The organism is Streptomyces asoensis (assembly GCF_013085465.1).
In the GTDB taxonomy this organism is placed as follows: domain Bacteria; phylum Actinomycetota; class Actinomycetes; order Streptomycetales; family Streptomycetaceae; genus Streptomyces; species Streptomyces cacaoi_A.
On the sequence record NZ_CP049838.1, the window covers coordinates 855,867 to 966,838 of the forward strand.

General features: G+C 72.5%; 108 protein-coding genes and 5 pseudogenes (2 of these 113 cut by a window edge). 55 read left to right on the forward strand and 58 right to left on the reverse strand.

Annotation, left to right across the window (positions count from 1 at the left end; translation table 11 throughout):
* The 4 genes in view from G9272_RS03895 to G9272_RS03910 are tightly spaced (at most 59 nt apart) and all read right to left on the reverse strand, a layout consistent with a single transcriptional unit that may run on beyond the window.
* Positions 1-532: the beginning of a sensor histidine kinase gene (locus G9272_RS03895; protein WP_171395214.1), read on the reverse strand. The gene continues 1,337 nt to the left of window position 1, outside the view; the window shows 532 of its 1,869 coding nt (coding positions 1-532); its start codon is at positions 530-532; the stop codon falls past the left edge of the window.
* On the reverse strand, positions 529-1,230 hold the full coding sequence (locus tag G9272_RS03900) for a response regulator transcription factor (protein ID WP_171395215.1): 702 nt from the start codon (positions 1,228-1,230) through the stop codon (positions 529-531). Before G9272_RS03900 ends, G9272_RS03895 begins: the two co-directional genes overlap by 4 nt.
* Before the next feature lie 17 nt (positions 1,231-1,247).
* A complete protein-coding gene (locus tag G9272_RS03905) occupies positions 1,248-2,000 on the reverse strand; it encodes a L,D-transpeptidase family protein (RefSeq protein ID WP_171395216.1) in 753 nt (250 codons plus the stop codon).
* A gap of 59 nt (positions 2,001-2,059) precedes the next feature.
* Entirely contained in the window at positions 2,060-3,478 is a 1,419-nt protein-coding gene (locus G9272_RS03910; RefSeq protein ID WP_171395217.1) for a M1 family metallopeptidase, read from the reverse strand.
* A 154-nt stretch (positions 3,479-3,632) separates the two neighbouring features.
* Between G9272_RS03910 and G9272_RS03915 the strand changes: the two genes are divergently transcribed.
* Positions 3,633-3,992 (forward strand): DUF488 domain-containing protein, encoded by a 360-nt coding sequence (locus G9272_RS03915; RefSeq protein WP_171395218.1) that lies wholly within the window; start codon positions 3,633-3,635, stop codon positions 3,990-3,992.
* A 4-nt stretch (positions 3,993-3,996) separates the two neighbouring features.
* Here the strand turns inward: G9272_RS03915 and G9272_RS03920 are convergent, their stop codons facing one another.
* Entirely contained in the window at positions 3,997-5,670 is a 1,674-nt protein-coding gene (locus tag G9272_RS03920) for an FAD-binding dehydrogenase (RefSeq protein ID WP_171395219.1), read from the reverse strand.
* Between the two features lie 28 nt (positions 5,671-5,698).
* Complete coding sequence (locus tag G9272_RS03925; protein WP_171395220.1) at positions 5,699-6,343, reverse strand: TetR/AcrR family transcriptional regulator; 645 nt, start codon at positions 6,341-6,343, stop codon at positions 5,699-5,701.
* A gap of 164 nt (positions 6,344-6,507) precedes the next feature.
* Here G9272_RS03925 and G9272_RS03930 point away from each other — a divergent pair, with 164 nt between their 5' ends.
* Genes G9272_RS03930 through G9272_RS03945 form a run of 4 tightly spaced genes read left to right on the forward strand, consistent with a single transcriptional unit; the run spans position 6,508 to position 10,443 of the window.
* The gene (locus G9272_RS03930) at positions 6,508-7,137 is read left to right on the forward strand and encodes an alpha-ketoglutarate-dependent dioxygenase AlkB (RefSeq protein ID WP_171395221.1); all 630 of its coding nucleotides are present in this window, start codon (positions 6,508-6,510) and stop codon (positions 7,135-7,137) included.
* A gap of 55 nt (positions 7,138-7,192) precedes the next feature.
* Positions 7,193-8,398 carry an acyltransferase family protein gene (locus G9272_RS03935; protein WP_171395222.1) on the forward strand — a complete coding sequence of 402 codons (1,206 nt, stop codon included), beginning with the start codon at positions 7,193-7,195 and terminating at the stop codon, positions 8,396-8,398.
* A gap of 50 nt (positions 8,399-8,448) precedes the next feature.
* A complete protein-coding gene (locus G9272_RS03940; RefSeq protein WP_171395223.1) occupies positions 8,449-9,198 on the forward strand; it encodes an MBL fold metallo-hydrolase in 750 nt (249 codons plus the stop codon).
* 9 nt (positions 9,199-9,207) lie between these two features.
* A complete protein-coding gene (locus G9272_RS03945; protein ID WP_171395224.1) occupies positions 9,208-10,443 on the forward strand; it encodes a DUF4032 domain-containing protein in 1,236 nt (411 codons plus the stop codon).
* A 1-nt stretch (position 10,444) separates the two neighbouring features.
* On the opposite strand, the gene G9272_RS03950 is transcribed toward G9272_RS03945, so the two are convergent.
* On the reverse strand, positions 10,445-11,317 hold the full coding sequence (locus tag G9272_RS03950) for a universal stress protein (protein WP_171395225.1): 873 nt from the start codon (positions 11,315-11,317) through the stop codon (positions 10,445-10,447).
* A 61-nt stretch (positions 11,318-11,378) separates the two neighbouring features.
* Between G9272_RS03950 and G9272_RS03955 the strand changes: the two genes are divergently transcribed.
* From G9272_RS03955 to G9272_RS04000, 10 genes and pseudogenes are all read left to right on the forward strand, one after another.
* A complete protein-coding gene (locus G9272_RS03955) occupies positions 11,379-11,735 on the forward strand; it encodes a VOC family protein (RefSeq protein ID WP_171395226.1) in 357 nt (118 codons plus the stop codon).
* A 144-nt stretch (positions 11,736-11,879) separates the two neighbouring features.
* The gene (locus G9272_RS03960) at positions 11,880-13,556 is read left to right on the forward strand and encodes an FAD-dependent oxidoreductase (protein ID WP_171395227.1); all 1,677 of its coding nucleotides are present in this window, start codon (positions 11,880-11,882) and stop codon (positions 13,554-13,556) included.
* On the forward strand, positions 13,553-15,028 hold the full coding sequence (locus tag G9272_RS03965) for an ATP-binding protein (RefSeq protein WP_171395228.1): 1,476 nt from the start codon (positions 13,553-13,555) through the stop codon (positions 15,026-15,028). Before G9272_RS03960 ends, G9272_RS03965 begins: the two co-directional genes overlap by 4 nt.
* Positions 15,025-15,378: a UBP-type zinc finger domain-containing protein gene (locus G9272_RS03970; protein ID WP_171395229.1), complete on the forward strand. Its 354-nt coding sequence runs from the start codon at positions 15,025-15,027 to the stop codon at positions 15,376-15,378. Before G9272_RS03965 ends, G9272_RS03970 begins: the two co-directional genes overlap by 4 nt.
* A gap of 83 nt (positions 15,379-15,461) precedes the next feature.
* Positions 15,462-18,449, forward strand: coding sequence for an ATP-binding protein (locus G9272_RS03975; protein WP_171395230.1), 2,988 nt, complete (start codon positions 15,462-15,464; stop codon positions 18,447-18,449).
* 121 nt (positions 18,450-18,570) lie between these two features.
* Positions 18,571-18,822 (forward strand): annotated as a pseudogene (locus G9272_RS46360) (zinc ribbon domain-containing protein); the annotation flags it as partial.
* 30 nt (positions 18,823-18,852) lie between these two features.
* A pseudogene (locus tag G9272_RS03985) lies at positions 18,853-19,107 on the forward strand (CAP domain-containing protein); the annotation flags it as partial.
* 148 nt (positions 19,108-19,255) lie between these two features.
* Positions 19,256-20,443: a tetratricopeptide repeat protein gene (locus G9272_RS03990; protein ID WP_171395231.1), complete on the forward strand. Its 1,188-nt coding sequence runs from the start codon at positions 19,256-19,258 to the stop codon at positions 20,441-20,443.
* Positions 20,440-21,495, forward strand: coding sequence for a polyprenyl synthetase family protein (locus G9272_RS03995; RefSeq protein ID WP_171395232.1), 1,056 nt, complete (start codon positions 20,440-20,442; stop codon positions 21,493-21,495). The genes G9272_RS03990 and G9272_RS03995 overlap by 4 nt, the downstream gene beginning before the upstream one ends.
* Before the next feature lie 363 nt (positions 21,496-21,858).
* A complete protein-coding gene (locus G9272_RS04000) occupies positions 21,859-23,496 on the forward strand; it encodes a serine/threonine protein kinase (RefSeq protein ID WP_171395233.1) in 1,638 nt (545 codons plus the stop codon).
* Here the strand turns inward: G9272_RS04000 and G9272_RS04005 are convergent.
* Complete coding sequence (locus G9272_RS04005; RefSeq protein ID WP_171395234.1) at positions 23,485-24,951, reverse strand: serine hydrolase domain-containing protein; 1,467 nt, start codon at positions 24,949-24,951, stop codon at positions 23,485-23,487. The two genes, G9272_RS04000 and G9272_RS04005, sit on opposite strands and share 12 nt — an antisense overlap.
* Positions 24,952-25,047: 96 nt before the next feature.
* On the opposite strand from G9272_RS04005, the gene G9272_RS04010 reads away from it, so the two are divergent.
* Positions 25,048-26,019 (forward strand): LLM class F420-dependent oxidoreductase, encoded by a 972-nt coding sequence (locus G9272_RS04010; RefSeq protein ID WP_171395235.1) that lies wholly within the window; start codon positions 25,048-25,050, stop codon positions 26,017-26,019.
* 119 nt (positions 26,020-26,138) lie between these two features.
* The gene (locus G9272_RS04015; RefSeq protein WP_171395236.1) at positions 26,139-27,209 is read left to right on the forward strand and encodes a hypothetical protein; all 1,071 of its coding nucleotides are present in this window, start codon (positions 26,139-26,141) and stop codon (positions 27,207-27,209) included.
* Here G9272_RS04015 and G9272_RS04020 read toward each other — a convergent pair.
* Positions 27,194-27,619, reverse strand: coding sequence for a DUF6328 family protein (locus G9272_RS04020; RefSeq protein WP_253268163.1), 426 nt, complete (start codon positions 27,617-27,619; stop codon positions 27,194-27,196). The two genes, G9272_RS04015 and G9272_RS04020, sit on opposite strands and share 16 nt — an antisense overlap.
* A gap of 165 nt (positions 27,620-27,784) precedes the next feature.
* A complete protein-coding gene (locus G9272_RS04025) occupies positions 27,785-28,768 on the reverse strand; it encodes an aldo/keto reductase (protein ID WP_171395238.1) in 984 nt (327 codons plus the stop codon).
* 136 nt (positions 28,769-28,904) lie between these two features.
* Between G9272_RS04025 and G9272_RS04030 the strand changes: the two genes are divergently transcribed.
* Positions 28,905-30,629 carry a cholesterol oxidase substrate-binding domain-containing protein gene (locus G9272_RS04030; protein ID WP_253267697.1) on the forward strand — a complete coding sequence of 575 codons (1,725 nt, stop codon included), beginning with the start codon at positions 28,905-28,907 and terminating at the stop codon, positions 30,627-30,629.
* Between the two features lie 26 nt (positions 30,630-30,655).
* On the opposite strand, the gene G9272_RS04035 is transcribed toward G9272_RS04030, so the two are convergent.
* The 3 genes from G9272_RS04035 to G9272_RS04045 form a co-directional block, all read right to left on the reverse strand.
* Positions 30,656-31,261 carry a TetR family transcriptional regulator gene (locus G9272_RS04035; protein ID WP_171395239.1) on the reverse strand — a complete coding sequence of 202 codons (606 nt, stop codon included), beginning with the start codon at positions 31,259-31,261 and terminating at the stop codon, positions 30,656-30,658.
* A complete protein-coding gene (locus tag G9272_RS04040) occupies positions 31,258-32,742 on the reverse strand; it encodes an MFS transporter (protein ID WP_171395240.1) in 1,485 nt (494 codons plus the stop codon). Before G9272_RS04040 ends, G9272_RS04035 begins: the two co-directional genes overlap by 4 nt.
* A gap of 110 nt (positions 32,743-32,852) precedes the next feature.
* Entirely contained in the window at positions 32,853-34,064 is a 1,212-nt protein-coding gene (locus G9272_RS04045; protein ID WP_253267698.1) for an FAD-dependent monooxygenase, read from the reverse strand.
* 356 nt (positions 34,065-34,420) lie between these two features.
* Here G9272_RS04045 and melC1 point away from each other — a divergent pair, with 356 nt between their 5' ends.
* The 3 genes from melC1 (at position 34,421) to G9272_RS04060 (ending at position 36,202) form a co-directional block, all read left to right on the forward strand.
* Positions 34,421-34,789 carry an apotyrosinase chaperone MelC1 gene (gene melC1 / locus G9272_RS04050; protein WP_171395242.1) on the forward strand — a complete coding sequence of 123 codons (369 nt, stop codon included), beginning with the start codon at positions 34,421-34,423 and terminating at the stop codon, positions 34,787-34,789.
* 43 nt (positions 34,790-34,832) lie between these two features.
* A complete protein-coding gene (gene melC2 / locus G9272_RS04055) occupies positions 34,833-35,657 on the forward strand; it encodes a tyrosinase MelC2 (RefSeq protein ID WP_171395243.1) in 825 nt (274 codons plus the stop codon).
* Positions 35,658-35,749: 92 nt separating this feature from the next.
* Positions 35,750-36,202 (forward strand): SRPBCC family protein, encoded by a 453-nt coding sequence (locus tag G9272_RS04060; protein ID WP_171395244.1) that lies wholly within the window; start codon positions 35,750-35,752, stop codon positions 36,200-36,202.
* Between the two features lie 12 nt (positions 36,203-36,214).
* On the opposite strand, the gene G9272_RS04065 is transcribed toward G9272_RS04060, so the two are convergent.
* A complete protein-coding gene (locus G9272_RS04065) occupies positions 36,215-36,931 on the reverse strand; it encodes a ribonuclease H family protein (protein WP_171395245.1) in 717 nt (238 codons plus the stop codon).
* 30 nt (positions 36,932-36,961) lie between these two features.
* Positions 36,962-37,762, reverse strand: a complete 801-nt coding sequence (locus G9272_RS04070; protein ID WP_171395246.1) for a VOC family protein — start codon at positions 37,760-37,762, stop codon at positions 36,962-36,964.
* 311 nt (positions 37,763-38,073) lie between these two features.
* Between G9272_RS04070 and G9272_RS04075 the strand changes: the two genes are divergently transcribed.
* The 4 genes from G9272_RS04075 to G9272_RS04090 are packed head-to-tail and all read left to right on the forward strand — an operon-like array spanning position 38,074 to position 42,490.
* The gene (locus G9272_RS04075) at positions 38,074-39,516 is read left to right on the forward strand and encodes a family 2B encapsulin nanocompartment shell protein (protein WP_171395247.1); all 1,443 of its coding nucleotides are present in this window, start codon (positions 38,074-38,076) and stop codon (positions 39,514-39,516) included.
* A 16-nt stretch (positions 39,517-39,532) separates the two neighbouring features.
* Positions 39,533-40,585, forward strand: a complete 1,053-nt coding sequence (locus tag G9272_RS04080) for a family 2 encapsulin nanocompartment cargo protein terpene cyclase (RefSeq protein ID WP_171395248.1) — start codon at positions 39,533-39,535, stop codon at positions 40,583-40,585.
* 50 nt (positions 40,586-40,635) lie between these two features.
* Complete coding sequence (locus G9272_RS04085) at positions 40,636-41,514, forward strand: geranyl diphosphate 2-C-methyltransferase (protein ID WP_171395249.1); 879 nt, start codon at positions 40,636-40,638, stop codon at positions 41,512-41,514.
* A 43-nt stretch (positions 41,515-41,557) separates the two neighbouring features.
* Positions 41,558-42,490, forward strand: coding sequence for an aminoglycoside phosphotransferase family protein (locus G9272_RS04090; RefSeq protein ID WP_171395250.1), 933 nt, complete (start codon positions 41,558-41,560; stop codon positions 42,488-42,490).
* Here G9272_RS04090 and G9272_RS04095 read toward each other — a convergent pair.
* On the reverse strand, positions 42,475-42,957 hold the full coding sequence (locus G9272_RS04095) for a VOC family protein (RefSeq protein WP_171395251.1): 483 nt from the start codon (positions 42,955-42,957) through the stop codon (positions 42,475-42,477). The genes G9272_RS04090 and G9272_RS04095 overlap by 16 nt on opposite strands.
* Before the next feature lie 122 nt (positions 42,958-43,079).
* Here G9272_RS04095 and G9272_RS04100 point away from each other — a divergent pair, with 122 nt between their 5' ends.
* The 3 genes from G9272_RS04100 (at position 43,080) to G9272_RS04110 (ending at position 45,647) form a co-directional block, all read left to right on the forward strand.
* Positions 43,080-44,282 (forward strand): epoxide hydrolase family protein, encoded by a 1,203-nt coding sequence (locus G9272_RS04100; RefSeq protein WP_171395252.1) that lies wholly within the window; start codon positions 43,080-43,082, stop codon positions 44,280-44,282.
* Between the two features lie 122 nt (positions 44,283-44,404).
* The gene (locus G9272_RS04105) at positions 44,405-45,043 is read left to right on the forward strand and encodes an ATP-dependent Clp protease proteolytic subunit (RefSeq protein ID WP_171395253.1); all 639 of its coding nucleotides are present in this window, start codon (positions 44,405-44,407) and stop codon (positions 45,041-45,043) included.
* A gap of 1 nt (position 45,044) precedes the next feature.
* Positions 45,045-45,647 carry a ClpP family protease gene (locus G9272_RS04110; RefSeq protein WP_171395254.1) on the forward strand — a complete coding sequence of 201 codons (603 nt, stop codon included), beginning with the start codon at positions 45,045-45,047 and terminating at the stop codon, positions 45,645-45,647.
* Between the two features lie 21 nt (positions 45,648-45,668).
* Here the strand turns inward: G9272_RS04110 and G9272_RS04115 are convergent, their stop codons facing one another.
* A complete protein-coding gene (locus G9272_RS04115) occupies positions 45,669-46,106 on the reverse strand; it encodes a helix-turn-helix domain-containing protein (RefSeq protein ID WP_171401830.1) in 438 nt (145 codons plus the stop codon).
* Positions 46,107-46,324: 218 nt separating this feature from the next.
* Between G9272_RS04115 and G9272_RS04120 the strand changes: the two genes are divergently transcribed.
* The gene (locus G9272_RS04120; RefSeq protein ID WP_171395255.1) at positions 46,325-47,215 is read left to right on the forward strand and encodes a SigB/SigF/SigG family RNA polymerase sigma factor; all 891 of its coding nucleotides are present in this window, start codon (positions 46,325-46,327) and stop codon (positions 47,213-47,215) included.
* A gap of 34 nt (positions 47,216-47,249) precedes the next feature.
* Here the strand turns inward: G9272_RS04120 and G9272_RS04125 are convergent, their stop codons facing one another.
* Positions 47,250-47,705, reverse strand: coding sequence for an ATP-binding protein (locus G9272_RS04125; RefSeq protein WP_171395256.1), 456 nt, complete (start codon positions 47,703-47,705; stop codon positions 47,250-47,252).
* A gap of 365 nt (positions 47,706-48,070) precedes the next feature.
* A pseudogene (locus G9272_RS04130) lies at positions 48,071-49,330 on the reverse strand (DUF6777 domain-containing protein); the annotation flags it as partial.
* 216 nt (positions 49,331-49,546) lie between these two features.
* Between G9272_RS04130 and G9272_RS04135 the strand changes: the two are divergent.
* Positions 49,547-50,815: a streptophobe family protein gene (locus G9272_RS04135; RefSeq protein WP_171395257.1), complete on the forward strand. Its 1,269-nt coding sequence runs from the start codon at positions 49,547-49,549 to the stop codon at positions 50,813-50,815.
* 40 nt (positions 50,816-50,855) lie between these two features.
* Here the strand turns inward: G9272_RS04135 and G9272_RS04140 are convergent, their stop codons facing one another.
* The 4 genes from G9272_RS04140 to G9272_RS04155 are packed head-to-tail and all read right to left on the reverse strand — an operon-like array spanning position 50,856 to position 55,218.
* Positions 50,856-51,839, reverse strand: coding sequence for a serine/threonine-protein kinase (locus tag G9272_RS04140; protein WP_171395258.1), 984 nt, complete (start codon positions 51,837-51,839; stop codon positions 50,856-50,858).
* Complete coding sequence (locus tag G9272_RS04145) at positions 51,839-52,408, reverse strand: hypothetical protein (RefSeq protein WP_253267699.1); 570 nt, start codon at positions 52,406-52,408, stop codon at positions 51,839-51,841. The genes G9272_RS04140 and G9272_RS04145 overlap by 1 nt, the downstream gene beginning before the upstream one ends.
* Positions 52,409-52,417: 9 nt before the next feature.
* Positions 52,418-54,757 carry an FHA domain-containing protein gene (locus G9272_RS04150; RefSeq protein ID WP_171395259.1) on the reverse strand — a complete coding sequence of 780 codons (2,340 nt, stop codon included), beginning with the start codon at positions 54,755-54,757 and terminating at the stop codon, positions 52,418-52,420.
* A gap of 50 nt (positions 54,758-54,807) precedes the next feature.
* A complete protein-coding gene (locus tag G9272_RS04155; protein WP_057605152.1) occupies positions 54,808-55,218 on the reverse strand; it encodes a hypothetical protein in 411 nt (136 codons plus the stop codon).
* 308 nt (positions 55,219-55,526) lie between these two features.
* Between G9272_RS04155 and G9272_RS04160 the strand changes: the two genes are divergently transcribed.
* Together G9272_RS04160 and G9272_RS04165 are read left to right on the forward strand one after the other, a co-directional pair.
* Entirely contained in the window at positions 55,527-55,910 is a 384-nt protein-coding gene (locus G9272_RS04160; RefSeq protein ID WP_171395260.1) for a nuclear transport factor 2 family protein, read from the forward strand.
* A 70-nt stretch (positions 55,911-55,980) separates the two neighbouring features.
* The gene (locus G9272_RS04165) at positions 55,981-56,268 is read left to right on the forward strand and encodes a DUF1905 domain-containing protein (protein WP_253267700.1); all 288 of its coding nucleotides are present in this window, start codon (positions 55,981-55,983) and stop codon (positions 56,266-56,268) included.
* On the opposite strand, the gene mgrA is transcribed toward G9272_RS04165, so the two are convergent.
* Positions 56,258-57,250, reverse strand: coding sequence for an L-glyceraldehyde 3-phosphate reductase (gene mgrA, locus G9272_RS04170; protein WP_171395261.1), 993 nt, complete (start codon positions 57,248-57,250; stop codon positions 56,258-56,260). The two genes, G9272_RS04165 and mgrA, sit on opposite strands and share 11 nt — an antisense overlap.
* Positions 57,251-57,364: 114 nt before the next feature.
* Here mgrA and G9272_RS04175 point away from each other — a divergent pair, with 114 nt between their 5' ends.
* The gene (locus G9272_RS04175; RefSeq protein ID WP_171395262.1) at positions 57,365-58,249 is read left to right on the forward strand and encodes a LysR family transcriptional regulator; all 885 of its coding nucleotides are present in this window, start codon (positions 57,365-57,367) and stop codon (positions 58,247-58,249) included.
* A gap of 25 nt (positions 58,250-58,274) precedes the next feature.
* Positions 58,275-58,790: a mycothiol transferase gene (locus G9272_RS04180; RefSeq protein ID WP_171395263.1), complete on the forward strand. Its 516-nt coding sequence runs from the start codon at positions 58,275-58,277 to the stop codon at positions 58,788-58,790.
* Here the strand turns inward: G9272_RS04180 and G9272_RS04185 are convergent.
* Together G9272_RS04185 and G9272_RS04190 are read right to left on the reverse strand one after the other, a co-directional pair.
* Positions 58,772-59,842: an adenosine deaminase gene (locus tag G9272_RS04185; protein ID WP_171395264.1), complete on the reverse strand. Its 1,071-nt coding sequence runs from the start codon at positions 59,840-59,842 to the stop codon at positions 58,772-58,774. The genes G9272_RS04180 and G9272_RS04185 overlap by 19 nt on opposite strands.
* Before the next feature lie 25 nt (positions 59,843-59,867).
* On the reverse strand, positions 59,868-60,263 hold the full coding sequence (locus G9272_RS04190; RefSeq protein ID WP_171395265.1) for a VOC family protein: 396 nt from the start codon (positions 60,261-60,263) through the stop codon (positions 59,868-59,870).
* Between the two features lie 314 nt (positions 60,264-60,577).
* Here G9272_RS04190 and G9272_RS04195 point away from each other — a divergent pair, with 314 nt between their 5' ends.
* Positions 60,578-61,036 (forward strand): pyridoxamine 5'-phosphate oxidase family protein, encoded by a 459-nt coding sequence (locus G9272_RS04195; RefSeq protein ID WP_171395266.1) that lies wholly within the window; start codon positions 60,578-60,580, stop codon positions 61,034-61,036.
* Positions 61,037-61,170: 134 nt separating this feature from the next.
* On the opposite strand, the gene G9272_RS04200 is transcribed toward G9272_RS04195, so the two are convergent.
* The 7 genes from G9272_RS04200 to G9272_RS04230 all read right to left on the reverse strand — a co-directional run bounded on the left by G9272_RS04200 (position 61,171) and on the right by G9272_RS04230 (position 67,023).
* Complete coding sequence (locus tag G9272_RS04200) at positions 61,171-62,091, reverse strand: aldo/keto reductase (RefSeq protein WP_171395267.1); 921 nt, start codon at positions 62,089-62,091, stop codon at positions 61,171-61,173.
* 54 nt (positions 62,092-62,145) lie between these two features.
* A complete protein-coding gene (locus G9272_RS04205) occupies positions 62,146-63,012 on the reverse strand; it encodes a hypothetical protein (protein WP_171395268.1) in 867 nt (288 codons plus the stop codon).
* Positions 63,009-63,575, reverse strand: coding sequence for an RNA polymerase sigma factor (locus tag G9272_RS04210; RefSeq protein WP_253267701.1), 567 nt, complete (start codon positions 63,573-63,575; stop codon positions 63,009-63,011). Before G9272_RS04210 ends, G9272_RS04205 begins: the two co-directional genes overlap by 4 nt.
* Positions 63,572-63,736: a hypothetical protein gene (locus G9272_RS04215; protein WP_171395269.1), complete on the reverse strand. Its 165-nt coding sequence runs from the start codon at positions 63,734-63,736 to the stop codon at positions 63,572-63,574. Before G9272_RS04215 ends, G9272_RS04210 begins: the two co-directional genes overlap by 4 nt.
* A 259-nt stretch (positions 63,737-63,995) precedes the next feature.
* On the reverse strand, positions 63,996-65,321 hold the full coding sequence (locus tag G9272_RS04220; protein ID WP_171395270.1) for an aldehyde dehydrogenase family protein: 1,326 nt from the start codon (positions 65,319-65,321) through the stop codon (positions 63,996-63,998).
* 152 nt (positions 65,322-65,473) lie between these two features.
* The gene (locus G9272_RS04225) at positions 65,474-66,673 is read right to left on the reverse strand and encodes an RNA polymerase sigma factor (protein WP_171395271.1); all 1,200 of its coding nucleotides are present in this window, start codon (positions 66,671-66,673) and stop codon (positions 65,474-65,476) included.
* Positions 66,673-67,023, reverse strand: coding sequence for a YciI family protein (locus G9272_RS04230; RefSeq protein WP_171395272.1), 351 nt, complete (start codon positions 67,021-67,023; stop codon positions 66,673-66,675). The genes G9272_RS04225 and G9272_RS04230 overlap by 1 nt, the downstream gene beginning before the upstream one ends.
* A 97-nt stretch (positions 67,024-67,120) precedes the next feature.
* Between G9272_RS04230 and G9272_RS04235 the strand changes: the two genes are divergently transcribed.
* Entirely contained in the window at positions 67,121-68,149 is a 1,029-nt protein-coding gene (locus tag G9272_RS04235) for an acyl-CoA dehydrogenase family protein (protein WP_171395273.1), read from the forward strand.
* 22 nt (positions 68,150-68,171) lie between these two features.
* Here G9272_RS04235 and G9272_RS04240 read toward each other — a convergent pair whose 3' ends face one another.
* The 7 genes from G9272_RS04240 to G9272_RS46115 all read right to left on the reverse strand — a co-directional run bounded on the left by G9272_RS04240 (position 68,172) and on the right by G9272_RS46115 (position 74,560).
* Positions 68,172-69,248 (reverse strand): hypothetical protein, encoded by a 1,077-nt coding sequence (locus tag G9272_RS04240; protein WP_253267702.1) that lies wholly within the window; start codon positions 69,246-69,248, stop codon positions 68,172-68,174.
* Positions 69,249-69,471: 223 nt separating this feature from the next.
* Positions 69,472-69,912: a peptidoglycan-binding protein gene (locus G9272_RS46110; RefSeq protein ID WP_367398542.1), complete on the reverse strand. Its 441-nt coding sequence runs from the start codon at positions 69,910-69,912 to the stop codon at positions 69,472-69,474.
* 150 nt (positions 69,913-70,062) lie between these two features.
* Positions 70,063-71,208: an LLM class flavin-dependent oxidoreductase gene (locus tag G9272_RS04250; protein WP_171395275.1), complete on the reverse strand. Its 1,146-nt coding sequence runs from the start codon at positions 71,206-71,208 to the stop codon at positions 70,063-70,065.
* 93 nt (positions 71,209-71,301) lie between these two features.
* On the reverse strand, positions 71,302-72,486 hold the full coding sequence (locus G9272_RS04255; RefSeq protein WP_171395276.1) for an SfnB family sulfur acquisition oxidoreductase: 1,185 nt from the start codon (positions 72,484-72,486) through the stop codon (positions 71,302-71,304).
* Positions 72,487-72,493: 7 nt separating this feature from the next.
* Positions 72,494-73,048, reverse strand: coding sequence for an NADPH-dependent FMN reductase (ssuE, locus tag G9272_RS04260; RefSeq protein ID WP_171395277.1), 555 nt, complete (start codon positions 73,046-73,048; stop codon positions 72,494-72,496).
* A 160-nt stretch (positions 73,049-73,208) separates the two neighbouring features.
* Positions 73,209-74,330, reverse strand: coding sequence for a dimethylsulfone monooxygenase SfnG (sfnG, locus tag G9272_RS04265; RefSeq protein ID WP_171395278.1), 1,122 nt, complete (start codon positions 74,328-74,330; stop codon positions 73,209-73,211).
* A gap of 146 nt (positions 74,331-74,476) precedes the next feature.
* A complete protein-coding gene (locus tag G9272_RS46115; RefSeq protein WP_350760414.1) occupies positions 74,477-74,560 on the reverse strand; it encodes a putative leader peptide in 84 nt (27 codons plus the stop codon).
* 137 nt (positions 74,561-74,697) lie between these two features.
* Here G9272_RS46115 and G9272_RS04270 point away from each other — a divergent pair, with 137 nt between their 5' ends.
* The gene (locus G9272_RS04270) at positions 74,698-75,615 is read left to right on the forward strand and encodes a LysR family transcriptional regulator (protein ID WP_171395279.1); all 918 of its coding nucleotides are present in this window, start codon (positions 74,698-74,700) and stop codon (positions 75,613-75,615) included.
* A 3-nt stretch (positions 75,616-75,618) separates the two neighbouring features.
* Here the strand turns inward: G9272_RS04270 and G9272_RS04275 are convergent, their stop codons facing one another.
* The 3 genes from G9272_RS04275 to G9272_RS04285 form a co-directional block, all read right to left on the reverse strand.
* A complete protein-coding gene (locus G9272_RS04275) occupies positions 75,619-75,786 on the reverse strand; it encodes a hypothetical protein (RefSeq protein WP_171395280.1) in 168 nt (55 codons plus the stop codon).
* Between the two features lie 68 nt (positions 75,787-75,854).
* Positions 75,855-77,963 carry an MMPL family transporter gene (locus G9272_RS04280; protein WP_171395281.1) on the reverse strand — a complete coding sequence of 703 codons (2,109 nt, stop codon included), beginning with the start codon at positions 77,961-77,963 and terminating at the stop codon, positions 75,855-75,857.
* Between the two features lie 174 nt (positions 77,964-78,137).
* Positions 78,138-78,644: a MarR family winged helix-turn-helix transcriptional regulator gene (locus G9272_RS04285; protein ID WP_171395282.1), complete on the reverse strand. Its 507-nt coding sequence runs from the start codon at positions 78,642-78,644 to the stop codon at positions 78,138-78,140.
* 124 nt (positions 78,645-78,768) lie between these two features.
* Here G9272_RS04285 and G9272_RS04290 point away from each other — a divergent pair, with 124 nt between their 5' ends.
* Positions 78,769-80,286, forward strand: coding sequence for an SDR family oxidoreductase (locus G9272_RS04290; RefSeq protein ID WP_171395283.1), 1,518 nt, complete (start codon positions 78,769-78,771; stop codon positions 80,284-80,286).
* 103 nt (positions 80,287-80,389) lie between these two features.
* Positions 80,390-81,763, forward strand: a complete 1,374-nt coding sequence (locus G9272_RS04295) for a cryptochrome/photolyase family protein (protein ID WP_171395284.1) — start codon at positions 80,390-80,392, stop codon at positions 81,761-81,763.
* Positions 81,764-81,780: 17 nt separating this feature from the next.
* On the opposite strand, the gene G9272_RS04300 is transcribed toward G9272_RS04295, so the two are convergent.
* Positions 81,781-82,728 (reverse strand): LysR family transcriptional regulator, encoded by a 948-nt coding sequence (locus tag G9272_RS04300; RefSeq protein ID WP_437184359.1) that lies wholly within the window; start codon positions 82,726-82,728, stop codon positions 81,781-81,783.
* Positions 82,729-82,862: 134 nt separating this feature from the next.
* Between G9272_RS04300 and G9272_RS04305 the strand changes: the two genes are divergently transcribed.
* A complete protein-coding gene (locus G9272_RS04305) occupies positions 82,863-83,558 on the forward strand; it encodes a type 1 glutamine amidotransferase domain-containing protein (RefSeq protein ID WP_171395286.1) in 696 nt (231 codons plus the stop codon).
* Positions 83,559-83,634: 76 nt separating this feature from the next.
* On the opposite strand, the gene G9272_RS04310 is transcribed toward G9272_RS04305, so the two are convergent.
* A complete protein-coding gene (locus tag G9272_RS04310; protein ID WP_171395287.1) occupies positions 83,635-84,600 on the reverse strand; it encodes a MerR family transcriptional regulator in 966 nt (321 codons plus the stop codon).
* A 139-nt stretch (positions 84,601-84,739) separates the two neighbouring features.
* Here G9272_RS04310 and G9272_RS04315 point away from each other — a divergent pair, with 139 nt between their 5' ends.
* The 3 genes from G9272_RS04315 (at position 84,740) to G9272_RS04325 (ending at position 86,823) form a co-directional block, all read left to right on the forward strand.
* The gene (locus G9272_RS04315) at positions 84,740-85,333 is read left to right on the forward strand and encodes a sigma-70 family RNA polymerase sigma factor (RefSeq protein WP_171395288.1); all 594 of its coding nucleotides are present in this window, start codon (positions 84,740-84,742) and stop codon (positions 85,331-85,333) included.
* A gap of 156 nt (positions 85,334-85,489) precedes the next feature.
* Positions 85,490-86,074, forward strand: coding sequence for a sigma-70 family RNA polymerase sigma factor (locus G9272_RS04320; protein ID WP_171395289.1), 585 nt, complete (start codon positions 85,490-85,492; stop codon positions 86,072-86,074).
* On the forward strand, positions 86,071-86,823 hold the full coding sequence (locus G9272_RS04325) for an anti-sigma factor (RefSeq protein WP_171395290.1): 753 nt from the start codon (positions 86,071-86,073) through the stop codon (positions 86,821-86,823). The genes G9272_RS04320 and G9272_RS04325 overlap by 4 nt, the downstream gene beginning before the upstream one ends.
* A gap of 18 nt (positions 86,824-86,841) precedes the next feature.
* Here the strand turns inward: G9272_RS04325 and G9272_RS04330 are convergent, their stop codons facing one another.
* Genes G9272_RS04330 through G9272_RS04350 form a run of 5 tightly spaced genes read right to left on the reverse strand, consistent with a single transcriptional unit; the run spans position 86,842 to position 92,321 of the window.
* Positions 86,842-87,642, reverse strand: coding sequence for a DUF1295 domain-containing protein (locus G9272_RS04330; protein WP_171395291.1), 801 nt, complete (start codon positions 87,640-87,642; stop codon positions 86,842-86,844).
* On the reverse strand, positions 87,639-88,958 hold the full coding sequence (locus tag G9272_RS04335; RefSeq protein WP_171395292.1) for an SAM-dependent methyltransferase: 1,320 nt from the start codon (positions 88,956-88,958) through the stop codon (positions 87,639-87,641). The genes G9272_RS04330 and G9272_RS04335 overlap by 4 nt, the downstream gene beginning before the upstream one ends.
* Complete coding sequence (locus G9272_RS04340; RefSeq protein WP_171395293.1) at positions 88,955-90,241, reverse strand: class I SAM-dependent methyltransferase; 1,287 nt, start codon at positions 90,239-90,241, stop codon at positions 88,955-88,957. The genes G9272_RS04335 and G9272_RS04340 overlap by 4 nt, the downstream gene beginning before the upstream one ends.
* Complete coding sequence (locus G9272_RS04345) at positions 90,238-90,999, reverse strand: DUF1365 domain-containing protein (RefSeq protein ID WP_437184250.1); 762 nt, start codon at positions 90,997-90,999, stop codon at positions 90,238-90,240. The genes G9272_RS04340 and G9272_RS04345 overlap by 4 nt, the downstream gene beginning before the upstream one ends.
* Positions 90,996-92,321, reverse strand: a complete 1,326-nt coding sequence (locus G9272_RS04350) for an NAD(P)/FAD-dependent oxidoreductase (protein ID WP_437184251.1) — start codon at positions 92,319-92,321, stop codon at positions 90,996-90,998. Before G9272_RS04350 ends, G9272_RS04345 begins: the two co-directional genes overlap by 4 nt.
* A 235-nt stretch (positions 92,322-92,556) precedes the next feature.
* Here G9272_RS04350 and G9272_RS04355 point away from each other — a divergent pair, with 235 nt between their 5' ends.
* The gene (locus tag G9272_RS04355) at positions 92,557-92,997 is read left to right on the forward strand and encodes an SPW repeat protein (RefSeq protein ID WP_171395295.1); all 441 of its coding nucleotides are present in this window, start codon (positions 92,557-92,559) and stop codon (positions 92,995-92,997) included.
* Positions 92,998-93,163: 166 nt separating this feature from the next.
* Here G9272_RS04355 and G9272_RS04360 read toward each other — a convergent pair.
* Positions 93,164-93,436 (reverse strand): annotated as a pseudogene (locus G9272_RS04360) (ArsR/SmtB family transcription factor); the annotation flags it as partial.
* Between the two features lie 100 nt (positions 93,437-93,536).
* Between G9272_RS04360 and G9272_RS04365 the strand changes: the two are divergent.
* Both G9272_RS04365 and G9272_RS04370 read left to right on the forward strand, forming a co-directional pair.
* Positions 93,537-94,109 (forward strand): GNAT family N-acetyltransferase, encoded by a 573-nt coding sequence (locus tag G9272_RS04365; protein WP_171395296.1) that lies wholly within the window; start codon positions 93,537-93,539, stop codon positions 94,107-94,109.
* The gene (locus tag G9272_RS04370) at positions 94,106-94,330 is read left to right on the forward strand and encodes a hypothetical protein (RefSeq protein ID WP_171394562.1); all 225 of its coding nucleotides are present in this window, start codon (positions 94,106-94,108) and stop codon (positions 94,328-94,330) included. Before G9272_RS04365 ends, G9272_RS04370 begins: the two co-directional genes overlap by 4 nt.
* Here the strand turns inward: G9272_RS04370 and G9272_RS04375 are convergent.
* Positions 94,323-95,765: a hydrolase gene (locus tag G9272_RS04375; protein WP_171395297.1), complete on the reverse strand. Its 1,443-nt coding sequence runs from the start codon at positions 95,763-95,765 to the stop codon at positions 94,323-94,325. The two genes, G9272_RS04370 and G9272_RS04375, sit on opposite strands and share 8 nt — an antisense overlap.
* Positions 95,766-96,040: 275 nt before the next feature.
* On the opposite strand from G9272_RS04375, the gene G9272_RS04380 reads away from it, so the two are divergent.
* The gene (locus G9272_RS04380) at positions 96,041-96,304 is read left to right on the forward strand and encodes a GlsB/YeaQ/YmgE family stress response membrane protein (protein WP_171395298.1); all 264 of its coding nucleotides are present in this window, start codon (positions 96,041-96,043) and stop codon (positions 96,302-96,304) included.
* Positions 96,305-96,413: 109 nt separating this feature from the next.
* On the opposite strand, the gene G9272_RS04385 is transcribed toward G9272_RS04380, so the two are convergent.
* Complete coding sequence (locus tag G9272_RS04385; protein WP_171395299.1) at positions 96,414-97,190, reverse strand: GNAT family N-acetyltransferase; 777 nt, start codon at positions 97,188-97,190, stop codon at positions 96,414-96,416.
* Positions 97,191-97,230: 40 nt separating this feature from the next.
* Complete coding sequence (locus tag G9272_RS04390; protein WP_171395300.1) at positions 97,231-97,629, reverse strand: MerR family transcriptional regulator; 399 nt, start codon at positions 97,627-97,629, stop codon at positions 97,231-97,233.
* Between the two features lie 109 nt (positions 97,630-97,738).
* Here G9272_RS04390 and G9272_RS04395 point away from each other — a divergent pair, with 109 nt between their 5' ends.
* Together G9272_RS04395 and G9272_RS46365 are read left to right on the forward strand one after the other, a co-directional pair.
* The gene (locus tag G9272_RS04395; protein WP_171395301.1) at positions 97,739-98,938 is read left to right on the forward strand and encodes an MFS transporter; all 1,200 of its coding nucleotides are present in this window, start codon (positions 97,739-97,741) and stop codon (positions 98,936-98,938) included.
* Between the two features lie 45 nt (positions 98,939-98,983).
* A pseudogene (locus G9272_RS46365) lies at positions 98,984-99,254 on the forward strand (nucleoside deaminase); the annotation flags it as partial.
* A gap of 127 nt (positions 99,255-99,381) precedes the next feature.
* Here the strand turns inward: G9272_RS46365 and G9272_RS04400 are convergent.
* On the reverse strand, positions 99,382-100,140 hold the full coding sequence (locus G9272_RS04400; RefSeq protein WP_171401835.1) for a chaplin: 759 nt from the start codon (positions 100,138-100,140) through the stop codon (positions 99,382-99,384).
* Between the two features lie 340 nt (positions 100,141-100,480).
* Here G9272_RS04400 and G9272_RS04405 point away from each other — a divergent pair, with 340 nt between their 5' ends.
* Both G9272_RS04405 and G9272_RS04410 read left to right on the forward strand, forming a co-directional pair.
* Positions 100,481-102,103 carry an alpha/beta hydrolase gene (locus tag G9272_RS04405; RefSeq protein ID WP_171401836.1) on the forward strand — a complete coding sequence of 541 codons (1,623 nt, stop codon included), beginning with the start codon at positions 100,481-100,483 and terminating at the stop codon, positions 102,101-102,103.
* The gene (locus G9272_RS04410; protein WP_171395302.1) at positions 102,104-103,591 is read left to right on the forward strand and encodes an FMN-binding glutamate synthase family protein; all 1,488 of its coding nucleotides are present in this window, start codon (positions 102,104-102,106) and stop codon (positions 103,589-103,591) included.
* A 57-nt stretch (positions 103,592-103,648) separates the two neighbouring features.
* Here G9272_RS04410 and G9272_RS04415 read toward each other — a convergent pair whose 3' ends face one another.
* Complete coding sequence (locus G9272_RS04415) at positions 103,649-104,431, reverse strand: alpha/beta fold hydrolase (protein ID WP_171395303.1); 783 nt, start codon at positions 104,429-104,431, stop codon at positions 103,649-103,651.
* A 211-nt stretch (positions 104,432-104,642) separates the two neighbouring features.
* On the opposite strand from G9272_RS04415, the gene G9272_RS04420 reads away from it, so the two are divergent.
* The gene (locus tag G9272_RS04420; RefSeq protein ID WP_171395304.1) at positions 104,643-105,737 is read left to right on the forward strand and encodes a baeRF3 domain-containing protein; all 1,095 of its coding nucleotides are present in this window, start codon (positions 104,643-104,645) and stop codon (positions 105,735-105,737) included.
* A 108-nt stretch (positions 105,738-105,845) separates the two neighbouring features.
* On the forward strand, positions 105,846-106,871 hold the full coding sequence (locus tag G9272_RS04425; protein ID WP_171395305.1) for a Gfo/Idh/MocA family protein: 1,026 nt from the start codon (positions 105,846-105,848) through the stop codon (positions 106,869-106,871).
* A gap of 13 nt (positions 106,872-106,884) precedes the next feature.
* Here G9272_RS04425 and G9272_RS04430 read toward each other — a convergent pair whose 3' ends face one another.
* Entirely contained in the window at positions 106,885-107,298 is a 414-nt protein-coding gene (locus G9272_RS04430; protein ID WP_171395306.1) for an SsgA family sporulation/cell division regulator, read from the reverse strand.
* 349 nt (positions 107,299-107,647) lie between these two features.
* Between G9272_RS04430 and G9272_RS04435 the strand changes: the two genes are divergently transcribed.
* Complete coding sequence (locus G9272_RS04435; RefSeq protein WP_171395307.1) at positions 107,648-109,045, forward strand: PP2C family protein-serine/threonine phosphatase; 1,398 nt, start codon at positions 107,648-107,650, stop codon at positions 109,043-109,045.
* A 24-nt stretch (positions 109,046-109,069) separates the two neighbouring features.
* On the opposite strand, the gene G9272_RS04440 is transcribed toward G9272_RS04435, so the two are convergent.
* The gene (locus G9272_RS04440; protein ID WP_171395308.1) at positions 109,070-110,581 is read right to left on the reverse strand and encodes a DNA-binding protein NsdB; all 1,512 of its coding nucleotides are present in this window, start codon (positions 110,579-110,581) and stop codon (positions 109,070-109,072) included.
* A 232-nt stretch (positions 110,582-110,813) separates the two neighbouring features.
* On the opposite strand from G9272_RS04440, the gene G9272_RS04445 reads away from it, so the two are divergent.
* Positions 110,814-110,972: the 5' portion of an aminoglycoside phosphotransferase family protein gene (locus tag G9272_RS04445; RefSeq protein ID WP_171395309.1), read on the forward strand. The gene runs 981 nt beyond the window's last position; only the first 159 of its 1,140 coding nucleotides appear in the window; its start codon is at positions 110,814-110,816; the stop codon falls past the right edge of the window.

Consider the following 110,972-nt stretch of genomic DNA (forward strand, 5'->3'; position numbering starts at 1 on the left):
TGACGGTCGTGTCGATGCCGTAGCGGGAGAGGCAGCGTTGCCGCGCGCGGGCCACGGCGTCGAGCTTCGTGCGTTCGAGCGGGGTGAGCCGGTAGGGGCCCACCACACGCGGGTCGGTACCGCTCAGCTGCGCGCCCGGCTCGCTCCAGGTGTCGGTGCGCAGCGGGTCGACGGTGGCGGCGGCACTCGGCGGCAGGGAGGTGCCGCGCGGCGCGGAGTCGGCCAGGGGCGTGCGGTCGGCGGTGGTCAGGGCGATGCGCCGGCCGGTGCGCGCGGACAGGTCACGGACCGTGGCCTCGACTCCCGTCCAGTCGGGGTGGGTGGCCGCGTAGCCGCTGAGCTGCGCGAGGATGTCCATGTCGTCGGCGAGGGCCTGGCCCTGTTCCTCCCGCAGCGCGCGGGTGGTGGTGGTGACGGCGAGCCAGGCGGTGGCGGCCACCGAGCACACGGCGATCAGGGCGGACGCGATCAGCAGACGGACCAGCAGGCGCTTGCGCAGCGGTATGCGGGTGCGGTTGCGGGCGCGGTTCACGCGTGGCCGCCGCTGAGCTTGTAGCCGACGCCGAACACCGTCAGCAGCCGCACGGGTCTGCGCGGGTCGACCTCGATCTTCCGGCGCAGGTTCATGATGTGCACGTCGATCGCCCGTTCGGTCGAGGCCCGGTCGAACCCGCGGGTGCACTGGAGCAACTGCCGCCGGGAGAAGACCCGTTCGGGTTCGGCGGCCATGGCCAGCAGGATCTGGAACTCGGCCGGTGTGCACTCCACCGGCTCTCCGGCGCAGCGCACCTCGTACCGCTCGGGATCGACGGCGAGCCCCGCGGCCCGGACGACGGGGTCGTCCCGCCGGTCGGCGCCGGCCCGCCCGCTGCGCCGCAGGACGGTACGGATGCGGGCCATCAGCTCACGCGGACTGTAGGGCTTGGTCATGTAGTCGTCGGCGCCCAGTTCCAGGCCGAGCAGCACGTCGTCCTCGCCGGCGCGTGCGGTCAGCATCAGTACCGGGATGTCGTCGTCGTCGCGGCGCAGCACCCGGCACACCCCGAGACCGTCGATGACCGGCAGCATGAGGTCGAGGACGACGAGATCGGGCCGGTTGCGCCGCACCGAGTCCAGCGCGGCCGCGCCGTCGTGCACGACCGTGGCGGTGTGCCCCTCGGCGAGCAGGGAGCGCCGGATGAGTTCGGCCTGCATCGCGTCGTCCTCGGCGACCAGTACGTGAGCGCACACGCGACAACTCCGTTTGTTCAGCGGGCCAGAGAGGCATGGTCGCCCATGACGACCACGGGGTGCAGGGCGGGGTCCAGGGCGAGGAGCAGTTCCTTCATGTGCTCCTCGGCGATGCTCACACATCCGTGGGTGGGGCCGCCGTGGTCGACGTGCAGCCAGATGCCGCCGCCGCGTTCCGCGCCGAGGGGGCGGGTCCAGTCGAGGGGCGAGGTGCCGGGCTCGCGGTTGTAGTCGATCGCGATCACGTAGTCGAAGGAGCCCTGGAGCGGTTCGCCCTCGAATCCGGTGCCGGGCGAGGTGAAGCCCACGCCGTGGTCGTAGGAGAGCCGGGTGCCGGGGTCGCGGAGCAGGCCGCCGGCGTCGGTGAGGCCGTAGACGCCGATGGGTGAGCGCAGGTCGCCGCCCATGTGGTGGTCGCTCCAGCCGCGCAGCGCGTTGTGCGCGGGCCAACTCTTCCCCGCCTGCCAGCCCGCCGCGGTCCGCCGGTACAGGACCACCGTGGAGAGCGGGGAGTCGCGGCCCCGGCCGGTCACCACGACCACCTGAGCCGCGTCGTCCGGCACGGCGGCCCGGGTCTTCGTCCCCAGACCGGGTATCCGCTGCGGTGCCGCCTCGACGGAGATCGCGGGCGCGGGTGTGCCGGGCGTCGCCGGTGTGCCGGCGGCGGTGGCGGCGGGCGGGTGCTCCGGCGTGGCGGCGGCACCGCCGCCACATCCGGTGAGCAGGAGGGATGCGGCGAGCAGCGCGGCCCGGCGGCGAAGGGTGATCATCGTTCGACCTTCGCCGACAGGTGTTTGGAACTCGTCAGGTTCCGGGGCCTGTTCGGGCGCTAGGGCCTGCCTGGTTTGCCCCGGCCGTACAGCCAGGTCCGGAACAGTACGCCGAGGTCCTGCCCGGACTCCCGTTCCGCGAGCCGTTCGAACTGGGCGGTGGTGCCGTGGCCGTAGCGGTGCGCGGCGGCCCAGGCCCGCAGGACGCGGAAGAAGGCGCGGTCTCCGACGGTGGTGCGCAGGGCGTGCAGGGTCATGGCGCCGCGGGCGTAGACGGGGGTGCCGAAGATGTTCGCGCCGCTGCCGGGGTCGCCGGGCGGGAACGCCCACAGTCCGTCGGTGGCGGGGCGGGCGTACAGCGCGTCGAAGGACTTCTGCGCGCTGTCGCCCCCGTGCTGCTCCTCGTAGAGCCACTCGGCGTAGGTGGCGAAGCCCTCGTTGAGCCAGATGTCCTTCCAGGAGGTGAGGGAGACGGAGTCGCCGAACCACTGGTGGGCGCTCTCGTGGACGAGGGTGCTCAGGTCGGGGGCGCGGTCGTACACGGGCCGCGACTGGGTCTCCAGGGCGTAGCCGACGTTCGGGGCGTGGTCGACGATGGAGCCGGCGGCGCGGAACGGGTAGGGCCCGAACAGCCTGCTCTCCCACTCCAGTACGGAGGGCAGCTGCTTGACGACGGGCGCGGCGGCCGCGGCCTCGCGTGGGTCGACGGCGTCGTAGACCTTGAGGCCGTCGCGGGTCGTGTACTGCTTGACCTGGAACTTTCCCACAGTGGCGGTGGCGAGGTAGGCGGCCATGGGTTCGGTCTGGCGCCAGCGGAAGGTGGTCCTGCCGTTCGTGGTGCGCCGGCCGAGGAGGACGCCGTTGGCGACGGCGGCGCGGTCCTCGGGGACGGTGATCGTGAAGTCGTAGGAGGACTTGTCGAGGGGATGGTTGTTGGCCGGGAACCAGGTCATGGCGCCCTGCGGTTCGCCGGCGACGAAGGCCCCGTCGTCGGTGGGGATCCAGCCGTCGAGGGAGCCGTCGGGGTCGGTGACCGGGCCGGGGGTGCCGCTGTAGGTGACGGTGACCTGGAACCGCTCGCCCTTGCGCAGGGCGCGCTGCGGGGTGACGACGAGTTCCTGGCCGTCGCGCCGGTGTGCGGCCTTGACGTGGTCGACGGTGAGGCCGGTGACCTTCAGCCCCTGGAAGTCGAGGTCGAAGCGGGTCAGCCGCTGGGTGGCGCGGGCGGTCAGCACCGCCTTGCCGTCGAGGTGCCGGCTGCCCGGGTCGTAGCGGAGGGTCAGGTCGTAGTGGGAGACGTGGTAGCCGCCGTTGCCGGCGAGCGGGAAGTAGGGGTCGCCGACGCCCGCGGTACCCGCCGGTCCGGCGGCGGTGGCGGGTCCGGCCGCCGTGAGCAGCGCCGCCAGGGCGACGGGGACGGTGACGGCGACGGTTTCGCGGCGCAGGAGGGTGGTGGTGCGTCTGCGAGGGTGTGTCACGTGCGCTCCTGGGGGGGTGGCGTGTGATCAAACGTCCTCAGACTAGGGACTGGGAGCCCCGGTCTTCCCCCTCATTCAGGTCAAGCCGAGCGGTGTCCGCGGGCGTCCCGGGTCTACGCTCGACAGGACCCGCCAACCCGAGGACGGCCCGCCCATGAGTGTCCGCGTGCGTCGCGTCTACGACCCGCCAGAGCCCGACGACGGGGTGCGGGTGCTGGTCGACCGGCTGTGGCCGCGCGGGGTGTCCAAGGACGCGGCCCGCGTGGACGAGTGGCCCAAGGGCCTCACCCCGTCCACCGAACTGCGCCGGTGGTACCACGCGGGCGAGGGGCCGTACGAGGAGTTCGCGCGCCGCTACGAGGCGGAGCTGACCGACCCCGAGGCGGCCGAACTCCTGGACCATGTCCGGGAGTTGGCCGCAAAGGGGCCGGTGACGCTGCTGACGTCCGCGAAGTCCCCGGAGCAGAGCCACACGGCGGTGCTGGTCCGCCTGCTGGAGGCGGACCAGCACTGACTGCTCAGCCGGTCTGCTTCGCCGCGGCCCGGCCGGCGGCCCGTCCGGAGAAGAGGCAGCCGCCGAGGAAGGTGCCTTCGAGGGCGTTGTAGCCGTGCACGCCGCCGCCGCCGAAGCCGGCCACCTCGCCCGCCGCGTACAGGCCCTCGACCGGCTGTCCGTCGGCGCCCAGGGCGCGCGAGTCGAGGTCGGTCTGGATGCCGCCGAGGGTCTTGCGGGTGAGGACGTGCAGCTTGACGGCGATGAGCGGGCCGGCCTCGGGGTCCAGGACGCGGTGCGGGGTGGCGACCCGGCCGAGCCGGTCGCCGATGTAGCGGCGGGCGTTGCGGATGCCCTGGACCTGGGAGTCCTTGGCGTACGGGTTGGCGATCTGGAGGTCGCGGGCCTCGATCTGACGGCGTAGCCCGTCCACGTCGAGCAGCGCCTTCTCCGTCAGCCCGTTCATCTTCTCGACGAGCTTGTCGAGGGTGTCGGCGATGACGAAGTCCGCGCCGCGGTCGAGGAACGCCTGCACCGGCGCCGGGGCGCCCTTGCCGAGCAGCCGGTCGCGCAGGACCGCCTTGCGGTCCTTGGCGGTGATGTCGGGGTTCTGCTCGGAGCCCGAGAGCGCGAACTCCTTCTCGACGATCTTGCGGGTGAGGATGAACCAGGAGTGGTCGTGCCCGGCGATGTCCTCGGTCGTCCGCAGGTGCTTGAGCGTGTTGAGGGTGTCGTAGCCCGGCAGGCACGGGTCGGGCAGGCGGCGGCCGAGGGCGTCGAACCACAGGGAGGACGGGCCGGGCAGGATGCGGATGCCGTGGCCGGGCCAGATCGGGTCCCAGTTCTGGATGCCCTCGGTGTAGTGCCACATACGGTCGCGGTTGACCAGCCGGACGCCGGCCTCGGCGCTGATGTCGAGCATGCGGCCGTCGACGTACGCGGGGACACCGGTGACCATCTCGGCGGGCGGCGTGCCCAGCCGCTCGGGCCAGTAGCGCCGCACGATCTCGTGGTTGGCGCCGATGCCGCCGCTGGTGACGACCACGGCCTGGGCGGTCAGCTCGAAGTCGCCGATGCGGTCACGGTTGGAGGCGACGCCGCGCGCGGAGTCGTCGGGGGCGAGGACCGTGCCGCGCACCCCGCGGGCGGCGCCGTCCTCGAGGACCAGCTCGTCCACCCGGTGCCGGTGGTAGAAGGTCAGCAGCCCGTCCTTCGCCGCCTGCTTGGCGTACCGCGCGAACGGCTCGACGACGCCCGTGCCGGTGCCCCAGGCGACGTGGAAGCGGGGCACGGAGTTGCCGTGTCCGTCGGCGCGCAGGTCGCCGCGCTCCGCCCAGCCGACGGTCGGCACGAAGGAGATCCCGTGCCCGGCGAGCCAGGTCCGCTTCTCCCCCGCCGCGAACTCGACGTAGGCGCGCGCCCAGCGCACCGCCCAGGAGTCCTCGTCGTCGGCGCGGTCGAACTGCGCGCTGCCCTGCCAGTCGTTCCAGGCGAGGTCGAAGGAGTCCTTGATGCCGAGGCGGCGCTGCTCCGGGGAGCCGACGAGGAAGAGCCCGCCGAAGGACCAGAACGCCTGGCCGCCGAGGTTGGCGGCGTTCTCCTGGTCGACCAGGGCGACCCGCCGGCCCCTGCTGGTGAGTTCGTGCGCCGCGACCAGGCCCGCGAGGCCCGCTCCGACGACGATGACGTCCGCGTCCATGGCGTCCGCTGCCTTTCTCCTGAGGATGTCATTCCGGGGTGCCGCTGCCGTCGGTCAGCAGCGCGGTGAGCAGTTGCTTCAGCCAGACACGAGCACCCTCGACGTCCTTGTCCAGCAGCAGTTGGGCGGTGACTCCGTCGTAGGCGGCGACCACGGCGTGCGCCGCGCTGTCGACGTCCCCGAGCACGGCCGGCGGTTCGGCGAGACCCCGGGCCCGGGCGAGCCGGTCGGCGATCGCCCGCCGCAGCCGCGCCCGGTGTTCCAGCAGGGTCTGCGCGACGTCCGGAGCCCGCGCCGCGTGCACCAGGAAGTCCGTCTTCACCAGGAGCCAGTCCAGGTCGAGGAGGAGCACCTCGGTGACCCGGTCGACGGCGGCGGGCACGTCGAGGTCGGGTCCGTCGAGGGCGAGGGCTCCGGACACCTGCTCGGCGATCAGGTCGGCCCGCTGCCGGTAGAGGGCGAAGAACAGCTCGTCCAGGCTGTCGAAGTTGGAGTAGAAGGCGCCCCTGCTGTAGCCGGCGGCCTCGCAGACCTCCTCGATGGAGACCCGCCCGAAGCCCTTGGCGGCGAACACCTCGAAGGCGGCGTCGAGCAGCTTGGCCCGTGTGCGGACCCGGCGCCTGGTGACGCGCCCGGGCGTCCGCTCGGTCTGCTCGGTCTGCTCCGCCGCCATCTCGGACCTCCGTTCGATACGGGAATGTATCCGATACATCGATGTATCGAAAGCCCTCTCGAAGCAAGCCGCACCCGCCCCACGCGCGGGGGCCGCCGTGCGACTCCGGGCCAGCCGGAACAACAGAAGGGAACATATTTTCGATTAAGGCGTACGCTGGAACCATGACCGCGCACCACCTCCAGGGCTCCCTCTTCGACCAGACCGACGAACTGCGCCTCGGCTCCCTCGACGGGATCCGCCGGACCACGCTCGGCGCGGGCGCCTGGATCGATGTGCTGCCGGGCTGGCTCACCGGCTCGGACGCCCTGTTCGAACAGCTGGCGAGCGAGGTTCCGTGGCGTGCCGAGCGCCGGAAGATGTACGACAACGTCATCGACGTACCGCGCCTGCTGGCGTTCTACGGAGCCGGCGAGGAGCTGCCCCACCCGGTGCTGACCCAGGCACGACGGGCACTGTCCGCGCACTACGCCGAGGAGCTGGGCGAGCCCTTCGTCACCGCCGGCCTGTGCCACTACCGCGACGGCCGGGACAGCGTCGCCTGGCACGGCGACCGGATCGGCCGCGGCGCCCGGGAGGACACCATGGTCGCGATCCTCTCCGTGGGCTCCCCGCGCGACCTGCTGCTGCGCCCGGCACGCGGGGGCGAGACGGTACGGCGCCCGCTGGGACACGGCGACCTGATCGTGATGGGCGGCTCCTGCCAGCGGACCTGGGAGCACTGCGTCCCCAAGTCCGCCCGCGCCGCCGGGCCGCGCATCAGCGTCCAGTTCCGCCCGTGCGGGGTGCGCTGAAACGGAGCCGACGGTACCTGTGTCCCCACCCCTCAGGGGTACGTAGTTTGACCGCATGACCGACCCACCGGAGCCCGCGTCCACCGCCGGGGCCAGGCCGAGCGCGCGGCCCCGGCGGACCGAACTGGACGTCCTGCGTGCCCTCGTGGTCGTGGGCCTGGTGTTCTTCCACGCCGCCCTGGTCTTCTCCCCGGACGACGACTTCTACGTCAAGAACCGCGACACGACCGATGTCGTCACCGTCGTCGCGGGGCTCGGGGTGGTGTGGGCGATGCCGATGCTCTTCCTCGTGGCCGGTCTCGGCGCCCGCTACTCGATCGGCCGGCGCGGCCCGGGCGGATTCGCCCGCGAACGCCTGATGCGCCTCGGCGTCCCCCTGGTCCTCGCGACGCCGACCATCGTCCCCGTCCCGCAGTGGCTGCGGCTGCGCGCCGCCGACCCCGGCTACGACGAGCCGTACGGGCGCTTCTGGCTGCACTTCTTCGACGTCCGCCCCGACCTCGGCGACTTCCCCTTCGTCCTGCGAGGGGAGCACTTCGAGACCGGCCACCTGTGGTTCGTGGTCCTCCTGCTCGCCTACTGCCTGCTCCTCGCCCCGGTCGCGGGCCCGCTGGCCTCCGGTGCGCCGCGGATCGGCGACGCGGTGGCGCGGCGGCCGGGCCTGCTGCTCCTGCCCGCCCTTCCGCTCGCCGCGATCGACTGTCTCCTGGGCATGGAGGAGAGCTACGCCGGCTGGAACCGCTGGGCGTACCTGGTGTTCTTCGTCCACGGTTACGCGTTGTCCGGCGACGACCGGATCCGGGCCGCGACGCGTCGCGTGGCCGTGCCGGTCGGCCTGCTCGGACTGGCGCTGTTCGCGGCGACCGCGCCCGGGTTCATGGGCGCGGACGACCCGTTCACCGACCGGACCCCGCTCGCGCTGCTCACCCGGGCGCTGTTCGGCGCGGCGGGCTGGGCCTGGGTGGTGGCGATCCTGGGGCTGCTGGACCGGCCCCGCCCGCACCGGCGGCCGCCCGGCCGGGTGCTGGGGTACCTCGCGGTCGCCGCGCTGCCGTTGTACGTGCTCCACCAGCCGGTGGTCGTCGCCTTCGCCTACGGCGTGGTCGGCTGGTCGGCGCCGATCATCGTCAAGTACGCGGTGATCGTGATCGCTTCGCTGACGGTGATCCTGCTGGTGTACGAGTACGGGGTGCGCCGGACGCGGGTGACGAGATTCCTGTTCGGCCTGCGTGGAACCCCACCGTCCACATCCGCCCGGTGATCTGCTTTGCTGTCCCCGTCGACGACAGATCTCCAGGACACGGGACGGCCATGCGGGCAGACGTACGGCAAGTGGCGGACGGCACCTACCTGGTGCACGGCAGCAACACCAACTGGGTGATCCTCGCCGAAGGGGACGCCGTCACCCTGATCGACACCGGCTACCCGGGAGACCGGCAGCTGGTCCTGGACTCCCTCGCCTCCGTGGGCAGTTCACCGGAGGCCGTCACGGCCGTGCTGATCACCCACGCCCACAACGACCACCTGGGCTCCGCCGAGCACCTGCGCTCCGCCTACGGCACCCCGGTGTATCTGCACGAGGCCGAAGTGCCGCACGCCCGCCGGGAGTTCCTCCAGCAGGTGAGCGTGGGCGAGGTGCTGAGGAACGCCTGGCGGCCCGGTGTGCTGCCCTGGATGGTGCACGCGCTGCGCTCCGGCGGCACCGAGCAGCACCCGGTCACCGCGCCCGAGGCGTTCCCCGGCGCCGGCGGCCCGCTCGACCTGCCCGGCCGGCCCGTCCCGGTGCACACCCCCGGCCACACCGGCGGCCACGCCGTCTTCCACCTCCCGGAGGCCGGCGTCGTCATCTCGGGCGACGCCCTGGTCAGCGGCCATCCGACCTCCCGGCTGGAGGGGCCGCAGCTGCTGCCGGACATGTTCCACCACGAGCGCGCCCGCGCGGTGGAGTCCCTGGACGTGATCGAAGGGCTCGCGGCCGATCTGCTGCTGCCCGGGCACGGCCCGCTGCACCAGGGGTCCGTGAAGGCGGCTGCCCAGCAGGCCCGCGAACGCGCCGTCTAAGGTCAGGCCATGGCTTTGCAGATCAGCGCCACCAACCCGGAGCATCCGGCACTCCTGCTGGAGCTGCCCTGGCACCTGCCCCTGGAGGAGTGGCCCGAGGAGGTCCTCGTCCCGCTGCCGCGCGGCATCTCCCGTCACGTGGTGCGCTACGCCCAGGCCGGCGACGAGGTGATCGCCGTCAAGGAGCTTGCCGAACGCCCCGCGCTGCGCGAGTACGAGCTGCTGCGCGACCTGGACCGGCTCGGCATCCCCGCCGTCGACCCGCTGGCCGTGGTCACCGGCCGCGCCGACAACGGCGGCGTCCCGCTGGAGTCGGTGCTGGTCACCCGGCATCTGGGCGGCTCGATGCCGTACCGCTCGATGTTCGAGACGACGATGCGCCCGGCGACCATGCACCGGCTCATGGACGCCCTCGCCGTGCTGCTGGTGCGGCTGCATCTGGCCGGGTTCGCGTGGGGCGACTGCTCGCTGTCCAACACGCTGTTCCGGCGGGACGCGGGCGCCTACGCCGCCTACCTCGTCGACGCCGAGACCGGCGACCTGCACCCCCAGCTGAGCCCCGGCCAGCGCGACTACGACCTCGACCTCGCCCGCGTCAACATCAGCGGCGAGCTGCTCGACCTGGAGGCGTCCGGGGCGCTGCACCCCTCGGTGGACCCGATCGAGTTCGGCACGGAGATCTGCGCCCGCTACGGGGCGCTGTGGCAGGAACTGACCCGCACCTCGGTCTACCCGGCGGGCAAGTACCACTACATCGAGCGCCGGATCCGCCGGCTCAACGAGCTCGGTTTCGACGTCGCCGAGATGCAGATCGAGCACTCCTCCAACGGCGACACGGTCACCTTCGTGCCGAAGGTCGTCGACGCGGGCCACCACCAGCGCCAGCTGCTGCGCCTCACCGGCCTGGACACCGAGGAGAACCAGGCCCGGCGGCTGCTGAACGACCTCGAGAGCTGGATGGCCACCCAGGACGACTACGCCCCGGGCGACCCCCTCGCCGCCCGCCCGGAGGTGCTGGCGCACCGCTGGGTGCGGGACGTCTTCCGGCCCACCGTTCGCGCGGTCCCCCTCGAGCTGCGCGGCTCCATGGACGCGGCGGAGATCTACCACGAGCTCCTCGAACACCGCTGGTACCTCTCGGAGCACGCGCAGCACGACATCGGGCTCGACACGGTGGTCGAGGACTACATCAACAAGATCCTGCCCAAGGCACGGGAGACCCTGGAGCCGACGATCCCGGAGTGAGTCAGTCGTGGGGCACGACGGCGACCGGGCAGTCCGCGTGGTGCAGGACGCCGTGTGCCACCGAGCCGATCCGGGCGCCCACGGCCGTGCGGTGGGCGCGGCGGCCGACCACCATGAGCTGTGCCCGCCCGGACACCGACAGCAGCACCTGCCCGGCGCTGCCCATCTCCACGTGCTCCACCACCGGCACATCGGGGAATCGCTCCCGCCACGGCTCCAGGGCATCGGCCAGCGCCTTCTTCTCGTACGGCTCCAGGCCGCCGGCGTCGTCGGCGAGCTTCAGCGAGCCGGGGCTGTAGGCGAACACCGGCGGGAGCGTCCAGGCCCGTACCGCACGGACGCCCGCGCCCCGGGCGGCCGCCGTCTCGAACGCGAAGCGCAGCGCGGGGGCACTGTCCTCGGGCTCGCCGTGCTGGCCGACGACGATCTCGTGGCCGGCCACCTCCGACGAGGGCTCGTCACCGGCGCGGACCAGCACGACCGGGCGCGCGGCCTCGGCGATCACCTGCTGGCCGACCGAGCCCAGCAGGAACCCGACCACCGCTCCGTGCCCGCGCGAGCCGAGCACCAGCAGTTCCGCGTCCGCCGCGGCGGCGACGAGCGTCTCGACCGGGCCGCCCTCCCGGACGTCGGTGGTGACGGCGAGCGCCGGGTGCCGCTCGGCGACCGTCGCGACGGCCTGCCGCACGGAGTCCCGCACCCACTGCTCCTGGGCGCCCCGGTCCGCCACGTCGGCCGCCGCGTTCGGCTGGAACCGCCAGGCGTGCACCACCCGCAGTCCCAGGTCGCGCCGGACGGCCTCGCGGGCCGCCCAGGCGAGCGCCGCGAGGCTCTCGTCCGTCCCGTCGACCCCTGCCGTGATCGGGACCGTCATCCCGCCGCCTCCTTCTGTCGTGATCACATCTGTCGGGCCCAGTCTTCACTACGCTTCAGCCATGGCTTTGGAGTGGGAGCAAGTGATCGTCGACTCGACCGACCCGGTGGCGCTCGGGCGCTGGTGGGCCGCGGCCCTCGGATGGGTCGTGGTCGACGAAGCGTCCGACGAGTACGAGATCCGACCGGAGCGGGACCGGCTGCCGGGCCTGCTCTTCGTCCGAGTGCCGGAGGGGAAGACGGTCAAGAACCGGCTCCACCTGGACTTCCGCCCCGACGACCAGCACGCCGAGGTGACCCGTCTGCTGTCGCTGGGCGCCCGCCACACGGACATCGGACAGGGCGAGCAGCCGTGGGTGACGCTGGTCGACCCCGAGGGCAACGAGTTCTGCGTGCTGGGGGCGCGGCGGCCGTCTTGACCGCGGGTGCCCTGCCCTGTGCTCAGAGCGCACGGTCCGCCGGTATCCCGAAGCGGACCGGGGCGATCGAACATACGATGGGCGGAGCCGGCGCGGGCTTCGCCGTGCCGCCGTGAGTGACGACCCTCTCGGGGTGGGAGACGTATGGCACAGGCCGCCGATTCGGCGCGGACCGTCATCCTGACCGTGGACGACGACCCGGGGGTCTCCCGGGCCGTCGCCCGTGACCTGCGGCGCCGCTACGGCGCGGCGTACCGGATCGTGCGCGCCGAGTCCGGGGAGTCCGCGCTGGAGGCGCTGCGCGAGCTGAAGCTCCGGGGCGACCTGGTGGCCGTCATCCTCGCCGACTACCGGATGCCCCAGATGAACGGCATCGAGTTCCTCGAACAGGCCCTGGACGTGTATCCGGGCGCCCGTCGCGTGCTGCTGACCGCGTACGCCGACACGAGCGCGGCGATCGACGCGATCAACGTCGTCGACCTCGACCACTATCTGCTGAAGCCGTGGGACCCGCCGGAGGAGAAGCTCTACCCCGTCCTGGACGACCTGCTGGACGCCTGGCGCTCCAGCGACTACCGGCCCGTGCCCGCGACGAAGGTGGTCGGGCACCGCTGGTCGGCGCGGTCGTCGGAGGTACGGGAGTTCCTGGCCCGCAACCAGGTGCCGTACCGCTGGTACTCCGCCGACGAGCCGGAGGGGCAGCGGCTGCTGGCCGCGGCCGGGGTCGACGGGCAGCGGCTGCCGCTGGTGGTCACCGCGGACGGCACGCCCCTGGTCGAGCCGGACGCGCCCGAACTGGCCGCCCAGGTGGGGCTGGCGACGACGCCGACTGCCGACTTCTACGACCTGGTGGTGATCGGCGGCGGCCCGGCCGGGCTCGGCGCGGCGGTGTACGGGGCCTCCGAGGGGCTGCGGACGGTGCTGGTGGAGCGGTCCGCGACCGGTGGACAGGCCGGGCAGAGCTCCCGCATCGAGAACTACCTGGGCTTCCCGGACGGCGTGTCCGGGGCCCAGCTCACCGACCGGGCGCGGCGGCAGGCCACCAAGTTCGGCGCCGAGATCCTCACCGCGCGCGAGGTCACCGGGCTCGAGGTCAACGGCTCCGCGCGCGTCGTGCGGTTCTCGGACGGCTCGGCGGTGGCCGCGCACAGCGTGATCCTCGCGACGGGCGTGTCGTACCGGCAACTGACGGCGCCGGGCTGCGACGACCTGACCGGCTGCGGGGTGTTCTACGGGTCGGCGCTCACCGAGGCGGCCTCCTGCCAGGGGCAGGACGTCTACATCGTGGGCGGCGCCAACTCGGCCGGCCAGGCGGCCATGTACCTGGCGAGAGGAGCCAAGTCCGTCACGCTGCTGGTGCGCGGGGAGTCCCTGGCGGCTTCGATGTCGTACTACCTGATCCAGCAGATCGACGAGTCGCCCAACATCTCCGTGCGCCCCGGCACGGTCGTCGACGCCGCGCACGGGGACGGTCACCTGGAGCAGCTGACTCTGCGGGACGTGACGACCGGGGAGACCGAACTCGTCGACGCGCAGTGGATGTTCGTGTTCATCGGCGCGGCCCCGCTGACCGACTGGCTGGACGGCACGGTGCTGCGCGACGAGCGCGGGTTCATCCTCGCCGGGCCCGACCTCACGCCGGACGGGCGGCCGCCGGCGGACTGGGCGCTGGACCGGCCGCCGTACCACCTGGAGACCAGCATTCCCGGCGTGTTCGTGGCGGGCGACGCGCGCGCCGAGTCCGCGAAGCGCGTCGCGTCCGCCGTAGGAGAGGGAGCCATGGCCGTGATGCTCGTCCACCGGTATCTGGAGCAGTCATGAGCGGGCAGTTGATGCCGTGCAACCCGACCGAGATCAGCTCGCTGTTCCTGTTCGAGAAGCTCTCCCCCGAACAGCTCGGGCGGCTGTGCAGCGAGGGCCGGGTGGAGAGGTTCGAGCCCGGTCCGGTGTACACCGAGGGCGATCCGGCGACCTGCTTCTACGTGATGGTCGAGGGCACGGTCGTGCTGTACCGCCGGGTCGGCGGGGACGACGTCGAGGTGAGCCGCACCTCCCAGCGCGGGGTGTACGCCGGGGCCATGCAGGCCTACCTGGGGGACCAGGTGCCGCAGGTCTACAACAACTCGATGCGGGTGACCGAGCCGACGCGGTTCTTCGTGCTGCCCGCCGAGTCGTTCTCGAACATCATGCGGGAGTGGTTCCCGATGGCGGCGCACCTGCTGGAGGGGCTGTTCTTCGGCTCGAAGAACACGCAGCGGGCCATCGGGCAGCGTGAACGGCTGCTGGCCCTGGGCTCGTTGTCGGCGGGCCTCACCCATGAGCTCAACAACCCGGCCGCGGCGGCCGTACGCGCCACCGCGACGCTGCGGGAGCGGGTGGCGAAGATGCGGCACAAGCTGGCCGTCATCGCCTCCGGAGCATACGACGCGGAGGCGCTGACCCGGCTGATCGAGATCCAGGAGCGGACGGCCGAACTGGTCGCCAAGGCACCGACGTTGAGCCCGCTGGAGGCCTCCGACCGGGAGGACGACCTCACCGACTGGCTCGACGACCACGGCATCCAGGAGGGCTGGCGGATCGCGCCGACCTTCGTGCAGGCCGGGCTGGACGTGGACTGGCTGGAGCAGGTCGCGGCCGCCGTCGACGAGGACACCCTGCCGGGCGCGATGGGGTGGCTCAACTACACGGTCGAGACCGAGCTGTTGATGGACGAGATCGACGACTCCACCAACCGCATCTCGCACCTGGTCGACGCCGCCAAGCAGTACTCGCAGCTCGACCGCGCCCCCTACCGGGTCGTCGACGTGCACGAACTCCTCGACAGCACCCTGCTGATGCTGTCGGGCAAGATCGGGCAGCGCATCGAGGTCGTCAAGGACTACGACCGTGCGCTCCCGGCGATCCCGGCCTACCCGGCGGAGCTCAACCAGGTGTGGACGAACCTCGTCGACAACGCCGTCTTCGCCGTCAACAGCGCTGGCGGCGAAGGCACGTTGACCGTGCGGACGGCCCGCGAGGGCGATCGGCTGCTGGTGGAGTTCCGCGACACGGGCCCCGGCATCCCGCCGGACGTCCGGGGCCGCATCTTCGACCCGTTCTTCACCACCAAGCCGGTGGGCGAGGGCACCGGGCTCGGCCTGGACATCTCCTGGCGGATCGTCGTCAACAAGCACCACGGCAGCCTCCATGTGGAGTCCGTGCCGGGCGACACCCGCTTCCAGGTGCTGCTGCCGCTGACCGCCCCCGACCCCGAGAGCACACCGGACCCCGAGACCGCCGAGGAGCCCGTATGACCGACGTAGACGCGATCGACCCGAGCGTCCCGCCCAGCAGCGCCGGCTGCGTGGACTGCGACTCGGCGGGCGGCTGGTGGTTCCACCTGCGGCGCTGCGCGAGCTGCGGCCATGTCGGCTGCTGCGACTCCTCCCCCGCGCAACACGCCACCGCGCACTTCAAGGCGAGCGGGCATCCCCTGGTCCGCAGTTTCGAGCCGGGCGAGGAGTGGTTCTGGGACTACTCCACCGACGAGCTGTACGAGTCCGGGCCCGAGCTCGCCCCGCCGGCCAGTCACCCCGCGGACCAGCCCGTGCCGGGCCCGGCCGGGCGGGTGCCGGAGGACTGGGCGCAGTCACTGCACCGTTGAGACCGGGCCGTTGAGATCGTCCCGGTAGGGCTCCGTTCCTGGTCGCGGGCCGCGTTGTCGGTGGCGCGTGCCAGGATGGAGTCGTGTCGCAGACCGTGTTCGCCACTCCGTTCATCGGCCGGGAAGAGGAGCTCACCCGGCTCTCCGGCGTGCTCGAGCGGGCCCGGGGCGGTGAGTCGCGCGCGGTGCTGATCGCCGGGGACGCCGGCGTGGGCAAGACCCGGGTACTGGACGAGGTCGCCACGCGGGCGGCCCGCTCCGGTATGACCGTGCTCACCGGGCACTGCGTCGACCTCGGTGACGTGGGGCTGCCGTATCTGCCGTTCACCGAGATCCTGGGCCTGCTCGCCGCCGACGAGCGGTTCGCCGCCGTCCTCGCCGCGCACCCCCTGGTCGACCGGCTGCTCGGCGCGGGCACGGACGCCGACGAAGCGGGTTCCGCCCCGCGGTCCGGCAGCGGGGAAGGGCGACTGAGGCTGTTCGAGGGGATGGCGGCGCTGCTCGCCGACCTGTCGGACGTCACACCGCTGCTCCTCGTCCTGGAGGACCTGCACTGGGCCGACCAGTCCTCCCGGGACCTGCTGCGCTTCCTGCTCAGCCGCGGCTTCCTCCAGCGGCCCACGGGCAACGGCTCCGGTCACCGGCTGGCGGTCCTGGCCTCCTACCGGGCGGACGACCTGCACCGCCGGCACCCGCTGCGCCCGCTGCTGGCGGAGCTGGTGCGACTGCCGGCCGTGGACCGGCTGGAGCTGCGGCCGCTGGCGGACGCCGAGGTGGCCCGACTGCTGCGCGCCCTGGAGGACCGGCCGCTGCCGGACGCCACGGTGCGCCGGATCGTGGAGCGCGCGGAGGGCAACGCCTTCTACGCGGAGGAGTTGCTGGCGGCCACCGACAACGAGGCCGGCGGAATGCCCAGCGGGCTGGCCGACCTCCTCCTCATCCGCGTCGAGCAACTCCCCGACACCGCCCAGCAGGTGCTGCGGACCGCCGCCGTCGCCGGCCGGCGCGTGGAACACGACCTGCTGCGGGACGCGGTCGGACTGCCCGAGGACGAGCTGGAGTCGGCGCTGCGGGAGGCCGTCGGCCACCAGCTCCTGGTCGCGGGCGACGACGGCGCGTACGCCTTCCGGCACGCCCTCGCACGCGAGGCGGTGTACGCCGATCTGCTGCCGGGTGAACGGTCCCGGCTGCACGGCGCGTTCGCCGCTCTGCTGGCCGAGCGGGGCCACCGTGCCGAGACCGCGGCGGAGCGCGCCCACCACTACCGCGAGAGCCATGACCTGGGCGAGGCCCTCGCCGCGTCGCTGGAGGCCGCCGACCACGCCCGGCGGGTCGGCGCGCCCGCCGAGGAACTGCGCCAGCTGGAGGCCCTTCTCGACCTCTGGGAGTCGGTGCCCGCGCCGGCCCTTCCGTCGGGCGAGGGTGCCGACCGCGTCACGCTGATGCTGCGCGCCTCGGCGGCGGCCGCGCACGCCGGGGAGGCGCACCGCGCGGTCTCCCTGACCCGGGCCGCGCTCGCGGGCGTCGGCCAGGACGCCGACTCCGAACTCGCCGCACGGGTGCGGTACACGCTGGCCGGCACGCTCATGGGCGTCGACAGTCTGACGGCCGCGTTCGCCTACAGCAGCGAGGCGTTGGCGATGATCCCCGCCGAACCGCCGTCACCGACCTGGGTGTGGGCCGCCGCCACCCATGTCCTGGCGGCCCGTCAGGTAGGCGACTCCGAGACCGCCCTGCGGGTCGCGCGCCGGGCGCTGCGCGCCGCCGAGCAACTCGAGCTGACGGACGCGCGTGCCGACCTCCTGGTCTCGCTGGCCAACCTCGAGGGCGACGGCCGCCGCTCCGCCGAGGGCCGGGCGCGGCTGACGGAGGCACGTGAACTGGCCCGGCGCGGCGGCAACGCGCCGGTGGAGATGCGGGCCCTGTTCACCCTGGCCATCGGCGCCTACGAGGCCGGGGAGCTGGCGGAGTGCCTGCCCTGGCTGGCCGAGGGCCTGGACCGCGCCCGCCGGGCGGGGCTGCTGTCCTCGCCGTATCCGCTGGAGATGCGGTACCTCCAGCTGCTGGTGCTCTACACGCTGGGCCGCTGGGACGAGTGTCTGCGGACGGCGACGACCGACCTGGCGGTGCTGCCGGCGTCGGGGGGATTCGCGGTGGGTCCCGCCCTGTACGTGGGCCTCGCGCGCGGCGACAAGGGCGTCGACGACCGGGCCCGGACCCTGATCGAGGGGCGCTTCGACTGGATGGCGGCGCTCGTCGCGGGCATCGTGCTGACCGACGCGGCGGTACTGAGCGGTGACGCCGAGGCGGCGGTGACCCGGCTGCGGTCCTCGGTCGACGCTCTCACGGACGACACGGGCATGCTCCCGGACGTCACGGTCCGGCTCACCGCGCTCGCCCTCACGGCGGTCGCCGAGGCGGCGGCCAAGGCACGGCGCGGCGGTGACGAGGCGGCGGCCGACCGCTGGTCGGCGGTCGCGACGGAACTCCTGGAGCCGGCGCGGGCGGTGGCCCTGCGGGGTGCGACCGGGGTGCCGCAGGGCCCGGAGGGGCGCGCCTGGCTGGCTCGCGCGGAGGCCGAGTGGACGTGGGCCACCATCGGGCCGGACCCGGCGGCCTGGGAGAGGACGGTGGCGGCGTTCGGCTACGGCGACGCCTACGAGCTCGCCCGCTGCCGACTGCGGTACGCGCAGGCCCTGCTGGCCGCCGACCGGCGCGAGGACGCGGCCGCCGAGGCCCGCGCCGCCCGGGAGACGGCCGTACGACTGGGCGCCACGCCCCTGCGGGAGCGGGCGGACGACCTGGTCCGGCGCGGGCGCCTCACGGACGCCGGGTCCACCACGCGGGGCGGTCCGGTCGCTCTGACGGCCCGGGAGCGGGATGTCCTGCGGCTGCTCGCGCTCGGCCGGAGCAACCGGCAGATCGGCGAGGAGCTGTTCATCAGCGGCAAGACAGCGAGCGTCCATGTCTCCAACATCCTCGCCAAGCTGAGCGCGGCGAGCCGTACGGAGGCCGTGGCGATCGCCTACCGCGAGCGGCTGCTCGAACCGGAGCTCGGCGCGTCCGGCTGATCCCGGTGTGGTGACATCAGCCTGACGGTGCAGTGATCACATGATTACGGAACGCGCACGGGCGAAGCGGCAGTTCGGGCATCGGGCCCGGCTCGCACTGACCCCTGCGCAGGTCCTGGTCGGCACCCTCCACAGGGTCCCCGCTCCCGGCACCTCCCTGCGCTGCTCGGGCTGCGGCTCCACGACGCCCGGCAGTCGGGAGAACCAGGCCACGTTCGTGTGCAAGAGCTCGGGCTGCGGCTTTGAGGCGAACGCCGACCGGAGTGCGGCCCGGAACGTCTTGCACCTGTACCGGATCGGCCACGTGGCGTTCCCGGCTGCCGGAAGGTGCGGTCGTCAGGCGCGCAACCGCGTCAAGCCCACCACCGCAAGGCAGAGGGGAATCTCCCGGCTTCAACCCGGGAGAGCACTTCAGTCCCACGCCTCGCCCGTGGGGAGCCAACCCTGGGACCGGGCCGCCGCCGCGGGCTCGACCCGGCGGACCATCGGCGAGAACATCGCCTGCGGCCAGCGCTCCCCCGCCGAGGTGATGGACGGCTGGATGAACAGCCCTGGTCATCGGGCCAACATCCTCAAGCCCGCCTTCACCCACATCGGCGTCGGCTTCGCGGGCGGCGGCCCCTCGGGCACGTACCGGACCCAGCTCTTCGGCGCCTGACAGCCCACCAGCCCCCAGGGGTGATCTACGCCTCACAGGCAACCCCCCTCGCCGTGCCCGCGTCTTGACCGGCAGCACACCGCACTATACCCACCGTGTATACACAGAGTGCATACGTGAACACCCGGTGGTCTGCCGAAGGGAACCGATGTACGGCAAGGCATTCGCCCCGGAGTACCAGGGCGCTCTCACCACCCTGTCCGTGAACTCCTCGCTGGACGACGTACTGGCCGCCGGCACCGAGCGGTTGCGGGCGGCGGAGCAGGCCGGGGAACACGTCGAGGCGGCCCGCTCGGGGCTCGCGGTCGCCGAGGCACACCGCCGCCTGGGGCAGGTGCGGGAGGCCGACCGGGCCTGGAAGGCGAGTTACCGGGCGGCCCGGGACGCCGGGGACGTCGCCGCGATGGCATGGGCCCTGTGGAGCGGCGGCACCCTGGCCCGGCAGCGGGGCGCGTTCCGGCTGGCCCGACGGCTGCTGGGGCTCGCGGCCGACCTCGGCGAGCAGGGCGGCGACATCGTGGTCCGCGGCTACTCGCTGGCCGGGCTGGCGGAGACCGGGCGCATCCAGGGCGACTACGAGGCCGTGGGCAGGCTGCACGAGCAGTTGCTGGCGGAGGCGCGCAGGCGCGGCGAGGCGCGGCACACGGTGTGGGCTCTGGAGGGCATCGCGCAGATGCACCGCAACTCCGGCGCCCACGACACGGCATACGCCCTCTTCGAGGAGGCGGCCCGGATCGCCGAGGGCGCCGAGGACCGCCGCGGTCACGCCTGGGCGCTGCGCGGGCTGGCCGACATCGTCTCCGCGCGGGACGGGGACACCGAACGCGCGCTCGGCCTGCTGACGGAGGCCGAGGAGTCCTGCCGTGCGATGAACCTGTCCGGCGCGCTGGCCTACAACCACAAGATGCGCGGCAACGTGCTGTACCGGGCGGGGCGTTACCCCGAGGCCCGGCAGCTGTACACGCAGGCGCTCGGCGAGTTCCGCGCCATGGGCGAGCCGCGCGGCGAGGCGCTCTCCCGGCTCGGCCTGACGAAGTCGCTGGCCCGGCTGGGCCGCGACCGAACGGAGACGGCGGCCGAACTGGCCGAACTGGCACGGGAGCTGGAGCGCATCGGACTGCGGCACGCACGGGAGATGGTCGCCCGGGCGCAGAACGAGCTGGGCGTCGAGACGGCGGCCCCGGCAACAGCGACACAGACACCGACGTCGACACCGGCAGAAGCACAGGCACAGGCGCCGGTGTCGACACCGGCAGAAGCGCCGACGTCGACACCGGCAGAGGCACCGGCACCCACGACCAGGGTTTCCGGCGAGCGCGCGGCGGTCACCCGGTGACCGCGCTCGGCTCGACGGTGCGCGAAGCCACCGCGACCAGGTCCCGCGCGCCCCAGGTCCTCGCCCGCTGCCGGGCGTTGGTGCGCCCCGCGCTCGTGGAGGCCGTCGGGCGGTCGCACCCCTGGCTGGGCGAGATGGCCGGCTACTCCTTCGGCTGGTGCGGGGTCGGCGGGGTGCCCGCGGCCGGCTCCGGAGGCAAGGGCGTACGGCAGGCCCTCGCGGTGCTCGGCGCCGAGGCGGCCGGTGCGCCCGCGCGGGCCGGGGTGCCCGCGGCGGTGGCGGTGGAGCTGGTGCACGCCTTCTCCCTGCTCCACGACGACATCATGGACGGCGATACGGCCCGGCGTGGGCGTGCCACGGTGTGGAAGGCGTACGGCACGGGACCGGCGGTGCTGGCGGGTGACGCTCTGTTCGCCCTGGCGGTGGAGACCCTCGCGCTCCAGCCGCCCCCGGTCGGCGCCGACGCCGTACGTCTGCTGTCCGGAGCCCTCGGGGACCTCGTCCGCGGGCAGGCCGACGACCTGCTGTTCGCCGCGCGGCCCTGGTCGGGGCCGGAGCGGGTGCGGCCCGACGCCTACCGGGCGATGGCCGAGGGCAAGACCGGTGCGCTGCTCGGCTGCGCGGCCGCGCTGGGGGCCGTGCTGGGTGGCGCGTCCCCGGCGGCGGTGGCCGCGCTGGACCGGGCGGGGCGGCATCTGGGGGTCGCGTTCCAGGTGGTCGACGACGTCCTGGGCATCTGGGGCGACCCGTCGGTCACCGGCAAGCCCGTCCACGGCGATCTGCGCGAGCGGAAGAAGACGTTCCCCGTGCTGGCCGCGCTGGACTCGCCCGCTCCCGCCGCGCGTCGGCTGGCCGTGCTCCTGGAGCGGGGCGGCGACCCGGGTGAGGCGGCGGCGCTGGCCGAGGCGGCGGGTGGGCGGGCGGCGGCGCTCGCCGAGGCGGACCGGCAGGTCGCCGCCGCCGAGTCGGCACTGGCGGACGCCCCGCTGGCCGCCGGTGCCGTCCGCGACCTGCGCTCCCTGGTCGACTTCGCGGTGCGCCGGGACCTCTGACCCGGTCCGGCCGTGCTCGCGGAACGAGGTCCTGGTGGTCCCGCCCGGACCGCTACGCCAAGGCGACTCGGCCGGATTAGGGAAATCGCCGGGAGGGCCTCCGAGCAGGAATGCATCGCGGTCGAGAAGGTCGTTCCCGGGAACCTCGACGAGTCCCGCCCGGCTTGTTTACCGCTGGTTACACCGCAGGACGGACCCAGGACGACCCCCGGCAATTCCCTTTTCTCGTACATGCACTCGGGCCAAAGCGGCGCCCTTTTTGAATAAAAGACAGGAATCACCCCGGAGTTGCGGTCCAATTGAACGGACCCCCTCGCGCCGGTCGTACCACTGGGAAAGGTGAGTCCGGCGGTTCAGCGAGGGATGGCCATGGTCAAGACGCACGTCTCCACGCACGAGTTGGTCGCCGGGAGGTACCGGCTGCTCGACGTCGTCCACCGGGAGACGAACCGCGTCGGCTGGTACGGCGAGTACGTCGAGGACACCGGGGCGTCCCGGCCCTGCCTGGTCACCAGGATCGGGCTGCCGGCCGGCCAGGGCGAGGAGAAGGCCCGCCAGGCCGCCGACCGGGTCGTGCGCATGTCGGAGACGATGGCGCGGCTGTGTCCCGGGCGGATCGCCGCGGTCGTCGACGCCGTGGAGGAGGCGGGTTCCCTGTGGACCGTCACCGAGTGGATCGACGGTCTGCCCCTGAGTCAACTCCTCGAGCAGAAGGGGGCGTTCAGTCCGGCCAAGGCCGCGGCGATCGGGCTGGAGCTGCTCGACGTGCTCGAGGTCGCGCACGGTGAGGGCATCACCCACGGCGAGCTGAGCCCCGGTCAGGTCTTCGTGCGGGCCCGGGGTCCCCTCGTCCTCACCGGGTTCGGGCTGGCGGGCGCGACCCTCGCCCCGCGGGTGGCGGCCCCGGCGTACGCCTCCCCCGAGCAGGCGCGGGACGACCGGATCGGTCCCGCGGCCGACCTGTGGGCGCTGGGCGCGATCCTGTACACGATGGTCGAGGGACGGCCGCCGTACCGGGACCGGGACCGGCCCGAGAGCACGCTGAAGGGGGTGGACCGGCTGCCGCTGCGCACTCCGCTGCGGGCCGGTTCGCTCACCCAGACCGTGCAGGGGCTGCTGCGCAAGGACTCCCGGGAGCGACTGACCAGGACGGTCGTACGCCAGTCCCTCACCCGGGTGCTGGACGAGGACCCGCACGCCGTCATGCAGGCTCCCCGGCTGAAGCGGGCCTGCGTCGCCGCCCGGTACGTCGGTCCGCAGTGGAGCGGCCGGGCCATGGCGGCCGGGACGGCGCTGGCCGTCGTCACCGTGGCGGTCGCCGCCCTCGCCGTGACCCACCAACTGCCCGACACCGACGACACCGCGGGGGGCGGCGCGCAGGCCCGGCCGTCCGCGTCCGCCGCGGCACCCGGCGAGGACGCCGGCGAGAGAGACCCCGCGACGCCGACGCCGACCCCGACCGCGCCGGGCAGCCCGTCGCCGAGCACCTCCCCGGAGTCCTCGCCCTCGGCGCCCGCCACCGCCGACGCCCTCCCCGAGGGCTACCGCGTGTACCGCGCGCCCGAGGGTTTCTCGGTCGCGCTCCCCAAGGGCTGGAAGCCGCTGGAGACCACGCGCGGCGCCGACCGGGCGTACCGCGTCACCTTCGGGGCGACCGGCGATCCGCGCACCCTCGCGGTGACCTACAGCGAGAGCGCGGGACCGGACCCGGTGGCCGTCTGGCGCGAGGACGTCGAGCCCAATCTCAAGAAGGACGACGGTTTCCGTCGGCTCGGCGACATCGAGGCGACGACGTACCAGGGGTACAAGGCCGCCGACATGGAGTGGCTCGTGGACGTCGACGGCGCACAGGTGCGCACGTTCGGCCGCGGTTTCCTCCTCGGCGGGCAACGCAGTTTCTCGCTGCGCTGGACGACGCCGGCCGCGGACTGGGACAAGAGCGCCAGCCGCGAGGCCCTGGACACGTTCCTGCGGACCTTCCGGCCGGGTTCAGCCGCCTGACCGGGGCGGCCGGCGCGGTGCGCGCAGCGAACGCAGCGGGCCGCCGTGCAGCGGCTTCGTGTCCCAACGGGCGGTGAACGTCCGGTCGGTGAGAGAGCAGGTCACCCGCAGGCGGTGCGGGGTCTCGAGGAACACGATGTGCACCGCGAGGGTGTCGCCGTCGGTCCAGCCGCCGCTCACCGCGGTGGGCGGAGGACCCTCGCCCACCTGCTGGCCGCCGGCCCCCAGGGGCAGCTCCAGCCGCCGGCCACCCGGCTCCTCGACGAGACTCAGCGTCCAGCCGCCGGTGTCCCCGGTGACGACGGCTGCGGTCAGTTGCGGCTGGTCGGCGCAGACACCGCCGCAGGGGGTGAACTCGGCGCCCGACCACTCCCCGCCCCGCCCAGGTGGCGCGGGCGCGCCGGGGGCCGGGGGCAGGGCGAGGTGCGCCAGGCGCCGCGCGAGGGCGGCATCGGCGTCCTCCTGGCCCGTCAGCGGTTCCGGCCGGAACGCGGGCAGCAGATGCTCCCAGACGAGGGTGAGCACGGCCTGCATGTCGCCGGTCGCCGCCGTCGTGGCGATCACGGCGTCGTACTCGGGCAGGACCACGCAGAACTGTCCGTAGGCCCCGTCGCCGCGGTAGCCGTGCCGGGAGCGCCAGAACTGGAAGCCGTAGCCGCGCTCCCAGTCCATGCGGTCCGCGTCGGCCGTCGCACCGGGCGCCGTCGCCGTGTGCTCGCGGGTCGCCTCGGCCACCCACTCCTCGGACAGCAGCCGCTCGCCCTCCCACACGCCCCCGTCCAGATACAGCTGCCCGAGCCGGGCGATCGCGTCCGTGGTGCCGTGCAGCCCGCTGAAGCCGAGTTCACGGCCGGACCGGCCGGTCAGCCAGGCGACCTCGCCGATACCGAGCGGATCCAGCAGGCGCGGCCGCAGATACGCGGTGAGCGACTCTCCGGTGACGCGCTGCACGATCGCGGCGAGCGCGTAGGTGGCGGGCTGGTTGTACGCGAACACGGTTCCCGGGTCGCGGTCCGGCGGCAGCAGCAGGAAGCCCCGGACGAGGTCGTCGGGGTCGAGCGCGTGCGCCCGTTCGTACGTCTCCTCCTCGTGCCCGCTCGCCATCGCCGCGACGTGCCGCACGAGCATCGCGCGGCTGCGCGGGTCGGTGATGTCCGCGTCGAGCTCCGGGAAGTACGAGAGCACGGGGTCGTCGAGTCCGATCAGCCCCTCGGCGACGGCGAACCCGACGGCCGTGGACGTGAAGCTCTTGCTGAGCGAGTACAGCAGATGGAGCCGGTCGGGGGTGTACGGCTCCCACCAGCCGGCGGCGACGAGGCGGCCGTGGCGCAGGATCATCAGGCTGTGCGGCTCGATGACCTCGCTCGCCTCGACGGCGTCGAGGAAGGCGAGGACGCCGGTGGCGTCGACGCCCTGGGCGGACGGGGGGCTCGAAGGCAGCGGGCGGGCGCTCATACCCGCATCCTCTCCCGGACGTCGGACGATGATCGACGGTTTGTCTCCCGTCCCGGACGCCTGTTTCCTCCCCCGGCAGCCGGGGACTCGGGCCCCATGGTGCAAATCGGATACACGATGATGACCGAACAGGCCGGCCCTCGTGACCTGGTCGACCACGTGGTACGTGCCGAGGAGGTGGGATTCGACTTCTCGGTGACCTCGGACCACTACTTTCCGTGGCTGCGCTCGCAGGGCCACTCGCCGTACGCGTGGAGCGTGCTCGGCGCCGCCGCCCAGGCGACGTCACGCATTCCGCTGATGACGTACGTGACGTGTCCGACCTTCCGCTATCACCCGGCGGTGGTGGCGCAGAAGGCCGCGACGATGCAACTGCTGTCCGAGGGGCGCTTCCGGCTGGGCCTGGGCTCCGGGGAGAACCTCAACGAACATGTGGTGGGCGGCGGCTGGCCGTCCGTGGACGTGCGGCACGAGATGTTCGAAGAGGCCGTGGAGATCATCCGCGCGCTGTTCGAGGGTGGGCATGTGACCCGGCACGGCACCCACTACGACGTGGACTCGGCCCGGCTGTGGGACCTGCCCGACGAGCCGCCGCCGATCGGCATCGCCGTCTCCGGCGAGCGGTCGTGCGCACTCGCGGGCCGGCTGGCCGACCTCGTGATCGCCACCGAGCCGAAGGCGGATCTGCTGGCGGCGTTCGACCGCCACGGCGGCGCGGGCAAGCCGCGGGTGGGCCAGCTTCCGGTCTGCCACGACCCCGACCGGGACGCGGCCGTGCAGCGGGCGCACGACCAGTTCCGCTGGTTCGGCAGCGGCTGGAAGGTGAACTCCGAACTGCCCCACCCGGACTCCTTCGACGCGGCGACCCAGTTCGTGACGCCCGACGACGTCGCCGCCTCGATCCCCTGCGGCGACGACCCGGACGACTTCGTCGAGGCCGTACGTCCGTACGCCGAGGCCGGGTTCACCGAGATCGCCCTGGTGCAGATCGGCGGGGACAGCCAGCCCGCGTACCTGGACTGGTCGGAGAAGACCCTGCTGCCCGCGCTGCGGAACGCCTTCGGCTGACGGGCCGCCCGGCCCGCGCGCGGGTCCGGCAATGCATCGCCAAGAGGTGCAATAGGCTGCCGGTCTGCACTTTCGCAGTGCCGATCCTACGTCCAGCAGCCCGCAGAGGAGAGTCATCCGTGACCCTGGCGATCGACCTGCCCGAGACGTCCGCCCAGACGTCCCCCGCGCCCCTGTCCGACCTCGTGGCGCGGGACGCCCGTGAGTTCGGCGTCTACGCGCGGACCGGCGGGTGGGCCTTCGGCCTGATGGTGGCGCGCAGCGTCCGGCCGGGCGGGCAGAGCGCGGACGAGACGCCGAAGGTGTCGGCGAAGGAGTTCGCCGAACTGGCCGGCTGCTCGCCCGAGCGTGTCATGCGGTACTACAAGGCCTGGGACCGGGCGGCGGACGACGGTCTCGTCCCGCACTTCGAGGAGCTCGCGCCGGGCCAGGAGGTCGAGCTGCCGGACGCGGAGGTGTGGCTGACCTACTACGTCTCCCGGTCCAGCGCCACCTCCGAGCGCGGTACCGCCATCGCGGAGGCCGCCGAGGCCGAGGGCATCCGGCCGACGAAGGCGCTGGAGGTCGCGGAGAACCCCACCGCCCTGCGCGCCGCGATCCTCGCCGACCCCTCGACGGCCCGCGCGGCCCGCGCCGCCCTCCTGGACCGCATCAAGGAGGACCCCGATCTCCAGATCGAGCTGGCCCGGGACGTCGTGCGCACCGACGACCTGAAGAAGGCCGTGGCCACCGAGAGCCGCTCGGCCGACCGCATCGGGTACGTGCGTCAGATCGCCGAGTCCGGCCAGATCAAGACGCCCGCCGGGCAGACCCTCGACGCGCCCGTCGAGCTGCGTCAGGAGGCCGAGCGGCACCTCTCGCTGCTCGACGAGCTGAACGACGACGAGGACGCCGGCGAGTGGGCGAGCGATGCCTACGACACGATGAAGAGCCTGGTCGTGGAGACCGTCGAGGCCGACCCCGAGCTGCGCGTCCAGGAGCGGCGCACGAAGTTCTACAGCAGCCTCCAGCGGGCGACGAAGGTGTTCGAGGAGCTGACCTTCGACGACGTCGACACGCAGGAGTTCTACGAGGACGACATGGTCCAGCGGCTGGAGGAGCTCCAGCAGGCGATCGGCAGCTGTATCACCGCGCTGCGCGGTGCCCGCACCGTGCCCGAAGCCGGTGGTGCGGCTCAGTCCGTCGTGTAGCGGCGGCGGGTCCACAGCGGCAACACGAACCAGCACAGCGCGTACCACGTGAACACACCCGCGACGAGATAGGGCACGAACTCGTCGTGGGTGGCCACGCGCAGGATCAGCAGCAGCGAGGCGGTCATGGTGGCGAGCAGCAGGAGCAGGCCGACGAAGGTCAGCCGGGACGCCCACCGCACCGCCTGCGGTTTCACCCGCCGCCCGGAGACCAGGCGGTGCAGGGAGACGGGACCTATGAGGGCGCCCGTCGCGCAGGCGCCCAGGACCACGGTCACGATGTAGATGACCTGGTCGACGTGCTGGAGGTCCGCGTAGCGCGGCGTGAACACGACGGTCAGCAGGAAGCCGAAGAGGATCTGCACGCCCGTCTGGGCGACCCTGATCTCCTGGATCAGCTCCCCCCACATACGGTCGGCTCTCTCCTCCTCGGTCTCGTCCCGCCCCGTGCGCTGCTCGGCCTTCGCCGCCGTGTCCGTCACCTGTGCAGTCCTCCCGTTCGAGTGGTCGGTCCCCTCTCTCCCGGCGAGTACCCCGTGAACGGCGGTTCTCTCGGTCCGCCGCCCGGCTTCCGGCTACCAGCGTCCCTCGACCTGCTCCTTGACGCGCCGGTCGTAGAGGTCGCGGACCGCCGCGAGGGTCTCCTCGGTCAGCTCCGGGAGCTTGGCGGCGGCGGCGTTGGCGCGGGCCTGCTCGGGCGAGCGCGCGCCCGGGATGACGGTGGTCACGCCGGGCTGCTGGATGATCCAGCGCAGCGCCAGCTGGGCCGGCGTGTACCCCTCGGGCGCGAGGGCCGCGAACTCGACGGCGGCCTCGACGCCGGTGGCGTAGTCGACACCGGAGAACGTCTCGCCCTGGTCGAAGGACTCGCCGTGCCGGTTGTAGGCGCGGTGGTCGTTCTCCGGGAAGACGGTGTCCTTGGTGTACTTGCCGGAGAGCAGGCCGGAGGCGAGCGGGACGCGGGCGATGATGCCGACGCCGGCCGCACGGGCCGCCGGGAGCACCTCGTACAGGGGCTTCAACCGGAACGGGTTGAGGATGATCTGCACGCTCGCCACCCCCGGCCGGGCGATCGCGGTGAGGGCCTCGGCGCAGGTCTCCACGCTGACGCCGTAGTGCGCGATGCGCTCCTCCTCGACGAGGGTGTCGAGCGCGTCGAAGACCTCGTCGCTGGAGTAGACGGGGGTGGGCGGGCAGTGCAGCTGCACCAGGTCGATGCGGTCGACGCCGAGGTTGCGGCGGGAGCGGTCGTTCCAGGCGCGGAAGTTGGCCAGGACGTAGTTCTCGGGGATCTGGTCGACGCGGCGGCCCATCTTGGTGGCGACCAGCACGTGCAGGTCGGGCCGGCCGCTCAGGAACGTGGCGATGGTCTGCTCGCTGCGTCCGTCGCCGTATACGTCGGCGGTGTCGAAGAAGGTCACCCCGGACTCGGCCGCCGCCTCCAGAACGGTGAGGGCCTCCTTGTCGTCGACGTCTCCCCAGTCGGCGCCCAGTTGCCAGGTGCCGAGACCGACGACGGATGCGTGCTGACCAGACCTACCGAATTCGCGCTCGTCCATGGCGTCAGTCTGTCATCCGGCGTGACCTGGTGCGGAACGGGCCGCTCCGGGCCGCCACCTGTGAATCTTTCACCCTCACGAGTGACACTGTTCGATACGGCGGCCGTATGTGCCGACCGGCCCCTACCGTGAGCGCGTGACCGATCGTTCAGTGAGCAACCATCAGCCGGGGGACCCCTCCTGGACCCGCCGTGGCTTCCTGGGCACCGCGGCCGCCGCCCTGCTCGGCGCGCCCGTCCTGGTGGCCGCCGATCCGGCCGTCGCGGCGCAGCAGCTACCGGACTTTCCCCCGGACGTGCCCCTCTCCCGCACGGCGTACCGCAACTGGGACGGCGAGATCACCGTGACCGGCCTGTGGGCCTGCGCGCCCGAGGACCCAGCCCAGGCGGTGGACGTCGTCAACTGGGCCTATCGGCACGGCTGGACGGTCCGGCCCCGGGGCGCCTCGCACGGCTGGTCGCCCCTGACCGTCCCGGAGGGGCTGCCCGCGGACGCGCCGGTCCTGCTCGTCGACACCGCCGCGCATCTGACCGGCCTGGCCCTGGCGGCGGCCGACGAGGTGCGGGCCGGGGCGGGGGTCACGCTGGAGGTTCTGCTCACCTACCTCGAAGGGCACGGCCTCGGCGTCACCGCCGCACCGGCCCCCGGGGACCTCACGCTGGGCGGCGCCCTCGCCGTCGACGCGCACGGCACCGCCGTACCGGCACGGGGCGAGCAGCGGCTGCCCGGACAGACGTACGGCTCGCTCAGCAACCGCGTGCTCTCCCTGACGGCCGTGGTGTGGGACGCGGACAGCGGGGCCTACGCCCTGCGGACGTACCGCCGCGACGAGGCGGACTGCGCGGCGCTGCTCACGCATCTCGGGCGGTCGCTGGTCACCGAGGTGGTGCTGCGGGTGGGGGCGAACAGCAACCTGCGGTGCGTGAGCCGTACGGACATTCCGGCGAAGGAGCTGTTCGCGGCGCCCGGCACGGACGGACGGAGCCTGGCCGGCTTCCTGGAGGCCGAGGGGCGGGTCGAGGCCATCTGGTTCGCGTTCACCGAGTTCCCCTGGTTCAAGGTGTGGTCCGTCGAACCGGCCAAGCCGCTCACCTCGCGGCGCGTGACGTCGCCGTACCCCTACCCCTTCTCCGACAACGTGCCGACGCCGGTGGCGGACCTGGCCGGGCGGATGGTTTCGGACGCGGCCTGGTATCTCGCGCCGGTGCTCGGCAACGCCCAGCTCGACGTGGCCGCGCTCGGGCTCGTGGCGACCCTGTCGGCGGACATCTGGGGGCCGTCGAAGAACACGCTGCTGTACATCAGGCCGACCACCCTGCGGGTGCACGCCAACGGGTACGCGGTCCTGACCGGCCGGGACCAGGTCCAGCGTGTCGTCTCCGAGTTCACCTCCTTCTACCGGGAGCGGCTGACCGCGTACGCCGCCCTGGGCCGCTTCCCGGTCAACGGGTCGGTGGAGATCCGGGTGACCGGTCTCGACGATCCGGCGGAGGCCGGACTCACCGGTGCCCGGGCGCCGTCGCTCTCCGCGCTGCGGCCCGACCCGGACCACCCGGAGTGGGACACGGCCGTGTGGCTGGACGTGCTGACGCTGCCGGGGACGCCGTACGCCGACGCGTTCTACCGCGAGCTGGAGCACTTCCTGCTGTCGGCGTACGACGGCACGCACGCCCGCACCCGGGTGGAGTGGTCGAAGGGCTGGGGGTACACGGACGAGGCCGCGTGGAGCGACGGGGAGGTGCTCGGGACGGCGGTGCCGGAGTCCTTCGGCGGCGCGTGGGACGAGGCGGCGGCCGTGCTGGAACGACTGGACCCGCACCGGGTGTTCCGCGCGCCCCTGCACGGGCGGCTGTTCCCCTAGCAACGGTCGGGGACGTCCGGGGACGGTCAGGGACTGTCCAGGTGGGCCTGGACAGTCGGCCCGTACCGGTCGACGATCTGCTCGATCGGTGCCGCCCTGAGCTCGCTCCCGCGGGCGATGCCGAACATCACGCCCAGGCCGAGCACGGTGGCGACGGCGAGTTCGGCGCGGATCCCCGGGTCGGGGCCGATGAGGCGGGCGGCCAGACGTTCGGTGACCTGGGTGCGGAAGTTGGCGCGCAGGATGTCGCCGTGGTCGCCGTGCAGGGGCGCGAACGCGATGCGCAGCACGGGGTCGGCGCCGCGCTCGCGCTGGCTCGCCACCACGTGCCGGACCATGTGCGAACCCAACTCGGCCAGCGGGGCGTCGAGCAGGGCGTCGGCGTCCTCCTCGAAGGACATCACCCGGGCGAACAGCGCGTCCTTGTTGCCGAAGTACTTCAGGACCAGCGGCGCGCTCACCCCGGCGCGCTCCGCGACGGCCTTGAGGGTGATGTCGGCGTGTGCCTGGCGGGCGAGGAAGTACCGGGCGGCGCGCAGGATCGCCGCCTTGGTCGCCTCGGCGTCGCGCCGGGCGGGGGCCGGCGGGTCGGTCGCGGCCGAGGCGTCGGATGGAGTGCTCACGGCACTCATGCTCCCTCCAACGCCCCGTCGCTGACGGGGCGGGTACGGCCGCGGACACGCCGTGTGTCGTCCGGTCCGGCGTCGCCGGGGATGGTGAGCGCCACCGCGCCCGCGGCCAGGGCCACCGCGCCCGCGACGCCGAACGCCAGCAGATAGCCGTGCAGGGTCGGCACCGGTACTCCGCCGACGAGGCCGGTGTGGTGCACGAGGACGGCGGCGACGGCGGCGCTCGAGGTGGCCTGGCCGATCGTCCGCATCAGCACGTTGAAGCCGTTCGCCGAGGCGGTCTGTCCGGGCGGGACGGCGCGCAGGATCAGCGAGGGCAGCGCCGAATAGGCGAGGGTGGTGCCGGTCGCCACGACCGTCGCCCCCACCATGATCATCCACAGGTCACGGCTGTCGACGATGCGCAGGGCGTACCCGGAGGCGATGACGGCGGCGCCGAGGGCGAGGGTGATCCGCGGCCCGCGTGTCTCGGAGATGCGGGCGGAGAGCGGCGAGAACAGCAGCATGGTGATGCCGCCGGGCAGCAGGCACAGGCCCGTCTGGACGATGGACAGCCCGAGTCCGTACCCGCTCGCCTCGGGCGCCTGCACCAACTGGGCGGTCACCAGGGAGTTCGCGTAGAAGGCGAAGCCGGTCAGGAGCGCCGCCACATGGGACAGGCCCACCCTCGGCCGGGACACCAACCGCAGGTCCACCAAGGGCTGTTCGGCGCGCAGCTGGTGCCACCACCACAGGCCGAGGACGATCACGGCGAAGAGGAACAGACCCACGATCCGGGCGCTCCCCCAGCCCCACTGGCCGCCCTGGGACACGGCGAGGAGCAGGCTGATCAGCCCGGCGGCCAGCCCGAGCGCCCCCGTCACGTCGAACCGGCCGGGCTCGCGCACGGGCGACTCCGGCACCGCCCACCGGATCAGCGCGACACCGGTGGCGCCCAGCGCGGCGGTCACCCAGAACATCACGTGCCAGTTGGCGTACTGCACGACGACGGCCGCCGCCGGCAGCCCGAGCGCGGCGCCGATCCCCACGGTGGAGCTCATCAGCGCCACGGCGGATCCCCGGCGTTCCGGCGGCAGTTCGTCGCGCAGGATGCTGATGGACAGCGGGACGACGGAGGACGCGGCGCCCTGGAGCGTCCGGGCCGCGATGAGCACGCCGATGTCGGAGGTCAGGGCGCAGATCACCGAGCCGGCGGCCATCAGGCCGAACGAGGCGACCAGCACCCGCCGCTTGCCGTACATGTCCCCGGCGCGGCCGAGGACGGGGGTGAGGACCGCGCCGGACAGCAGCGAGGCGGTCACCATCCAGGAGACCGCGCCCGCCGAGGCGCCGGTCAGCCGGGGCAGGTCGGGCAGCAGCGGGACGACGACGGTCTGCATGACCGCCATGAGGATGCCGCAGTACGCCAGGACCGGGATGGTGAGCCGGGTCCGCAGGCCGGCGGCTCCCCCGGCCGGGGCGGGTATCGGAGCGGGCGACGCCATGGACACTCCAGCGGCCTGAAGGAAATGAAAAAAGGGTGAATGGCAATTCACCCTAGCAGTGAATTGCCATTCACCCCATGCGCGCCTGTGCAGCCGAGACCGCCTCCCGGCTACTTTCGCGAGGTCAGCGCCCTGGCGTGGGCGCCGCGCGCCAGCTTCGGCCCCAGCCAGCGCTTCAACCGGCGCAGGGCCCCCAGCTGCCCGGCGGCCCTGTCGAGCCGGTAGTACAGCTGGGGCGGGACGTAGGGCAGCAGTGGTGAGTGACGCTGGCCGAGCAGGGCGAACATCTGCTCCGGGGGGAGGTGGATGTAGCGGGTGAGGTTCTCGTACCACTGGGCGCTGTAGCGGGCGGCGCTCTGTAGCGACAGCAGGGCGGACTTGCGTTCCTGTTCGTAGCGGGCGAGGGCCCCCGGCAGGTCGGCGCTCTCGCGCAGGGCGTCGGCGAGGGCGATGGCGTCCTCCAGGGCGAGGGTGGTGCCGGCGCCGATCGAGTAGTGGGTGGTGTGGGCGGCGTCGCCGAGGAGGACGAGGTTGCCGCGGTACCAGCTGCGGTTGGTGAGGGTGCGGAAGGTCAGCCACTGGGTGCTGCCGTCGGCGGCGGCGCGGCCGATCAGGGGCCGGCCGTCGAGGATGTGCGCGAAGAGCTTCTCGAGCCGGGCCAGTCCGTCGCCCTCGCTCGCCCGGTCGAGGCCGAGGCCGGCCAGGGTCTCGGGGGCGCACTCGATGACGCAGGTGCTCTGCTCGGAGCTGAAGGGGTAGCCGTAGCACCAGATCCAGCCGTGCTCGGTCTCCACGAACGCGAAGGTGAAGGAGTCGAACACCTTGGTGGTGCCGAGCCAGATGTAGGAGTTGCGCCCCGGGGTGAGCTCGGCGCCGAAGTCGTCGGCGTGGTGCGTGCGCAGGGCACTGTGGACACCGTCGCCGGCCACGACGAGATCGGCGTCCGGCAGGTTCTCGCCGGTGATCCCGCTCTCGTACTCCAGCCGCACGCCGAGTGCGCGGGCCCGGGCGGCGAGGATCTCCAGCAGCTTGTGCCGGCCGATGCCGTGCCCCTCGTCGCCCGGCTGACGGGTCGCCAGGTCCCGTACGTGGGCGACGCCCTCGTTCCAGCGGACGGACTCCGCCTCGATCGCGCGCGCCGACTCGGGGTCGCAGACGCGGAGTCGGTCGAGGAGTCCCTGCCAGTACGTGACACCCCAGCCGTAGGTGGAGCCCTCCGGGTTGCGCTCGTGGACGGTGACGTCGTGGGACGGATCCTGTCGCTTGAGCAGGATCGAGAGATACAGGCCGGCGGGCCCGCCGCCGACACAGGCGACCTTCACGCACACTCCCAGGAGTTACCAGACGTGGTCGATTGACGACGCAGGGTAGCAGGACGCGGCACCCGCCCACGGACGCCCCACCTGCCCGATCACGCCACTTTCCCCACGTGGGCCACACCACTGCGGACAGGCCGGCAGGCGAAAGATCACCGGAAGCGGTGCGTTCACGGAAAGGAATTGCCCCTTCCGCCCGGCCTGACCCCCCGCTCGCAACAAGATCATCTTCGTTAAAGATTGCACGACATGTAATTGATTGTCCGGATCGCAGCCAACCCCTCTCGGGTGATTTCTCCCTTTCTCCCCCAGGTCGATAGGCATACGGGGTCGTCAACCGAACGCACCCCAGGAGGTCCCGCATGCCGGAACTCAGCCGTCGTCGCGCACTCACCGCGGCGGCCGCCGTCACCGGTGCCGCGCTGGTCGCCGTCCCCGCCGCCCGGGCGGACGACCATCACCACGACTCACACGGCTCCCCCGAGTCATTCGACGAGGTCTACAAGGGCCGCCGAATACAGGGCCGGCCCACCGGCGGCGGCGGCCATCACCACGGCGGCGGCTACGGCGTGTACGTCGACGGGGCCGAGCTGCACGTGATGCGCAACGCCGACGGGACCTGGATCAGCGTGGTCAGCCACTACGACCCGGTGCCCACCCCGCGGGCCGCCGCCCGTGCCGCGGTCGACGAGCTCCAGGGCGCGCGACTCGTACCGTTCCCCGCCGGCTGACCGGCCGACCGCCCCACTTCCGCGCACACTTGGAGCACCGCACATGACCGTCCGCAAGAACCAGGCGTCCCTGTCCTCCGACGAGAAGCGGCGGTTCGTCGCCGCCGTCCTCGAACTCAAGCGCAGCGGCCGCTACGACGCCTTCGTCACCACGCACAACGGGTTCATCCTGGGTGACACCGACAACGGCGAGCGCACCGGCCACCGTTCGCCCTCCTTCCTGCCGTGGCACCGCAGATTCCTGCTGGAGTTCGAGCGGGCGCTCCAGTCGGTGGACGCCTCGGTGGCGCTGCCGTACTGGGACTGGTCCACCGACCGTTCACCGCGTTCCTCGCTGTGGGCGCCGGACTTCCTCGGCGGCAGCGGGCGCAGCCGGGACGGCCAGGTGATGGACGGGCCGTTCGCCGCCTCGGCGGGCAACTGGGCCGTCAACGTCCGTGTGGACGGCCGCACCTACCTCCGGCGCGCGTTGGGCACGGGCGTCCGTGAGCTGCCGACCCGGGCCGAGGTCGAGTCGGTGCTGTCGATGGCGACGTACGACATGGCCCCCTGGAACAGCGGCTCCGAAGGCTTTCGCAATCATCTGGAGGGCTGGCGCGGGGTCAATCTGCACAACCGGGTCCATGTGTGGGTCGGCGGGCAGATGGCGACCGGGGTCTCCCCCAACGACCCGGTGTTCTGGCTGCACCACGCCTACATCGACAAGCTGTGGGCCCAGTGGCAGCGCCGGCATCCCGGGTCCGCGTACCTCCCGGGCGGCGGGACGCCGGACGTCGTCGACCTCCACGAGACGATGAAGCCCTGGAACGACACCACCCCGGCGGACCTTCTCGATCACACCGCCCACTACACCTTCGACACCGACTGATCGTCGCCCACCGGTTTGCCCCGCGGGCCACGGGTACCCGCGTCGGACACTCAGCGACGAGACGAACCACCAGGACGAAGGAGGAGACGATCGTGTCGCAGGTCGAGGAATCCATCGAGGTCGGCGTGCCCGTGCACACGGCCTACGACCAGTGGACGCAGTTCGAGACGTTCCCCGCGTTCATGAGCGGGGTGGACCGCATCGAGCAGCGAACGGACACGCTCACGCACTGGGTGACCAGTGTGAACGGCGTGCGCCGGGAGTTCGACGCGGAGATCACCGAGCAGATCCCGGACGAACGGGTCGCCTGGACCACGGTCTCCGGCGAGGCCCGGCAGGCCGGCGTGGTGACCTTCCACCGGCTCGACGACAGCCACACCAAGGTGATGCTCCAGATGGAGTTCCAGCCGGAGGGCGTCACCGAGACCGTCGGCGACAAGCTGGGCTTCGTGAAGCGGCAGACCAAGGGTGACCTGGAGCGCTTCAAGGAGTTCATCGAGGAGCGCGGCGTGGAGACCGGAGGCTGGCGCGGCGTGGTGCTGTGAGCCACGCGCCGCTCAGCCCGCGTCGGCGTCCGCCGTACGGCACTCCGGGTGCCCCCAGCCCTGCGCGTTCTTGGCGATCTGCTCGCCGGCCGCGTACGGGCGGCCGCACACACAGCGGCCGGGGAACTTGGCCTTGAGCGTGCGGGACGCCGAACCACCGCCCCGCCGGGGGGACTTGCCCCCGGCGGGGCGGCCGCTTTTCGCGGACTTCGCCTTCGGGGTGTCCGGGGAGGCCGGCGGCTCCGGGGAGCCCTGCTCGCTGCCGGCCGGCTGCTGGACGATGGCCGCCTGGCTGGCGGCGCGGTCGGCGAAGTCGTTGAGCGGGTCGCCGTCGACCTGGTGGGCGGGTACATAGCGGAAGTCGACCGAGCGGCCGTCGAGCAGTTCGTCGATACGGACGACCAGCTCCTGGTTGGCCACCGGCTTCCCCGCGGACGTCTTCCAGCCGTTGCGCTTCCAGCCCGGCAGCCAGGTGGTGACGGCCTTCATGGCGTACTGCGAGTCCATCCGGACCTCGAGCGGCACCGCCGGGTCGGTCGAGGCCAACAGGCGTTCCAGCGCGGTGAGTTCGGCGATGTTGTTGGTCGCCTTGCCGAGCGGTCCCGCCTCCCAGCGGGCCGGTGTCTCCGTGTCGTCCGCGACCACCCATGCCCAGCCGGCCGGTCCCGGATTTCCCTTCGAAGCCCCGTCGCACGCGGCCACCACTCGTTCACGCATGCGCCCGATCATGCCACGGCCGCGCCGGCGCTCCGCCGGTGGCTAGGACACGTCCGTGGTCTGCGGCATGTCGCCCGCGGTGGTGGTGACGTCGATCACGGAGAAACTCGCGCCCTGCGGGTCGCTGATCGCCGCGAACCGTCCGAACGGGGTGTCCATCGGGCCGAATCGCAGAACGCCGCCGAGCTTGGTGGCCCTGGCCACGGCGTCGTCGCAGTTGTCGACCGTGAAGTACACGTTGACGTACGACGGCATCTCGGGCGGGAACTCCTCCGTCATCTTCATACGGCCGAGGACCATGTCGCCGTCGATCTCGAACAGCCGGAAGTCGACCGCGTCGTCCTGGAGCTGCTTCGCCGTGTACGGGAACACGGCCGGGAGGAACGCGTCCGTCTTCTCCGGTTCGCGGGTGAAGAATTCGGCCCAGCAGTACGCGCCGGGCTGCTCGGGCGGCGCCTCGAAGCCCTCGTGGACGCCCGCCTGCCAGACGCCGAACACGGCGCCGCCGGGCTCGCGGCCCAGGCACATCGTGCCGAAGTCACCGACCCGCATCGGCTCCATCAGCACCTCACCGCCGTTCTCACGGATCTTGCCGGCGGTCACCGCGGCGTCCGGGGAAGCGAAGTACAGGCACCACTGCGACTGGCCTTCCTGGCCGGGCATCGGCGGGACGACGGCGGCGACCGCCTTGCCGTTCGCGTAGGCCTGTGTGTAGTTGCCGTACTCCGACGACGCGTCGCCGAAGGTCCAGCCGAGGACCTCGCCGTAGAAGGTCTTGGCGCCCTCCACGTCGCTGAACATCGCGTCGGCCCAACAAGGGGTTCCCTCAGGTCGTACGACCATGACCGCAGCCTTCCGGTGAGACGGGTTGTCCGGTTCCTCACGCTAGCCACCCGGCCGTCCGCTCGCGCGCCGAACACACGGGTAACCCTGAGTGACCCATGAGCGCTCCGGCGCGTGGGAGCACGCGGGGGAAGCGGTTGCACACGCGGGGCGCCTTCCGCCTCATCAGGCAGGTTTGCACCCTCCGGGCCATGAAACCGCCCCCTTCACGCCGTACCCGCCCGTCACTCAGGGTGTTTGGCTGGTGCACGCGGATCACCGAAGCGAACTCCGGACGGTCCGCCCGTCTCCGTGCACCTCCTGGAGGGAATGTGTCCACACCGGACAGCGCCACCGGTCCCGCCCCAGACGAACCCGCCCCCGAACCCACTGCCGACGCGCAGCTCACCAGTCTCAGCACCCGGGCGGCCCGCCAGCTCGCCACGACCCACAAGTCCGAACCGCAGATGCAGGCCATCAGCTCGCGCTGGCTGCTGCGGATGCTGCCCTGGGTGGACGTGAAGGGCGGCGCCTACCGTGTCAACCGGCGCCTCCAGCTGCGCGTCGGCCGGGGCCGGGTGCAGTTCGAGCAGAACGGCGGCAACGACGTACGGGTCATCCCGGAGACCCTCACCGAGCTGCCCGTGCTGCGCGGCTACTCCGACAACGGAACCCTCGCGGAGCTCTCCTCCCTGTTCCAGGCGCGTGAGGTCCGGGCCGGGCAGGTCGTCTTCGAGGCCGGGCAGCCGGTCACCGAGGCCTATCTCGTGGTGCACGGCCGGTTCACCCGCTTCACCGCCGGCAAGTACGGGGGTGAGGAGATCGTCGGGGTGGTCTCCGGCGGCGACCAGCTCGGCGACGAGGCCGTCGGGCAGGACGACCCGCTGTGGCTGACCTCGGTGCGTGCCGAGACCTCGGGCGTGCTGCTGGCGCTGCCCTGGGACACACTGCGGGAGTTCGTCGGGCGCGTGCCGTCCCTCGCCGCCCATCTGGAGAGCTACGCCGCCCGGCAGAGGCTGCCGATGAACCGCAGGGGCGAGGCCGACCTGCCGGTACAGGCCGGGCACAGCGGGGAACCGACGCTGTCGGCGGGCTTCGTCGACTACGAACTCTCGCCCCGCGAGTACGAGTTGTCACTGACCCAGACCGTGCTCAAGGTCCACACCCGGGTCGCCGACCTCTACAACGACCCGATGAACCAGACCGAGCAGCAACTGCGCCTGACCGTCGAGGAGATCCGCGAACGCCAGGAGTGGGAGCTGGTCAACAACCGGGAGTTCGGGCTGCTGCACAACGCCGACTACTCCCAGCGCGTCAGTACGTTCACCGGACCGCCGACCCCGGACGACATGGACGAGCTGCTGTCGATGCGGCGCAAGACCAAGCTGTTCCTCGCCCATCCCAAGGCGATCGCGGCCTTCTTCCGGCAGTGCAACCGGCGCGGTCTGATGCCCGGGACGGCCACCGTCGAGGGGCACGAGATCCCGGCCTGGCGCGGGGTGCCGATCTTCCCCTGCAACAAGATCCCCATCAGCCCCCAGCACACCAGCAGCATCATCGCGCTGCGCACCGGCGAGGCCGACCAGGGGGTCGTCGGCCTGTACCGGACGGGCATCCCGGAGGAGTTCCAACCCGGCCTGAACGTACGGTTCATGGGGATCGACGCCAACTCGATCATCCGCTACCTCGTGACCGCCTACTACTCGATGGCCGTCCTCGTGCCGGACGCCGCCGGGGTCCTGGAGAACGTCCAGGTCGGCCGGACGGCCGAGTGACGGCGGGGAGTCGGCGATGAGCACACCCACGAGCACCGGGAGTGCGCTGCCCGGACCGCCGAACCTCGCCCGCAGTATGCGGGCCCGGCGCGGCGGGGCGATCCCGGGACTGCGGTACCGGCAGGTCGCGCCCGCCGACCCGGAGAGGGCCGCGGAGATCGACCGCAGGCTGGAGGAGTGGGCCCGCGGCCTGGACCTGTTCCCGGCCGCCTGGAACGGGGACTTCGCAGGCTTCCAGTTCGGCCGCGCCGTGGTGCTCCAGCATCCGCGCGCACTCGACCTGGAGCGCCTCACGGTGGCCGGCAAGCTGCTGCTGGCCGAGAACATCGTCGACAACTGCTACTGCGAGGAGGACGAGGACAAGGGCGGCTCGCGCAGCGGACTGGGCGGCCGGCTGATCATCGCCCAGTCGGCGCTCGACCCCTACCACGGCCCGCCCGACCTCCAGCAGGAGTGGGAGCGCGGGGTACAGGCCGACGGCCCGTTGCGCTCGTACCACTGGGCGCTGAAGGACTACGCGGCCCTCGCCACACCCAGCCAGACCGACCGGTTCGTGCACGACATCGCGCGATTGCACCTGGGCTACCTCGGCGAGGCGGCCTGGGGGGAGACGCGGTACGTGCCGCGCGTCTGGGAGTACCTGGCGATGCGGCAGTTCAACAACTTCCGGCCGTGTCTGTCGATCGTCGACGCGGTGGACGGCTACGAACTGCCCGAGCAGCTCTACGCCCGCCCGGAGATCCAGCGGGTCACCGCGCTGGCCTGCAACGCCACCACGATCGTCAACGACCTGTACTCCTTCACCAAGGAGCTGGCAGCCGACCCCACCCATCTCAATCTGCCGCAGGTCGTGGCCGCCAACGACCGGCGCGGGCTGAAGGCCGCCTATCTGCGGTCGGTCGAGATCCACAACCAGCTCATGGAGGCGTTCGAGGAGGAGTCGGCCGTGCTCGCCGCCACCTCACCGCTTCTCGAGCGCTATCTCCAGGGGCTGTCGGACTGGGTGGCCGGCAACCACGAGTGGCACGCGACCAACACCCACCGCTACCACCTGCCCGACTACTGGTGACCGCCGCCTTTCCTACCCACCGTCACGCACAGCACCATGAGGAGCCACCGTTGACCACAGCCCACGACGCCGGCACCAAGACCGTCCCGGTGCCCACCCAGTCCACGTACCAGAACCGCGTCGCGGACTACTGGAACGCCGAGGAGAACCCGGTCAACCTCGAACTCGGCAGAATCGACGACCTCTACCACCATCACTACGGCGTCGGCGCGGCGGACTGGGCCGTGCTCGACGAACCCGACGCGGAACTTCGCCGGGAGCGGGTCACCGCCGAGCTGCACCGGCTGGAGCACGCCCAGGCCGAGCTGCTGGCCGCACGCCTGGGCCGGCTCACTCCCGCCGACCGCGTCTTCGACGCCGGCTGCGGACGCGGCGGCGGCAGCGTCGTGGCGAACCTGCGGTACGGCTGCCACGCGGACGGCGTCACCATCTCCGCCAAGCAGGCCGAGTTCGCGAACGAGCAGGCCCGCAAGCGGGGCATCGACGACAAGGTGCGGTACCACCATCGCAACATGCTCGACACCCGTCTGGAGACCGGCGCCTACGCGGCGTCGTGGAACAACGAGTCGACGATGTACGTCGAGTTGGACCTGCTGTTCGCCGAGCACGCCCGGCTGCTGCGCCGCGGCGGACGCTATGTCGTCATCACGGGCTGCTACAACGACGCCTACGGCCAGGCCTCGCGCGAGGTGTCGCTCATCAACGCCCACTACATCTGCGACATCCACCCGCGCTCGGCGTACTTCCGGGCGCTGGCCCGCAACCGGCTGGTGCCGGTCCATGTCGAGGACCTCACCGAGGCGGCCATCCCCTACTGGGAGCTGCGCAGCCAGGCCGACCACCTGGTGACCGGCATCGAGGAGACGTTCCTGAACGCCTACCGCAACGGCAGCTTCCAGTACCTGCTGATCGCGGCCGACCGGGTCTGAAATCGTTGGACAGCGGCGAGGTCGGTCCCGTGCAATGAGGCGCATGCGCCCGGTGAAGATGCATACGGACGAGGTCGACCTCGACGCCCCGCTGGTGAGCCGACTCGTCGCCGGCCAGTTCCCGCGATGGGCCGGGCTGCCCGTGCGGCGGCTGGACTCCTCCGGGACGGAGAACGCGATGTTCCGGCTGGGCGCCGACAAGGTGGTGCGGCTGCCCCGGCATCCCGGCGCCGTCGAGAGCGTGGCGCACGAGCAGCGCTGGCTGGCCCGGCTCGGACCGAGGCTGCCCGTCGCCGCGCCCGTGCCGCTGGAGCTGGGCGGGCCGGATGAGGGGTTCGCCTGGCCCTGGTCGGTCTACCACTGGTTGGACGGCGCCAATCCGGTCGCCGGCGCCGTCGAGAAGCCCCAGGCACTGGCGGCGGACCTGGCGGCGTTCGTCACCGCCCTGCGCGGGATCGAGACACGCGGCGGTCCGCGCAACCACCGGGGTGTCCCGCTCGCCGAACGGGACACTCCCACCCGCGACGCCCTCGCCCGGCTGGAGGGGCGGATCGACACCACCGCGGTCACCGCGCTGTGGGAGGAGGCGCTGCGGGCGCCGGGGCACACAGAGCCGCCCGCATGGGCCCACGGAGACCTGATGCCCGGGAACGTGCTGGTCCGGGACGGACGGCTGACGGCGGTGATCGACTTCGGCTGCGTCGGGGTGGGTGACCCGGCCGTGGACCTGATCGTCGCCTGGAACCTGCTGCCCGCCTCGGCCCGCGGAACCTTCCGGGAAGGCGTGGGCGCGGACGACGCCGAGTGGGCGCGCGGCCGGGGCTGGGCACTGTCGATCTCGCTGATCCAACTGCCTTACTACTGGGAGACCAACCCGCCGCTGGCGGAGAACTCCCGGCATGTGATCAACGAGATCCTGGCCGAGGCCCGGACCGCCGACGCGCCCTCGGCGACCGGTCCCTACCCGCCGTCGTAGGCCTTCTTCAGGGCGGCGACGTCGAGCTTGCCCATGGCGTACATGGCCTTGGTGGTGCGGGTGGCCTTCTCGGGGTCGGGGTCGCTGATCATCTCGATCAGTCCGTCGGGGATGACCTGCCAGGACAGTCCGTACTTGTCCTTGAGCCAGCCGCAGGGGCCGGGCTCGCCGCCGCTCTCGGTGAGCCTGGTCCAGTAGTAGTCGACCTCCTCCTGGTCCGCGCAGTAGATCTGGAAGGAGATCGCCTCGCTGAACTTGAACTGCGGGCCGCCGTTGATGCCGACGAACTTCTGCCCGTTGGCCGTGAACTCCACGGCCAGCACGGAGCCGGCCGGGCCCGGACCGGCCTCGTTGTAGCGGCCGATGTCGCCGATGCTGGAGTTCTTGAAGATCGAGACGTAGTGGTGGGCGGCTTCCTCGGCCTGGCCGTCGAACCAGAGACACGTGGTGAATCCGTCGGTGGTCATGAGTACCTCCTGGGCGTGGAACGCGGTCATCAGTGTCGACTGCCGCTCGCCAAGGAACTCATCGCTCGGGCCGTGGGTTAATCCGGATGGCCGGTGCGGCCGTCCCCACTAGCATCCGGCTCATGACCTCATCCAGTGCCGACAGCGGCCTGCGGCCGTTCCGTCTCGACGTCCCGCAGAGCGACCTCGACGACCTGCACGACCGGCTGGACCGGACCCGCTGGCCGCAGGGACTGCCCGCGACGGGCTGGTCGTACGGCGTGCCGACCGATTATCTGCGGGAGCTGGCCCGGTACTGGCGGCAGGAGTACGACTGGCGGGCGGCCGAGGCGCTGCTCAACGAGTGGCCGCAGTTCACGACCACCGTCGACGGGGCGAACGTCCACTTCGCGCATGTCCGCTCCCCCGAGCCGGACGCCACCCCGCTGATCCTCACCCATGGCTGGCCGGGTTCGATCGTCGAGTTCCTGGACGTGGTCGGCCCGTTGACGGACCCGGCGGCGCACGGCGGGGACCCGGCCGACGCCTTCCATGTCGTCGTGCCGAGCCTCCCCGGTTTCGGCCTGTCCGGGCCCGTCGCGGAGAGCGGCTGGGAGGCGGGACGGGTCGCCGACGCATGGGCGGAGTTGATGGGCCGGCTCGGCTACGAGCGGTTCGGGGCACAGGGCGGGGACTGGGGCTCGGTGATCTCGCGCGAGCTGGGCCGCACCCACCCCGACCGGCTGATCGGCGTCCATCTGAACCTGCTGCCGGGCGCGCAGGCCACCCGGGAGCCCACTGCCGAGGAACTGCGGGCCATGAGCCCCGAGGACGCGGAGCACACGCTCCGGTCCTGGCGCCGGTGGATCGCGTTCTCGGCGGAGGGGACCGGCTACTACCTCCAGCAGGCCACCCGCCCGCAGACCCTGGCGTACGGCCTCACCGACTCGCCGGTCGGTCAACTGGCCTGGATCGTCGAGAAGTTCCGGGAGTGGACGGACTGCGAGGAGCTGCCGGAGGAGGCCGTCGACCGCGACCGGCTCCTCACGAACGTCATGCTCTACTGGCTGACCGGGACGGCCGGTTCGTCCGCCCGGATGTACTACGAGCGTCAGCACGCCACCGGACGCGCAGCCGCACCCCGGGAGCCGTCGACCGTGCCGACGGCGCTCGCCCTGTTCCCCGCCGAGCCGCAGATCCCCTTGCGACGGAAGGCCGAGCGCACCGAGAACCTGGTGCGCTGGACGGAGTTCGACCGGGGCGGCCACTTCGCGGCGCTGGAGGAGCCCGACCTGTTGGTGGGCGATGTACGGGCGTTCTTCCGGCAGTTGCGCGAGAAGGGCTGAGTCTCCTCGCGAGGGGGCGCTCTGCCCGTGGCGAATCTGCCGCGGGCAGAGAAATCGCGTGCGGGCATCCCCCGAGGTCAAGAGTGGAGTCGACGGCAGTCACGCCACGACGAGGAGAACCGATGACTCCACTCACCACGCTCGCCCCCCGTGCCGAGGAGGGCGACACCGCACCCTCCCGCTTCGACGACCAGCTCGCCGCCCAACTGCTCGGCCAGCGCATCGTGTTGCTCGGCACCCAGGTCGACGAGGTCTCCGCGAACCGGGTCTGCGCGCAGTTGCTGATCCTGTCGGCGGAGGACCCGCGCACCGACATCGCCCTCTACATCAACAGCCCGGGCGGTTCGGTGCACGCGGGGCTGGCCATCTACGACACGATGCAGCTGATCCCCAACGACGTCTCGACGCTCGCCATGGGCTTCGCGGCCAGCATGGGCCAGTTCCTGCTCAGCGTCGGCGCGCCCGGCAAGCGGTACGCCCTGCCGAACGCGCGGGTCATGATGCACCAGCCGTCGGCCGGGATCGGCGGGACCACGGCGGACATCGAGATCCAGGCGGAGAACCTGGAGCACACCAAGCGGACCATCGAGCAGATCACCGCCGAGCACACCGGCCAGTCCCCGGAGGCCATCTCGCGCGACGGCGACCGCGACCGCTGGTTCACGGCCGAGGAGGCCAGGGAGTACGGCATCGTGGACCGGGTCGTGGAGTCCCTCGCGGACGTCCGCCCGGCCGCGCAGAAGCGACGGGTGGGGATGTGACATGGGGACCTACACGATTCCGAACGTGGTCGAGCGGACCCCGCAGGGCGAGCGGTCCTACGACGTGTTCAGCCGGCTGCTGTCCGAGCGGATCATCTTCATCGGCACCGAGATCGACGACGGCGTCGCCAACGTCGTCATCGCGCAACTCCTCCATCTGGAGTCGGCGTCACCGGACAGCGAGATCTCGATCTACCTCAACTCCCCCGGTGGCTCGTTCACCTCGCTGATGGCGATCTACGACACGATGACGTTCGTCCAGGCGCCGATCTCGACGCTCTGCGTCGGGCAGGCGGCGTCGACGGCGGCCGTGCTGCTGGCGGGCGGGGATCCCGGCCGGCGGCTCGTCCTGGAGCACGCGCGCGTGCTGCTCGGTCAACCGGCCAGCGGCGGCCGGCAGGGCACGGTCTCGGACCTGACGCTCCAGGCCAAGGAGATGGTCCGCATCCGCGCCCAGGTGGAGGAGGTGCTGGCCCGCCACACCCGCCACGACATCGCGACCCTGCGCACGGACATGGACCGCGACAAGGTGTTCACCGCGCAGGAGGCGGTGGCGTACGGCCTGGCCGACGAGGTGCTGAGCCGGCGTCCCGTGATGGTGTGAGACGCCGGCCCGCGCGGCTCGTCAGGCGGCCAGGCAGAGGCCGTCGTACGACGACGACGTGGCCGTACGGCCGCGGGCGGAATGCCGGGCGGAATGCCGGTTGCTGAGCCGGACCAGCTCTCCCTGGGCCCGCGCCAGCAGGTCGCCCAGGCTCAGGCCGAGGGCCTGGGCGGCGGCCGCGAGGACCTCCGAGGAGGCCTCCTTGCGGCCGCGCTCCACCTCCGAGAGATAGGGCATGGAGATACGCGCCGAGTCGGCGACGTCCTTGAGCGTGCGTTCCTGGGCCTGGCGTTCACGGCGCAGGACGTCCCCGACCAGGTCGCGCCACAAGGGCTCGCGCTGCGCGGGCCGGGGAGCGGGTGCGGGAGCGGTGGGAGAGACGGTGGCGGCGATGCCCGGGCGCTCGGCAGGCGGGCGCAGCGGGATCACGCGGGCTCGGTTCGGCGCTTGGTTGTTGATCACCTCCCCAGCCTAGGAAAGCGGGCCGCCGCTGGAAGGGCCGGGCGTTGCGCCCTCGGTGGAATCGGACGAATCGCCTCTGCGTCGCGATGGCGCGAAGCCTGTGTGCATGGGTTCCCCCGGACGGGGTAGTCGCCCCCAGAGTGGGTCTGTCCGTAGGTGCTCGCTCACGGAACGGGTACAGCAGACGTCGAACCGTGACCTTCCTGGGAGAGGCAATGGAGACCGTAGTGATCCGGTCGGAAACCAAGGCCGTCGAGGACACCGCCGTGGCCGTCAGCGCGGCCGGCGCGCCGCTCCCGGGCATCGAGGCACCCCGGAGCGTGGCTCCGCGGGACGCACGGGAGCTGTCCCGTCAGTTCTTCCAGCGGCTGGCCGTCCTCGAGGAGGGGACCCACGAGTACCAGTACGCGCGCAACACCCTCATCGAGATGAACATGTCCCTGGTGCGGTTCGCGGCCGGCCGGTTCCGCGGCCGCGGGGACGACATGGAGGACATCGTCCAGACCGGGATGATCGGCCTGATCAAGGCCATCGACCGGTTCGAGGTCTCGCGTGAGGTGGAGTTCACCTCGTTCGCGCTGCCGTACATCGTCGGTGAGATCAAGCGTTTCTTCCGGGACACGACGTGGGCGGTGCACGTACCGCGGCGGCTCCAGGAACTGCGCGTCGAGCTGGCCAAGGCCCGCGACGAGCTCTCCAGCCGCCTGGACCGGGACCCGACCGTGCCCGAGCTGGCCACGCTGATGAATCTGGCGGAGAACCAGGTGGTCGAGGCGCAGATCGCCGCCAACGGCTACAACTCCTCCTCCCTCGACGCGGCACTCACCGGGGACGGCCCGGAGCACGGCGAGGCGGTCCTGGCGGATTTCATCGGCGTGGAGGAGGAGGGGCTCCGGCTCATCGAGGACTTCCACTCGCTCGCCCCGTTGATGGCCGAGCTCAGCCAGCGCGACCGGCAGATCATCCATATGCGGTTCGTGGAGGAGGCCACCCAGGCGGAGATCGGCGAGCGGCTCGGCTGCTCGCAGATGCATGTGTCCCGCCTGATCAAGCGGATCATCATGCGGCTGCGCCACGGGATGCTGGGCGAGCTGGGCTGCGCCTGACCGCCCCGGCCCGCGCGGCGCGCGCCCCGCGGGCCTACTGAGGTCCGAAGCTGAGCACGGCCCGGACCCGCTTGCCGACCGGCACGCGCTCGGCGGTGACCTCCGCCGCCACCGCGTGCACGATCTCCAGACCATGCCGGCCGATGCGCTCGGGGTCCTTCGGGAACCGCAGGGGCAGTGCGTCGCTGCTGTCGTAGACGCAGACCGTGACCGAGGACTCCGAACCCTCCAGCTCCAGGATGTACGGCCCGTTGCTGTGCCGGTCGGCGTTGGTGATCAGTTCGCTGACCACGAGCAACACCTCACCGCTCGCCCGGTCGCCGATCGTGGCGCACCACTCCGTCCTGAGCTGGTCGACGAAGTGTGCGGCGAAGGCGCGGGCCTCGGCTATGCAGCCGGGCTCACCGGTGTAGTGCGCCGCCCGCCGCAGCGGTTCCACGGGTACGTCGAAACCAGTAGGTATCACTGCCCCGTCCAGGTGCTCGATCATGCGTTTCTCTCTCGAAGGCCGGAATGGCCGGACGCCGCTGGGTGTGCATCTGTGCTCGTACCCCGTGCCGCGCCGCGCAGTCCCCGTCAGTTTTCCTCCCGTACGCGGGACGGCCACGGGATGCCTCAGACGGCTGGTGAATCGGCCGGTGAACCGGGGGCGGGAGAGCTGACGCCGGAGGAAACCGCCGAGGTCGGCGGCGACTGGCTCGTGCTGTCGCCCGTCAGCGGAAGCCGCAGGGACGAGGAGGAGCTGCCGGGCTCGCTCGTGGGTTCGGACGGTGAGCTCGGCGGCGACTCGGAATCCGGCGAGTCGGGCACCAGGTGCTGGGCGGACCGGGACTCGGAGGACGGGGGCTCGGAGGACGGGGAATCGGAGGACGGGGAATCGGAGGACGGGGGTGCGAATCTCCTCGACTCCGCGCTCGACGACGGCGAGGACGGCGGTTCCTCTGACGGCGATTCCTCCGACGGCGGCTCCGACGACGACGGCTCCGACGACGGCTCCGAGGACGGCTCCGAGGACGGGGACGACGTGGACGACCCGGAGGACGGTGGCAGCGGACAGCCCGGCGGCCGGTCGGCGGGCGGCGAGACGCACGGCGGGGACGTCCGCGGGCCGCCGCTCGCCGGTGTGCTCGGCGTGCTGACCGTGATGGACGGCGTGAGCCTCGCCGGCGGCCGGGTCGGCCGGTCCTGGTGCGGCTTGTCGCCCGGCCGACGGGCGAACCAGTGGTGGTCGTGTCCGGGGTCGTAGAGCACGAACACGTCGAGCACGGTCACGGACGGCTTGACCACCACGGTGGTCGCGGGACTGTACGAGGGCCACGAGTCGCCGGTCCGCTTGAACCCGGCCCGCTGGGCGAGCGGCGGGGTCAACGGGTTGCCGCAGGCGCAGCGCACCCGCGGCACACCGTGCCGGTCGACCAGGACGGCCGTACCGGCCTGGAGGACGGCCTGGTAGGTGGTGGCGGCGCCGTCGCGGTATCCGTGGTTGGTGACGCGGGTGTCCAGGCGCAGCTGTACGGGGGTGAGGGAGCGCAGATGGGCCGGTACCCGGGAGGGGGCGACGCCGGCCACCGAGGCGAACGCCCTGTTCTTGGCGGGATCCGCCTGGAGGGCCTTGATCTGCCGCTCCACATCACAGCTGGAGACGTTGCGGGTGCCGCCGTACAGGCCTTCGTCCCCGCCGTCGACACCGGGGACGGTGTCGACGGCCGGGGAGGAGGAGCCCGACGGGGCGACGGAGGCCGGCGGGAAGGAGCTGTCGGTGACGGGAGGCTCCGTGTAGGGCTCCGGGCCCGTCTTGCCGGCCGGCTGCATGAAGACCTCGCCGACCTGGCCGGAGCCGCCTCCGCCGGATCCGGAGCCGCCTCCGTTCACCAGGGCGAGCACCAGGGCGAGCGCCGTCACGGCCACGACCGCCGTGGTGATCAGCGCGATCCTGGGCGCGGACTTCCACCGGCTCCGGCGCGGTTCCCCGTCGCCGCCCTCCGGGGAACCGGGGTCGGACGGCTGGGAGGGCGGACCCGAAGGGGGGCCCGAGGGAGGCTGGGAGGGCGGGCCCGACAACGGTCCGGAGGGCGGTCCCGTGGGGCGGCCGGAAGACGGCGGTTCTGCGCTCACGAGCACTCCCGACGTGGGTTTCCCGCGGTGCTTCGACAGCCGGCCCCGAGAAGACCCGACAGGACTCGACAGGGCTCGACAGGGACGACTTGTCAGATACGCGCCGCTTTCTTCCACAACGCACCATTGTGTGCGCCGGCCGGGCGCGGCTCGCAAGCGGGGCGCGGACGGCCCTCCCGACAGGCGCGCTCTCCCGGCGCTGCTTAGCGTGGCAGGGTGAGCTCGCACACCCCGCACGACCAGGCAGTCTCCCGCCACGGCTGGGTGCGGGCGATCGTCGTGGCACTGGCCGGACTGATCGCCATGGGGGTGGTGGCCGCGCTGGGACTGTGGGCGGCCGGAGCCGCGGACCTGCCGCAGGGCGCCTTCCCGCGGGTGATCGCGGCGACCGTGGTGACGGGCGTCGGCGGCACGGTCGAGCTCTCCGGGAACGCCGGCGGGCTCGCCGACACCCAGGTCGGTCTGACGGTGATCCCGCTGTCCGTCACCCTCGTCGGGGCGCTCGTGGTGGGCGCCGGATTCCTGCGGCCGCTGCGGCACCGGGCGGTGGCGGGCGCCGCGGAACTGGCCGGGTGGGCGGCCCGGATCGCGGTGGTGTGGCTGCTCGGCCTCCTCGGTCTGGCCCTGGCCGCACGGCAGACCTTCAAGCTCTCCCTCGGCGACGACACGCTGAGCGACCTCGGCGAACTGTTCGACGTAAGCCCCGAGGTCGGCTTCACGACGGACGTCCCCCTCACCCTTGCCGTCGGGCTGGTGTGGCTGGCGGGGGTGCTGGTGCTGGCGCTGCTGGTCTCGCCCGGCGCTCCGTTGCCACCGAGGCTGCTGCGGCTGCACCGGTCGGTGCGGCCGACCGCGTACGCGATGGTCCTGTTGCTGCTCTGCTGCGTCGTCGTGGGCGTCGTCGTCGCGCTCGTCGTCGCGGCGACCCGGGGGCACGCCGCCGAGACCCTCGCCACGATCCTGCTCGGCCTGCCCAACCTGGTGTGGCTCACGTTCACGATCGGGCTGGGCGCCACCTGGAACGGCCGGGTCGAGGGTCCGTTCGGGCTGCCGATGCCGCAGGTGCTGGACGAGGTGCTGCGCAGCCCGGACGACGCCCGGCTGAACCTCAGCACCCTCGCCGAGCACGACAGCCGTGTGTGGTGGCTCCTCGCCGTGGACGCGGCCCTGCTGCTGATGGCCGCGTTCGTGATGGCGGCCCACTCCCCCGCCGGGACGCGCGCCTGGCGGCACGCCGTGCACATGGCGGTGGCGCTGGTGCTCACGGTGCTGATGATCTGTCTGGTCGGCCGCGTCTCGGCGCACTACGGCCTGTCCGTACTCGGGATCGGCGACCTGGGCGGCGATCTGTCCGGGGAGCTGTATCTGCGCCCCGAGGTGTGGTCGGCGCTGGGTCTCGCCGCGCTGTGGGGGCTGGTCGCCGGTTTCCTGGGCGGCCTGCTGGCGGGGGCGGCGCGCCGCCGGGGCGGGACGCGGCCCCGTTGACAGCGGCGGCGGACCCCTCGGCCCACAAGGGACCCTCCGATCACCCGGGACCGGGCGGGTGGAAGACCGGCTCTGCCCAGCGTGGAGGTTGCGGCGCCAACGCCGGCGTGCCGGCCAGTTCGGTCGGCGGGTGAGCGGACCCGAGCCCGCCGCCCGGCGTCGGCCTCAGCTCGGCGACGAAGGCACCGCAGGTGGGATGGCGTTCCTCGGGGCTCTTGGCGAGAGCCCGGGCGAACACCGCGTCCATGTACGGGGGGAGGCCGGGGCGGGCCTCCGTCAGCGGGGGCGGATCGGCGTTCTGGTGTGCCCAGAGCAGGGCCACGTCGTCGTCGCGGAGGAAGGGCGGGCGGCCCGCGAGGCACTCGTAGACCACGCAGGCGAGGCCGTAGACATCGCAGCGGCCGTCGACCGGTTGCCCGGAGATCTGCTCGGGGGCGACGTAGTCGAGCGTGCCGACGAACTGGCCGACCGAGGTGAAGCCGGTCAGGGAGAGCGACTTCTTGGTCAGGCCGAAGTCGGTGAGGTAGACGTGCTCGGGGTGGTCGCTGTCGGTGCCGCGGGCGACGAGGACGTTGCCGGGTTTGACGTCCCGGTGGACCAGCCCGTTCTCATGGGCGGCGTCGAGCGCGGAGGCGACCTGCGCGGCGATGCGGACGGCGGTCGCCGGAGGCAACGGGCCCTCGCGGTCGAGGAGGTGGCGCAGATCGCTGCCGTCGACGTACCGCATGGCGATGTACAGGACCCCGTCGGTCTCGTCCGCCTCGAAGACGGGCACGATGTGCGGGTGGTCGATGGCCGCGGCCACCCGCGACTCATGGGTGAAGCGTTTGCGGAACACGTCGTTGCGGGCCAGCTCCGGGGCGAGCAGTTTGAGCGCGACGGTCCGGTCCAGCCGCAGGTCGTGGGCGCGGTACACGACGGCCATACCGCCGCGTCCGATCTCGCTCTCGATGCGGTAGCCGGCGATTCTCCGGCCGACCAGCTCCGAGGGCCGACCGGAGAAGGGGGTCGTTCCGTGGGTCATCAGGATCCCCGGTCGGGGTTCACGATCCGGGTGGCGGTGTGGTCCTGGGCCTGGGCCTGGTCCTGGGCCTGGGCCTCGGCCGCTTCCGGCGCCCGGTCGGTCGCGTAGGTGCTGAGGCGGGTGCCGTCGCCGTACAGCCAGCGCTCTCGCGCCGGGTCGTACAGCCACACGTCCTCGCCGTCGACGACCACGCCGATCCGCAGTCCATGGGTGCGGCGCCGGAAGGACTCTGCGTCGAGGCCGGCGTCGGCCAGTTCCTCCACCGCCGACCGGTACCGGGCGAGGGCCTGTTCGGCGCGGCCGAGCAGCGGGCGCGGGTCGGCTGCGGTGGCGAGGGGGGCGTCGGAGCGGGGCGGGTCCTGGGGGACGGCGACCAGATAGCGGCCGTCGACCCAGGCCGACCAGCCGTTGGAGCACAGCACGCGCCCCCAGTCGCCGCGCCGCTCCATGAGCCGGACGGGCAGCAGCGGATCGAGGGGCACGGTGGGGCGGGCCGGGTCGGGGGCCTCCCAGGCGGGCATGCCGTGCTGGGGGACCACGTGGGTGGGCCGGAATCCGGGAGTCGTCATGGGCCGCCCCTACTTCCGCATCACGGCGGGCTCGTGCCGGCGCAGCAGCCGGGAGACGAGGAATCCGCAGACCGCCGAGAGCACGACGAGCATGCCCACGTCGAGCAGCCACACCCCCGCCGAGTGTTCGAACAGCGGATCAGCGGTGATGTCCCCGGGCACGATCCTGGCGAGCCCGATGGTGCCGGCCATCGCGCCGAGCGCCCATCGTGCGGGCACCAGCCACGACAGCTGCTCCAGACCGGGCACGCCGTCCAGTGGCAGCAGCGCCCCGCAGAAGACCACTTGGACGATGGCGAGCAGCACCAGCAGCGGCATCGTCACCTCCTCCTTGTGGACCAGCGCGGAGATCAGCAGGCCGAGCATCATCGCCGTGAAGGCCAGCAGGGCCACGGCGACGGTGATCTCGACCAGGGGCGGCATCAACACGCCCTCGCCGCCGGGAGCGTTGAGGTCGACGCCGAGCAGGGCGACGAGGGTCAGTACCACCGCCTGTACGACGGTCACCGTGCCGAGGACGACGACCTTGGACATCAGGTACGCCGATCTGGACAGGCCGACGGCGCGTTCCCGCTGGTAGATCACGCGTTCCTTGACGAGTTCGCGCACGGCGTTGGCCGCGCCGGTGAGGACGCCGCCGACGCACAGGATGAGCAGCACGTTCATCGCGTGCTCCCGGTCGAGCTCGCCGCCGGACAGGGCGCGGGCCATGGCGCCCATGACGAACGGCAGGGCGATCATGATCGCGAGGAAGGTGCGGTCGGCGGCGAGCGCGGCCGTGTAGCGGCGGACCAGGGTGCCGAGCTGGGCGCTCCGGCTGCGGGGCCGGGGCGGCGGCAGCATGATCACCGGGCCGGAGCGGGGCAGCCGGGGTTGCTCGCTGTCGTTGACGACGTACTGCCGCCGGAACGGCGAGCCGCTGTACTCCCCCTCCCAGTCCCGGTCCTGGTCGCGTTCGAAGGCCTCGAAGGCCTCCGGCCACTGTTCGAAGCCGAAGAAGGCGAGGGCGTCCTCGGGCGGTCCGTAGTAGGCGACCCTGCCGCCCGGCGCGAGCACCAGCAGCCGGTCGCAGACGCCGAGGCTGAGGACGCTGTGCGTGACGACGATGACGGTACGCCCGTCGTCGGCGAGACCGCGCAGCATGTGCATCACCGAGCGGTCCATGCCGGGGTCGAGGCCCGAGGTCGGCTCGTCCAGGAAGAGCAGCGAGGGCTTGGTCAGCAGTTCCAGGGCCACGCTGACGCGCTTGCGCTGGCCGCCGGAGAGGGTGTGCACGGGCTGGCCGGCGCGCTGCTCGAGCCCGAGCTCGCGGATGACCTCCTGGACCCGCTCGCGGCGCTCGGCCTTGGCGGTGTCCTGCGGAAAGCGCAGCTCGGCGGCGTATCCGAGGGCACTGCGCACGGTCAGCTGGGCGTGCAGGATGTCGTCCTGCGGGACCAGTCCGATGCGCTGGCGCAGCTCGGCGTAGTCGCGGTAGAGGTCGCGGCCGTCGTACACGACCGTGCCGTGGTCGGCGGGGCGCTGGCCGGTGAGGGCGCCGAGCAGCGTGGACTTGCCGGCGCCGCTGGGGCCGACGACCGCGAGCAGGCACTTCTCCCCCACCGGGAAGGACACGTGGTCGAGGAGGACCTTGCGGCCCCGGTCGACGGCGACCGTCAGATCCTGTACGTCGAGGGAGACCTCGCCGGTGTCGACGTACTCCTGGAGCTGGTCGCCGACGAGACAGAAGTCCGAGTGGCCGATGCCGACGATGTCGCCGGGGTCGAGCGGGGCCCTGGTGACGGGCAGCCCGTTGAGGTAGGTCCCGTTGTGGCTGCCGAGGTCGACGATCTCGTGGCCGCCCTCGGGCAGCGCGCGCAGTTCCGCGTGCCGACGCGAGACGACCAGGTCGTCGACGACGAGGTCGTTGTCGGTGGCGCGGCCGATGCGGACGGTGCGCGACGGCAGCTGCCGGACGGAGGTGGGCTCCCGGAAGGTGCCGGTCACGCCGGGCATGGAGACCGCCGACGGGCGTTCCGCCGGGGGCGGGGGGCGGCCCGACAGGACCAGGTACGGGCCGTCGTCCGGGCTGCCGACGCGGATCACGCTGCCGGGGCCGACGCCCCACTCGTGGACGCGTCGGCCGTCGGTGTAGGTCCCGTTGGTGCTGTGTTCGTCGGCGAGGGTCCAGTGGTCGCCGTCGGGCCGCAGCACCGCGTGGTGCCAGGAGACGCGGGTGTCGTCGATGACGATGTCGCTGAGCGGGTCCCGTCCGATGCGGTAGTCGTGGCCCGGGATCAGCACGCTGGAACCCGTCTCGGTCTCCAGCACGAGTTCGGGCGCGGTCGAGGAGACCGGTCGCTCCACCATGTCCGAATTCTATCGATTCACACCCCTGCGTGCCCAACGGGCGGGGGGTCTCAGCCGACGGGGAGGACGAGCGCCGGGACGGTCCGCTGCATCCGCAGGGCGTCGACGGATTCGGCGAGCAGCTCGTACTCGGTGGTCTCGTCGCTGATCGCGATCCGCACCAGCCGCCCGCCCGCCAACTCGTCGGCCACCAGCTCCTGCCGGCCCATGTCGGCACACCAGGCCCGCAGCAGTTCGGGCACGTCCGGCACGTTGTCGGCGACCGGGACCAGGGCGCCCGGCGGGATGTGCTCGCTCTCGGGCCGCGGATCCAGCCGTTCGGCCATCCAGGAGGCCCGGTCCCGCAGCCACCACAGGGCGAGCGCCAGCGTCGGGGCACGATAGGTGCCGAGCGGTACTCCGATCCGCCGGCCGTCGCAGACGCCGTATGCGGTGACATGGCACAGGAATTCGTCGTGCACGTCTCTCTCCCCCGGTGCTCGCCGGCCGGTCGTGCCTCGCTTTCCGTGCGGCTCCTTTGGGGTGAACTGCCCCTGACCTTCGAGTATGTTCACTCTTGAAACACTGTCACCATGACTTTCCGGCCAGTCTCTTGGCATATTCAGTGCCGTTCATGGCCGAAATGCGGCGAACCCCGGATCCCGTCGTCATTACCCGACAGGTAATCGACCCGGGCGGCGGGCGCGGGCAAGGTGGTCACACCGGATCGGCGAATACCGGGATCCGGGTCCTGACCAGTATCGATGACCTCATTGGGGGCCGATTTACGATGTCCGCGAACACCGACCGCTACGAGAACGCCGTCGCCCGCTACTTCGAGGCCTGGAACGCGGGTGACCCCGAGGCTTTGGCCAAGGCTGTTACCGCCGCGTGGGCCGTGGACGGAGGCTACACCGACCCGCTGGCCGACGTCCGGGGCCACGAGCAGATCGCAGCGGTGATCGCTGCGGCACACGCGCAGTTCCCGGGCTTCGCCTTCCGTCTCACCGGCCGTGTGGACGGGCACCACGAGACGGCCCGCTTCTCCTGGGAGCTGGTGAGCGAGGCCGACCGTTCGGCGCCGGTGGCCGGATCCGACGTCATCACTCTGGACGCCCAGGACCGGATCACTTCCGTCCTCGGATTCCTCGACCGGGTGCCCGCCGGCGCCTGAGGCCGGCGGCGATGAATTCCCCCGCTCGCGGCGGTCTACCCATGGGAGATCACCGCGAGCGGAGGACATCATGACCACAACCGGAACCATGAACGCCGAATTCACGGCCGTTCTGCGCAAGAGCCCGGCGAAAGGCGGCTGGACCTATGTCGTCTGGCCGGAGTCCGTCGAATTCTTCGGTACCCGCGGACTGGTCAAGATCCGCGGAACGGTCGACGGACATCCGTTCCAAAGTTCGTTCATGGCCCTCGGGAACGGCACCCACAAACTTCCCGTCAATGCCGAGGTGCGCAAGGCGATCGGAAAGCAGGAGGGCGACTCGGTGACCGTGCGCCTGACGGAACGGCTCAGCCGTTGATCACCGCGTCGATCCGGGTCAGCTCCTCGGCGTCGAAGTCCAGGTTGGCGAGGGCGCCGACGCTGTCCTCGATCTGCCGGGCGCTGCTCGCGCCCACCAGCGCGGAGGTCACCCGGCCGCCGCGCAGCACCCAGGCCAGCGCCAGCTGGGCGAGGGACTGGCCGCGGGACTTGGCGATGTCGTCGAGGGCGCGCAGCTTGCCGGTGAGTTCCTCGGTGAGCGCATCGGAGTTCAGGAACGGGCTGTCGCTCGCCGCCCGCGAGTCCTCCGGGATGCCGTCGAGGTAGCGGCCGGTCAGCAGGCCCTGCTCAAGCGGCGAGAACACGATCGACCCGACCTGGAGCTCGTCCAGGGCGTCGAGCAGGCCCTCGCTCTCGGGGCGGCGGTCGAGCATCGAGTAGCGCGGCTGGTGGATGAGCAGCGGGGTGCCCAGCTCACCGAGGATGCGGGCGGCCTCGCGGGTCTGCTCCGCCGAGTAGTTGGAGACGCCGGCGTAGAGCGCCTTGCCCTGCTGGACCGCGGTGTGCAGGGCGCCCATCGTCTCCTCCAGGGGAGTCTCCGGGTCGGGGCGGTGCGAGTAGAAGATGTCGACGTGGTCCAGGCCCATCCGGGTCAGGCTCTGGTCGAGCGAGGACAGCAGGTACTTGCGCGAGCCCCACTCGCCGTACGGACCCGGCCACATCAGGTAGCCGGCCTTGGTGGAGACGACCAGCTCGTCGCGGTAGGGCGCGAAGTCCGCCTTGAGCGCCTCGCCCAGCGCGGACTCGGCGGCGCCGGGCGGCGGCCCGTAGTTGTTGGCCAGGTCGAAGTGGGTGATGCCGAGGTCGAAGGCGCGGCGCAGGATGGCCCGCTGCGTCTCGACCGGGCGGTCCGGGCCGAAGTTGTGCCACAGTCCGAGCGACAGCGCGGGGAGCTTCAGGCCGCTGCGTCCGGTGCGCCGGTAGGGCATGTCGGCGTAGCGGTCGGGGTGTGCGGTGTACAACGCGACTCCAAGAAGATCGGGCGGTTTCAGGAACCGCTACCCACTCTGGCCCGACCTGCGGGTAGTGGTCCAACAGAAGAATCCGATGGAATTGTGCGGCTACGCTTCTCAATCATGGAACTGCGCCACCTCCAGCACTTCGTCGCGGTCGCCGAGGATCAGCACTTCACCCGGGCCGCCGAACGCCTCATGGTCTCCCAGTCGGGCCTGTCGGCGTCGATCCGCGCCCTGGAGCGGGAGCTGCGCGCTCCGCTGTTCGTCCGGACCACCCGGCGGGTGACGCTGACGGAGGCGGGCCGGGCGCTGCTGGCCGAGGCCGAGCGGATCCTGGCGCAGGTGCGGGCGGCCCACGAGGCGGTGGCGGCCGTGCAGGGCGTGGTGCGCGGCACCCTCTCCGTGGGCACCGAGCAGTGCATCGCCGGGGTGCATGTGGCGGGGCTGCTGGCGGCCTTCCGGCGGCGCCATCCGGATGTGGAGATCCGGCTGCGGCAGACCGGTTCGGGTGCGCTCGGCGAGGAGGTGGCGGCCGGCCGGCTCGACCTGGCCTTCGCCTACCGGACCCAGACGGACACCGACCAGCTCCGCTGCGCGCCGCTGGCCACCGAGCCGATGTACGTGCTGTGCCATCCCGACCATCGTCTCGCCGGGGTCTCGGCGGCGCTGACGCCGGAGGACGTCGCGGGCGAGGTGTTCGTCGACTTCCATCCGGACTGGGGGCCGCGCCGCGCCACCGACGTCGCGTTCGCCGAGGCGGGAGTGCGGCGCACGGTCGCCCTGGAGGTCAACGACGTGCACAGTCTCCTGGACCTGGTGGACGAGAACCTGGGCGTCGCCGTCATACCGCGCCACTTCCGGCACAAGCGGGAGGCGCTCACCGCGCTGCCCCTCAAGGGCACGGGCGAGGCGGTGTACGAGACGGTCGCGCTGCTGCCGCCCGTGCGGTCGACCAGCCCGGCGGCCCGGGCGCTGATGGCGCTGCTGGAAACGGGGAGCGGGTGAGCGCGGGGTGGGCGATGGTGGACGTATGCATGCCAAGGACATCCTCATCGACGGGTACCACCGCATCCAGGAAGAGGTCCACGCCGCAGTCGAGGGCCTGGACCCCGACGACCTGAACGCCCGGCCCACCGCCGAGACCAACTCGATCGCCTGGCTCGTCTGGCATCTCACGCGCGTCCAGGACGACCATCTCGCCGACGCCTTCGGACTCGACCAGGTATGGCTGGCCCAGGAGTGGGAGAAACGGTTCGGCCTCGACCTGCCGCGCCAGGACACCGGGTACGGGCACAGCGACGCGAAGGTCGCGAAGGTGCGGGTCTCCGACGGCGGCCTGCTGACCGGGTACTACGACGCGGTGCACGCGCAGAGCCTGGCGGCGCTGCGCGCGCTGACGGCGGCGGACCTGGAGCGCGTCGTGGACGAGCGCTGGGATCCGCCCGTCACCCTGGGGGTACGGCTGGTCAGCGTCCTGTCCGACGATCTCCAGCACGCCGGACAGGCCGCCTATGTCCGCGGGCTGCTTCAGAGCGCGGCGGCGTAACCCGGAAGGACGACGTCCTCGATGAGGGCCTTGCGCTCGTCGAACGGCACGAACGCGCTCTTGAGGGCGTTCACCGTGACGGTGCGCAGGTCCTCGAGGGTCCAGCCCGCCTCCTGGACGAGCAGCGACATCTCGCGGGTCATCGTCGTGCCGGAGACCAGCCGGTTGTCGGTGTTGAGGGTGACGCGGAAACCGAGGTCCTTCAGCGCGGTGATCGGGTGCTCGGCGATCGAGGTGGCCGCGCCGGTCTGGAGGTTGGAGGTCGGGCACATCTCCAGGGCCACCCGGCGGTCGCGCACCCAGCCCGCGAGCCGGCCGAGCTTGCCGTCCACGATGTCGTCGGTGATGCGCACGCCGTGGCCGATGCGCTGGGCGCCGCAGACCTGGAGGGCCTGGTGGATGCTGGGCAGGCCGTGGGCCTCGCCGGCGTGGATGGTGAAGGGGACGTTCTCGCGGCGCAGGTGCTCGAAGGCGGCGAGGTGGTCGGCGGGCGGGAAGCCGTCCTCGGCGCCGGCGATGTCGTAGCCGACGACACCGGCGTCCCGGAAGGCGACCGCGAGGTCGGCGGTCTCCCGGGTGCGGTCGAACATGCGCATGCCGCAGAGCAGGGTGCCGACACGGACCGGGGTGCCCGCGGCCGCCGCCTTGGCCATGCCGGCCGCGAGACCCTCCTGGACCGTCTCGACGACCTCGGGGAGCGTCAGCTCGCCGTTCAGCATCAGCTCGGGGGCGTAGCGGACCTCGCCGTAGACGACTCCGTCGGCCGCCAGGTCGAGGACGTACTCCTCCGCGGTGCGCAGCAGGCCCTCGCGGGTCTGCATCACGGCGAGGGTGTGCTCGAAGGTGGCTATGTAGCGCACCAGGTCACCCGAGTTGGCGGCCTCGAAGTACCAGGCGGCGAGTTCGTCGGGGTCGGTGGTGGGCAGGGTGTGGCCGACCGCGTCCGCCAGCTCGACGACGGTGGCGGGGCGCAGGCCGCCGTCGAGGTGGTCGTGCAGGACGGCCTTGGGGAGGCGGCGGAGGGTGTCGGTGTCGATGTGGGACGCGGTCATGAGTGTGTTCCTCGGCAGGTGGTTCTCAGGTGGTGGCGGGCTGGAGCAGGTCCCAGCGGTTTCCGTACAGGTCCTGGAAGACGGCGACGGAGCCGTAGGCCTCGTGGCGGGGCTCCTCCAGGAAGGTCACGCCGGCGGCGAGCATGCGGGCGTGGTCGCCGGCGAAGTCCTCCGTGTGCAGGAAGAACCCGACGCGGCCGCCGGTCTGGTCGCCGATCCGGGCGCGCTGGGCGTCGCCCTTGGCCCGGGCGAGCAGCAGCCCGACGCCGTCCTGGCGGTCCCCCGGCCGCACGACGACCCAGCGGGCGCCGTCGGGGCGGGGTTCGTCCTCGACGAGCCGGAACCCGAGCGCCTCGGTGTAGAAGCGGATCGCCTCGTCGTAGTCGTCGACGACAAGCGTGACCAGGGCGATGCGACTCATCGTGGCCTTTCGGGGAGCGTGCGGGAGGCTGTCGGGAGGTGCGATTGACGGGAGAGGTTATACGTAAAACGTTCCCTGCGCCAGTCGCCTCCGCGGCGACGGTGGCCGACCTGTCCGGCGGATCGGATCGCGGGCGGAAAAGCTGCGCTCGCGCGGGAGGGACCCCTCGCGTCGACGCCCTCCCCCGGCCTGCCGAACGCCCTGCCGCGCGCCGGTCGCCTCCGCAGCGGCGGTGACCTAGGCCGCAGGCCCGAGGCGCGGTCGGGACCATCGTCCGAGGCGGAGAGCCCCTCGCCGTCGCTAGCGTGCCGGCCATGAAGATCACGGAGCCGCCGCGCACCCCCGGGCAGCGCAAGCGGGAACTGCTGGACCGGCTGGAACGCGAAGTGGACATCTGGGTCGCCACGGCGGACCGGGAGGGGCTGCCCTGTCTCGTCGCGCTGTGGTTCGCCTGGGACGGCGAGCACCTGTGGCTGTCCACCCGTCTCACCAACCCCACCGGCCTCAACCTCCAGGAGGGCGGCCGGGCCCGCCTGGCCTTCGGGGACACACGGGACGTGGTCCTCTTCGACGGCGAGGTCGAGACGTACACGCGGGAGGAGGTACCGGAGGCGGCCGCCCGGTCCTTCCAGGCGAAGACGGGCTGGGATCCCGGCCGGGACAGCGCGTCGTACGCCTATTTCCGGGTGCGGCCGGTGGCGGTGCAGGCGTGGCGCGGCGAGCAGGAGTTGCCTCGGCGGCATCTGATGCGGGACGGGGTGTGGGTCGTCTAGCTCCCGCTGTCCGACCCTGTCAGGCGCCGCTACCCGGATGCGGCCGGGCGCCGTTGCCGGGATCCGACCGAGCGCCGTTCCTGGGATCCGGGGGTGGGCTCGGCGTTCGGTGGGGTGTCCGGCTCGCCGCGGGATCAGTCCTTCGGCGTCCCGACGGCGCCGCGGTGGGCGGTGTTCAGGTGGTCCAGTTCCTCGGCCGTGAGGCGCAGCGCGCCCGCCGCGACGTTCTCCGTGAGGTGGTCGAGGTCTCCGGTGCCCGGGATGGCCAGTACCTGCGGCCCCTGGGCGAGGGTCCAGGCGAGGCGGACAGCGGCGGGGGACGTGCCGTGGGCGTGGGCGACGGCGAGCACCGCCTCGTCATGGGCGGTTGTCGCGCCCTCGGGTCCGGCGTCGCCGGCTATGGCGTAGAACGGCACGAAGGCGACGCCCTGTTCGCCGCAGACGCGCAGGAGTTCCTCGGTCGCGGGGGCGTGGTGGCCGAGGCCGTAGCGGTTCTGCACGCTGACGACGGGGGCGATGGCCTGCGCCTCGGCGAGATGGCGGGGTTCGACGTCGGAGACGCCGAGGTGGCGGATCAGTCCGGCGGCGCGCAGTTCGGCGAGGGCGCCGAAGTGCTCGGCGATCGACTCCTGGCGCATCCGGCGCAGGTACACCAGGTCGAGGTGGTCGCGGCCGAGCTGGCGCAGGTTCTCCTCCACGTGACCGCGCAGGTCCTCGGGGCGGGCCGAGGTGCCCCACTCCCCCGACCAGTCGCGGAAGGGGCCGACCTTGGTGGCGATGAGCAGGTCGTCCGGGTACGGGGAGAGCGCGCTGTTGATGAGTTCGTTGGCGGAGCGGAGGGCGGAGAAGTAGAAGGCGGCGGTGTCGATGTGGTTGACGCCGAGGTCGATCGCCCGGCGCAGGACGGCGATCGAACGGCCGCGGTCGCTCGGCGTGCCGAGGTGGAAGGCCGCACTGCCGGTCAGCCGCATCGCGCCGAAGCCGATGCGGCCGACCGTCAGGCCGCCGATGTCCCAGGTGCCCGCGGCATCCGCGGTGATCGTTCCGGAGGTCATCCGGGCAGTCTCGCACGCACCGCGGGCACCGGCACGAGCCGGAGGTGCGGACCCTCAACAGGCCACGGTCTCCTCGCACTTGCGCAGCGCCTCCTGGACGTCGCGGCTCCAGTGCCGGGCCGTGCGCGGGGTCGCCGAGGACACGGTGTGCACGGCCGGCTCCCGGCGTTCGGGCAGCGCGCCGGACCTGGTGCGCCGGCGCTCCTTGACGGGCGGTGCGCCATGGGCGACGACCTCCTCCACGATCTCGGCCAGATCGCCGTCGGGGAGCGGGAGTTCGAGGTCGTCGTCGACGAAGCCGACCACGGCCGGCACGTACTCCACCAGCGCCCGCAACGCCCTGGGCAGTCCTCGCCCGCCGCGTCGCAGACCGCTGAGCACATGCAGCGCCGTGGCGATCTCCAGTTCGGTGGCCTCCCGGCTCAGCGTGGCGGGGGTGATCTCCGTGTGGCGCAGCCACCAGTCGGCCTCCTCGTCCTCCCCCATCGAGCGGTGGTGGAGGTAGAGGCAGTACGAGGAGACGGTGTCGGATGCCCCGGCGCCGTACTGCCACCAGAAGCGGGCGCTGTCCTCGCAGTCGGCGAGGTACAGGAGGCTGCCGAGGATCCGTGCGCCGGAGGGCTCGGGCAGGGAGCTGCCGAGGAAGTTGCCGAGGCCCGTCAGGGCCCCGGGGCGGGTCAGCAGCGCCTCGCAGAGCGCTCTGAGGTCCCGCGCCGCGGGATGCACCCGCGGGGGCCTGCGGGCGGCCGCGGCGCGCTGCGGGCACACCCGCGCCGTGGGCTCGTCGGGGCCGCCCGCCGCGACCCGGGCGGCGATACGGGCCTCCGCGGCCTCGATGTCCGAGCGGGTGCAGGGGGCCGTGGGTATCAGCCGCGCCCCGGCCAGCAGGGTGTCGATGTCGCTCGCGGTGTCGAAGGTCATGACCGCTCCGCCTCCTCCTCGGCGCACGATGTGTAGATCTCCCGCAGCCGGCGTTTGGCATAGCGCTCGGTGGACCGCACCCCGGCCTCGGTGATCCCCAGCTGGAACGCCACGTCGGCGGTGCTGTAGCCCTCGCAGTAGCGCAGCCGGATGACGTCCCGCTGGCGCTCGGGGAGGGCGGAGATCGCCCGGAACAGCCGCAGGTTCTGCTCGATCACCTCGAAGGCGTCCTCGGCGCCCTGGAGGGTGACCGTCTCGAAGACGGCCGTGTCCATCAGCGTGGCACGCCGGCCACGGGCCCGGGCGTGGTCGATGACGCGGTTCTTCATCACCCGCCAGGCGTAGGCGGCGGGGTTCTCGGCGCTCAGTATCTGCGGCCACTGCCGGGCGAGTTGGACGAACGCCTCGTCCACGGCCTCCTCGGCGTCCGCGCGACAGCGCAGACAGCGCTCGGCCTCGCGGACGTAGCGCGGGCGGTGCATCTGGTGGAAGGCGCTGAAGTCCAGGGGCAGCTTCTCCGGCGCCCGTGGGTTTCTCGCGGGTCGCAACTCCTCCTGGGTCACCGATCGCCTCCCGGAAGCCGGTGGTCCATCTCCCGGACGCCCACCCGCACGAGTGCGGCGACGAACCGGCGCGCGAGGGTGAGGACTCCGGGTCCGAAGACCCGGAGGGCTAGCACGGACAACGCCACGTCGCGGGCGAGCTGTTCGAACTGGTCGGTCACGGACCCTTCGGTCCTTCCGCTGGCTGTGCGGGGCTCAGGGACCCCGGAAGGCATCGGTCACACCTTCTGCCTCCACGGCGTCCGGCGGTGCCGTTTCGTGCACTCCGGATTCGAAAGTCCGATGGAATTGGCCGTTTCGGACTACGGACCGTGCCGTTCCGGGCTAATACCCGTTCCCTGACTGCCGCTCGGCGGGCTACTTCCGCTCACTCACGTCCGTTTTCGCCCGCTTGCGCCCGCCGCCCACGCCTCGCGCCGCTCAGTGCAGCGGCTTCTCCAGCACCGCCTTGCGGTGGCTGAACGTCTCGATGGAGTAGCGGCCGTGGTAGTTGCCCATGCCGCTCTCGCCCACCCCGCCGAACGGCAGGTCGGAGACGGTGAGATGGGCGAGCGGCAGACCGTAGCCGAGACCGCCGGAGGAGGTTTCGGCGGCGATGCGGCCCCGGGTGTCGCCGGACTCGGTGAAGACGTACAGGGCGAGGGGCTTGTCGCGGTCGTTGATGAAGGCGATCGCCTCGTCCAGGCCTTCGACGGTGACGATCGGCAGGATCGGGCCGAAGATCTCCTCCCGCATCACGGGCGACGCGGGGTCGACGTCGGCGAGGACGGTGGGCGCGAGGTACTTGTCCGTACGGTCGTTGCCGCCGCCGACCACGATCCGGCCGGAGTCGAGCAGCGCGGCCAGCCGGTCGAAGTGGCGTTCGTTGATGATGCGGCCGTAGGCGGCGGAGGACTGCGGGTCGGTCCCGTAGAGCGTCTCGACCGCGCGGGTCAGCAGGGGTTCGAGGGCGGCGGCCGTATCCGGGTCGGTGAGGACGTAGTCGGGGGCGACGCAGGTCTGGCCGGCGTTGAGGAACTTGCCGCGGGCCAACCGGTCGGCGACGACGGAGAGATCGGCGTCGCGGTCGACGAACGCCGGGGACTTGCCGCCGAGTTCGAGGGTGACGGGGGTGAGGTGCTCGGCGGCGGCGCGCAGGACGACGCGGCCGACGGTGCCGTTGCCGGTGTAGAAGATGTGGTCGAAGCGCTCGGCCAGCAGGGCGGTGGTCTCCGGGATCCCTCCCTCGACGACGGCGACCGCGTCGGTGTCGAGATACGCCGGCAGCAGGTGGGCCAGTGCGGCGGAGGTGGCGGGCGCGAGCTCGCTGGGCTTGACGACCACCGCGTTGCCGGCGGCGAGGGCACCGACCAGCGGGGCGAGCAGGAGCTGCGCGGGGTAGTTCCAGGGCGCGATGACGAGGACGACGCCGAGCGGGTCGTACTGCGTCCACGCGGTGGCGTCGGCACCGAGGTGGGCCGGGACCGGGGCGGACTCGGGGCGCAGCCACGCGTCCAGGTGATCGAGGGTGTGGTCGATCTCCCGGACCGTGAAGTCGATCTCGGTGCGGTACGCCTCGGTGGAGCTCTTGCCCAGGTCGGTGTGGAGGGCGTCGGCCAGGTCGGCGCCCCGCTCCGTGAGCAGCTCGCGCAGGCGGCGCAGCTGCTCCGTGCGCCAGGCGACGGGCTTGGTGCGGCCGGTGCGGAACGTGGCGCGCAGCCGGGCTACGACGTCGGTGGGCTGCTCGGGAGTGGCGGCGGTGGTCACGGTGCCTCACTGGGGTGCGCGGGCCTTGCGGCCCTGGGGTCTCGGTGCGAGCGGTCGGCTCGTTCTCGGAGCGGTCAGCTCGTTCTCGGAGCGGTCAGCTCGATGTATATGCCAACCATTCATGCACCAAAATACATTCCCGGGGGCGGCGACTACTTACCGACGTCTTCGGTGAGCGCGCGTCTGCGCCGCTCGAGGAAGGACCGTTCCGCCGGGCTCTCGCTCAGCGCGAGGGCCGCCTCGTAGGCCCCCTCGGCCTCGGTGACCCGGTCCAGGCGGCGCAGCAGGTCGGCGCGGACCGCGTGCCAGACGTGGTAGCCGTCGAGGTCCAGTGCGTCGCCGAGGCCGAGGGCCCGGCCCGGGCCTTCCGTCTCCGCCACGGCGACGGCCCGGTTCAGCGCCACGACCGGGCTCGGAGCGAGCGCCATGAGCTGGTCGTACAGGCGCAGGATCTGCGGCCAGTCGGTGTCGGCGGCGGTCGGCGCGGCGCTGTGGACGGCCTGGATCGCGGCCTGGATCTGGTAGGGCCCGGGCCGGTTGCGGCGCAGACAGCGGCGGACGAGCGACTGCCCCTCGGTGACCAGGTCCCGGTCCCATCGGCCGCGGTCCTGCTCGGGCAGCGGTACGAGCGTGCCGTCGGCGTCCTCCCGCGCGGTCCGACGGGAGTGGACGAGCAGCATCAGCGCCAGCAGTCCGGTGACCTCGGGCTCGTCCGGCATCAGCTCGGTGAGGAGCCGGCCGAGGCGCAGGGCCTCGGCGCACAGGCCCGGGTCGCCCCCGTACCCCTCGTTGAAGATCAGGTAGACGACGGCGAGCACGCCGTTCAGCCGGTCGGGCAGGTCTGCGTCGCGCGGCACGCGGTACGGGATGCGCGCGTCCCGGATCTTCGCCTTGGCGCGGACCAGCCGCTGGGCCATGGTCGGCTCGGGGACGAGGAAGGCGCGGGCGAGCCGGGCGGTGGTGAGTCCGCCGAGGAGGCGCAGGGTCAGGGCGACCTGCGCCTGCGGTGCCAGGGCGGGGTGGCAGCAGGTGAAGATCAGGCGGAGCCGGTCGTCGCGCACGGGGCCCTCCTCCACGGGCGGCTCGGTGGCGTACAGCAGGGAGGCCTCGGCGTGCCGGGCGTCCCGGGTGGACTCCCGGCGCAGCCGGTCGACGGCCCGGTTGCGGGCGGTGGTGATGATCCAGCCGGCCGGGCTCGGCGGCACACCCGTCCGCGGCCAGCGCCCGACGGCCGTGGTGAAGGCGTCCTGTACCGCTTCCTCGGCGAGGTCGATGTCGCCGAGGAAACGGACCAGGACGGCCACGGCCCGGCCGTACTCCGCGCGGAACACGGCCTCGACGTCGAGGGGCATCAGGCCTCGCCCATGAAGGGGCGCACCTCGATGGGAAGGGTGGTGGCCCAGGTCGCCCGCCGGCCCCAGTGCAGGGCGGCGTCCAGGTCCGGCGCCTTGATCAGGCAGATCCCGCCGAGGTACTCCTTGCCCTCGGCGTACGGCCCGTCGGTGACGAGGACGTCGCCGCCGCCCGGCCGCAGCACGGTGGCCGTCTCCGGCCCGTGCAGCCCCCCGGCGAACACCCAGGCGTCGGCCTCGCGCAGCTCCCGGTGGAACGTCTCGAGGTTGCGGCTGATCTCCGTCATCCCCTCGGCCGACGGCGGCTCGCCGTCGCTGGGCGTGATCACGCTGAGCAGGTAGTACTTCATGACGTCCTCCATGTCTCGTGCCGTTCTGTCACCTCCTACACGAACGGCGGTCCCCCGGATCGACACCCCGCGCCACGGAACCGGAAGAATCCCGCCCATGACCGCACCGCACCCCCTCGTCACCCGCGCCCGCAGCCTCGCGGACGACCTCCTCGCCCCGCACGCCGAACAGGTCGACCAGGAAGAGGTGCCCATGAGCCACCTCGCGGAGATCAGGCGCTCGGGCCTGCTCGGGCTGAACGCGCCGAAGGAGTACGGCGGGGCCGCGGCACCCGGTACGGTGCTGCGCGAGACGACGGAGATCCTGGCCGGGGCGTGCTGTTCGACCTGGTTCGTGCAGGCGCAGCACCACACCCCGGTGCAGACGCTGGCCAGGAACAAGGGCCCGGTGCGCGAGCGCCTGCTGGGTCCGCTGGCGACCGGTGAGCTGCTCTCGGGAGTGGCGTACGCGCACCTGCGGGCGTACCCGCGCATCCCCGTCCGGGTCACCCGGGAGCGGACCGGCCGGCGCTTCGACGGGACGGTCCCCTGGTACACGGGGTGGGGCCTGAACGACGTGCTGCTGCTCGCCGGACTCACCGACACCGGCGAGGTCCTGTTCGCCTTCACCGAGGCGCGGGAGCAGCCGGGTCTGCGGGCCTCGGCCCCGCTGCGCCTCGCCGCCCTCACCGCGGCCCGCACGGTCTCCCTGGAACTGGACGGCCTGTGGCTCCCGGAGGAGGCGGTCGCGCTGCGCACCCCGCACGAGCGCTGGTCGGCGGCGGACCGTCTCCACACGGTGAACGCCAACCCGGCGGTCTTCGGAATCACTGAGGCGGCGCTGACCCTGCTGGACGAGGACACGGCGGCCCCGCTGCGCGCCCGTCTCACGGAGGTCCGCACCCAGGCCTACGCCCTCGTCGACGGTTCGGCGCCCCATGAGCACCTGGCGGACCGCCTCGCCCTGCGGACACAGGCGTCCGAGGTGATGCGAACGGCCACCACGGCAGCGGTGGTGACCGGCGGCGGCCGCTCCATGCTGCTGACGAACAGGGCCCAACGCCTGGCGAGGGAGGCCCTGTTCCTCATGGTCCAGGCCCAGACGCAGGAGTCACGGGCGGCTCACCTCGACGCGCTGACCGGCTGACGGGGCACGCACGCGATGCGGTTCACCGGTCGGCTTCCCGTCCGGGTCGCGTCACCGGTGCTTCCTCCTCCGGCTCCGGACCGCCGTTCTGCTCCTCGCGCGATTCACCACGGGATCCGGCGACGGCTCGCTCCCCGACAGCCGGTGCTCCGGTCGCGTCGGCCTGCCAGGGTCCGTCGTCCTCCATGACGGCGGCGTTCTCCCGGTCGAGCACCTCGCCGGTCGGTCCGCCCACCTCCGACAGCGTCATCTGCGCGCGCTCGTCGACCAGGCGGGTCACCAGGTGCTGCGCGGCACCGAAGACCGCGGCCCAGGCGAGGACCTGCGCTCTGCTGTCCAGATCGCTGAGCCCCGGGACGAAGGCGCCTCTGATCAGCAGCACTCCGAGGAAGGCCGACAGGGCGCCGGTGGGGAACTTCAGCACCGCCGACGCCAGGGGCAGCATGTAGGGGGAACTCGTGCCCCGTATACGGCGCAGTGAGGCGATGACGGTGAGTGCCGCGCCGGCCAGCCCGGCGATCTCGACCGTGAGGATGTCCCTCGGCAGGGCGTGGCTGCTGGGAGACTTGCCCGGCCGCCCGTGAGGATAGTCCATGCTCGGGCACACGACGTCCATCCCGCTCGCGTCACCCGGACCGGCTCCGGGCGCGAAGCAGAGGCTCAGCGAGCTGGGGGAGAACCAGCCGTAGAGGGCGAGGCCCGCCACGCCGAAAAGGACGACGAACGTGGCGGTCCACAGGATGTTGCGCAGGCTGCGGACCCGGGCCAGTTCGGCGTCGAGGCTGCTGTACGCGCCGTCGAGCGCCCGGACCATGAGCTGCCGGTCGCTCCGCGTCGGGTTGCCGGAGAGGATGTGCCGGATCCGCTGGGCGAGCCTGACGCGCTGTGGGTTGTCCTTGTCGAGATGGCGCTTGACCAAGGCCATGACCTCGCCGGCGCGGCCGACGGCCTCCGCGTCGGGCACCAGCTGGAGCAGCAGCACGTCGGCGCTGCGCAGATTCGACCAGACCCCTTCGCGGGCGGTCGAACCCGACCACAACCGCCGCCAGCCGAATCTCTCGTCCGCCGCGGCCCGGGCCTTTTCGAGATGGCCTCTCATTCCCTCGAGGAGGACCTTTCGGCCGTCGGGGCAAGGCCGGACCTCTTCGCGTCTCAACTGCACTTCGAGATAGACGAGGCGGGCCTTGGCCCGTGCCCGCCAGGGCGACCGCGGCGGTCGGGGACGCAGCTTCCCCGCAATCCCTCGGCGCGTACGGGCCGAGGGGTTCTCCGCGACCGCCACGGAAGCGCCCATTGTTGATCTCCGTAGCCGCTCGGGCGGGCTATTCACTCATGTGGAGAGCGGGTACATGGAGCTTCTCCCACGAACCCCGCCCCGGAATGCCGTCGGCGTCGCTGCCGCTGAAGCCGAGTTTCTGCTGCCACTTGGCGTAGGACCTCCGATCGGCCTCGCTCCACTGGAGGTCGGGCTCGTCGGGATACGCCGAGCAGCCCTCCTCGATGAGACGCCAGCCCATGACCTCGATGATCGGGCTGCTCACGGACGACTGGAAGAAGTCCTTGCCCGGGAAGGGCTCGAACTCGCCGTCCGGCTCCTCACTCGGTGCGACCACGCGGACGCGGTCTCCCGGGTGGATGAGATTGACATTCTTGATCTGGGGGTTCCACTCCTTGATCTGGGCCAGGGACACATGGAACTTGGCCGCGATTTTGGCGAGCGAGTCGCCCGCCCTTACCACATAGAACTCCGATGTCGCATTCATACGAACCATGCTAATGACGAATCGAGAAGAATTCGACACGGACAGCCCCTGAGGCCAAGCCAGTTGAATGTTCGCCAGTTGAATTTTCGATTGAATTGCTCACAGAATTCCCGTGCAGTCGTGGTGCGAGCGGAAGGGCGAGCGGACCCCTCAGCTCGCGAAGGGCACCTGCGCCGAGTGAGCGACGTCCGTGCGGAACGGATGCCGCCACAGCCCCTCCCCGGCCAGCCGGGGCAGCACGCCCTCCCCGAACCAGTACGCCTCCTCCAGATGCGGATACCCGGAGAGCACGAACTCCTCGATCCCCAGCGCCGCGTACTCCTTGATGAGCCCGGCGACCTCCTCATGGCTGCCCACCAGCGCGGTCCCGGCGCCGCCCCGGACCAGGCCGATCCCGGCCCAGAGGTTGGGATGGATCTCCAGCCCGTCCCGGCTGCCGCCGCCGTGCAACGCGAGCATCCGCTGCTGTCCTTCGGACTCGCTGCGCGCGAGCCCGGCCTGGACGGACCGCACGGTCTCCGCGTCGAACCCGGCGAGCAGCCGGTCCGCCTCCGCCCAGGCCTCCTCCGAGGTGTCCCGGGTGATGACATGGAGCCGGATGCCGAACCGGAGCGTCCGCCCCGCCTTCGCCGCGAGCCCTCGGATCCAGGCGATCTTCTCCGCGACCTGGGCCGGCGGCTCGCCCCAGGTGAGGTAGACGTCGACGTACTTCGCGGCGATCTCGCCGGCGATCGGCGAGGACCCGCCGAAGTACACCTCCGGCACCGGATCCGGCACCCGGGCCAGCTTCGCGTCCTCGACCCGGAGGTGCTCGCCCTCCAGGTCGACGGTCTTGCCCTCCCACAACTCCCTGACGATCCGGAGGAACTCACCGGTCCTGCGATAGCGGTCGTCCTTGTCCAGGAAGTCGCCGTAGGCCCGCTGTTCGTGGCTCTCGCCGCCGGTGACGACGTTGAGCAGGAGCCGTCCGCCGGTCTGCCGCTGGAAGGTGGACGCCATCTGCGCGGCGAGCGTCGGTGAGACGAAGCCGGGCCGGAAGGCGACCAGGAACTTGAGCCGCTCGGTGTGCTGGCTGACCATCGCCGTGGTCAGCCAGGCGTCCTCGCACCAGGCCCCGGTGGGGGTGAGCACGCCCACGAAGCCGAGGTCCTCCGCGGCGCGGGCGATCTGGCTCAGGTAGGCGACCGTCGGCGGCCGGTCCCTTCCGGAGGCGGTGGCGGGTGTGCCGTGGCCACCGCCGACGACATGGCGGCTGTCGCCGTTGGTGGGGAGGAACCAGTGGAAGGTGAGGGACACGAGGGGTCTCCGATCAGGAATGTCCGTCTGCCGGGGTGCCGTCCGGTGCGTTGCCGCACTGCTGGTTGGCGGGCCGAGGCGGTCCGTTGCGGGCTAGAGCAGGCCGTGGCGCGGCGGCCGGGTGCCGTTCAGCGCGAACCGTCCGAGGTGCTGGATCTTCCAGCGGGTCGGATCGTGCAGCGTGTGGGTGCGGGCGTCGCGCCAGTGCCGGTGCAGATTGAGGGAGTCGAGGGCGGACCGGGTGCCGGACACCTCGAACAGGGCGCTGGAGACCTCCACCGCCGCCCGTGCCGCCTGCACCTTCGCGGCGGCGACCGCGAGGGACGCCTCGGCGGCCGTGTCGTCGGTGAGATCGGCGCGCGCCGCGTCGACCGACCGGGCGGCCTCGCGCAGCAGCGCCTCCGACGCCCTCACCTCCAGGGCGAGTTCACCGAACCGCTGGATCAGCAGCGGATCCTCGGCGGCCGTCTCGACACCGCTCTCGAACCACGGCCGGCTCTTCGTCCGCACGAACTCCGCCGCCTCGGCGAGCGCGCCCGCGGCGAGACCCGCGTCGATCGCGGAGTGCAGCAACTGGGCGACCGCGCCATGGAGTTGCGGCCCCTCGAAGGTGAGGTGGTGCGGCAGGACACGGTCCCCCGGCACCGGCACGCCGTCGAGGCGGACGGTGCCGCTGGCCGTCGTCCGCTGACCCAGCCCGTCCCAGTCGTCGATCACGGTGAGGCCGGGCGCGCCGGACGGCACATACGCGACGTGCAGCCTGTCGTCCTCGGCACGGGCCAGCACCGGGATCCAGTCGGCGAAGAGGGCGCCGGTGGAGTAGTGCTTGACGCCGGTCAGGACGTACGAGCCGTCCGGCCGGGACTCCAGGCGGGTACGGATGTCCTGGATGTGCTTGCCACCGGCCTCCGACTGGGCGTTGCCGAAGCGCCGGCCGGCGAGCAGCTCGACGAAGAAGAACTTCTGTTGCTCCGCCGTGCCCTGACGGCGGATCACATTGACATAGGCGAAGTGGCTCTGCGGGATCTGGGCGAGGCTGCCGTCGGCGGTGCCCAGCAGACGGAAGATCTCCGCGAGGGTCAGGGCGCTCACATCCGCCCCGCCGTGGTCGGCGGGGACGGTGACGGCGAGCAGCCCGGAGGCGGACAGCCGGTCCAACTCGGCGCGAGGCAGGCGCCGTTCGGTGTCACGGGTGGAGGCTCCCGCGCGGAACTCCTCGGCCAGCGAAGCGGCGACGGCGAGCGCCTCGGCGTCGTCGGCGATGACATGGGCTGACATCGTGCGCTCAGCTCGCCGCGGCCAGGTACGGCGTCCGCCCGAGCGCGGCCGAGAACTGGTCGACGACGTGGGTGAGCGCCTCGGTGGCGGTCGGGGCGACCGTGATGGAGCCGTCCTCGTGGGCGGTGATGTCCTTGTCGAGGGTGAACCAGCCCTGCACGATATGGGCCGCGCCCATGGAGTTGAGCACGGGACGCAGGGCGTAGTCGATGGCGAGGACATGCGCGGTGGAACCGCCGGTCGCCAGCGGCAGGACCGTCTTGCCGGTGAGGGCGTACTGCGGGAGCAGGTCGAGGAGCGCCTTGAGGACACCGGAGTAGGACGCCTTGTAGACCGGGGTGCCCACGATGACACCGTCGGCGCGCGCGAAGAGCTCGGTGGCCTCGACGATCGCGGGGTGGCGGAAGTCCGCGCCGAGCAGGGCCTCGGCCGGGATGGTGCGGACGTCGAGCGGGATCACCTCGTGCCCCTGGACGGCGAGCCGCTGGTCGAGGTGGCGCAGCAGACGGCCGGTGCGGGAGGAGGCGGAAGGGCTGCCGGAGACGGACAGGACGGTGGCCATGGGTCCTCTTTCGAAGGAGCCCGGAGCACCCCGGCAGGCGGGGCGCTCCGGTGGGAGCGGTCAGGAGTGCCAGGTGGGTTCGGGCAGTTCGCCCTCGAGGACCCGGCGGCCGACCTCGCGGCGCTCGTGGGCGCCGGGGTCGTGGAGCGTGTGGGGACGGTCAGACATGCGCGGGGACGGACTCTTCCTGTGTGTCCGGGAGTTGCGCCTCCAGCTCGCGGACCAGGGGCAGGACGCGCTTGCCGAAGTACTCGACCTCCTCGTGGTAGTGCAGGAAGCCGAGGAGGAAGAGGTCGACGCCGAGCTTCTTGTAGGCGACGATGCGCTCGGCGATCTGCTCCGGGGTACCGATGAGGCCGGTCCGGAAACCGTCGTTGTACTGGACGAGGTCCTCGAAGCTGGAGTCCTGCCACATGCCCTTGCCGTCGGCGGTGGACCGCCCGGCCTGCTTGACGGCGGCGCCGAAGCCCTCGACGGCCTCGCTGTCGGCCTGGGCGACGATCTCCCGGAGCGTGTCGCGGGCCTCGGCCTCGGTGTCCCGGGCGATGAGGAAGCCGTTGAGCCCGAACTTCGGTGCCCTGCGGCCTGCCTGCTCGGCCGAGGCGCGCACATCGGCGATCTGCTCGACGACCCCGTCGAAGTCCTTGCCGTTGGAGAAGTACCAGTCGGAGACACGGCCGGCCATCTGCCGGGCGGCGGTGGAGTTGCCGCCCTGGAAGATCTCGGGGTGCGGGCGCTCGGGGGTGTTGAGGGGCTTCGGCTTGAGGGAGAAGTCGCGCAACCGGTAGAAGTCACCCGCGAGTTCGGTGTGGTCCTCGGTCCAGATCTGGCGCAGGGCGCGGATGAACTCCTCGGAGCGCCGGTAGCGTTCGTCGTGCTCCAGCCAGGGCTCACCGAGTGCGGTGAACTCGCCCTTGAACCAGCCGGACACGACGTTCACGGCGAACCGGCCGTGCGAGAGGTGGTCGGCGGTGGCGCCCAGTTTGGCGAGGACGCCGGGGTGCCACAGGCCGGGATGGACGGCGGCGATCACCTTCAGGCGCTGGGTGGCCAGGAGCAGGGCGAGGCTGAAGCTGGTCGACTCGTGCTGGTACTCGGCGCCGTAGCTGGCCATGTAACGGACCTGGCTGAGGGCGTAGTCGAAGCCGTTGTTCTCGGCGAGGACGGCGAGTTCCCGGTTGTAGTCGTATCCCCAGTCGGTGCGCTGCTCGATCCTGCTGGTGACGAGTCCCCCACTGACATTGGGGACCCAGTAGGCGAATTTCAGGGGCGCGGCGGGCATGCGGAACTCCTGGTGCGGAATGTTTTCGGGCACGCCGAATTCACGGGGCGCACCTGCGCCGACGGGGGTGCGGACGCCAAGGGGTGGGCGGACGCGGTGAATTCAGGCGGGGAAAAGGAAAAGCGCGGCGGATCGCGAAGGGGTGATCAGGCCGCGGCGCAACAGGAGGCGCTGGAGACGCGCGCGAGGTCGACATGGCGTCGCCGCGTGAGGTCCAGTCGCATCTTCATGTCCTCGATCGTGGCAGCCGCCCGCGACGGCAGTCAAGGCAAACCCGACCGGTCTCGTATCGCGGACCATTGAATTTCACGAAGGTGTGACAGGGAAACCCTTGAACGGGCGCCGAACGGGCCCGCATTCTTCCGTCGTGCGTACGGAACAGCTGGAATACATCGCGGCCGTCACCCGGCTCGGTTCGCTGCGTCGGGCCGCCGAGGAACTACGACTCTCCCAGCCCGCGTTGAGCGAGACCGTGCGGAACCTGGAGCGTGAACTCGGGGTGGATCTCCTGGAGCGCAAGCGGTCCGGTGCCACCATGAGCGCGTCGGGCCGGGAACTCCTGCCACACATCATCGGGGTGCTGGACGCGGTGGACCGGCTGCGCTCGGCGGCGGGCGAGCAGCACCGGATCAGTCGGATGGTGCGGGTCGGCACGGTGAACGCGGCGACCGTGCCGCTGCTCATCCCGGCGGTCCGGGAGTTCCGCGCCGCGCATCCCGTCACCCAGGTGGAGGTGGTTGGCGCCCAGCAGACCGACATCCACCGGATTCTGCTGGAGGGCGGGTTCGACCTGGGCCTGGTCAACCATCTGGAGGGCGACGACGTGCCCGCCGAGTTCGAGTCGACCGAGCTGCTGCGCGGCCGGCCGGTGGTGTGTGTGCGCCCCGACAGCCCGTTGGCCTCCGCGCCGTCGGTCTCGGTGGACGACCTGCTCGACGTACCGCTGATCGGGATGCGGTCGGGCTATGTCATGCATCGCTACGTCCATCGGCTTCTCGACGGGCGCGGCCTCTCCTTCGCGTACTCCACCGACGGAGCGGAGATGGGCAAGCTGATGGTGGCCGAGGGGCTGGGCGCGACGGTCCTGCCCGACTTCAGTGTGATCGGGGATCCGCTGGAGCGGCGCGGGGCGCTCACCCACCGGCCGATCAGCGGCGACACGACACGGGTGCTGCTGATGCTGCAACGTCGGCGGGCGGAATCCGTCCCCCAGGCCGCGCGGGACCTGCACGAGGTCTTCGTACGCACGGCACGGACGCTGAGCGCGACGCCCGAGGCGCCGTAGGGATCAGTCCTCGTCGCCGACGGGGACCACGACGAGGAAGGCATCCGACTTCAGGTCCATGACCACGGTCGCGGGCTCCCCCTCGGCCCGCCGCCGCGCGGCGTACTCCTCCGCCGGCCACGATCCTCGCGGGGATCCTGCGGGGAAACGCTCCAACACCTTCGCGCCCATAGCGGCAGGCACCTCCCGATACGAAACGGTCGATCTCTCTGGGGTGCGCTTGCCCGGGATCGACGCGATCATGTTCGGGTCCGTGCCGAAGGCCCGTCACCCGCCTTGCCTCGGCCGTGGCCGAGCCGTCCCGGCCACCAGGCGGGCGCGCCGATGTCCCGCACCAGCGCGGGCACCAGCAGCGAGCGCACCACGAGCGTGTCGAGCAGGACGCCGAAGGCGACGATGAAGGCGATCTGGGCGAGGAAGGCCAGCGGGATCACCCCGAGCGCGGCGAACGTGGCGGCGAGCACCACGCCGGCCGAGGTGATGACACCGCCGGTGGTGACCAGACCCCGCAGGACGCCCTCGCGGACGCCGTGCCGCAGGGACTCCTCGCGCACCCGGGACATGAGGAAGATGTTGTAGTCGACGCCCAGCGCCACCAGAAACACGAAGCCGTACAGCGGCACGGACGGATCGGTGCCGCCGAAGCCGAACACATGCCGGAACACGAGACCGGAGACGCCCAGGGTGGCGAGGAAGTTCAGCGCCACCGTGGCCACCAGCAGCGCGGGCATCAGCAGCGAGCGCAGCAGGGCCGTCAGGATGAGGAAGATGATGGCGAGGACGACGGGGACGATGAGGGTGCGGTCGCGTTCGGCGGTGCGCAGCGTGTCGTACCGCTGGGCCGTGTAGCCGCCGACGAGGGCGTCCGCGCCGGGGACGGCGTGCAGGGAGGTGCGCAGGCGCGCCACGGTCCGCAGGGCCGCGTCGCCGTCCGCGGCGGAGTCGAGGGTGACGTCGACCCGGACCCGCCCGTCGACCACCAGGGGCTCGCCGCCGGGCCGGCCGGACGCGGTGACGTCGGCCGCCGAGGCGACGCCCTCGGTGTCCCGGGCCGCGCCGAGGACCTCCTCCAGTCGGTCGGCGTCCGCGACGACCACGGTGGGGTTGCCGGAGCCTCCGGGGAAGTGCCGGCCCAGGGTCTGCTGCGCGGCGACGGAGGGGGCGTCGTTCACGAAGGTCTCGTCGAGGGGTACGCCCTTCGAGGCGAGCGTCGGGGCGAAGGCGGCCCCGGCCAGCAGGACGGCGAGCGTCACCGCCCAGACCCGGCGCGGCGCCCGGTCGACGAGGCCGGCGACGCGCCGCCAGACGCCGTGGCCCGCGCCGCCCGCAGTCATACGGGCGGGCCAGTACGCGGCCCTGCCGAGGAGGACGAGGACGGCGGGCAGGAAGGTCAGCGTGCTGAGCACGGCGCAGCCGATGCCGATGGCGCCGACCGGTCCGAGCGCGCGGTTGTTGGTGAGGTCGCTGAGCAGCAGGGCGAGCAGCCCCAGGGCGACGGTCGCGGCGCTGGCCACGACGGCGCCCCAGGACTTGCGCAGCGCGGCCGTGATGGCGGCGAACCGGTCGGTGCGCGCGGCGAGTTCCTCCCGGTAGCGGGCGGTGAGCAGCAGGGCATAGTCGGTGGCCGCGCCGATCACCAGGATGGAGAGGATGCCCTGGACCTGGCCGTCGACGCGCACCACGTCGTGATCGGCGAGCGCGTACACGACAGCGCAGGCGAGGCCGAGGGCGAAGACCGCGCCGAGGATGATCACCAGCGGGAGCAGCACGCTGCGGTACACGAGCAGCAGGATGACGAGGACGGTGGCCAGCGCGACGGCGAGCAGCAGCCCGTCGATGCCGGCGAAGGCGTCGGACAGGTCGGCCTGGGTCGCGGCCGGCCCGGCCAGTCGGACCGTCGTGCCGGGGACGCGTTCGGCGGCGGCGCGGATCCGGTCGAGGGTGGCGGCGAGGTCGTCCCCGAGGTCGGGGCGCAGGGGCACCACGCCCTCGACGGCCTCCCCGTCCTCGGAGAGCAGTGCGGGCGACACGTCACCGGACACGCCCTGGTCGTCGGCGAGGGAGGCGAGAGCCCGGTCGGCGGCGTCGAGCCGGTCCTCGATCCCGGTTCCGGCCGCGGTGCCGGTCCAGACGACGATCGCCGGGAGGGTCTCGTTCTGCCGGAAGGCGCGTTGCGCGGCGACGACCTCCGTCGACTCGGCGCTGCGTGGCAGGAAGGCGGCCTGGTCATTGGTGGCGACCTCGCCCAGCCGTCCGGCGTAGGGGCCGAGGACGCCGCCGACGCCGAGCCACACGGCGACGAGGAGGACCGGGACGAGCCAACGGGCGCGACGGGGGGTGGTGGACATCGTTCTCCAGCTCCGAAAGGAAAGGGCTCGGGTAGCGGCACAGGTAGCTCTACGGCACAGGTATCTCAACAACAAACAATCTCAATGATTGAGTAAGTTGCCGTCGAGTGATCGTAGACGTTGCCTGTCCTTCCGCCCTCGGCCGGTCCCCGGATGCGACGGACCGCGGCTTCTTCAGCGCCCGGGAGAGGTGATCCCGGACAGTTCCTCGCCCATCGCCGTGAGGAAGCGCAGCACCACCGACAGCTCGTCCTCGGTGAACCGCGAGCGCGCGGCCCGGGTCGCCTCGGCCAGCGGCCGGAAGTAGGTGCGGGCCACCGACTTGGCGTCGGCCGCGTAGTACAGGTGGACCACCCTGCGGTCGGCGCTCTCCCGGACCCGTCGGATGTGCCCCGCGCGCTCCAGCCGGTCCACGCACGCGGTGACGGCGCCGGAGGTGAGCCCGAGATGCTCGCGCAGCCGCTTCGGGGTCATCGGCGCGTCGGCGTCCAGGATCGCGGCGAGCGCCTGGACGTCCGTCGCGTGCAGCCCCTGGTCGCCCGCGAACCCGTGCACCAGCCGGTTGATCTCGCCGTTCATCCGCCGCAGCCGCACAGCGAAGGCGTGCAGGTCGGTCGGCATCCCGGACGCCTCGGACTGCTGTCCCGGCACCCGCCCCTCACGGTCGTTCGCTGTGGCCACGGGGCCAGCGTAGTCGCCGTCCGCGATCACTCGTTCGTGCGCACAAGCCGCTGCCGCATCCGCGGCCCTCCCGCGCGTGGAAGCGATCTGCGAGAGGGCCACCGACGCGAAGGAACGAGGACTCATGACCGCAGACGGCCGCGGCACACTCTGCCTGGTGACCGGCGCCACGGGATACATCGGCGGCCGGCTCGTCCCGGAGCTGCTGGCGGCGGGCCACCGGGTGCGCTGTCTGGCCCGCTCCCCCGACCGGCTGCGCGACCACCCGTGGGCCGGCGACGTCGACAGGGTGCGCGGGGACGTCACGGACGCCGCGTCGGTCGCGGCGGCCCTGCGGGACGTCGACGTCGCGTACTACCTGGTGCACGCGCTGGGCACCGGCGAGGACTTCGAGGAGACCGACCGGCGGGCGGCACGGATCTTCGGGGAGCAGGCGCGCGCGGCGGGAGTGCGCCGCGTCGTCTACCTCGGCGGCCTCACACCGGCCGGGGTGCCCGAGCGGGAGCTCTCGCCGCATCTGCGCTCACGCGCCGAGGTGGGGCGGATCCTGTTGCACTCGGGCGTGCCCACCACCGTGCTGCGGGCCGCGGTCGTGATCGGCTCGGGCTCGGTCTCCTTCGAGATGCTGCGCTATCTGACCGAGCGGCTGCCGGTGATGGTCACTCCGAGCTGGGTGCACACCCGGATCCAGCCCGTGGCCGTCCGCGACGTGCTGCGCGCCCTCGTCGGCTCCGCCGGGATGCCGGACGACGTCAGCCGGGCCTTCGACATCGGCGGGCCGGACGTTCTGACCTACCGCGAGATGATGATCCGCTACGCCGTCATCGCCGGGCTGCCCCGCCGGCTCATCCTGTCCGTGCCGATGCTCACCCCCGGTCTGTCCAGCCACTGGGTCGGGCTGGTGACCCCGGTGCCGGCCTCGATCGCCCGGCCGCTCACCGAGTCGTTGCGGCACGAGGTGGTCTGCGGCGAGCGCGACATCGCCCGGTACGTGCCCGACCCGCCCGGCCATCCGCTCGGCTTCGACGAGGCGGTCCGGCTCGCCCTGCGCAGCGTGCGGGAGGCGCGGGTCGCCACCCGCTGGTCCTCCGCGTCCTTCCCGGGCGCCCCCAGCGACCCGCTGCCCACCGACCCCGGCTGGGCGGGCGGGAGTCTCTACACCGACGTCCGCGAACTGGTCGTCGACGCTCCTCGGGAGTCCTTGTGGCGGGTGATCGAGGGCATCGGCGGCGACAACGGCTGGTACTCCTTCCCGCTCGCGTGGGCCGTCCGCGGCCGGCTCGACCGGCTGGTCGGCGGGGTGGGGCTGCGCCGCGGCCGCCGGGACGCCGCCCGGTTGCGGGTGGGCGACTCGCTGGACTTCTGGCGGGTCGAGGAGATCGAGCCCGGACACCTGCTCCGGCTGCGGGCCGAGATGCGGCTGCCGGGCCTGGCCTGGCTGGAGATGTACGCGGAGACGGACACCGGCGGCCGTACCCGCTTCCGTCAGCGCGCACTGTTCCATCCGCACGGGCTGCTCGGCCACGCCTACTGGTGGAGCGTCTCCCCCTTCCACGCCCTCGTCTTCGGCGGCATGGCCCGCAACATCGCCCAGGCGGCGGTGGCGGACGCGACGGCGCGCGCGAGGGAGCCGGTCCGCTGACGACGTTGCGAGGAGACCCGCCCGCCGCTCACGCACCTGCATCCGCCGGGCGCCGCTTCCCGGAATCAGGTGATCGTCCGAACCCCTGCCCCGGAGCCCTGCCATGAACGTCTCGGTCGTCCTGTTCACCGCGGACCTGCGTCTGCACGACCACCCGCCGCTGCGCGCGGCCCTCGACGGGGCGCGGCAGGTGGTCCCGTTGTTCGTACGCGACCGGGCCGTGGACGGTGCCGGGTTCGCCGTGCCGAACCGGCTGGCGTTCCTCGCCGACTGTCTGCGCGATCTCGACGCGGGGCTGCGCGAGCGGGGCGGCCGGCTCGTCGTGCGCTCGGGCGACCTGGTCGAGCAGGTGTGCCGGGTGGCCGGCGAGGCGGACGCGGACGAGGTCCACCTGGCCGCCGACGGGAGCGCGCACGCGCGGCGCCGCGAGGAACGGCTGCGGCGCGCCCTGGAGTCGGAGGGCCTGCGGCTGCATGTGCACGACGCGGTGACGACCGCCGTCGGGCCCGGTGTGGTGACCCCGGCCTCCTCGGACCACTTCGCCGTCTTCACGCCGTACTTCCGGCACTGGTCGCAGTGGCGGCTGCGCGAGCCGCTCGGCGCGCCGCGGACCGTGCGGGTGCCGGACGGGGTCGGCTCGGAGGAGCTGCCCACCCGGAAGGGGCCGGCGGGACTGTCGCCGGGACTGGCCCCGGGGGGCGAGGAGGAGGGCCGCGAGAGAGTCGCCGCCTGGCTGCGGTCGGGCATCGCCGCCTACGAGGACCGGCACGACGACCTGGCGGGCGACGCCACCTCCCGGCTCTCGCCGCATCTGCACTTCGGCACCCTGTCCCCGGTGGAGCTCGTGCACCGGGCGCGCCGCGCGGGCGGGCCGGGAGCCGAGGCGTTCGTGCGGCAGCTGGCCTGGCGCGACTTCCACCGTCAGGTGCTGGCGGCCCGGCCCGCCGCGGCGAGCGCCGACTACCGCACCAAACACGACCGCTGGCGTTCGGAGCGGACGGCGGGCGAGGACGTCGAGGCGTGGCGGGCGGGCCGTACCGGCTATCCGGTGGTGGACGCGGCGATGCGACAGCTGCGCCACGAGGGGTGGATGCACAACCGGGGCCGGCTGCTCACCGCGAGCTTCCTCACCAAGACGCTGTACGTCGACTGGCGGGTCGGCGCCCGGCACTTCCTGGACCTGCTGGTCGACGGGGACGTGGCCAACAACCAGCTCAACTGGCAGTGGATGGCGGGCACCGGCACCGACTCGCGGCCCAACCGGGTCCTCAACCCCGTCACCCAGGCGAAGCGGTACGACCCCGACGGGACCTACGTTCGGCGCTGGCTGCCGGAGCTCGAGGGCGTGGCGGCGCCCGCGGTGCACGAGCCGTGGAAGCTGCCGGGCCCGGACCGGGCGGCGCTCGACTACCCGGATCCGATCGTCGAGCTCTCCGAGGGGCTCGCCCGCTTCAGGCGGGCCAGGGAACACTCCTGAGCGTGCGCCGCCGTTCCTCACCAGGCGGGTGCCGCGCTCAGCAGGAGATCGCGGACCCGGGTCACGTCCCGGTTCTCCACCGCGCCGGGGCGCTGGACGAGGAACGCCGTGTTGATCGGCGGGTCCGGTGGCTCGTGGAGCGGGACGAGGGCGCCGGAGGCCAGTTCGCCGAGGCAGAGGTAGCGGGGCAGCACGGTGATCCCCGCTCCCGCGACGACCGCGGCCAGCACACCGCGCAGGTCGGGCACGGTCACGGCGGCGGAGTCCGACAGGCGTCGGCCGAAGACGTGCCGCCAGTAGCGGCGCGCGATGGGCAGGTCCTCGGCGTAGGTGACCAGCGGGACGGAGTGCAGTGCCGCCGGCCCGTCGGCGGCCAGCGGTCCGCGCAGCCTGTCGGCCCACGCCGGGGCGGCGACCAGCACGAACTCCTCGTCCGTCAGCGGGACCGCGGTCAGGGTGCGGCCGCGGGGCCGGGTGGTGGCGATGACCAGGTCGTGCCGCCCCGCCCGCAGTTCCTCGAGCAGCGGGTCGGTCAGACCGGTGGCGACCCGCAGCCGGACTCCCCCGGCCACCAGCGACGCGAGCGCCGGAAGAGCGCGGGTGCACAGCAGTTCGGCGGGTCCGGCGAGATGCACCGGGTCGGCCCGGCCGGCCGCCGGGTCCGGACCGGCCACGGTGGCCAGCTCGTCGAGCGGCGCGGAGACGCGTGCCGCGAGCTCGTCGGCGACGGCGGTCGGCGAGACGCCCCGCGGGAGCCGCTCGAAGAGCTCGCGCCCGGCCTGCCGCTCCAGTGCGCGCATCTGCGTCGTCACGGTCGGCTGGGACAGCCCCAGCAACTGCGCGGCTCCGGTGAACGAACCCGAGCGGTACACGGCGAGGAAGGTGCGCAGCAGGTTCAGGTCCAGATGCTCGGCGGGGCGGCCGTCGGTATGTTCCACCTGGCCCAGTATTCCTCCCGCACCCATAGGAAGCCCTATGTCGGGCATTGGAATCCTCATTGGATCCCTATGCCTCGACCGCCTAGGTTCGACAAGGCACCACACGCGCCGGCGGTCCGCGATTCGCGAACCCCGGCACCCGACACTTCCGGAGTTCACCCATGGCCAAGATCCTCTTCGTGCTGACCGGCGCCGACCACTGGACGCTCGCCGACGGCACCCTGCACCCCACCGGCTTCTGGGCGGAGGAGGCCGTCGCCCCGTACGAGGCGTTCCGGGCGGCCGGCCACGAGGTCGTCGTCGCCACGCCGGGCGGTGTCGTCCCCACCGTGGACCAGGGCAGTCTGGCCGCGGAGGTCAACGGCGGCCAGGAGGCCGCCGACCGGATCGCCGCCGCGCTCGACGCCATGCCGGAGCTGCGACGGCCGGTGCGGCTGGAGGACGTGGACCTCGGCGACCACGCGGCCGTCTTCTACCCGGGCGGGCACGGCCCCATGGAGGACCTGGCGGTCGACGCCGTCTCCGGTCGGCTCCTCGTCGACGCCCTCCACTCGGGCAGGCCCCTGGGTGTCGTCTGCCACGGCCCCGCAGCGCTGCTCGCCGCGGTGACCGAGGACGGCTCCAACGCCTTCGCGGGCTACCGGATCGCCGCGTTCACCAACGCGGAGGAGTTCCAGGCCGGCCTGGGCGACAAGGCCAAGTGGCTGCTCCAGGACCGGCTGACCGAGGCGGGCGTCGAGGTTCAGGTCGGCGAGCCGTGGGCGCCCCACGTGGTGGTGGACCGCAACCTGGTCACCGGCCAGAACCCCGCCTCCTCCGCACCGCTCGCCACGGAACTCCTGAAGCACCTGGGCTGACCCGCTCAAGCGGTCGGCGGGTCCGCGGGCCGGTGCGAGGGGCTGCGCGCCTGACGGGTTGGGCGGGCGAGGTTCGTCAGGTGGTGCAGGCGCCGGCCAGTATCGTCAGGGCGTCGCTCAGGCCGGTCGGGCGGGGTAGGCCCGGGGCGGGGCGGCCGGCCCAGCCGGGGCCCGCGAGCATCACGGTCGGGGCCCGTCGGGCTCCGGTGACCCCCCAGCGGGTATCGGCGACGTGCCGGGCGAGGGGCAGGCTCGCGGTGGAGCGGGCCTGGGCCCACAGGACCACGGCGACCGGGCCCAGCCGCTGCACGGCCGCGGTCAGCGCCTCGACGGGCACGGCCGCCCCGAACATCCGGGTGGGGATGTCGAGTCGAGCGAGCCCCGCGTTCAGCGCCTCCAGCGGCAGGCTGTGTTGCTCGCCCGGCACACAGGCCAGCACCACCGGCCCCGGCCCGCCCGCCGCGTCCCCCGACACGACAGCGCGGGTGGCGCGGCGCAGGGCGGTGGAGACATGCCAGGACAGCAGGTGCTCCACCTCGACGTACCGGTCGCCTGACGAGGCCCACTTGCGTCCCACGGCGTGCAGCGTCGGGACCATCACCTCCTGCCAGGCGACGGTGAGTCCGTGCCGTTCGACGGCCGTGGCCAGCTGCTCCGCGACGGCCGGCGCGTCGAGCCGCACGGCGGCGCGGGCCAGCCCCCGGCACTCCTGGCGGACGTCGCCGCCGAGCGGCAGGGCACCCGCCGCGGCCGGCCGTTCGGCGATCGCGCGCGCCGGTTCGGCAGAAGGCGGGAGCATCCCCTCCTTCGCCGCTCGGGCCGCGTCCGCGGGCGGCACACCGGAGGCGGTGAGCCGGCACATCGTCTCCAGTACGGCCACGTCCGCCGCCCGCCAGCGCCGGTGCCGTCCGTCGGCGCGGACGGCGGGTCCGATGCCGTACCGGCGGTCCCAGGAACGCAGGGTGGTGGGCGCCACGCCCAGTCGGCGGGCCAGCGCCCCGGTCGTCAGGCCGGTGTCGTCGGGGCTCGGGAATGCGCTCATAGGGCGACGATACGACGCAGAAACGACGCATGTTGAGGCGTCTGGTGTGCGGCTCGCAGGATGAGGTCACCGGGGCACGCCCCGGAGGACGTCCCGGAACGGCCTGAGCGCAGGCCGCCCGACACGAGGAGCCGTCGTCATGAGCCCGCAGCCGACCGCCGTACCCTCTCCCGCCCCGACGCAGGAGTCGCTCGCCGACGAGGAACTCGCCCGGGGCCTGGCGTCGGGGGACGCGGCGTCCCTGGCCGCCGTGTACCGCCGCTGGCGCACCCTGGTGCACTCGCTCGCCTGGCGTTCCCTGGGCGACGCCAGGGAGGCCGAGGACGTCACGCAGCAGGTGTTCCTCGGGGTGTGGAGCGGCCGTGCGGGCTACCGGCCCGAGCGGGGCGCGCTCGGCGGCTGGATCGTGGGCATCACCCGGCGCAAGATCGCCGACGCGCTGGCCGCCCGGACCCGCCGTCAGGAACTCGTCGCCTCGGCCGGCTCCTGGCTGACCCTGCGCGACCCCGGCCGCGGTCGTCCCGAGGAGGCCCTGGACCGCGTACTGGTGCGCGGCGAGCTCGCCCGGCTCCCGGCACCCCAGCGACGGGTGCTGCGGCTGACCTTCTACGAGGACCTGACGCAGACGCAGATCGCCGAGCGCACGGGCTGGCCGCTGGGCACGGTCAAGAGCCACGCCCGGCGCGGCATGCTGCGGCTGCGCGGCCGCCTGGAGCCCGGGCCGCACGACTGAGACGCCCTTTCCGCACGCGCGTTCCCCGGGCGAACCCGAATTCGACGCACAAACGCTGCGTTCGAGTTCGCCGCGGAATGGCGGGCGCGGACCAATCCCCCGCCCCTCGTGCACCGGATTACGTCCGGACATGCCGCACTCCCGAAGGATCCCCCCGTGAAAGAAGCCGTCCACATCGGCCGGAACCCGGCCTCCCAGCCGGATCCCCAGGAGCTGCTGGGCGCGGTGGCCCTGGGCGACCAGGAGGCCTTCGCCGGTCTCTACGACATCGTCGCGGGGCCGGTGCTGGGGGTGGTGCGCGCGGTGCTGCGGGACCGGGCACAGTCGGAGGAGGTGGCCCAGGAGGTGCTGGTGGAGGTGTGGCGCTCGGCTCCCCGGTACCGTCCCGAGCGCGGCTCGGCCGTCAACTGGGTCCTGACCATGGCGCACCAGCGGGCCGTCGACCGGGTCCGCTCGGTGCAGGCCGCGGCGGCGCGCGAGCACCGGGCCGCCCTGCTCGACCACGCGCCCGAGTACGACGAGGTCATCGAGCAGGTCGAGGCCCGGCTGGAACGGGAGCAGGTCCGGCGCTGTCTGCGCACACTGACCGAGCTCCAGCGGCAGGCGGTGGAACTCGCCTACTACCGCGGGCTGACCTACCGGCAGGTCGCCGAGGCGCTGGCGGTGCCCCTCGGCACGGTGAAGACCCGGCTCCGCGACGGGCTGATCCGGTTGCGCGACTGCCTGGGGGTGAGCGCGTGATCACGTCGGATCTGCACACGCTGTCGGGCGCGTACGCCCTGCACGCCCTGGAGGACGACGAGCGCGCCGCCTTCGAACACCATCTCGCCGACTGCGAGGCCTGTGCCCGTGAGGTCGCGGAGTTCACCGCGACGGCCGCCCGGCTGGGCCTTGCGGTGTCGCTGCGGCCGACGCCGGGCGGGCGGGACCAGGTGCTGCGGCGGATCGCCGAGGTCCGGCAGGCCACCCCGGCCAGGACGCCCCGGGACCGCCGGGAACGCAGGGCACGAAGGGCGTGGTGGGCGTCCCGCTGGATCCTGGCCGCCTCTCTGGCGGCGACGGCCGCGCTGGGCGGCACGACGGTGTGGCAGTACCAGCGCGCCGAGGACGCCCGGGCCGAGGCCGGCCGCTCCCGGCACGCGTCCGCTGAGCTGTCCGCGGTGCTCGCCGCGCCCGACGCCCGCTCGCGCACGGTCCGGCTGGCGGACGGGGCCGAGGGGACGGTGGTCGTGTCGACGAGCCGCGACCGTGCCGTGTTCCTCGCCGCCGGGATGGCCGAACCGCCCGGCGGCAAGGTCTACCAGCTGTGGTTCGACGAGCACGGTGTCATGCGCGACGCGGGGCTGATGGACCCGCGTCGCACGAGCCAGGCGGTGGTGCTGCGGGGGACGGTGGACGACGCGTCCGCGATGGGCATCACGGTCGAGCCGGCCGGCGGCTCGAAGGAGCCCACCTCCCGGCCCGTCGCGCTGCTGCCGTTCCCCACCTGATCCGGACGGCCGCCCGGGTCAGCGCCTGGGCGGCCGCGGGAAGAAGCCGCTCGTCCGGGAGACGTACGCGGCGTAACCGGGCCGCTCGGCCATGTGCCGTTCCAGGAGCGGCTTTCCGCTGCCCCTGATCAGCAGGAAGCTCATCACGAGCGGGGAGACGACGCCGACCAGGGCCGAGGCGGCGGAGTCGCACGCGACGAGGAAGAGACCCCACCAGACACAGAAGTCCCCGAAGTAGTTGGGGTGCCGGGTGTAGCGCCACAGGCCGCGGTCCATGACCCGGCCCCGGGTGGCCGGATCCGCCTTGAACCGGGCCAGCTGGGCGTCGCCCACCGCCTCGAAGAACAGCCCCACCGCCCACAGCGCGGTGCCGGCCCAGGCGAGCGCGGTCATCGGCTCCGGCACGTACTGCGCGGCCTGGACCGGCAGCGACACCAGCCACACCAGGGCGCCCTGAAGCAGGTACACCATGCGCAGCGCGTACAGGTTCCGGCTGCCGGGAGCCTTCGCCAGCATCGCCTCATAGCGGGGGTCCTCTCCGTGGCCGCGGCCGCGGCGCGCGATGTGCGCGGCCAGCCGCAGTCCCCACACGGCCGTCAGGACGGTCACCAGGACACGGCGCCCGGTGTCGCCGTGCCCGGCGGAGGCCGCGAAGGTCACGAGGGCGACGGCGGTGAAGGCGAGTCCCCAGGCGACGTCCACGAGACGGTGTACGCCCTTGCGTACGGCCAGGGCGAAGGTGGCGAGCAGGACGGCGAGGACGGCCGCTGCGGCCCAGGCGAGGTTGAGCGCGAACGCGCCCCAGGGGAACCCGCTCATGGCCGCGCCGGCCCCGCGTACCAGCCCTCCGGGCTGCCGGGCATCCCGCTGTCCCCGAGCGAGGTCGGCCGCACGCAGAGGATCTGGTCGACGCCCATGCGGCCCTCCTCGAAGGCGAGCGCCCCGCCGGCCAGACAGAGCCGCCACACCCGGGCCGTCTCCTCACCGACGAGCCGCACCACGTCGGCCCAGCGGTCCTCCAGCGTGCGGTGCCAGGCGGCGACGGTGCGCACGTAGTGCTCGCGCAGCGACTCGACGGACCGCACCTCGAGACCGCCGCCCTCCAGGAGCGTGACGGTCTCGCCGAGCGGCCGCATGTGCATGTCGGGAGCGATGTACGCCTCGATGAACGGACCGCCGCCGGGCGCGTTCCGCCCTCGCGACATCTGCTGCACGAGCACCCGGCCGCGCGGGCGGACCAGCCGACGCAGCGCGGCGGCGAAGGCGGGGTACTCGGCGTCCCCGACGTGCTCGCCCATCTCGATGGCGGCGACGGCGTCGTAGGCCCCGCCGTCGATGTCCCGGTAGTCCTGGCACACCACCTCGACCCGGTGCTCCAGGCCCCGTTCACGCACCTCGCGCCGTACGAACGCGGCCTGTTCGTGCGCCAGGGTGACGGCGGTGACCTGTGCCTTGTGCCGCTCGGCGGCGTACAGGGTGAGCGAGCCCCAGCCGCACCCGATGTCGAGCAGTCGCGCGCCGGGGACGACGGCGAGCTTGCGGCAGACCAGCTCCAGCTTGGCGTACTGGGCCTCGGCGGGTGTGCGGTCGGCTTCCTCGTCCGCCCAGTAGCCGCACGACCAGGCCATCGGCTCGCCGAGGAGGAGGCGGTAGAAGTCGTCGGACAGGTCGTGGTGGTGGCTGATCGCCGCCCGGTCGCGGGCCCGGCCGCGCAGGCCGCCGCGCAGCCGGGCCCGGGCGGCGGGCGGGGCCGGACGCGGTCCGACGGCGCCGAGCCGCAGCGCCTCTGCCGCGGCGCGGGTGCGGTCGGCGAGGCCGGGACGCGGGGCGTGCGGGCCCCGTTCCCGGGCGGCGGCCCAGAGGGTGCGCAGCGCGTGCGCGAGGTCGCCCTCGACGTCGAGTTCGCCGGTCACATAGGCCTGGGCGAGGCCGAGTTCGCCGGGTTCCCAGAGCAGGCGGCGCAGGGCGCGGCGGGAGCGTACGACCACGACGGGGCCGTCGGCCGGGCCCGCCTCGCTGCCGTCCCAGGCGCGCAGCCGGACGGGCAGGGCCGTGCCGAGCACGTCCTCGGCGAGAGCGGCGAGCCGGTGGGCGGTGCCGGGCCGCGCGGTGCGGGCGGTGCGCACGTCGGTCATCGGGTCGGGTCCTCCTTGGCGAACAGGTACTGCTGGACGTCGAGGTAGCCGGAGCGGAAGCCGGCCTCGGAGTAGGCGAGGTAGAGGGTCCACATCCGGCGGAAGGTGGCGTCGAAGCCGAGGGCTGCGACCTCGTCGGCGCGCTCGGTGAACCGTTCGCGCCACAGCCGCAGGGTCTCGGCATAGTGCGCGCCGAAGCGGTCGCGGCGGGCGACGGTCAGCCGGGTGTGGTCGCGGACCGTGCGCTCGACGGCCTCGACGGAGGGCAGCAGGCCGCCGGGGAAGATGTACTTCTGGATCCAGGTGTGGGTGTCCCGGCTGGCCAGCATCCGCTCGTGGGGCATGGTGATGGCCTGGAGGGCGGCCCGGCCGCCGGGGGCCAGGCGGTCGTCGAGGGTGCGGAAGTAGACCGGCCAGAACTCCTCGCCGACGGCTTCGATCATCTCGACGCTCACGACGGCGTCGTAGCTGCCGCGGGCCTCGCGGTAGTCGCACAGCTCGACCGCGACGCGGTCGGCGAGGCCGGCGTCCCGGATCCGGGCGAGGGCGAGGTCGCGCTGTTCGCCGGAGAGGGTGAGCGAGGTGACGTGGGCGCCGCGCGCCGCTGCCCGGAGCGCCAGTTCGCCCCAGCCGGTGCCGATCTCCAGCAGCCGGGTGCCGTGCCCGACGCGCGCGAGGTCGAGCAGACGGTCGATCTTGCGGTGCTGGGCGGCGGTGAGCAGGTCCCAGTGGGCGGGGAAGCCGCGGAAGAGCGCCGACGAATAGGTGAGCGTGTCGTCCAGGAACAGCGTGAAGAGGTCGTTGGACAGGTCGTAGTGGCGGCTGATGTTGGCGCGGGCGTTGTCCGGGGTGTTGCGCCGGTGATGCGGCTGCCGCTGTGCCCACCGGCCGCGCAGTCGCTGGAGCGGGGCGGGGATCAGGTCGGCCGCGTGGGCGGCGAGCACGGTGAGCGGGGCCACCAGGTCGGGCGCGTCCCACTCGCCGGCCATGTAGGACTCGCCGAAGCCGATCAGGCCCTGGGCGCCGATCCGGGCGTGGAAGGCGCGCGGGTCCCGGATCTCCAGCAGCGGCCCGCCCCGGCCCACGGAGGTGCCGTCCGCGTAGCGTGCCCGCAGCGGCAGCCGGTCCAGCGCCCGGCGGACGACGGCGCCGGTCACGGCGGTCCGGACGCGTGCGGCGGACGGCGGTGCGGCCACGCCGGGCCAGTGGGCGGCGTCCGTGTGCGGGACGGCGTGGCAGGCGCCCCGCCGCACGGTGGCGGGGCGGGGCTCGACGTACGTCATGGGGTGTTCTCTCCGGTGCGGTGGTCGGGTCGGGGTCGCACGGGCAGGCCGCGCAGATACAGGCGGATGCCGTGCAGTCGGATGGCGGCGGACACGGCGACGGTGGACCAGGGGCGGCGCAGCGCCAGGCGCAGCAGCCGCCCGTTCGTCGCTTCCCGTCGCGTGCCCCGCACGGTTGCGGTGAAGGGGCGCCCGCCCGCGCGGTCGAGGTGCACGGTGAGGTCGAGCCGCTCGTCCGGCCTGGGCAGCCGCATGCGGTAGTGGCCGTCGACGGGGAAGAACGGCGAGACGTGGAACGCCTTGTCGGTCCGTGCCCTGCCGTCGGCGTCCGTGTCGAGCAGATAGCAGTGGCGTTCGCCGTAGGTGTTGTGGACCTCGGCGACCACGCAGCGCGGCTCGCCGTCGGGGCCGTGGCACCAGTAGAGGGTGAGCGGGTTGAAGACGTGTCCGAGCACGCGGGCCTGGGTGAGCATGAGCACCGGGCCGCCCGCCAGGTCGACGCCGTGCGCCGCGAGGAAGGCGTCCAGGCCCGCCCGGATGCCGGGCTCGTCGCCGGCGAAGTGGTCGCGCGGGTCGAATCGGGCCAACGCCCGCAGTGGGCGCGGGAGTTCGGGCGGACGGTCGACGTCGACCAGCCACAGGTGGGTGCGGTGGCGCAGCACGTACCGGAGGGGTGCGGTGCGCACATGGGTGACCGTGCAGGGGTAGAGGGCGGGCGTCAGGGTGACCCGCTCGGCCGGCGCGCTCCGGGGGGTCACCACCGCACCCCCAGGGCGGCCGCCGCCATCACGCCGGAACGGCAGCCGTCCTCGTGGAACCCCCAGCCGTGGTAGGCGCCCGCGAACGCGGTGACGGTGGTGTCCAGACCGGGCAGGGCCCGCTGGGCGGCGACCGACTCCGGGGTGTAGACGGGGTGTTCGTAGGCCATGCGGGCGAGGATCCGGCCGGGGTCGACACGGTCCTCGCCGCCGAGGGTGACCACGTACGGCTCGGCCGCGTCGAGCCGCTGGAGCCGGTTCATGTCGTAGCTGACCCGGACGTGGTCGGCGCCCGCGGCGCAGGACGGCATCAGGTAGTTCCAGGAGGCCCGGGCGCGACGGGCGCGCGGGAGGACCGCGGTGTCGGTGTGCAGGAGGGTGACGTTGCGCGCGTAGCGGAACGCCCCGAGCACCTCCTTCTCCCGCGGGGTGGCGTCGGCGAGCATCCGCAGCGCCTGGTCGGGGTGGACGGCGATCACCACGGCGTCGTAGGCCTCGGTCACGCCGTCGTCGGTGGTGATCTCGGCGCCGTCCGGGGTGCGCCGCACGGCCCGTACGGGGGTACCGGTGCGGACGGCGTCCAGGCGCTCGGCGACCCGCTCGACGTATGCGCGCGAGCCGCCGGTCACCGTGCGCCACACCGGGGAGCCGCCGATCGCGAGCATCCCGTGGTGCTCCAGGAACCGGAACAGGTAGGCGACCGGGTAGCGCTGGGCGGTGGCGGCGTCGCAGGACCAGACGGCCGCGACGACCGGCGTCATGAAGTGCGCGCGGAAATAGGCGGAGAAGCCCTCGCGGTCGAGGAACTCCCCCAGGGTGAAGGTGTCCTCGGCTCCGTGGGCCAGCAGCCGGCGGGCCGCGCGGTGGAAGGCGGGGACCTCGGCGAGCATGCGCAGATAGGGAAGGCGCACGGCGTTGCGCGGCCGGGCCAGGAGGCCGGCCGGGCCGCGGGCTCCGGTGTACTCGAGCCCGCAGCCGTCGCACCGTACGGACATGCTCATCTCCGACTCCTGGGTGGAGACGCCGAGATCGTCGAAGAGCCGCAGCAGGTGGGGGTAGGTACGGCGGTTGTGCACGATGAACCCGGAGTCGACGCGGTGGACCCGGCCGTCGGGTGCGGTGAGGGCGTGGGTGTGGGCGTGTCCGCCGAGCCGGTCGTCGGCCTCGTAGAGCGTGACCCGGCGGTTTCCGCGACGCAGCACATGCGCGGCGGTCAGCCCGGCCACCCCGCTGCCCACGACCGCCGTCCGCCGTCGCCCGTCGGACCCTGCTCCGGGTCCCCCGCGCGGCTCGTCGCCGGTCGCCGCTGTCGTCCAGTCCATCGTCCGCTCCTCCCGGCCGGCCCCGGTCCGGGGCCGTCGCGAGTAATCCGAGGCCGCGGCGGAAGCGGATTGGCGCGAGGCTGGGATTCTTTACCGGAGGGACGAATATCCGGATAGCGGAACAGTGCGTGCGACCTCTACACATAAAGAATAAATAAGAGCAGAATGGACAGGCGCGGCACTTACCGCACACCGCTCCGAAGCGGTCGGGCCTGAGAGTCAAAGGAGACGAATCATGGCCAACGTCTCGCCCACCAGAGGTGACATGTCGACGCACCCCGATGTTCCCGAGATGCAGGCGCGGTACGCCCGCATGCTCGGTGGTCGTGATGTGGCGCTCGTGGACGGACCGGTGTTCCTGCTCGGTCTGTACTGCGCCGTGTCCCCGTGGATCCTCCACTACACCGCAAGCCAGCCCGCGCTCATGACCCACAACCTGATCGTCGGGATCGCGATCGGCCTGCTGGCCCTCGGCTTCACCGCGGCTCCCGCGCGGATGTACGGCCTGAGCTGGGCCATGTGCGCGCTGGGCATCTGGATGATCATCGCGCCGTGGGTCGTCGGCGACAGCCCGGACGCCGGTGTCGCGGTCAACAACATCATCATCGGCGCCCTGGCCCTGATCCTGGGGCTGATGTGCACCGCCACGGCGGCGAAGAGCACCCCGCAGCCGTAGAGACCCTGTCGCACCCCGGACGACGGCCGGGCCGATCCGCGCATGCGGACCGGCCCGGCCCTCGTACCGCGTGTCGCCCGGTGACCTCTCGCGGGCCCCTCGGGCTCGAGATCCTCATGGGTCACGGTGAGCCGGACGAGGGCGGCGTGCGGCCGGATTCGGAGGGCGCGCGCAGCCGCGGGCGCTCGAACTTGTCGATCCACCGTTCCTGGATCTCGTGGAGCGGGACCGGATCGAGGTAGTGCAGCTTCTCCCTCCCCCGCCGCATCGTCGTGACCAGGTGGGCGGCCTCCAGGACGGCCAGGTGCTGGGTCACCGACTGGCGCGCCATGTCGATGTGCGCGCACAACTCGCCCAGCGTCTGGCCGTTGCGCTCGTGCAGCCGGTCGAGAAGCCGTCTGCGCGTGTCGTCGGCCAGCGCCTTGAAGACCTTGTCCATGCCCGGGTCCGCCCCCGGACCTGCTCCCGATCGCACATTTTCACGTTAGGCAGGCAATTACCTGCATGTCAATCGGACCGCCGCTGGCCAGGATCGACCCATGGAGACCAAGGGGAGTTTCGTCGTGCCGCCCGCACCGCTGCGGCTCGAAGGGGTGGGGATCACCCTGCGCGAATGGACCGATGACGATCTCGACGCCCTGGTGGAGGTGTACGACGACCCCGAGATCGCCCGGTGGACGCCGGTCGTCTCCCCCTTCGACGCCCGGGCGGCCCGCGCCTACCTCGACAAGGCGCGGACGAGCCGGGCGGAGGGCCGCACGGCGCAGCTCGCGATCACCACGGACGGCGGGCGCCCCAGGGGCGAGGTGCTGCTGTTCCGCAGCGCGTCGGACGAGCGGGACGCCGAACTCGCCTACGGGGTGGGCGCCGAGCACCGCGGGCAGGGCCTCGCCGGCCGGGCGGTACGCCTGGTCGCGGAGCTCACACTGCGCGAACTACGGCCACGGCGGCTGGTGTTGTGCATCGAACACGGGAACACGGCGAGCGAGGCGGTCGCCCACGCGTGCGGGTTCACGCTCGCCGACGAGGCGCCCGTGCCCCGGCAGGCCAAGGGCCGCGAAGTCCTGCTGCGCACCTGGTCCCTCCGGCCGGAGGACGCTGACCGGGGGTGACGGGCATCGACCGGACGGACCGCGCGGAGGCCCTGCTGATCGGCGGGCGCGCCGGGGTCGGCAGGACGACGGTGGGCTGGGAGGTCTCGGCGCGGGCGCCGGCCGGCACCGTCCGGGTGGCGGCCGACGGGCGCTCGGTGCCGGACATCGCCGAGGAGGTGCTGGCGGCCGGCGGTTGGGCCGCCCGGCAGGGGCGGCCCAACCGGCCTGACGTCAGGTGACGTTGAGCGCGGTGTCGTCGATGACGAACGAGGTCTGGAGCTTGGAGCCTTCGGTGCTGGTGAACTTGAGTGTGACCGTCTGTCCGGCGTACCCGCTCAGGCTGAAGCTGCGCTGGGTGTATCCGGAGGCCGCGTTGAGGTTGGAGTACGAGGCCAGGGTGCCCAGCACCGTGCCGGAGCTGTTGAGGACCTGGACCTGGAGGGTGTCGTAGGCGGTGCTGGTGGTCGTCTCCGCGGTGTCGATGTGCAGGTAGAGGCTGAGGGTTGCGGAGCAGCCGGACGGGAGGGTCGCCGACTGGGAGAGGGTCTCGGTTCCGGCGGTGCCGTTGCCGCCGAGCCAGGCGTAGTAGGAGCCCGTACGGGCGGACTCGCTGGTGGAGTTGGTGATGACGCCGCTGGTGGCGCTCCAGGTCGTGGCGCCGGACTCGAAGCCGGCGTTGCCGAGCAGCTGGGTGTCGGTGCAGTCGGTGCCGCCGTCGTCGCCGCCCCCGCTGCCGCTCGCGCCGGAGAGCCACTCGGTGGCGTTCAGGGCGAGGGCGGCATTGGTGGCGCCGGTGTCGTTCCAGCCGTCGTAGAGAGTGTTGCCGGACTGGCCGGTACCGTCGTCGATGGGTGAGCTGTCGCCCCAGAAGGCGACGCGGCCGCTGCCGAAGGTGCTGGTGGCGAAGAAGGCGCCGGTGTTCCCCGAGTAGCCGCTGCGGTACAGCAGGCCCTTGACCGAGGAGTTGTCGGCCGGCTTGAGGGTGGCGGTGGTGCCGGAGGCGATCAGGCTCTTGGTGACGGTGCCGAAGGAGCCGTGCAGGACGGGGTCGGTGCTGTCGCTGATCGCGGCCGGGTAGCCGGAGCTGATGGAGAGGGAGTCGACGGAGAAGCCGAACGGGTCGGTGGAGTCGACGCTGTTGTTGGTCATCAGATCGTTGAAGATCTCGACCGCGTCCTCGCCGTCGTTGTTGCGGTCGGCGCCCGTGTGGTCGGAGACCATGAACAGGCCGCCGCCGTTCTTCACGAAGTTCATGATCGCCGTCTTCTCGGCGGTGGTGAACAGCGTGTTGGGCTCCGGCAGGACCAGCGTGTCGAAGTTCGACAGGTCGGTGGTGGCCGAGCCGCCGTAGGTGAGGGCGCTCGTGGCGGTCTTGAGGCTGTAGTCGCCGGTCTTCTGGAGGGCGACGCCCCACGACGACAGCGCGCCGGTCCAGTCCGTCTCCGAGGACGGGGAGGAGTCCTGGGAGAGCGGGTCGGGCTTGCTGGTCGAGATGATCCAGTCGGCGTTGCCGGCCTCCTCCGCGTGGCCGTCGTCGAACAGGATGCGGTGGGGGGTGGCCGCGTGGGCGGGCGTGGCGCTGGTGCTGACCTGAAGGGCGGCTCCGGTGACGAGCAGCCCGAGACCGGCCAGGACGGTGGTGACCTTACGGCGGGATCTCTGTGATCCGAGCATCCGGCGAACCTCCGTGGGATGGGGGGACACGAGGCGGGTGCGGGCGCCAAAATCTGCGCGCGTAGATACCGCATTCGAGGGTTCTACCCGCGTGGAACGATTGAAAGGTACATGGCATGACTGAGCGATGAACATCAAACGCGGGCAATAACGCGAGCGAAAACGTCAACACCCGGCAGCACCCCGGGCGGACGGCCCAAGCGGAACGGACTGTCCCGCCCTCCGGCGGGCACAAGCACTGCAAAGTGGCCTCGCGGAGAAGCGGAGGGGCGGAGATGGAGATCGACGGCATCATCAGTGCCATCTTCATCGGCATCATCATCGGCGTACTGGGGCGGCTCGTCGTCCCGGGCCGCCAGCGCATCGGCGTGCTGTGGACGATCGCCGTGGGCATCGTCGCCGCACTCATCGGATCGGTGCTCGCCGCGGCGTTCGGCGTGGACGACACCAAGGGCGTCGACTGGATCGAGTGGCTCATCCAGATCGGCCTGGCCGCGTTCGGCGTCGCCGCGCTGGACCGGGCGAAGGCGCGACGCTGACGAGGGGCGGGCGTACGACACTCCGAGCCGAACGGCCGTCACCCGCGGACAGGTCGGCAAGCGTCGGACCAGGAGCGTCGCACCCCGCCCGGGCGTCGACCCTGCCGCGCTACCGCGTGTACACGTACGGCGTCGTGGTGCTCAGCGGCGCGAAGCCCAGGCGTTCGAGGATGGGGCGGCTCTGGTCGGAGGCGTCGACCTGGAGGTAGCGGTAGCCGCGGTCGGCGGCGATGCGGGCGCGGTGGGCGATCAGGGCGCGGTAGACACCTCGGCCGCGCCAGCCCTCGACGGTGCCGCCGCCCCACAGGCCCGCGAACCTCGCTCCCGGGATGAGTTCCATCCGCGCCGAGCTCACCGGCACGTCCCCGGCCATCGCGAGAACGGCCACGATCGCGTCCGGGTCGGCGGCGAGACGGGCGTGCAGGAGGTCCCGCAGCCAGGAGCCGTCGTGGCCGAACGCCCTTTCGTTCGCCTCGACCATGAGCTCGACACCCGCCCGGTCCGTGACGGGGACGATACGGACGCCCTCGGGCGGTTCGGCGGCGACCAGCTGGTCGGCGGTCTCGCCGATCATCAGGGTCTCCTCCGCATCGGCGGTGAACCCGGCCGCCGTGAGCCGCTGCCCGAGGTCGGCCGGACGGTCGTGCCCGTGCAGCTTCCACTCGAACTCGTGGCCGATCCCGGTGAAGTAGGCGACCTGTTCCGCGATCACCGCGTCGGCGTCGGCGGCGCCCAGGTCCGACCAGAGCACCCCGCTCCAGCCGCCCTCGCCGCCGACATGGCGGACCACGCCCCCGGTCCGTTCGACGCGCGCGTCGGAGCTCTCGGGGCGCGCGCCTTCGCGCATGTCCCGGTCGTACAGGGCGAGTACCGCGGCATGATCCATGCGCCCACTCCAGCACCCCCGCCCGGCCGCGACAACGGAATTACCGGTGCCGGGACGAGCCGGGCGTCGCCACGCCGTCCGGCCGCACCGCCGCCAGGTACGCGCTCAGCCGGTCGCGGTTGCGGGCCAGACAGTCGATCCGGGCCTGGATGCGGTCGATGTGCCCCTCGAGGAGGGCGGCGGTCTCCGGGGTGAGGTGCTCCGCGGGCAGGACGATCTCGTCGGGGCCGGACAGATACGGCAGGATCGCACGGATCATCTCGGTGGTGAGGCCGGAGTCGAGCAGCCCGCGGATCTGCTGGACGTCCCGGACGGCCGCCTCCCCGTAGGAGCGGTAGCCGTTCTCACCGCGGTCGGGGTGCAGCAGGTCCTGCTCCTCGTAGTAGCGCAGCAGCCGGGTGGGGACGCCGGTGCGGCCGGAGAGGTCGCCGATCTTCATGCCGCGCTCCGCTCGTCGCTTCCCGTCTTCGCTTTCCGTGCTCGCTCCGCGAGCGGCTCACGGGGCCACGCTTGCCTTCACACTGATGTGAATGTTCGACCATGGTCGCATGTCCACCACATCCATGGTCAAGGGCACCGCCATGCCCGCGCCCCTGCCCTGGCCGGGGCTGCTCGCCCTGTCCACGGCCGCCTTCACCGCCGTGGTCACCGAGTTGCTGCCGGCCGGGCTGCTGCCACGCATGGCACCGGCCCTCGGCGTTCCCGAGGCCCGGGTGGGGTTCCTGGTCACCGGGTACGCGGTGGCGTCGTTCGTCGCGGCGATCCCGGTGACCGCGCTGCTGCGCGGCCTGCCGCGCCGGCCGGTCCTCGTCGGCACCCTGCTGGGCTTCGCGCTGAGCAACGCGGTGGTCGCGCTGTCGTCGTCGTACGGCCTCACCTTCACCGCGCGTCTGGTCGCCGGTGTCATGGGCGGCACGCTGTGGGCGATGCTCGCCGGGTACGCGGCCCGGATGGTGCCGGCCGAGCGACGCGGCCGGGCGATCGCGGTCGTGCTCGCCGGTATCACGCTCGCGCTGTCGCTGGGGGTGCCCGCGGGGACGGCGCTGGCCGAGGTGGTGGGGTGGCGCGCGGCGTTCGGGCTGCTGTCCGGGCTCGCGGTGCTGCTCGTGGGCTGGGTGCGGTGGCGGGTCCCGGGCTTTCCGGGCGAGGCACGGGGCGAGCGAGTGCCGCTCGCCCGGGTCGCCCTGCTGCCGGGGCTCCCGGTGATCCTTTCCGTCACCCTGTTCCTGCTGCTGGGCCACCAGGTGCTGTACACGTACATCGCGCCCTTCGCCGAGCACGCGGGGTTCGGACGTACGGATGTGGTGCTGCTGGTGTTCGGGGCGTCCACGGTCGGCGGGATCTGGGGGACGGGGCTACTGGTGGACCGGCGTCCGCGGGCCACACTGCTCGGCGCGCTCGCCCTCTGCGCGGCGGTCATGCTCGCCCTCGGCCGGTATGCCGACGTGCCCGCCGTGCTGCTGGTCTCCGCCGCCCTGTGGGGAGTGGCCTTCGGCGGGGCGCCGACCCTCATCCAGACGGCACTGGTGAACGCCTCGGGGCCCGCCGCCTCGGACGTGGCGACCTCGCTCCAGACCACGGTGTACAACGCGGGCATCGCGGGCGGCTCGCTGACCGGAGGTGTGGTCCTGGAGGCGCTGGGTGCGGGGGCCCTGCCGTGGACGGCGCTGCCGCTGGTCGCGCTGGCCCTGACCGCGGTCGCGCTGGGCCGCCGGCACGCCTTTCCGGTCGCGCGGAGCCGCGCCTAGGCCGGCGGCGAAGCCCGGGTCAACCGTCGAGGAGAGCCGTACGCCATGGTCGAGGCCGCCGAACGGCCGTATCTGCGCCGCTGCGTGGAACTCGCTGCCGAGACAGTGCGGGCCGGCGACGATCCGTTCGGTTCGGTTCGGTACGGGTGGACGCGGACGGCACGGTGCTCGCCGAGAACCACAACCGGGTGGCCCCCCGGCCACCGCACCCGGCACCCGGCACCCGACACCCGACACCCCGAGTTCGAGCCGGGCGCGCTGGTCGGCGGCCCGTCTGTCGCCCACGGATGATGCCGCGTCGACGGTCCACAGGTCCGACCCACTCGCCCGAGCACCCCGCTTCGACGCCCCGCCCGTGCAGAGCGCCGGCTCGCCGCAGGCCCCCCGCCCCCGCCCGACATGACCGAGGGGGCCTGCACTCCGTCCCGCTCCGAAAGGGCGGCTCAGCGCTCCGTGTTCGGGCGGAACCGCCGGTGGAGGGCCACACCGCCGAGCAGCAGGGCCGCGCTGCCGGCGAGGGCGGGCAGGGTGGCGTCGGCTCCCGTGTGGGCGAGCGAGGACATGGCCTCGGGCATCCCTCTCTGGGGCGCGACGGCCGGCGTCTGCGGAACGACGGCCCGTGGGCCCGGGTGCTCGGGCTCCGAGGGCGGTTCGTGCCGGGTCGGCGGCTGCGGCGCGGGCTCGACCGGCGGCGCGGGCTCCTCATCGGACACGTTGACGGACTCGTTGTCGAACGCCGGGTTCGCGATGCCGACGACGTTCACGCTGTTGCCGCTGACGTTCACCGGGAGGTGGACCGGCAGCTGGACACCGTTGCCGGAGACGACGCCCGGCGAGTCCTGCGCGACGCCGTGCGCGGTGGCGCCACCGCCGGACGACGCGCCGTGCGTGCCGTGCGTGCCGTGCGTGCCGTGCGTGCCGTGCGTGCCGGGAGCGGTGGCGCCACCGCTCCCGCTGGATGCGCCGTGCGCCCCGGGAGCGGCCTCCGCGCCCTTGTTGGCGCAGGTGTTGCCCGCGGCGGGGTTCAGCACGCCCACCACGTTCACCGTGTTCCCGCACAGGTTCACCGGGAGGTGCACCGGCAGCTGGACACCGTTGCCGGAGATCACTCCGGGCGAGCCGGCCGCAGAGCCGTCCGCCGCGGAATCGGCGTGTGCGGGCAGTGTCACAGCCATCGCGCCGGAAACTGCGGCGACGGCCATCACACCGGTTCGGGTAACCCGTCTCATGGGTCCCTGCCTTCCAGACATGAATCGCGGGCACTCGCCCGCACCCGGTAGAACGCCGGCGCACCATCCGGGTTATGCCTGAACACCCTTTCACCCCATTGGATCCCTTTTTCGATCGCTTTTCGAACCCTCTTCGGTCCCCCCGTCGAACTGGTGTCGCCCCCGTCGCACAGGCCTCACAGAGCACGCGGGGCGCGGCCCGCGAAGAGGCCCGCGGTGGCCCCCGGCCGCCCGGAGGCGGGTCGTCGACAGGCCGCTTATCGTGAGCGAGGGCGCCGTTCCCGGACCGCTGCGGGCGTCCCTGGAGGCACTGATGCTGGCCAAGCTGCCGACGCGGCCCGGGCTGCGACGCTGCGCGCTCGCCGCCACCGCCGCACTGACCCTGGTGGGCGCGGGCCTGCCGACGGCGACCGCGAACCGGAACGCCGCCGGGGACGACCGTGCCGACCTCTCCCGGTTCTACGGCCAGAAGGTCACGTGGTCGGCGTGCGACGGCGACGGCATACCCAAGGACCTCCAGTGCGCCGACCTGACCGTCCCCCTCGACTACGACCGCCCCAAGTCCGGCACGCTCGACCTCGCGCTCGGCCGCTACCGGGCCACGGGCGACAAACGCGGCTCGGTGGTGCTCAACTTCGGCGGCCCCGGCGGCCCCGGTGTCCCTGAACTCGCCTACGGCGGCAAGGAGTTCATGGACCTCACCGACGGCTACGACGTGGTCACCCTCGATCCCCGTGGCGTCGGCCGCTCCTCCCCCGTCAGCTGCGGGGACGGTGAGGACAGCGGGCTGGCCTCCCTGGACGACGACACGGCCCTCGCCGATCCCCAGGCGCTCCTCACCCGGTTGAAGCAGGCCGCCGCCGACTGCGCCGAGCACTCCGGACCGGTGCTGCCGCACATAGGCACCGTCGACGCGGCACAGGACCTGGACGTGCTGCGCGCGGCGCTCGGCGACAAGAAGCTCAACTACCTGGGCTTCTCGTACGGCACCCGGCTCGGCGCGGTCTACGCCGCCCGGTTCCCCGACAAGGTGGGCCGGCTGGTCCTCGACGGCGTCGACACCCTGACCGAGCCGCTCACCGAGCAGGGCATCGCGGGCGCCCGGGGGCAGCAGGTGGCGCTGGACGACTTCGTCGGCTGGTGCACGAAGGACATCGCCTGCCCGTTCGGGCAGGATCCGCGCGTGGCCCGCGAGGCGGTCGTACGGCTCGTGCGCTCGCTGGACGAGGACCCGGTGCCGACCGACTTCGGCGAGGACTTCTCCGGTCAGGACCTCGTCGGCGCGCTCGGACAGGGGCTGTACAGCAAGGAGCTGTGGCCCCTGCTGGAACGGTCGCTGGCGCAGCTCATCGAGAGCGGGGACGCCAGCGGGGTCCTGAGCTTCGCGAGCGGCGGCTTCGCCCTCCCGCTGCCGTTCCCGCTCCGGGCCGCGGGCCGCGGCGAGCCCTCCCCCGGGGCGCTCGTCGACGAGGAGGACATCCCCCTCGACAACCTGCCCGCGGCGCTGATGGCGATCAACTGCGCCGACGACCCCGACCGCCCCACGGCCGCGCAGATCACCGCGGACCTCAAGCGGCTGCGCGCCGCCTATGACAAGGCCTCACCGGTCTTCGGCCAGTACCGCCTCACCGAGGTCCTGATGTGCTACGGCCGCCCCAAGGGCACCGACTTCATCCGCGACGAGGTGAAGGACCTGAGCACCCCGGAGATGCTGCTGGTCGGCACGCGCGGCGACCCGGCGACGCCGTACCGCTGGACCGTGGAGACGGCGAAGCGTCTCGGTGCCCCGGCCGTGGTGCTCGACAACAAGGGCGACGGCCACACCGGATACGGCTCGTCCAAGTGCGTGCACCGCAAGGTCGACGACTTCCTGCTGTACGGCTCCCTCCCGCCCAGCGGCAGCTCCTGCGGGCCGCCCGACGAGGACGACGACTGAGTGCGCCGGTTCCTGCCGCTGCTGCTCGTCTGTCTCCTCGCGGCCGCGGCTACCGCCGCCTCGTCCGCCCGGTCCGCCTGGTGGTGGCTCGCGGCCGGACCGCTGCTGGCGTCGGCCTGCCTGGGCGGCTGGGACCTGCTCCAGCGCCGCCGCTCCGCACTGCGCAACCATCCGTTGGTCGGGCGGCTGCGGTATCCGGCCGCGGAGGTTCGTGTACGCCCCGGGAGCGGCGACGCGCGGGAGCCGTTCGGCGGCGACCGGGACGCGTACGAGTATCTGGTGCCGTCGCTGCGGCCGGTCGAGCCGGCCGAGGAGCCGCCGGTGGTGCGGGTGGGCGGGCCGGACTGCTCCCAGCCCTACGACATGGCGCTGCTGAACGTGTCCGCGATGAGCTTCGGGGCGCTGTCGTCGCGCGCGGTCCTCGCCCTCAACAGGGGTGCGGCGCTGGGGCGTTTCGCGCAGGACACCGGGGAGGGCGGGCTGTCGGAGCACCATCTGCGCGGGGGCGGCGACCTGGTCTGGGAGATCGGGACGGGGTACTTCGGCTGCCGTGGCGCCGACGGCGGCTTCGACGCGCGGGAGTTCGCGGACAAGGCGGCGCTGCCCGAGGTGAAGTGTGTGTCGTTGAAGCTGTCCCAGGGGGCGGCGCCGGGCAGCGGCGGGGTGCTGCCCGGGGTGAAGGTGAGCGCCGAGATCGCGCGGGAGCGGAAGGTCCCGGTGGGCGAGACGGTGGTGTCGCCGCCCTTGCACCGGGTGTTCTCGACGCCGCGTGAACTGGTGCTGTTCCTGGCACGGTTGCGTGAGCTGGCGGGCGGCAAACCGACCGGGTTCAAGCTGTGCGTGGGCTCACGGCGGGAGTTCCTCGCGGTGTGCGGGGCGATGGTGGCGGAGGGGCTGACGCCGGACTTCGTGGTGGTGGACGGGTCGGAGGGCGGCACCGGCGCCGGGCCGGCGGGGTTCGCCGGGCACCTCGGTATGCCGCTCACCCAGGGGTTGATCACCGTGCACAACGCCCTGGTCGGCGTCGGCCTCCGGGACCGGGTCCGGATCGGGGCGAGCGGCCGGGTGGCCACCGGCGCGGACATCGTCACCCGTCTCGCGCAGGGCGCCGACTACACCAACGCGGCCCGGGCGATGATGCGCGCCGTCGGCTGTGTCGGCGCCCTGCGGTGCCACACCGGGACCTGTCCGGCCGGCGTCGCGACCCAGGATCCGCTGCGGGCGCACGCCCTCAACGTGGCCGACAAGGCCCGGCGGGTCGGGCGCTACCAGCGGGAGACGGTGCGTGACGCCGTCAGGATCATGGCGGCGATGGGCATCCGCGAGCCGGCCGAACTCACCCCCGGCCATCTGGTCCGGCGGACGCAGCCGGGCACGGTCCGCTCGTACGCGGAGCTGTACGAGTGGCTGGCGCCGGGAGAACTGCTCGCCGGACCACCGGAGTCCTGGGAGACGGACTGGAAGGCCGCGGACCCGGACAGCTTCTAGCGGCCCCGCGGCCGACGGCCACGAGGCCCACGAAGGCTGCGACTACGACTACTGGGGCTACGAGGGCTTGACGGTGACGAAGGCGTCGATCGCCGCCGTCAGCTCGGCCGGCTTCTCGACGGGGAGTTCGTGGCCCGCGTCGAGGACGCGGACGGTGGCGTCCGGGTAAGCCTTGGCCATGCGCAGCATCTGCTGCACCGGGAGCTGGATGTCGTGGTAGCCGTGGATCATCAGGGTCGGGGCCTGGATCTCTCCGACCCGGTCCAGCACGTCGAAGGCACGCATGGCGCCGTACAGCGTCATGACCACCTCGCGCGGGGTGTCCGCGGAGGACTTGATGTACGCGCGGATCTCCTCGCGGGGGTAGCCGGGGGCGAAGGCCCGCTGGATGTTGGCGGCGACGAACAGCTTGAAGGGGACGAGGGTGGAGACGCCCATCAGCAGGCCCCTGCCCCGGCTGTACGTCATCCGGCCGATGGAGTTCACCAGCACCATGCGCTCCACCCGTGCGGGGTGGGAGAGGGCCACGGTCTGCGAGATCATCCCGCCCATCGAGTGGCCGACCAGCACGAACCGTTCGATCTCCAGGTGGTCGAGGAGGGCCAGGAGGTCCGTCGCCAGCTCCGCGACCGTCTTCACGCCCGCCCCGCTGCTCTCGCCGTGCCCGCGCAGGTCGAACCGGATCACCCGGCGCCGCTCGGCGAAATGCGCCACCTGGTGGTCCCAGCGGTGCCGGTTCGCCGTCCAGCCGTGCACGAACACCAGGGGCACCCCGTCGCCGTCGCGCGGGCCCTCGTCGTCGTACGTCAGTGCTGCGCCGTCGACTTCGAGCTGCGGCATGGGTGCCTCCTGCGGTGCGGTCCCGGTTACTGACGCGTACGGTAACCGGCCGAGGGGGTCGCCGTCACCGTCGGGCGCCCACGAGATCGCGCTCAGAACTCCACGGAACCGCGCAGCAAGGGGCAGGTGCGACCTTCCCTGCGCATGTTCCCGAAGATGTACTGGTATTGCCCCAAATGCCTTAAAGGCGATTGGGACCTATCGTGCTGATATGGAGCACGCACTCAGCCCAGCGACCCTCTCCGAACTGCGCCGCCCGCGCCCCTATCCCGCGGTGTCCGTGCTGACGCCGACGCACCGGCGGGAACCCGAGAACACCCAGGACCGGGTCCGGCTGCGCAATGTCGTGGCCGAGGCGAAGAAACAGCTGGAGACCGACCCGGCGGTCAGCCGCGAGCGGCGCGCCGACGTCGCCGACCAGCTCGACCGGGCCCTGGCCGAGGTCGACCTGGCGCACACCGAGGACGGCCTGGTCATCTACGCCGCCCCGGGCGAGCACCAGGTGTGGTCCCTGGCCCGCGCCGTCCCCGAACGCGTCGTGCTCTCCGACACCTTCCTGACCCGCAACCTCGTCTCGGCCCAGGCCGCCGAACGCCCGTTCTGGGTCCTGTCGGTCTCCCCGGACCGCGTCACGTTGTGGAACGGCGGCGCCGACCGGGTCACCGAGGAACACGCCGGCGGCTTCCCGCTGGTCAGGAGCCAGCCGAACTTCGACGCCGAACGCATGGAGCGGATCGGGGACCTGCCCAGCACCTTCCGCGACGAAGACACCCGCCACTTCCTGCGCGAGGCCGACACCGCCCTGGGCAGGCTGCTGCGCGAGGACCCGCGACCGCTGTACGTCACCGGCGAGCAGGCGGCACTGTCGCTCCTCGACGAGTTGGGCGGAGCCACCCGGGACGCGGTGCACCTCCCGCACGGCGGACTCTCCCACGGCACACCCGACGCCGTGTGGCAGGCGGTGCGCCCGCTGCACGACGCGGAGGCCCGCCGGAACACCGCGGCCGTCGCCCGGGAGCTCGACTCGGCCCGTGGACACAAGACGTTCGCGGCCGGCGTCGACGAGCTCTGGCAGAGCGCGCGGGAGGGCCGGATCCGGCTGCTGGCCGTCGAGGAGAACTACCGGATCACGGTCCGCGACGGCGGCGACCATCTCGTCCCCGCCGTGAGTGGCGATCTCGACGCCCGCGAGGACATCGTGGACGAGATCGTCGAGCAGTGCCTGGAGACGGGCGCCGAGGTGCGCTTCGTACCCGACGGCGCACTGGGCGACGCGGACGGGATGGCAGGCGTGCTGCGCTACTGACCCCCGCTCGGCGGCGGTTCGGCCGGTTGCCCTGGTCGGGGCCCCTTCAGCGGCTTTCACCGGCGGCGTACGCTACGGCGTGATCGTCCACCGGGAGGGTGAGTTCGCGTGAGTGACCTGCTGGGCGTGGCCGTGCTGGGTGCCGGACACATGGGGGCCGACCACATACGCCGCCTCGATCGCGTGGTGAGCGGGGCCCGGGTCGCCGCCGTGGCCGATCCCGACGCCGCGCGCGCGAAGGAGGCCGTGGCCGGGATCGAGGGGGTGGCGGTCCACACGGAGGTCGAGGCCGCGCTCGACGCGCCGGGTGTCGAGGCCGTGCTGATCGCCTCGCCCGGTCCCGCACACCAGGAGGCGCTGCTCGCGGCCTTCGCCCGCGGGCTCCCGGTGCTGTGCGAGAAGCCCATGGTGCCGGACTCGGCCGGGGCGCTGCGCGTGCTGGAGGCGGAGGCCCGGCTGGGGCGGCGACTGACGCAGATCGGGTTCATGCGGCGTTACGACGCCGGGTACCGCAGGCTCAAGGCGCTGCTGGACGACGGTCGGCTCGGCCGGCCTCTGATGCTGCACTGCGTGCACCGCAACGTCTCCTCGCCGCCGGGCTTCACCAGCGCGATGCTGATCGACAGCTCGGTGTCGCACGAGATCGACGCGGCCCGCTGGCTGCTGGGCCAGGAGCTGACCGCGGTCACCGTGCGGCGCCCGCGCCCCTCCGCCGGCGCCCCGCAGGGCCTGCTCGACCCGCAGTTCGTGCTCTTCGAGACCGACGGGGGCGCCCTGGTCGACGTGGAGGTCTTCGTCAACTGCGGCTTCGGGTACCAGGTGCGCTGCGAGGCCGTGTGCGAGGCGGGCAGCGCGCGTATCGGCGACGACCAGGGGATGCTCGTCACCACACGGGGCACAGCCGGCGCGGACGTGCCCCAGGACTACCTCGTGCGGTTCGTGGACGCCTACGACCGCGAGGTGCAGGCCTGGGTCGACGCCACCCGGCGCGGTCTGGTCACCGGTCCGACCGTCTGGGACGGCTACGCGGCCTCCGTCGTCGCCGAGGCCGGGATCCGGGCCCTGGAGAGCGACACGCGCGTCGCGGTCGAACTCGCCCCGCGCCCGGGCCTGTACACCGCGGACGGTCACTGACACCCGGCGGGGCTCAGACATTGCCGAGCAGGGCCTCCAGTCCCCGGTCGACGGCGGCGCCGACATCCTCCCGGCCCGCCGCGACCACGGCGTAACTGCGCAGCAGGAACCGGCGCAGGGCGGCGGTGTCGAACTGGAGCAGGGCCAGGCCGAGCGGTGAGTGGAACTCCACCACCGTACGGACCGGCCCGCAGGGCCAGATGTGCACATCGCCGCTCCCGGCCGGACCGCTCACGCCCTGCTCCAGCAGCGCCCGGCCGAAGGTCCAGGTGACGGCCTCGCCCGCGAGGGAGACCTCCGGCGGGAAGTCGACATGCACGGCGAACGGGTCGGTGGAGTCGTAGCGGAGCGTGGCGGGCACGGGCAGCTCCTGGTCCTCCGCGGTGATCAGCCGGGCGCGGACGGGTTGTTCAAGAGTGATGTCCATGCATGTACGACCTCGCAGGGGCCTCTTGCATTACGCGAAAGCGGTGTCCAATTCATGTGACCTGCGTCACAGTGACTGTTGCCTGGAACATCAGCCCGCCGAACACGCGACCGATGGTCACCTCGGCCCCCTCAGGAGTCCCCCAAGTCACGTACGTCACCTACGACTTGACCCTCTTCCGGCGCATGCCGACCACCTCCCGCCACCCCTCCCTGAAGACACTGGCATATGCCAGAAGCACCACCGAATCGTGTGTTGCCAAATCCCTTACACGCCGTCGCGGGCTGTGCAACAGTCGTAACGGCCCTTGTGCCAGCCCTCGCCGTACCGTCCCGCATCGGAGTGCGTCATGCCGCCCCATGTCTCTGCGGACCGCTCAGCCGCCCAGCCGCCGGGGCGCGGCTCGGTCGACGCGCTGATCACGCAGACCCGGCGGCTCAAGGGCGACATGGACGCCGTACGGCAGGACGCCCGCAGCGACGCGACGGACCCGCAGGGACGCTGGCAGCGCGCGCTCTACGACCTGGCGCTGCATCAACTCGACGACCTCGACACGCACCTGGCCCAGTTGCGGGACGGTCCGCCGCCCGTGCCGGCCGCCGAGCGCGCGCCCGCCGAGCCGTCCGCTCCCCGGCGCGAGTCGCTGCTGAGCCGGGTCGGCAGCGCGGAGTGGAACCTGCTGACGGACGAGGCCGTCTGGTCCGAGGAGCTCTACGGGATCCTCGGCCGCGACCCCGCCGCTCCCCCGCTCACCCTCGACGAACTGCCCGCGCTCGTCCTCGACGAGGACCGGCCGAAGCTGACGGCGATGGTCACCGACTGCCTGATCGACGCCCGGCCCATCGACGGCGAGTTCCGCGTCGTACGCCCGGACGGCGAGCACCGCACCGTGCACATGATGGGCGAGCCCGTGCTCGACTCCGAGGGCGGCACCACCTCGATGTGGGCCGTGCTGCGGGACGTCAGCGAACTGCGCCGCAGCCAGCGGGCGGTACGCGAGAGCCGTGACTCGCTCCAGCGGCAGCGGCACCGCGCCCAGACCGAACACCGGCTCGCGGTGGAGCTCCAGGAGGCCGTGCTGCCACCGTGGCGCGGCTCCCCGCGCCTGCCGCACCAGGGCCCCCGCTCCCTCGACCTCGCCGCCCACTATCTGCCCGCCGCGACGACCTCACAGATCGGCGGCGACTGGTACGACGCGCTCGAACTCTCCGACGGGCAGACGCTGCTCAGCGTCGGTGACCTCACCGGCCACGGCCCGACCGTCACCTCGACCACGGCGATGCTGCTGGGCGCCCTGCGCGGGATGGCCATGGCCGGCACCCGGCCGGCCCAACTGATGTCCTGGCTCAACCAGTTACTGGACGCAACGGTCCAACCGGCCCTGGGCAGCGCGGTCTGCTGCCGCTACCGGCCGGACACCCGCACCCTGATGTGGGCGCAGGCCGGGCACCCCGTCCCCTTGCTGTTCCGCGACGGGACGGGACGCCGGCTGGACGCACCGGAGGGCGTACTCCTCGGAGCCACCGCCCGCGCCGCCTACGGGCAGGCCGAGGAGACCCTCGAAGAAGGCGACCTGCTCCTGCTGCACACCGACGGCCTGGCACCCGCCGACCGCCTCCTCGGCCTGGCCCCTCGTCTGGACAGGGCGCGCACCGCGCAGGAGTGTGTGCGGATGGTCGTGGAGGAGTGCGGCGAGAGCGAACGCGCCGACGACGCCTGCGTGCTCGTCGCCCGGGTCACCCGGTGAGTGGATCGACCGACGACAACCCGCTCACACCTGGGCGCCGTTGCCCCCCTTGCTCCCCCTGCTGCCCTTCTGCTTCGGCAGCGCCAGCCTGATCTCCTCACGCAACTCGCTGATCCTCGGGTAGTTGGCGTACTCCGCGGTGAGCCGGTACATCTGGCTCAGCCGGTCCCAGGTGCGCCGGGAGGAGTTCGACCCCATCGACATCAGGGCCAGCCGCGCGAACCGGTCCGCCTGTTCGGGGTCGTCGGCGATGAAGCAGGCGGACGCCATGGACAGATGGTCGAAGATCTTCGACCGCTCCCGCCCGTCGACGCGCAGCGCCAGCGCCTTCTCCGCGTAGTACTGGGCGTGCGCGGCCGCCTGCGGCTCGAACTCGGCCAGCGTGCGGTAGGCCAGCGCCTGCATGCCGTACAGATCCTCGTCCTTGAAGGTCTGCATCCAGGACGGCGGTGCGACGTCGCCCTTGTCGGAGACGAAGAGGTCCTCCGCCCGACCGAGGGTACGGCGCATGGCCTGGCCCTTGCCCATCGACGCCTGCGCCCAGGCCTCGATGGTGTGGAACATCGCCCGGGTGCGCGCGGTCACGTTGTCGCCGGATCCGGACTGGGCGAGTTTCATCAGGTCGAGGGCCTCGTCGGGCCGCCCGAGGTGGACCATCTGACGGGCCGCCCGGGAGAGCGCCTCGCCGGCCCGCGGCCGGTCACCGCCCTCTCGTGCGGCATGGGCGGCGATGACGAAGTACTTCTGGGCCGTGGGCTCCAGACCGACGTCGTGCGACATCCAGCCCGCGAGGACGGCGAGGTTGGCCGCGACACCCCACAGGCGCCGCTGGAGATGGGAGGGATGGTGGTAGGCGAGGATGCCGCCCACCTCGTTGAGCTGTCCCACGACGGCCTTGCGCTGAAGCCCGCCGCCGCGGGCCGCGTCCCAGGCCCGGAACACCTCCACCGAGCGCTCGAGTTCGTCCACCTCCTCCGTTCCGATGGGGGCGGCCTCGTAGCGGTCGAACCCGGCGGGGTCGGCATGGTGGAGGAGGGGATGGTCGATGACAGGAGCGTCGGAGGAGAGGGTGGGGTCGGTGTGCAGCCACTCGTACATGGCACTGCTGAGAGCTGATCCCGCGGCGAGCGCGGCACCCGCGCCCACCAAGCCGCGTCGGTTGAGCATGAGGTCCATTCCCGTGAATTCGGTGAGGACCGCAGCAGTCCGTTCGGGCGCCCACGGCACATCGTCGGGATGTTTTACGCTCCCGCCGCCGGGCCGATTCCCTGTACGCCCGTGCCGGACCAGACCGAGGTCCTCGATGGTCACGACACGGCCGAGACGCTCGGTGAACAGAGCCGCCAGCACCCGCGGTACCGGATCGCGCGGGATCTCTCCCATGTCGATCCACCGCCGCACCCGGGAGGTGTCGGTCGACAGCTGGGGGTGGCCCATGGCCGCCGCCTGCCGGTTGACCAGCCTCGCGAGTTCCCCCTTGGACCAGCCGGCCAGGCCGAACAGGTCCGAGAGGCGGGTGTTGGGTTGTCCGCTCACGTCAAGCCCCCAGGTTCTCGGCTGAGTTGACAGTAGCCCGGTGAAAGTTGCCGGGCGACTATTCGCCAGGGTTCGCCAGGGTTCGCCAGATGGTGTGCCACTGGGCGATGGGTGTCAGGTAGGAAAGCGCCACCCCGACCCGGTCGCCGAGGGACATTCCCCAGGGTGTACCCGAAAGGACCGGTCGGGGCAGCGTTCTGACGTCCGGCACACGAAGGGATCTGTTTCTCCCATGTACGCAGCATCGTCCTCCGTGTCCGCCCCGCCCCGGTCGCTGCACACCCGCCCGGGCGGCGGCGGCCCCTATCTCGATCCCGCCGCGCGGTCGGCGGCTCCCGGGCTCGGCGCCGGTCCGGCCCGGCGTCCCGCGGGGCTCGGCACCCAACCGCTC

What these genes read in the sequence shown, in the direction of transcription:
- G9272_RS04420 (WP_171395304.1), top strand. Translation starts at nt 104,643, where the DNA reads ATGGAGCACGCACTCAGCCCAGCGACCCTCTCCGAACTGCGCCGCCCG.
- G9272_RS04020 (WP_253268163.1), bottom strand. Translation starts at nt 27,619, where the DNA reads ATGTGGGGGGAGCTGATCCAGGAGATCAGGGTCGCCCAGACGGGCGTG.
- G9272_RS04305 (WP_171395286.1), top strand. Translation starts at nt 82,863, where the DNA reads ATGGCCAAGATCCTCTTCGTGCTGACCGGCGCCGACCACTGGACGCTC.
- G9272_RS04095 (WP_171395251.1), bottom strand. Translation starts at nt 42,957, where the DNA reads ATGACCACCGACGGATTCACCACGTGTCTCTGGTTCGACGGCCAGGCC.
- G9272_RS04120 (WP_171395255.1), top strand. Translation starts at nt 46,325, where the DNA reads ATGGAGACCGTAGTGATCCGGTCGGAAACCAAGGCCGTCGAGGACACC.
- melC1 (WP_171395242.1), top strand. Translation starts at nt 34,421, where the DNA reads ATGCCGGAACTCAGCCGTCGTCGCGCACTCACCGCGGCGGCCGCCGTC.
- G9272_RS04380 (WP_171395298.1), top strand. Translation starts at nt 96,041, where the DNA reads ATGGAGATCGACGGCATCATCAGTGCCATCTTCATCGGCATCATCATC.
- sfnG (WP_171395278.1), bottom strand. Translation starts at nt 74,330, where the DNA reads ATGCCCGCCGCGCCCCTGAAATTCGCCTACTGGGTCCCCAATGTCAGT.
- G9272_RS04175 (WP_171395262.1), top strand. Translation starts at nt 57,365, where the DNA reads ATGGAACTGCGCCACCTCCAGCACTTCGTCGCGGTCGCCGAGGATCAG.
- G9272_RS04185 (WP_171395264.1), bottom strand. Translation starts at nt 59,842, where the DNA reads ATGACCGCGTCCCACATCGACACCGACACCCTCCGCCGCCTCCCCAAG.
- G9272_RS04355 (WP_171395295.1), top strand. Translation starts at nt 92,557, where the DNA reads ATGGCCAACGTCTCGCCCACCAGAGGTGACATGTCGACGCACCCCGAT.
- G9272_RS04375 (WP_171395297.1), bottom strand. Translation starts at nt 95,765, where the DNA reads ATGCTCGGATCACAGAGATCCCGCCGTAAGGTCACCACCGTCCTGGCC.
- G9272_RS04025 (WP_171395238.1), bottom strand. Translation starts at nt 28,768, where the DNA reads ATGGACGAGCGCGAATTCGGTAGGTCTGGTCAGCACGCATCCGTCGTC.
- G9272_RS04070 (WP_171395246.1), bottom strand. Translation starts at nt 37,762, where the DNA reads ATGGTCGTACGACCTGAGGGAACCCCTTGTTGGGCCGACGCGATGTTC.
- G9272_RS04100 (WP_171395252.1), top strand. Translation starts at nt 43,080, where the DNA reads ATGACCTCATCCAGTGCCGACAGCGGCCTGCGGCCGTTCCGTCTCGAC.
- G9272_RS03960 (WP_171395227.1), top strand. Translation starts at nt 11,880, where the DNA reads ATGGCACAGGCCGCCGATTCGGCGCGGACCGTCATCCTGACCGTGGAC.
- melC2 (WP_171395243.1), top strand. Translation starts at nt 34,833, where the DNA reads ATGACCGTCCGCAAGAACCAGGCGTCCCTGTCCTCCGACGAGAAGCGG.
- G9272_RS04275 (WP_171395280.1), bottom strand. Translation starts at nt 75,786, where the DNA reads ATGGGCGCGAAGGTGTTGGAGCGTTTCCCCGCAGGATCCCCGCGAGGA.
- G9272_RS04080 (WP_171395248.1), top strand. Translation starts at nt 39,533, where the DNA reads ATGAGCACACCCACGAGCACCGGGAGTGCGCTGCCCGGACCGCCGAAC.
- G9272_RS04300 (WP_437184359.1), bottom strand. Translation starts at nt 82,728, where the DNA reads ATGGGTGCGGGAGGAATACTGGGCCAGGTGGAACATACCGACGGCCGC.
- G9272_RS03925 (WP_171395220.1), bottom strand. Translation starts at nt 6,343, where the DNA reads ATGGCGGCGGAGCAGACCGAGCAGACCGAGCGGACGCCCGGGCGCGTC.
- ssuE (WP_171395277.1), bottom strand. Translation starts at nt 73,048, where the DNA reads ATGGCCACCGTCCTGTCCGTCTCCGGCAGCCCTTCCGCCTCCTCCCGC.
- G9272_RS04225 (WP_171395271.1), bottom strand. Translation starts at nt 66,673, where the DNA reads ATGCCCCTCGACGTCGAGGCCGTGTTCCGCGCGGAGTACGGCCGGGCC.
- G9272_RS04295 (WP_171395284.1), top strand. Translation starts at nt 80,390, where the DNA reads ATGAACGTCTCGGTCGTCCTGTTCACCGCGGACCTGCGTCTGCACGAC.
- G9272_RS04385 (WP_171395299.1), bottom strand. Translation starts at nt 97,190, where the DNA reads ATGGATCATGCCGCGGTACTCGCCCTGTACGACCGGGACATGCGCGAA.
- G9272_RS03905 (WP_171395216.1), bottom strand. Translation starts at nt 2,000, where the DNA reads ATGATCACCCTTCGCCGCCGGGCCGCGCTGCTCGCCGCATCCCTCCTG.
- G9272_RS04010 (WP_171395235.1), top strand. Translation starts at nt 25,048, where the DNA reads ATGGTGCAAATCGGATACACGATGATGACCGAACAGGCCGGCCCTCGT.
- G9272_RS04235 (WP_171395273.1), top strand. Translation starts at nt 67,121, where the DNA reads ATGACCGCACCGCACCCCCTCGTCACCCGCGCCCGCAGCCTCGCGGAC.
- G9272_RS03970 (WP_171395229.1), top strand. Translation starts at nt 15,025, where the DNA reads ATGACCGACGTAGACGCGATCGACCCGAGCGTCCCGCCCAGCAGCGCC.
- G9272_RS03935 (WP_171395222.1), top strand. Translation starts at nt 7,193, where the DNA reads ATGACCGACCCACCGGAGCCCGCGTCCACCGCCGGGGCCAGGCCGAGC.
- G9272_RS04160 (WP_171395260.1), top strand. Translation starts at nt 55,527, where the DNA reads ATGTCCGCGAACACCGACCGCTACGAGAACGCCGTCGCCCGCTACTTC.
- G9272_RS04180 (WP_171395263.1), top strand. Translation starts at nt 58,275, where the DNA reads ATGCATGCCAAGGACATCCTCATCGACGGGTACCACCGCATCCAGGAA.
- G9272_RS04365 (WP_171395296.1), top strand. Translation starts at nt 93,537, where the DNA reads ATGGAGACCAAGGGGAGTTTCGTCGTGCCGCCCGCACCGCTGCGGCTC.
- G9272_RS04035 (WP_171395239.1), bottom strand. Translation starts at nt 31,261, where the DNA reads ATGAGTGCCGTGAGCACTCCATCCGACGCCTCGGCCGCGACCGACCCG.
- G9272_RS04190 (WP_171395265.1), bottom strand. Translation starts at nt 60,263, where the DNA reads ATGAGTCGCATCGCCCTGGTCACGCTTGTCGTCGACGACTACGACGAG.
- G9272_RS04005 (WP_171395234.1), bottom strand. Translation starts at nt 24,951, where the DNA reads ATGAGCGCCCGCCCGCTGCCTTCGAGCCCCCCGTCCGCCCAGGGCGTC.
- G9272_RS04315 (WP_171395288.1), top strand. Translation starts at nt 84,740, where the DNA reads ATGAGCCCGCAGCCGACCGCCGTACCCTCTCCCGCCCCGACGCAGGAG.
- G9272_RS04290 (WP_171395283.1), top strand. Translation starts at nt 78,769, where the DNA reads ATGACCGCAGACGGCCGCGGCACACTCTGCCTGGTGACCGGCGCCACG.
- G9272_RS03955 (WP_171395226.1), top strand. Translation starts at nt 11,379, where the DNA reads ATGGCTTTGGAGTGGGAGCAAGTGATCGTCGACTCGACCGACCCGGTG.
- G9272_RS04140 (WP_171395258.1), bottom strand. Translation starts at nt 51,839, where the DNA reads ATGACCCACGGAACGACCCCCTTCTCCGGTCGGCCCTCGGAGCTGGTC.
- G9272_RS04330 (WP_171395291.1), bottom strand. Translation starts at nt 87,642, where the DNA reads ATGAGCGGGTTCCCCTGGGGCGCGTTCGCGCTCAACCTCGCCTGGGCC.
- G9272_RS04105 (WP_171395253.1), top strand. Translation starts at nt 44,405, where the DNA reads ATGACTCCACTCACCACGCTCGCCCCCCGTGCCGAGGAGGGCGACACC.
- G9272_RS04350 (WP_437184251.1), bottom strand. Translation starts at nt 92,321, where the DNA reads ATGGACTGGACGACAGCGGCGACCGGCGACGAGCCGCGCGGGGGACCC.
- G9272_RS04150 (WP_171395259.1), bottom strand. Translation starts at nt 54,757, where the DNA reads ATGGTGGAGCGACCGGTCTCCTCGACCGCGCCCGAACTCGTGCTGGAG.
- G9272_RS04200 (WP_171395267.1), bottom strand. Translation starts at nt 62,091, where the DNA reads ATGACCTCCGGAACGATCACCGCGGATGCCGCGGGCACCTGGGACATC.
- G9272_RS03915 (WP_171395218.1), top strand. Translation starts at nt 3,633, where the DNA reads ATGAGTGTCCGCGTGCGTCGCGTCTACGACCCGCCAGAGCCCGACGAC.
- G9272_RS03965 (WP_171395228.1), top strand. Translation starts at nt 13,553, where the DNA reads ATGAGCGGGCAGTTGATGCCGTGCAACCCGACCGAGATCAGCTCGCTG.
- G9272_RS03940 (WP_171395223.1), top strand. Translation starts at nt 8,449, where the DNA reads ATGCGGGCAGACGTACGGCAAGTGGCGGACGGCACCTACCTGGTGCAC.
- G9272_RS04400 (WP_171401835.1), bottom strand. Translation starts at nt 100,140, where the DNA reads ATGGCCGTCGCCGCAGTTTCCGGCGCGATGGCTGTGACACTGCCCGCA.
- G9272_RS04110 (WP_171395254.1), top strand. Translation starts at nt 45,045, where the DNA reads ATGGGGACCTACACGATTCCGAACGTGGTCGAGCGGACCCCGCAGGGC.
- G9272_RS04205 (WP_171395268.1), bottom strand. Translation starts at nt 63,012, where the DNA reads ATGACCTTCGACACCGCGAGCGACATCGACACCCTGCTGGCCGGGGCG.
- G9272_RS04230 (WP_171395272.1), bottom strand. Translation starts at nt 67,023, where the DNA reads ATGAAGTACTACCTGCTCAGCGTGATCACGCCCAGCGACGGCGAGCCG.
- G9272_RS04435 (WP_171395307.1), top strand. Translation starts at nt 107,648, where the DNA reads ATGCCGCCCCATGTCTCTGCGGACCGCTCAGCCGCCCAGCCGCCGGGG.
- G9272_RS03990 (WP_171395231.1), top strand. Translation starts at nt 19,256, where the DNA reads ATGTACGGCAAGGCATTCGCCCCGGAGTACCAGGGCGCTCTCACCACC.
- G9272_RS46110 (WP_367398542.1), bottom strand. Translation starts at nt 69,912, where the DNA reads ATGAATGCGACATCGGAGTTCTATGTGGTAAGGGCGGGCGACTCGCTC.
- G9272_RS04000 (WP_171395233.1), top strand. Translation starts at nt 21,859, where the DNA reads ATGGCCATGGTCAAGACGCACGTCTCCACGCACGAGTTGGTCGCCGGG.
- G9272_RS04090 (WP_171395250.1), top strand. Translation starts at nt 41,558, where the DNA reads ATGCGCCCGGTGAAGATGCATACGGACGAGGTCGACCTCGACGCCCCG.
- G9272_RS04310 (WP_171395287.1), bottom strand. Translation starts at nt 84,600, where the DNA reads ATGAGCGCATTCCCGAGCCCCGACGACACCGGCCTGACGACCGGGGCG.
- G9272_RS04195 (WP_171395266.1), top strand. Translation starts at nt 60,578, where the DNA reads ATGAAGATCACGGAGCCGCCGCGCACCCCCGGGCAGCGCAAGCGGGAA.
- G9272_RS04165 (WP_253267700.1), top strand. Translation starts at nt 55,981, where the DNA reads ATGACCACAACCGGAACCATGAACGCCGAATTCACGGCCGTTCTGCGC.
- G9272_RS04255 (WP_171395276.1), bottom strand. Translation starts at nt 72,486, where the DNA reads ATGTCAGCCCATGTCATCGCCGACGACGCCGAGGCGCTCGCCGTCGCC.
- G9272_RS04280 (WP_171395281.1), bottom strand. Translation starts at nt 77,963, where the DNA reads ATGTCCACCACCCCCCGTCGCGCCCGTTGGCTCGTCCCGGTCCTCCTC.
- G9272_RS03930 (WP_171395221.1), top strand. Translation starts at nt 6,508, where the DNA reads ATGACCGCGCACCACCTCCAGGGCTCCCTCTTCGACCAGACCGACGAA.
- G9272_RS04335 (WP_171395292.1), bottom strand. Translation starts at nt 88,958, where the DNA reads ATGACCGACGTGCGCACCGCCCGCACCGCGCGGCCCGGCACCGCCCAC.
- G9272_RS04395 (WP_171395301.1), top strand. Translation starts at nt 97,739, where the DNA reads ATGTCCACCACATCCATGGTCAAGGGCACCGCCATGCCCGCGCCCCTG.
- G9272_RS04040 (WP_171395240.1), bottom strand. Translation starts at nt 32,742, where the DNA reads ATGGCGTCGCCCGCTCCGATACCCGCCCCGGCCGGGGGAGCCGCCGGC.
- G9272_RS04340 (WP_171395293.1), bottom strand. Translation starts at nt 90,241, where the DNA reads ATGACGTACGTCGAGCCCCGCCCCGCCACCGTGCGGCGGGGCGCCTGC.
- G9272_RS04125 (WP_171395256.1), bottom strand. Translation starts at nt 47,705, where the DNA reads ATGATCGAGCACCTGGACGGGGCAGTGATACCTACTGGTTTCGACGTA.
- G9272_RS04390 (WP_171395300.1), bottom strand. Translation starts at nt 97,629, where the DNA reads ATGAAGATCGGCGACCTCTCCGGCCGCACCGGCGTCCCCACCCGGCTG.
- G9272_RS04065 (WP_171395245.1), bottom strand. Translation starts at nt 36,931, where the DNA reads ATGATCGGGCGCATGCGTGAACGAGTGGTGGCCGCGTGCGACGGGGCT.
- G9272_RS46115 (WP_350760414.1), bottom strand. Translation starts at nt 74,560, where the DNA reads ATGAAGATGCGACTGGACCTCACGCGGCGACGCCATGTCGACCTCGCG.
- G9272_RS04430 (WP_171395306.1), bottom strand. Translation starts at nt 107,298, where the DNA reads ATGGACATCACTCTTGAACAACCCGTCCGCGCCCGGCTGATCACCGCG.
- G9272_RS03945 (WP_171395224.1), top strand. Translation starts at nt 9,208, where the DNA reads ATGGCTTTGCAGATCAGCGCCACCAACCCGGAGCATCCGGCACTCCTG.
- G9272_RS04145 (WP_253267699.1), bottom strand. Translation starts at nt 52,408, where the DNA reads ATGACGACTCCCGGATTCCGGCCCACCCACGTGGTCCCCCAGCACGGC.
- G9272_RS04405 (WP_171401836.1), top strand. Translation starts at nt 100,481, where the DNA reads ATGCTGGCCAAGCTGCCGACGCGGCCCGGGCTGCGACGCTGCGCGCTC.
- G9272_RS04415 (WP_171395303.1), bottom strand. Translation starts at nt 104,431, where the DNA reads ATGCCGCAGCTCGAAGTCGACGGCGCAGCACTGACGTACGACGACGAG.
- G9272_RS04240 (WP_253267702.1), bottom strand. Translation starts at nt 69,248, where the DNA reads ATGAGAGGCCATCTCGAAAAGGCCCGGGCCGCGGCGGACGAGAGATTC.
- G9272_RS03950 (WP_171395225.1), bottom strand. Translation starts at nt 11,317, where the DNA reads ATGACGGTCCCGATCACGGCAGGGGTCGACGGGACGGACGAGAGCCTC.
- G9272_RS03920 (WP_171395219.1), bottom strand. Translation starts at nt 5,670, where the DNA reads ATGGACGCGGACGTCATCGTCGTCGGAGCGGGCCTCGCGGGCCTGGTC.